Source organism: Micromonospora sp. NPDC051006 (assembly GCF_044456245.1).
GTDB lineage: Bacteria > Actinomycetota > Actinomycetes > Mycobacteriales > Micromonosporaceae > Micromonospora.
The window spans coordinates 1-115,343 of the sequence record NZ_JBITFP010000016.1 but is presented as its reverse complement, the minus strand read 5'-3'; the positions used below and the strand labels follow the sequence as shown (position 1 = coordinate 115,343).

Genomic DNA, 115,343 nt, shown 5'->3' with positions numbered 1-115,343 from the left:
CCACGGGGCGGACAGTCGGACCTGCACGGCACTCTCCCTGATGTGAAATTTCCTGGTACCGAAGAGTAGTCCCGCCCTATCGGCCGCGTGGCCCACCCGCACGTCGGGTACCCGACTGGCCGACCGGGGCGGGATACTGGGCTCTCTCGCGTACGGGAGCTGGACATCGACCTGAAGTGTGGACACTGCGCACGCGCAGCCGGACCTGACGACCGCTTCTGCGGCGGATGTGGACAGCCACTCACGGTCAGCTGCGCGCACTGCGGGCACGGCAACGACACCGGGGCGAACTTCTGCACCAGCTGCGGTCACCCGCTGCGCGACCACGTCGTCGCGGTGCAGGAGGACCGCCGGCAGGTCAGCGTGCTCTTCGTGGACATCGTCGACTTCACCACGTACGCCGAGCGGGCCGACCCCGAGCAGGCCCGTGGCCTGCAGCAGACCTACTTCGCCACCGTCCGGCGGGTCGTGCACCAGTACGGCGGGGTGGTCGAGAAGTACATCGGCGACGCGGTGATGGCGCTCTTCGGCGCGCCGGTGGCCACCGACAACGACGCGCTGCGCTGCGTCCGCGCCGGCCTGGAACTGCAACGCAACCTGGCCCGTCAGCCCGCCGGCTCGCAGCCGCCACTCGGTTTCCGGGTCGGCATCGCCACCGGCGAGGCGCTCGTCGACCTCTCCGCCACCCGCGACGGCGGGCAGGCGTTCGTCACCGGTGACGTGGTCAACACCGCGTCCCGGTTGCAGTCGTTCGCCCCACCCGGCGGCGTCGTCGTCGACGAGAGCACCTGGTCGGCCACCCGCCACGAACTGGAGTACGACGACCAGCCGCCGGTAACCCTGCGCGGCCGGTCCGCGGTCAGCCGGATCTGGCTGGCCGTACGGGCCCGGCCGCACCCCGGCCCGCACGCGGCGGAGCTGACGCCGATGGTGGACCGGGAGCACGAGCGCGGGCTGCTCTTCAACGCCCTGCACCGGACGGTGACCGAGGGGACCTCCCAGCTGGTGACGATGTTCGGCCCGGCCGGGGTGGGCAAGAGCCGCCTGCTGCGCGAACTCTCCCGGCACGCCGCGAACCTGCCCGGCCCGCCGGTCACCTGGCTGGTCGGGCAGTGCCCCCCGTTCGGTGAGAACGTCACCTGGTCGGCCCTGGCCGACATCGTGAAGAGCTGGGTGGGGGTGCCGGAGGTCGACGACCCGGCCGCGCTGCGCGACCGACTGCGGGCCCGGTTGAGCCAGCTCGCCGACCCGCACGCGGTCCGACTCGCCGAGGCGCTCGGGCCGCTGATCGGGGTGCCGGGCGAGCGGCTCACCCCCGGCGAGACGGAGGCCACCTGGCGACGGTTCCTGCTCGCGCTGGCCGCGACCGGGCCGACGGTGCTGGTCTTCGAGGACATGCACTGGGCGGACCAGGCGATGCTCGCCTTCGTCGAGCAGTTGGGCGCGACGGCGCGCGGCGTACCGCTGCTGGTCGTCGCGACCGCCCGGCCGGAGCTGCGGGAGCGGCATCCGGCGTGGACCGGCACGATCAGCGGCACGATGTCCATCTCGGTGCCACCGATGCACGACACCGACATCGACACCCTCTACTCGCTGCTGCTCGGACAGGCGGCGCTGCCGATCACCGCGCGCACGCCACTGATCGAGTTCGCCGACGGCAACCCGCTCTACGCGCAGGAGTACGCCCGGATGCTGCTCGACGGCGGCCTGCTCGACACGGCGGGCCCGACCGCCCGCCTCGACCCGGCCGGCGGCGCGGAGATGCCGCGGACGGTGCAGGCGGTCATCGCCAACCGGCTCGACCTGCTCGACCCGGCCGACCGGGCGGTTCTCCAGGCTGCCGCGGTGGTCGGGGTGCAGTTCTGGGCCGCGCCGGTGGCGAGCGCGCTCGGGCGGCCGGTCGAGTGGGTGGAGCGCGCACTGGACCGGCTGCAACGCCGCGACCTGGTGTACGAGCAGGCCAGCTCGACGATGCCCGGTCGGTCCGAGTACCGGTTCCGGCACATCCTGGTGCGCGACGTCTGCTACCAGCGGTTGCCGCGGGCCGAACGGGTGCTGCGGCACCACCGCACCGCCGACTGGTTGGAGCAGCTCGCCGACGGTCGGCAGCACGACCTGGCCGAGGTGCTGGCGAATCACCGCTGGGCGGCGCACGAGATCGCCCGGACCGTCGGCCTGGACACCGCCCCCTACGCCGCGGCGGCGCGGGCCGCGCTGCACCGGGCGGCCCGGCGGGCGTACGAGCTGCACGCGCTGGACACCGCCGCCGCGCTGGTCGGCCGGGCGCTCACGCTGGACGTCGGCACCGACCCGGCGCTGGAGCTGTTCGACGCGGAGCTGGCGTTCTACCGCGACGGCGACGCGTTCCTGGTGGGCGGCGGCACGGACACACTCACCCGGCTCGCCGAGCGGCTCACCGCGAGCGGCGACCGGACGGGCGCGGCGCGGGCCTGGACGCTGCTGGCCACCGCCGCCTGGAGCCGGGCCGACCGCGCCGCGACGCTGCACTGCCTGGACCGGGCGATCGGCATCTACGACGAGCTGCCGGACAGCCAGGAGAAGGCGAGCGCTCTGCTGGAGCTGGCCCGGGTGCACATGCTCAACGCGGAGACCGACCCGGCCTGCGCCGCGGCCCGGACCGCGGCCAACCTCGCCGAGCGGCTCCAGCTGCGCGAGGTCCAGGCCAACGCGCGGATCACCCTCGCGGTGGCGCGCTACCTGGCCGGCTCCGCTGAGGCGTACGCGGAGCTGGTCGACGTGACCGAGCACTGCCGCGTGGAGCGGCTGACCAGCCGGCGTCGGGCGGTGCAGAACCTCGCCTGGGCGTTGCAGGAGGAGGGCGACCTGGCCGGCTCGGTCCGGCTGGTCGACGAGCAGCTGAGCCTCGACCTGGGCGGCGAGCACAGCCTGGCCACCAGCTTCGCCGACCAGTGGACCCGGTCGTACTACGCGGGCGACTGGACCTCGGCGCTGGCCATCGCGGCGGAGTCGACCCGCCGGCCGACCGCCGAGTGGGACCTGCACATCGTGGCGGTGTCCGGCTGGATGCGGGGGCTGCGCGCCACCGAGCCGTCCGACGCCCCCGGCGAGGACGGCCCGGATCTGGTCGAGCAGGCCCTGGTCGCGGCCCGTCGCAGCGGGTTCCACCGGGTGTTGCGCTCGACCCTGGCGCACTCCGCGCTCTGCCGGGCGGTGCAGGGCCACCGGGACGAGGCGATGGCGCTGCTGGCCGAGCTGGACGAGGACTGGCGACGGACCCGGATGATCCCGTTCGCCGAGTGGGTGCCGGCCGTCGGGCACGTCGCCGGGGTCCTCGGCGCCGACGCGGCCCGGCTGGTGCGCGACCTCTTGGACCGGGCGCCCCGGACGACCCCGTGGGCCCGGGCCGCCGGTGAGGTCGCCGACGCCACCCTGGCCCGGCAGGCCGGCGACCCGCGTACCGCCGCGCGGCTGCTGCAGTCGGCCGCGGCGAGCTACGCCCGGATGACCGACGTGACCGACGAGATCATCACGACCGCGCTGGCGATCGGCCCGTTGACCGAGACCGACCCGCCCGCCGCGGCGGCGGCCCGCGCCCGCCTGCACGACTTCGCCACCCGCCACCACGCCCGCACCCTGCTCCACCTGCCCTGACGGCGGCGGCCAGCGAGTCCGGCGGGCAACTGCGGGTGGAGGTTGGGGATGCTGTCGAACTGCTCCAGATATGGACACCCGGCAGCGCCGTCCCCGGCACCGCTGGTTCAGATATGGACCAGTTCGACAGCGTCCGGATGCCACCTACGGCCTCCTCCGCGACCGACGGCGAGGGTCAGGCGGCGACGGGGGCGGGTTGGATCTTGAGCTTCTGGGCGTAGACGTCGACGTACTCGCGGCCGGAGAGCTCCATCAGCTCGTACATGATCTCGTCGGTGACCGCGCGCTCGACGAACCGGTCGCCGGCCAGGCCCTGGTAGCGGGAGAAGTTTAGCGGCGCCCCGAACCGGATCCGGACCCGGGCGATCTTCGGGATCAGCTTGCCGGGCGGCTGGATCTCGTCGGCGTTGAGCATCCCCACCGGCACCACCGGCGCGCCGCTCTCCAGAGCCAGCCGGGCCACGCCGGTCTTGCCCCGGTAGAGCCGCCCGTCCGGGGAGCGGGTGCCCTCCGGGTAGATGCCGGCGATCCCGCCGGCCCGCAGCACCTGCAACTGGGTGTCCAGCGCGGCCCGGGCCGCCTTGCCGCCGGAGCGGTCGACCGGGATCGTGCCGCTGCTGACGAAGAACATCTTGGTCAACCACCCCTTGATGCCCTTGCCGATGAAGTACTCGGCCTTGGCCACGAAGGTGACCCTCCGCTTGACGATCAACGGCGTGAAGATCGAGTCGGAGAAGGAGAGGTGGTTGCTGGCCAGGATGACCGGGCCGGAGGCCGGCACGTGGTGCAGCCCTTCGACCTGCGGCCGGAAGATCAACCTCAGTAGCGGGCCGAGCACGACGTACTTCATCAGCCAGTAGAACACCGGCGTCCTTTCCCAGTGGCGGTCACGACGGCACCGGCGCAGCCCCGCGCCGCGAGTGGCGCCGCGTCGCGGACGAGCCTACGAAGCGCAGGCGCTCGCCACAATGGACGTCCGTCCCGACCGCCGACGTAGATCGACTGGGCCGCACCGCGACCGGGGTTCGCCGCCACCGGCCGCCGGTGGCCGGTTGACGACCAGGAGGGCGGGTAGTCACCTGCCGCGTTCTGCGCACAAACGGACATACGACCGCGGCCACGACCAGCGGCACGGCCGCTGACTTTGGAAGACGCGACACAACGCACTCCCGGAACCGGCCCCTGACGTGTCACGATTCAGGGCACGGCGTGCGCACACGCCGAGGGGGCTGGGGCGGCCGCGCCGGCAGGCGCGTTGAGGAGGGTGTCCGGTGTCAGCGGGTGGGGCCCGCCGGGGGCGGCGGGACAACGGGCTCGACGCGAGCGAGTACGCCGTCGCTGGCGACGTGGATCCGCGCGTCGGCGAACACCTGCTGGACGTGCTGGCCGCCGGCGGCATCGCCGCCTACCTCCAACCGTCGGCCGACCTCAACCCGGTGACCCGCACGACCACCGTGCCGGCCCGGCCCGTCGACCGGCTCTACGTCGACCGCTCCCACCTCACCACCGCCCGCGACTATCTCACCCAACTCGCCGACGAGGGCGCCCCCGAGCAGTCCCGCCCCGACGAGCCGGACATCGAGGCCGAGTGGGCCCGGATCGTCGCCGGCTACCACGCCACCCCCACCACCGGCGACAACCCCTGGCCGGCCGCCGAGGACGTCGACGACCCGGCCGAGCCGACCGGCGGCCCGCTGGCCACCCGGGCCGACGACTCCTCGCCCACCGCGACCGACGTCCGCCGGCTCCCCTACGCCGCCGACGTCTCCGGCATCTCGGTCGGCCGCAACCCCGGGCCGGACGAACCCTCGCTGCTCGACGGGCTGGACACCTTCGGCGCCGACCTGCCCGACGACGACGAGGACGAGCGCTACACCCCGCCGCCGCCCCCGCCGCTGCCCCGGGTCTCCAAGTACGCCGCGGTGGGCGTGCTCGGCGTGGTCGTCGGCTTCGTGCTCTTCCTCTTCCCCTCGCTGCTGCCGGTGGACCGCTCGGCGGTCACCCTGCTCGGGTTCACCGGCATCCTCGCCGGCTTCGTCACGCTGATCTGGCGGCTGCGCCCCGGTGGCGACGACGACGAGCGCGACCCGGACGACGGCGCGGTGGTCTGAACCGGCCGTGTGCGCCCCGCCACCGGCGGGTGACCGACCGCATACCGGGACGCCGACGGCCCGCAGTCGGCGTGACAGTGGTGTAACTTACGGTCAGTAGGAATACCGCCGTACGTCACTTCCCCCGCTGACTGACCGGTTTTTCCTTGCTCGTGGCGGTCGGTCTCTGCTGATCGGAATGCCCGAGATGCGACAGAGTTCCCTCGTGGTGGTGGCCAACCGCCTCCCCATCGACGACAACCTGGCCCTGGACGGCGCCTGCGAATGGCGGCGCAGCCCCGGCGGCCTGGTCAGCGCGCTGCACCCGCTGCTGCGGCACACCCCGGCGACCTGGGTCGGCTGGGCCGGCGGCACCGGCCCCGCCCCGACGCTGCCCGACGTCGACGGCGTCCGGATGCGCGCGGTGCCGCTAGACCAGGACGACCTGCGCGACCACTACGAGGGGTTCGCCAACGCGACGCTCTGGCCGCTCTACCACGACGCGGTCGAGCAGCCCCAGCACCACCGGCGCTGGTGGGAGGCGTACCAGCGGGTCAACCAGCGGTTCGCCGAGACCACCGCGGAGGTCGCCGAGCCGGGCGCGGTGGTCTGGGTGCAGGACTACCACCTGCACCTGGTGCCGGGCCTGCTCCGGGCGCTACGGCCGGACCTGCGGATCGGCTTCTTCCTGCACGTGCCGTTCCCGCCGCCGGAGCTGTTCATGCAGCTCCCCCGCCGGGCCGAGCTGCTGCGCGGCATGCTCGGCGCCGACCTGGTCGGCTTCCAGCGGGCCCAGGCCGCGCACAACTTCGCCCAGCTGGTGACCAAGGTGCTGGGCCTGCCGGCCACCGACCGGCGGATCGGCATCGACGACCGGGTGGTCCGCATCGGCGCGTTCCCGGTCTCCATCGACACCGCCGAGATGGCCGCGCTGGCCGCCCGACCCGAGGTGGCCGCCCGGGCCCGCCGGCTGCGGCAGGACCTCGGCAGCCCCGAGCACGTCATCCTCAGCGTCGACCGGATGGACTACACCAAGGGCATCGAGCAGCGGCTCAAGGCGTACAGCGAGCTGCTGGTCAGCGGGCACGTGAAGGTCCGCGACACGGTGCTGGTGCAGGTCGCGGTGCCGAGCCGGGAACGGGTCGGGCAGTACCAGATCCTGCGGGAGCGGGTGGAGCGCGAGGTCGGCCGGATCAACGGCGAGTTCGGCCGGGTCGGCGAGCCGGCCATCCACTACCTGACCCAGCCGTTCGACCGGGCCGAGCTGGCCGCCCTCTACCGGGTCGCCGACGTGATGGCGGTGACCCCGCTGCGCGACGGGATGAACCTGGTGGCCAAGGAGTACGTGGCGGCCCGGGTCGACGACGCCGGGGCGCTGCTGCTCAGCGAGTTCGCCGGCACCGCCGCCGAGCTGTCCCAGGCGTACCTGGTGAACCCGCACGACCTGGAGGGGCTGAAGCAGGGGCTGCTCGCGGCGCTGCACGCCGCCCCGGCCGACGTCACCGAACGGATGCGGGCCATGCGCGCGCATCTGCACCGACACGACATCCGCGCCTGGGCCCGCTCCTACCTGGCCGCTCTGGACGAGTCCGGCGCGCTGGTCGACCGGCTCACCATCACCGGCGACGGCGCCCCGGCGCTGCCGAGCCAGCCCGACCGCTCGGCCGCCCGGGCCGAACGTCGCACCGGCCGCTGAGCGCGGACCCGCTCCGGCGACCACTGCCGGCCGCCCGCTGTGCCTGGTTCGACCGGCCGGGGCCGGCGGGGGCTCAGCGAGCAATCGTCTCCTTCTCCAGCCAGTCGAGCAGGGCGTCGATCGGCTCCCGCCAGCGGGCGTCGAGCATCAGGTCGTGCCCCATTCCGGGAAAGAGCAGCGGCGCCGAGCCGTAGCGGCGGGCGACCCGGTTCAGCGCCCCGGCCGGCACCACCCGGTCGTCGGGGCTGCCCAGCACCAGCACCGACGGCGCGCCGACCGCCGGCTCCGGGTCGGTCTGGGTCAGCAGCTGCCACTGGGCCCGCCGGCCCGCCCGGCCGAGCCGACCGGCGTACCGCCGGGCGTCGGCGTCGGGCAGCTCCCGGCTGAACAGCTGGCCGCGGCTGAGCCGCAGCCGGCCGCCGACGACCGCCGGCAGGGTGCCGGCCGGGTTGCGGCGCAGCGCCGCGCCGAGCGTCCCCCAGCCGCCGAAGACCGGCGCCACCAGCACCGCCGCCCGGGCCGGATAGCGGGCCAGCGCGTGCGCCACCACCAGCGCGCCGGCGCCGTGCCCGACCAGCACCGTCTGGCGGGGCAGGCCCGCGGCCACCTGCACCACGTCGTGCACGTACGCCCGCAGCGTCGCCTCCGGCGCCGGCTCGCTGCCGCCGTGCCCGCGCAGGCTCACCGCGTGCGCCGGGAAGCCGCGGGACGCGGCGTGCCCGAGCCAGTGCTCGGCGAACGCCCACGCCCCGTGCCCGAAGCCCGGTACGAAGAGCAGCGGCGGTCGCCCCTCCTCCAGCTCGGGGGTGGCGCTGAGCACCTCACGCCGGGCCGGACGGACCGGCCGCGCCCACTCCCGCCCCCGCATGATCCGCACGTCGCTCACGTGAGTCGCCCTCCGTTCCCGACTGCGGGGCTCGCTAGCTCGCTCCTCGCGCTCACTTGTTCTCCAGGGTGTCGAGGGCGCGCTGGAGGGCGCGCAGGTAGTCGGCGTGACCGACCTCGAACCAGTGCCGGCTGCTCTCCTTGACCTGCCCGGAGTAGCGCTCCCCCGCCCGGGCCTGCGTCGCCGCGGCGAACGCGGACGCCCGCTCGGGGCGGGTGCGGCGCAGCTGGAGCAGCCGGGCGAAGAGCACCGCCTGCCAGTGCGACAGGGTGAAGACGCCCGAGTCCGGCTGGAGCAGGCCGACCACGGCCAGCGTCGGGTGGCCCGGCGCGAACGCGTTGAGCCAGAGCGTCGGCCGGCCGGTGCCGGAGTCGTCGCCGAGCACCTTCGGGTCGAGGAACTCGAAGCGGGGCAGATAGCCGGTGGCGAAGACGACCAGCTCCGGCTCGAGCTGCCGGCCGTCGGTGAGCTCCACACCGTACGGGCCGAAGCGGGCGACGTCCGGCACGGGCGTGATCGCGCCGTGCCCGACGTGGTAGACGAGCTGGCTGTTCGCGATCGGGTGCGTCTCGTAGACCCGGTGGTCCGGCTTCGGCAGGCCGAACCGGGTCAGGTCGCCGACGGTGAGCCGCAGCGTCCAGTGGTAGAGCCACTGCCGCATCCGCAGCGGCACGCGCAGCGCCAGCAGGGCGTCGTTGACCTGGTCGGCGGGGCGACCGAGGACGTACTTCGGGGCGTACCAGTAGCCGCGCCGGGTGGAGTGCCAGCAGTGCGACGCCTGCTGGGCGGCCTCCACGGCGATGTCGCAGCCGGTGTTGCCCGCGCCCACCACCAGCACCCGCTTGCCACGCAGCTGGGCCGGATCCTTGTAGGAGGAGGCGTGCATGACCTCGCCGCGGAACTCGGCCAGCCCCTCGTAGTCGGGCAGCTTCGGCGACCAGTTGTGCCCGTTGGCCACCACCACGGCGGCGTAGCGGGAGGTGCGTTCCGGGCCGTAGCCGCCGGTGCTGCGGGTGGTGACGTCCCAGCGGTCGCCCTCGACGGGCTCGACCCGGATCACCTCGGTGCCGAACCAGATGTGCGAGCGCAGGTCGAAGTGGTCGGCGTACCGCTCGAAGTAGGCCAGCAGCCGGCTGTGGTGCGGGTAGTCGGGCCAGGAGTCCGGCATCGGGAAGTCGGGGAACTGGGTGAACGGCCGCGACGAGATCAGGTGCGTGCTCGCGTAGACCGGGCTGCGGTCGTGCCGCCAGTTCCACGCCCCGCCCACGCCGGTCTCCCGCTCGTAGCAGTCGACGCCGAAGCCGTGCTCCTTGAGGTTCTTCACGGCGGTCAGGCCGCTGGCCCCGGCGCCGATGACGCAGACCGTGTCGCCCCGGTCGGAGACCGGGCGGCCGTCGCGGCTCAGGGCGAGCGCGGTCGCCTCCGGATCGGGCCGGTCGGTGGAGGTGGACACCGGGATATCTCCTTTGTGCGGCACGGATGCCGGGTCGCCGCGAAATCCTCTCCACATCGGAGCCGGTTGTCCAGCCCCGGATGGGCGGCGTGGGTCAGTCGGCGACCGGCAGCAGCAGGTCGACCAGGACCGGGAAGTGGTCACTTGCCCGCCGGGTCTGTGGGGTGTCCACCACGTCGTAGTCGACCACCGTGATCCGCGGATCGACGAAGAGCGCGTCGATGCGCCGGCGCGGGTCGGCGCAGGAGTAGGTGAGCCGGTCGGCCCGGTCCGCCGCGACCGCCGCGTCGGTCAGCCCGCGCGCCACGGTGGCCCAGGCCGGGCCGTCCGGCCCCTCGTTGAGGTCAGCGCCGGCGACCACGGGGGCGCCGGCGGCGTCCAGCTCCCGCTTGAGCAGGGCGGCCTGCGCCGGGCGCTCGGCGGGGTCGGTGGAGAGGTGCGAGCCGACCAGGGTGAACCGCGCGCCGCCGGCGACCACGCACTCGGCGTACGCGGCGCCGCGCAGGTGCCGCCCGGGCGTGAGCGGGAAGCGCTGGCACCGGGTGGCCGCGACCCGGACCCGCAGGCTGGTCAGCAGCAGGTTGCCCAGCGCGGGCAGGCCACCGGCGGCCACCACCAGGCCGAACGACTCGGCCAGCGTGGCGGACTTCTGCCGCCAACGGAAGCGCCGCGGCCCCTCCTGCACGATCACCACGTCCGGGGCCGCGGCCCGGACCACCGCGGCCAGCGCGGCCGTGTCGTCCCGCTGGCTGTGGATGTTGTACGAGACGACCCGCAGCGGCACGCCGGAGCTCTGCGTCACGCCGCGCGCCTCAGATCCGGCGAGCCAGGTCGGCGGCGCCGATCACCCCGGCACGGTTGCCCAGCTCGGCCGGGAGGATCTCGGCGACCGGGAGCCGGCTGCGCTGGGCGAGCGACTCGGTGAACGACCGGCGGGTCGGGCCCATCAGCAGGTCGCCGGCGTCGATCACGCCGCCGCCGACGACGAGCACCTGCGGGTCGAGGATCTGCGCCATGTCCGCGAGGCTGGTGCCGAGCCAGCGGCCGACCTGTGCGAACGCCTCGGCGGAGACGGGGTCGCCGCCCTTGGCCGCCGCGGTCACCATCGGGCCGGTGATCGCCTCGGCCTCCCCGCCGGCCAGCTCCAGCAGCGCGGCGGCCCGGTTCGGCTCCTGGCGGGCGGCGGCCCGGGCGAACCGGACCAGGGCGCTGCCGCTGGCGTACTGCTCGATGCAGCCGAGCCGGCCGCAGCCGCACTGGTGGCCGTCCGGCACGGTCAGCATGTGCCCCAGCTCCGCGGCGACGCCGTGCGCGCCACGGACCAGCTCACCGCCGAGCACGATGCCGCCACCCACGCCGGTGCCGATGGTGAACATGACCATCGAGTCGTCGGCCTGCCGGGCCGCGCCGTAGCGGAACTCGGCCCAGGCGGCGACGTTGCCGTCGTTCTCCACGATCACCGGCAGGCCGACCACCTTGCTCACGTACTCGCGCAGTGGCTCGTCCCGCCAGGCCAGGTTGGGCGCGAACTGCACGATGGAGCGGGTGGCGTCGATCCAGCCGGCCGCGCCGATGCCGACCGCCTCGATCGACCGCCCGGCGGCCAACTCGCTGACCAGGTCGGTGATGACGTCGCGGGTCTTGGCGACGTCATCGGCGGGAGTGTCCCGTCGGCCCTGCACGAGCACCGTGCCGGTGGCGTCGACGACACCGCCGGCCACCTTCGTGCCACCGACGTCGATCCCGATGGTCAGCGTCACCGCCGCCACTCCCCTCTGCTGTGCTGTCCGGCACCCACCGCCCGTGGCCGGTGCTGCGGAATGTTCCTGTCAGGCCCCGTCGCCTGGTGCGTCCGCGCCGACGTCGCCGGGGGCCCGCGAGGCGGGCACCACGGGTCGGTCGGTCGTCGCCCGGACGGTCGCCGGGCCGGCCGGCCCGGCCTGCTCGACAGGCGGTCCGGCGGCGGCCGGGGCGGCGGTCTCCTCCGCCCGGGTCGCGGCGGACCAGACGTCCCGCTCCGGCGCCGGCTGAGAATCATGCCCGCTGCGGGTGGCTTCGCGCCAGACGTGATCGTCGGCGGGGCCGGCCGGGGCCGGCGTCGCGCCGGCGGCCTGGTCGCCGGCGGGCGGCGCGGGCGGGGTCGCGGAGGCGAAAGCGCGCAGCAGACTGGCCACGCCGGCGGCCAGATCGCCGGCTCCGGTGGCGAGCCGCTCGGCGAATTCCGGACTCGGATCCCGTAGCGCGGCGATACCCCGGCAGACCGGGCAGACGCAGCATTCGGCGCTACCGGTGGCGAAACCGGTCCCGGTGGGGTGGTTGACCCCATCCGGCGCACTGTGACCGAACACACTGGAGACGATCCCACCGAGCGGGCCCCAGGGGCCCGTGGACGGCCCGGCGGCGGCCAGCCGCGCGCTCGCCAGCAGCGTCGCGACCAGCCGCTCCGCCTCTTCCCGGGCCGAGCCCGGATCCGTTGCCACCATGGTCGGCTCCTCTACCGGGGCGGCCAGGCCGCCGGACGCGTCACTGCGCCGCACCGGGTGCTTCTACCCGGCGCTTGAGCTGCTTCAACGCGGTGTCCATGATCATCTTTTCGGCCTTGCGGCGAAACATGCCGAGCATCCCGACGGAGAGCTCGACCTCCAGGGTGTAGGTCACCGTGGTGCTGCCGTCCGCGTTGCCGACCAGGTCGTACGACCCCCGCTGCGCCTTCTGCATCGCCGAGGGCGCCACCAGGTGCCACTCGATGCGGGACAGGTCCTCCGCGTAGGCGTACTCGAGCACGTACTCGTCGGCCATCACCGCGGCGTCGATGGTGAACCGGACCTGGCTGGCGTAGCCGTCCTCGTACTCCTCGATCACCTCCACCCGCCGCACCGCGTCGGTCCACTCCGGGTAGCGCGGGAAGTCGCAGATGACCGCCGCCACCTGCTCCGGTGGGGCGCCGATGGTGATCGACTGGGTGGAGGTGTCCGCCATGGGGGGAGGCTACCCGGCGGGTGGCACGGCGGGGCCGTCCCGCCCCCCGCCACGCCTCGGCGGGCAACCCCTACCTACCCGGGCCGGCCGGCCGGGCGGGTAGGTTTCGACAGAGCCGACCCCTCCGGTGGCGGCCCGCCCGGCCAGTGCGAGCACGAAGGAGTGCAGGTGCGCGAGTTCTCCGTCCCGCCGATCGTCACCGTCGGCGACGCGGCCAACCTCACCGACCCGGTCTGGGAAAACGCCGAGGTGGCCCCGGAAACGGTCCAGTTCGTCCGCCCCACCGGCGCGGCGGACGGCCCGGCGTGGGCGGACGTCACCTGCCGGCAGTTCCGCGACGACGTCGTCGCGGTGGCGCGGGGCCTGGTCGCGGCCGGTGTGCAGCCGGGCGACCGGGTCGGGTTGATGAGCCGCACCCGCTACGAGTGGACCCTGGTCGACTACGCCATCTGGGCGGCCGGCGGAGTCACCGTGCCGATCTACGAGACCTCCAGCGCCGAGCAGGCCGCCTGGATCCTCGCCGACTCCGGCGCGGTCGCCTGCCTGGTGGAGAGCACCGCGCACGCGACCCTGCTGGCCGGCGTCCAGGACCGGCTGCCCGAGCTGAACCACGTGTGGCAGATCGACCTCGGCGGGGTGGACGACCTGGTCGCCGCCGGCGCCTCGGTCGACCCGACGGAGATCGACCGGCGCCGGGCCGCGGTGCACTCCGGCGACGTCGCCACCATCATCTACACCAGCGGCACCACCGGCCGGCCCAAGGGCTGCGTGATCACCCACCGGAACATGTACGCCGACATCGCCAACGCGGTGCCGGTGCTGCCGAACCTGTTCAACCCCGGCGCCTCCACCCTGCTCTTTCTCCCGCTGGCGCACGCGTTCGCCCGGCTGATCCAGATCGGCGTGGTGCAGGCCCGGGCCACCCTGCGGCACTGCGCGGACACCAAGAACCTGGTCGCCGAGCTGCAGGAGTTCCGCCCGACCTTCGTGCTCTCGGTGCCCCGGGTCTTCGAGAAGGTCTACAACGCGGCGAAGCAGAAGGCCGAGGCCGACGGCAAGGGCGGCATCTTCGCCCGGGCCGAGCAGGTCGCCATCGCGTACAGCGAGGCGCTGGAGACCCCGAACGGGCCGGGCCTGGCGCTGCGGGCCCAGCACGCCGTCTTCGACAAGCTGGTCTACCGCAAGCTGCGCGCGGCCCTCGGCGGCCGGTGCCGGGACGCGATCTCCGGCGGGGCCCCGCTCGGCGCCCGCCTCGGCCACTTCTTCCGCGGCATCGGGGTGACCGTGCTGGAGGGCTACGGGCTGACCGAGACCGCGCCGGCGGCCGCGGCGAACCTGCCCACCGGCACCCGGATCGGCACCGTCGGCCGGCCGCTGCCCGGGGTGACCGTCCGGATCGACGACGACGGCGAGATCCTCATCTCCGGCGAGCTGGTCTTCCAGGGCTACTGGCGCAACGAGGCGGCCACCGCCGAGGCGCTGACCGCCGACGGCTGGTTCCGCACCGGCGACCTGGGACAGCTCGACAACGACGGCTTCCTCACCATCACCGGCCGCAAGAAGGAGATCATCGTGACGGCGGCCGGCAAGAACGTCGCGCCGGCCGTGCTCGAGGACCAGGTCCGGGCCCACCCGCTGATCAGCCAGTGCGTCGTGGTCGGCGACCGGCAGCCGTTCGTCGCCGCGCTGGTCACCCTCGACGAGGAGGCGCTGCCTCGGTGGCTGGAGACGGCCGGTCTCCCCGCCGACACCCTGGTCGAGGAGCTGCGCGGGCACGAGGGTCTGCGCGCCGAGATCCAGGCCGCGGTCGACGCCGCCAACCAGGCCGTCTCCAAGGCCGAGGCGATCAAGGTGTTCCGGATCCTGCCCCGCGACTTCACCGAGGCGACCGGCGAGCTGACCCCGTCGCTCAAGGTCAAGCGCCAGGTCGTGCACAAGACGTACGCGGCGGAGATCGCCGATATCTACCGAGGCTGACTACGATCCGTCACGTGCCCGCCTCGACACCCGCCCGACCCCACCCGCATCCCCTCGCCGCGGCCGCGCGACTGGTGATGCTGGCGCTGGTCGCCGTCCTGACCCTGTTCGCGACCCACGACCCGGCCCAGCTCTGGTGGATCGGGCTGCTGGCCGTCGCCGGGCTGCCCGCCCTGCTGGCGCCACAGCACCGGCTGCTCGGCCCGCTCAGCCGGGTGGCCGAGGTGGTGGTGCTGGGGCTGGCCGCCAGCCAGGTGGCGGCGGTGGCGCTGGTGGGCGGCTCGATCGACGGGCTCGGCGCGTCGGCGGTGCTGCCCTACCTGGCGGTGCCGGTGACCGTCACCGCGCTGCGCCGCCGGTTCCGCGAGGGCGCGGCGCTGCTCGGGGTGACCGCGGCGACGCTGCTGCTCAGCGGCGCGCTGACCGAGGTCGACGGGGCGCGACAGCTGGGCCAGGCGGGCTACCTGGCGGTCTGCGCGCAGTGGCTGATCCTGGCCGGGCTCGGGCTGTACGCGGCCCGCACGCTGCACCGGGTGATGCAGGTCCGCAACGAGGGCAAGCCGCAGCCGTACGCCGAGGCGACCCGGCTGTTGACCCAGCTGCGCACCGTCGCCCGGCAGCTGCCCGGCGCGACCCTGGACCCGGGCGGGATCTCCGAGCACCTGTTGGAGGAGCTGCGTACCGTCGCGCCGAGCCACCGGGCCGCGGTGCTCTCCGCCAGCGGAGGCGGCCGGCTGGTGGTGCTCGCCCAGGTCGGCGTGGACCGGGTGGACTGGGAGACCACGCTCGACGCGGACTCGGCGATCGCCGATGCGTGGGCCAGCCAGCAGGCGCAGACGGCGGCCCGCTCGCAGGCCCGCTCGCACCCCGGCGGTGACGTCTCCGCGCTGATCGTGCCGCTGGTCGCGGGCGTGCGTACGGTCGGCCTGGTCGTGCTGGAGGCCGACGCGGCGCACGCCTATCCGGCGGCGGTGGTGTCCCGGGTGACCGCGTTGACCGGCCCGGCCGCGCTCCGGCTGGAGGCCGCGCTCCTCTTCGACGAGGTCCGCTCGCTGGCCACCAACGAGGAGCGGCAGCGGCTGGCCCGGGAGATCCACGACGGGGTCGCCCAGGAGCTGGTGATGGTCGGCTACGGCATCGACAACGCGCTGGCCACCGTCTTCGACGACGCCGAGGAGACCGCCGAGGCGCTGCGCACCCTGCGCGCCGAGGTGACCCGGGTGATCACCGAGCTGCGGCTGAGCCTCTTCGAGCTGCGCAGCGAGGTGGACCGGCACGGCGGTCTGGCCGCGGCGATCGCCGAGTACGCCCGCACGGTCGGCGCGTCCGGCGGGCTGCGGGTGCACCTGTCGCTGGACGAGTCCACCGCCCGGCTCCCGGCCGCCACCGAAGCCGAGTTGCTGCGCATCGCGCAGGAGGCGGTGACCAACGCGCGCAAGCACGCCGGGGCGTCCAATCTCTGGGTCACCTGTGCGGTGGACCCCCCGTACGCGCAGATTGAAGTGTCGGATGACGGTCACGGGATCGCTGACCAGCGCCCCGACGGGCGGTACGGTCTTGCGATCATGGCCGAGAGGGCGGAACGTATCCGGGGCCGGTTGGAGATCCGCCCGCGGCAACCGAGCGGCACGACCGTGGCGGTGGTTCTCGGCACCTCGCCCCGGCGCGATAACGTGCGCGGTAGCGCAGCAGCAGAAGGGGAGTAACCCGAGGATGACCACCAGTCCGACACCGGCCACCCGCACCAAGGTCCTCCTTGTCGACGATCACGACCTGATCCGCAAGGGCCTGCGGCACGCGTTCGAGCGTGACCGCCAGTTCGAGGTCGTCGGCGAGGCCGCCACGGCGGCGGAGGGGGTACGCCAGGCCGGTGCGCTCCAGCCGGACGTGGTGATCATGGATCTGCGGCTGCCCGACGGCAGCGGCCTTGAGGCCACCCGGGCGCTGCGCAAGTCCAGCGCCTCGATGGGCATCGTGGTGCTCACCATGTACGCCGGCGACGACCAGCTCTTCGGCGCGCTCGAGGCCGGGGCCAGCGCCTTCGTGCCGAAGACCGCGCCGGCCGACGAGGTGGTGGCCGCCGCCCGGCACGCCGCCTCCTCCCCCAGCGCGTTCACCGCGGCCGACCTGGCCGAGGCGATGAAGCGCCGGCTGGCCCCGTCCGGGCCGCAGCTCTCGCCGCGCGAGGGGCAGGTGCTGCGGCTGCTCGCCGACGGCATGAGCGTGGCCGGCATCGCCAAGCAGCTCTTCGTCAGCGAGTCCACCGCCAAGACCCACATCTCGAAGCTCTACGAGAAGCTGGGCGCGGCCAACCGGGCCCAGGCGCTGATGACCGCGCTGCGGCTCGGCCTGCTCGAGGCGCCGGACGCCCCGAAGTTCTGACCCGCCCCGCCCGCCCTGACCGGCGGGTGGCTCACCGCACGATCCGGAATCCGCGTCGGCCCTCGGCCGACGCGGATTTCGCATATCGACCGATCTCCGTGCCGCGGTGCCGACGCGCTATGGTCTCCCGGGCACTCGCCGGGGCAGAATACCGCGGTGGTCCGCGGGCAGCGCCGCCCGCGCCGTCGACACGAGGGGTGAGGCATGCAGCGGCCGAACTGGGCACCCGAGAGCATCGACATCGAACGCCCGAGCGTGGCCCGCATGTACGACTACTACCTCGGCGGCTCGCACAACTTCGCCGCCGACCGGGCCGCCGCGCAGGCGATGGTGGCCGCGGTGCCCGAGGCGCCGCTGATGGCCCAGGCCAACCGGGCGTTCCTGCGCCGGGCGGTGCAGTACCTCACCGACGCCGGGGTCCGGCAGTTCCTCGACATCGGCTCGGGCATCCCGACGGTCGGCAACGTGCACGAGATCGCCCAGCGCAACGCCCCGGAGTCCCGGGTGGTCTATGTGGACGTCGACCCGGTCGCGGTGGCGCACAGCCGGGAGATCCTCGACGGCAACGAGCAGGCCACCGTGGTGCAGGAGGATCTGCGCAACCCGCGGCAGATCCTGGCCCACCCCGAGGTCCGCCGGCTGATCGACTTCGACCAGCCGGTCGCCGTGATGGTCGTCGCGGTGCTGCACTTCGTCGCCGACGACGACCGGCCGGCCGAGATCCTGGCCACCCTGCGCGAGGCGCTGGCGCCCGGCAGCCACCTGGTGCTCTCGCAGGCCAGCGACGACGGGCGCAGCGAGGACGAGCGGGCCGAGGCGGAGCGGGTCTACCGGCGCACCGACAACCCGCTCTGGGTACGCAGCCGGGCCGAGCTGACCGCGCTCTTCGACGGCTTCGAGCTGATCGAGCCGGGTGTCGTCTGGGTTCCCGAGTGGCGCCCGGAGTCGCCGGACAGCGCGGAGGACGCCGAGCGGGCGGTCTTCATGGGCGGGGTCGGGCGACTCGGTGGCTGATTCGCCGGCGGCGACGAGGGCGGCGTCCCGGCCCGGGACGTTCGCCCGGGCGTGGGCCAAGGCGGTCACCGGCACCAGCTTCCTGCCGATGACCCAGGATCAGCTGGAGGCGTTGCTGCAACGGCTCACCGAGCAGTTGGCCGGCGCGCTGCTGACCGAGCCGTTCGACCTGCGCCCCGGCTACCGGGTCGGCGCCGAGCTGGTCGCCAACCACATCGCCTCGGCCGAGGGGCTGGGCCGTACGGTCGAGGTGGTCCAGCTCCGGCTGGTCCGCGACCTGGGCCTGGTCGCCGACGACGTGGAGGACCGGATGGCCCGGCTGCTCGCCGCGGTGGCCACCGGCTACGCCCGGGCTCTGCGCGACCGGACCCTGGACGAGCAGGAGTCGATCCGCCGGGCCGTGATGATGGCCCGCACCCAGGCGGAGCGGGCGCTGCGGGCCAGCGAGGCGCGCTTCCGCCACCAGGCCACCCATGATCCGCTCACCGACCTGCCCAACCGCACCCTGTTTACCGAGCGGTTGACCGCCGCGCTGAACGAGCCCGGCCGGGGCGCGGAGCGGATCGGGCTCTGCTTCCTGGACCTGGACCGGTTCAAGGTGGTCAACGACTCGCTCGGGCACCACATCGGCGACCGGCTGCTCACCAGGGTCGCCGAACGGCTCCGCCGGGCCCTGGACGGGCATCTGGTCGCCCGGCTCGGCGGTGACGAGTTCGTCGTCCTGGTGGAGCGCACGGGCGGCACCGACGACGTGGTCGCGGTGGCCGAAGCCGCGCTGGCCGCGGTCTGCGAGCCGGCCGTCGTGGACGGCCACGAGCTGAGCGTGACGGCGAGCATCGGCATCGTGGAGCGGCAGATCGCCGGCAGCACCCCCGGCGACCTGATGCGGGCCGCCGACAGCACGCTGCACTGGGCGAAGGCCGCCGGCGGGGCCCGCTGGGCGGTCTACGACGCCGACCGAAACCGGCGCGAGCTGGCCCGCTACGCGCTCTCCGCGGCCATCCCGGCGGCGCTGGAGCGGGGCGAGTTCTACCTGGACTACCAGCCGCTGACCTCGCTGCGCGACGGCACCCTGCTGGGCGTGGAGGCGCTGGTCCGGTGGCGTCACCCGGAGCTGGGGGTGCTGCACCCGGACAGCTTCATCGGGCTGGCCGAGGAGACCGGGCTGATCGTCCCGCTCGGCGCGTGGGTGCTGGCCGAGGCCTGTCGGGAAGCGGAGCGCTGGTCGGCGCGGGGCGGGCTGGCGCCGTTCGTCAGCGTCAACCTGGCGGTGCGGCAGGTGCACCGGCCCGGCCTGGTGCAGGAGGTGCGCGGGTTGTTGCAGCGCACCGGGCTGCCGCCCGAACGGCTCCAGCTGGAGATCACCGAGAGCACCATGATGAGCACCACCGGGGAGCCGGTGCGCGCCCTGCGGGTCCTCGCCGACCTGGGCGTACGGATCGCCATCGACGACTTCGGCACCGGCTACAGCAACCTGGCGTACCTGCGGGACCTGCCGGTGACGGAGCTGAAGGTGGCCGGCGAGTTCGTGGCCGGGCTGCGCGTGCCGGCGGTGGAGCCGGCGAACCGCACCAACGAGCGGATCCTCGCCTCGCTAGTGTCGCTCGCGCACGCGCTGGACCTCACGGTGACCGCCGAGGGGGTGGAGACCGTCGGGCAGGCCGAGCGGTTGCGCGCGATCGGTTGCGACGCCGGCCAGGGCTGGCACTTCGGCCGTCCCGCCCCCGCCGAGCGCATCCTGGAGCGCATCGCCGGGTAGACAACGTCTACGCCTCGCTGGTAGACACTGTCTATGAGCGAGCAGGAGGCGAGCGTCCGGTCCCGGCTGGTCGCCGCCGGCGTGGACCTGGTGCTGCACGAGGGCCTGTCGGCGGTGTCCCTGCGCGAGATCGCCCGCCGCGCCGGCGTGTCCCACGGCGCACCCCGCCGGTACTTTCCCACCCACCTCGACCTGCTCTCGGCGATCGCGCGGGAAGGCTACGCCGACCTCGCCGCCCGGGTCACCACCACGGTGCGCGACGCCGGCCCCGCTCCGCGCGACCGCCTCGCTGCCCTCGCCCGCGGCTACCTCGACTACGCCGCCGCGCACCGCGGCATGTTCGAGTTGATGTTCCGGCACGACCTGCTGAACAGCGGCCGGCTCGGGCTCCGCGACACCAGCCTGCCGCTCTTCACCCTGCTGGTCGACCTGGTCGCGCAGGCACGCCGGCCGACCGACGCGGCCGCCCCGGTCCTCGCCGGCGCGCTCTGGGCCAACCTGCACGGCATCGCACAGCTCTGGGCCTGGGGCAGCCTCCAACTGGCGACCGACGCCACCGACGACGAGGCGCTGCTACGCGCGGCGCTGGACGCGCACCTCGGCCCCGCCTGACGCACCACTGAGGAGAAGACGTGCCCCTGCTCTACGACCTCGGCAAACTGACCGTGGGCGGCGCCCTGCGGCTCGGCTGGCGCCCTCGCGTCGAAGGGCTGGCGCACCTGCCCCGGCACGGCGGCGCGATCCTCGCCGGCAACCACCTCTCGGTCGCCGACGAGCTCTTCCTGGCCACCGTCACACCCCGGCACGTCGCCTTCTGGGCCAAGTCGGAGTACTTCTCCGGCCGGGGCCCGCGCGGCTGGCTCAGCCGGCGGATCGTCAGCGGCATGGGCGCCATCCGGGTCGAGCGCGCCGGCGGCCGGGCGGTCCTCGCCGCGTTCGACGCCGCGATCCCGGTGCTGCGCGCCGGCGGCCTGGTCGCGGTCTATCCGGAGGGCACCCGCTCGCCCGACGGGCGGCTGCACCGGGGCCGTACCGGGGTGGTGCGGCTGGCCCGGGACGCCGAGGTGCCGATCATCCCGGTCGGCGTGCTCGGCACCGCGCAGGTGCTGCCCATCGACGCGCGGCTGCCCCGCCGGCATCCGGTGACGCTGCGGTTCGGACCACCGATCCCGGTCGCCGGGCGCATCCACGGGCCGCGCGACGTCCGCGCGCTCACCGACGAGGTGATGGCGGCGATCCAACACCTGACCGGCCAGGAGTACGTCCCGCGCTACGCCCCGCGGCGGGAGACCCTCGCCGCCTGAGCCCGCCCCCGCCGGTCAGCCGGCGAGCAGGGCCGCCATCCGCTGTGCCTGGGCCTCCCAGCGCCACTCCCGCTCCACCCAGGCCCGGCCGGCCGCGCCGAGCTGGCGGGCCAGGTCCCGGTCGGCGAGCAGCCGGGAGACCCGGTCGGCGAGCTGGGCTACGTCGCGGCCGCGTACCACGTAGCCGGTCTCCCCCTCGCGGACCGCGTCCGGGGCGCCGCCGGAGTCGCCGGCCACCACCGGCAGGCCGGTGGCGGACGCCTCCAGGTAGACGATGCCGAGCCCCTCCACGTCCAGGCCGCGGTTGCGGGTGCGGCACGGCATCGCGTAGACGTCGCCGGCCGCGTAGTGCGCCGGCAGCTCGGCCGCCGGCACCGACCCGGTGAAGACCACGTCGCGCTCCACCCCGGTCTGCCGGGCCAGCTTCTCCAGCGCGGTCCGGTAGGGCCCGCCGCCGACCACCAGCAGCGCGGCGTCGGGCACCCGGCGGCGGATCTCCGGCATCGCCCGGATCAGCATGTCCTGGCCCTTGCGCGGCACCAGCCGGGACACGCAGACCACCACCGGCCGGTCGGCCAGCCCGAGCCGCGTCCGCACCGGCTCCCCGTCGACGGCCGGGTGGTAGGTGTCGACGTCGACGCCGGGTGCCAGCCGATGCAGCTCGGTCAACCCGTGCAGCGCCCGGGCCAGCCGGGTCCGGGTGTACTCCCCGAGGTAGGTGGTGACGTCGACGCCACGGCCGATGCGGCGCAGCGCGGCCCGCGCCCCGGGCACCGCGGCCCAGCCGACCTCGTGCCCGTGCGTCTGCGCCACCACGCGTCGGATGCCGGCTCGGCGGCGCAGCCCGGCGGCGAGCAACCCGAGCGGGGCCGCCGCGCCGAACCACACCGTGTCGCAGTCGTACGCCCGGGCCAGCCGGGCGGCCCGGCGGGCCACCAACGGGGTCGGCAGCAGCACCCGGGTGCGCTCCCGGATCACCTCGAACGGCTGGTCGGCGTCGAACTTCGCCGCCCCCCGCCAGCTCGACGCGTAGACCACCACCGAGCCGGTGGGCTGGCGCACCGCGAGGTTGTGCACGAAGGACTGGATCCCGCCGGGGCGGGGCGGGAAGTCGTTCGTGATCAGCAGCGTCCGGCTCATCTGCCGGCCTCCCTGGCGTAGGCGCGGGCGGCGGCCATCCGCTCGACCGTCGACGGGTGGGTGGCGGAGTAGAGATACTCCCAGCGGGGCGGGTCGGGATCGGCGAGGTTGACCGAGGCCAGCCGGCCCTGCATCGACTCGAAGGCGGCCGGATCGCCGGTCAGCGCCAGCGCGTGCGCGTCGGCGCGCGCCTCCACCCGTCGGGAGATCAGCGCCTGCACCGGCGAGGCGACCAGCCCCACCACCGTGACCAGGGCGACCAGCAGCGGGAACGCGCGCGGCTGGGCGACCGAGTCGACGCCGGCCAGCCGCAGCAGCGGGGCCCACGAGCCGATCAGGTAGAGCGCCACCACCGCCGCGGCGGCGCCCAGCGCGCCGGTCAGGGTGCCCACCGTGACGTCCCGGTCCCGGGCGTGCCCCAGCTCGTGCGCGACCACGGCGGTCACCTCGGCCGGCGACGCCTCGCGCAGCAGGGTGTCGTAGACCACCACCCGACGGGTCGGCCCGAGCCCCGAGACGTAGGCGTTGACCGCCCTGGTCCGCCGGGACGCGTCGGCGACCAGCACGTCGCGTACCGGTACGCCGTCACGGGCGGCCATCGCCGTCAGCTCGCTGCGCAGCGGACCGGGCTCCATCGGGGTGAACCGGTTGAACACCGGCTCCACCAGCACCGGCAGCACGAACGAGAGCAGCACCACCAGACCGGCGGCGCCGGCCGCGCCGAACGCCCACCACCAGCGCGGCGCGAGCCGGATGACGGTGTAGAAGCCGAGCAGCGCGACCGCGCCGATCACCGCGCTCACCGCGTACGACTTGAGCAGGTCGACCAGCCAGCCGGCCCAGCCGTTGGTGCTCAGCCCGTAGCGGGTGAGCACCGACTGCCGCCAGGCGGCGAACGGGAGGGTGACCAGGTCGGCGACGAGCACCACGGCCAGCCCGCCGACTATCGCCTGGGCGGCCCAGTGCCCGCCGAACGGCCGGCCGGCCAGCTCGATCAGCCGGCTGCCCAGCGGCGTCAGCCCGAGCGCGAGGGCGACCAGCAGGCCCACCGCGAGCGACGCGTAGCCACCGGGGCGCAGCGCGGCCCGGAACTCCCGCCCGCGGGCCACCTGCTCGGCCGGCAGGTCACGCAGCGCGGCAAGCTGGTCGGCCCGGGGCGCCGGTGGCCGGTGCCAGGGGATCAGCAGCGCCACGGTGACGACCAGCGCGACGGCCAGCCCGGCCAGGGTCAGCAGCGCCCAACCGCGCGGGGTCATGCCGGCACCCCGCCGCGCGGGCGCCCGCGCCCACCCCGCCGTACCCGCGTCATCCCGCCGCTCCTCCCGCCGTGACCGCCCATCCTATGGCCCGCCGGGCCGAGCGCAGCGGCGGTGCCCGATGCCTGGGCCGCGCGGCGGAGACCGGACCGCGGCGCGGCAGGCCGGCGGGTCAGGCCACCCGGCGGCGGGCCGGACGGGGCCGGGCGGCGGGGCGCCGCGGGGTGGGCAGCACCTCCACCTCGAACCCGGCCCGGGCGAACACCTCGATCGCCCGGCGCTCGGCGGCGTCGAGGTCGGCGGCCGGGGACCGGTCGTCGAGCAGGGCGGTCACCAGGCAGCCGGAACAGCCGGCGCCCCGGATCTCGCACCGATCGCAGTCGATGAGCATGAAGCCTCCTGACGGGCTGCGGCGGCCGGCGCGGCGAACTCGTCGTCGCCCGACCACCGTCGGTCACATCGACCGTAGTCGGGGGGTACGACAGAATCGGACAACCGGTGTGCAGCCGCACCGAACCCGATCAAGCCACCCGCCGGTCTCCGTCAGGAGCGGGCCAGCCGGCGCAGCAGCGAGTCGGCGCCGAGCGGGTACGCGCCGTGCCGGCGTACCCCGTCGGCGACCTCGCGGTCGGAGGAGACCACCACCACCGGCCGGCCCGACGGCTCGGCACGGACCAGGCGACGGATCAGCTCGTCGGCGGTCTCCCCCTTGCGGGAGAAGAGCACCCGCACGCCGCGCGGCGCGGGTGGCAGCCCGTGCATCCGGTCGGCGCCGTCGAAGACCACGGTGACCTCGTCGCCGGTCTGCGCGGCGATCCCGCCCAGGCCGGTGATCAGGCGCTTGCGCTGCTGTTCCAGGGACATCTCGCCGAAGCCGCGCTTGGTGACGTTGTAGCCGTCCACCACCAGGTGCGCCCGGGGCAGCGCGAGCAACTGGTCCAGCCGGGCCGGGTCGTCGGTGTCCCGGGCCCGGGCGGCGGCGCCCGCACCGGTGGCGGCGGACTGGTCGGCGAACGCGTCGGCCACGAAGTCGGCCGGCAGCTTGTCGACCGGGTCCAGGGCGAGTTCCCGGCGCAACCCGACGGCGGCCTGACCGATGGTCTCCAGCAGCAGCCAGAGCCGGGCGTCGTCGACCGAGCGCGCCTCCTTCGCGCTGGCCCGGGCCACCCCGGCGGCGGCCTCCGCCTCGGCCAGTCGGGCCCGGGCCCGGCGCAGCTCGGCGTCGACGTCGGCGGTCGCCCGGGCCGCCCGACCTCGCTCGGTGGCGAGCAGCTCGTTGGCCCGGCGCTCCCGGGCCTGGGTCTCCCGCAGCGAACGGGCCAGCTGTCGGGACTCCTCGCGCAGCTGGCCGATCTCCTCGCGGACCCGGGCCAGCTCGTCGCGGAGCTTCTCGGCCTCGACCCGGGCCACCGCCCGGTCGTGCTCGGCCCGGGTGGCCCGCTGCTCGGCCTCGCGCACCAACTCGGCGACCACCGCGCTGTCGACCCCGGCCCGGACCGCGGCGCCGCTCGCCTCGATCAGCTCGCGCCAGCCCCTCGGCCGGGCCAGGTAGGCCAGCGCGGCCACCTCGACCGGGTCGGCGGCGGCCGGAGCGGTGCCGTCGACCACGGCCGCGCCGAGGTCACCGGCGTCGGCGAGCACCCGGGCGGTGACCCGTTGCCGGAAGAGCGGGTCGGCGGTGAGCTGGGCGGCGATCGCCGGCGCGCCGAGGCGGGCCCGCCGGTTGGGGGCGAACTTGGCCACCCGGCGCAGCGGCACCGGCACCTCGTCGAGCGGGAGCCCGGGCAGCACCGCGGCGGTGAGCGTCACGATCCGCTGGCGTACCGGCTCGGGGAGGATCGGCTCCGGCTCGGGCGCGGCGCCCTCCGGGCCCGGATCGGCGGCGCCCGCGCCCGGTTCGGCGTCGTCCGGGTCGCGCTCAGGGGCCGGGTCCAGGTCGCCGGGCGTCGGGGCGGCCCCGTCGAGATCAGCGGCGTTGCCCCCGGCGGCGACCTGCTCCTCCGGCTGGAGGTGGTCGTCGTAAGGCTCGGTGAGGGGCATGTGGCAAGTCTCCCACCGCGACCGGGCCCACCGCCTGGTGAGTGAGCCGATCTCTCATCCTACCCGCGTGGTGAATGGTGGGGCAGCTGGGACGGGAGTGTCGGACCGGGACGCTAGCGTGCCGCGGATGGCACAGGCGGAGTACGTCCAGCAGGCGCTGGCCGGTCTCGACCCCACCGCGGGGGGTGGGATCGACCCGGCCCTGCCGCTCTACGCGACCACCTTCGTGGTGGTCGACCTGGAGACCACCGGGGGCGCCCCGGACGGCGGCGGGATCACCGAGATCGGCGCGGTCAAGGTGCGTGGCGGCGAGCAGTTGGGCGTGCTCGCCACCCTGGTCAACCCGGGCGAGCCGATTCCGCCGTTCATCACCGTGCTGACCGGCATCACCCAGGCCATGCTGGTGCCGGCGCCGCCGATCGAGCAGGTGCTGCCGAGCTTCCTGGAGTTCATCGCCGACGCCGTGCTGGTGGCCCACAACGCGCCCTACGACGTCGGGTTCCTCAAGGCGGCCTGCGCCCGGCACGGCTACCGCTGGCCCAACCCCCGGGTGCTCGACACCGCCGCGCTGGCCCGCCGGGTGCTCACCCGCGACGAGGTGCCCAACCGCAAGCTGGGCACCCTGGCCGCCTACTTCCGCACCGCCACCCAGCCGACTCACCGCGCGCTCGACGACGCCAAGGCCACCGTCGACGTGCTGCACGGCCTGATCGCGCGCCTCGGCGGGCACCGGGTCGACACCATCGGCGACGCCATCGAGTTCGCCCGGGCGGTCACCCCCACCCAGCGCCGCAAGCGGCACCTGGCCGAGGGGCTGCCGAAGGCGCCCGGGGTCTACATCTTCCGGGCCGCCGACGACCGGCCGCTCTACGTCGGCACCTCCGGTGACATCGCCACCCGGGTGGGCAGCTACTTCACCGCCGCCGAGAAGCGCGCCCGGATCTCCGAGATGCTCGCCGCCGCCGAGCGGGTCGAGGCGGTGGAGTGCGCGCACTCGCTGGAGGCCGAGGTCCGCGAGCTGCGGCTGATCGCCGCGCACGCGCCGCCCTACAACCGCCGGTCGAAATATCCCGAGCGGATGGTCTGGCTCAAGCTCACCGACGAGCACTACCCCCGGCTGTCGGTGGTCCGCGACATCTCCCCCGCCGACCAGGCCTACCTCGGGCCGTTCACCTCCCGGCGCTCCGCCGAGCTGGCCGCGGCGGGCTTCCACGACGCGGTGCCGCTGCGTCAGTGCACCCACCGGCTCTCCCTGCGTACCGTCACGCCGGCCTGCGCGCTGGCCGAGCTGGGTCGCTGCCCGGCGCCCTGCGAGCATCAGATCACCCCCGAGGAGTACGACCACCGCGCCGCGGCGCCGTTCCGCACCGCGACCGCCGACGACCCACAGGTGGTGGTGGACGCGCTGCTGGCCCGGATCGAGGTGCTCGCCCACGACCAGCGCTACGAGGAGGCCGCGGTGGTCCGCGCCCGGCTGGTCGCGGTGCTGCGGGCCGCGGTACGGATGCAGCGACTCGCCGCCCTGACCGGGATCGCCGAGCTGGCCGCGGCGCGGCCGGCGGCGGGCGGCGGCTGGGAGCTGGCGCTGGTCCGGCACGGCCGGCTGGCCGGCGCCGGGGTGTCCCCGGCCGGCGTTCATCCACGACCGACGCTGGCCGCCATCCGGGCCACCGCCGAGACGGTCCCGGCCGGGCACGGCCCGGTCCCCCGGGCCACCGCCGAGGAGTCCGAACGGATCCTGTCCTGGTTGGAGCGACCGGAGACCCGGCTGGTCGAGATGTCCTCCGGATGGTCATCCCCGGTCCGTGGCGCGGCCCGGTTCCGCGACCTGCTGGCCAAGGCCGAGGCCGCCGCGTCCCACCAACTCTCGACCGAACGCTCATGACCAAGTGACCGATCGGACTACGTCGACTCCTTTAGGCTGTTAGAGAAGTGCAGTCCTGCCCGTTTCGTGGGCCTGCTCCCGGTTGCCGGGTTTTGGCAGCCGCGGGGCCGGGGTGAGGAGGTGTCCCTCGTGGACGTCGACGCCGGACACGGCGCCGCCCTGGGGGGCGCCCTTCCGACCCAGCCGGGCGAGCTGCCCCTGACCCGCCGGCTACGGTCACTGCTCACCTGGCCGACCGCCGACAGCGACCCGGTCAACCACCTGGTCCGCACCCATCGGAGCATCCACTCCGGCACCGACCCCGCGGTGCTGCGCCGGGCCTACACCATCGCCGACAACATGCACCGCGGCCAGTTCCGCAAGAGCGGCGAGCCTTACATCACCCACCCGCTCGCCGTGGCGCAGATCTGCGCCAACCTCGGGATGGACACCATCACCCTGGTCGCGGCGCTGCTGCACGACACCGTGGAGGACACCCGCTACACCCTGCAGGCCCTCCAGGAGGACTTCGGCCGCGAGGTGGCCCACCTGGTCGACGGGGTGACCAAGTTCGACAAGGCGTTCTACGGCAAGGCGGCCGAGGCGGAGACGATCCGCAAGATGATCGTCGCGGCCGGCCGCGACGTCCGGGTGCTGATCATCAAGCTGGCCGACCGGCTGCACAACATGCGCACCCTCGGCGTCCGGTCGGCGGCGTCCCGGCAGCGCATTGCCCGGGCCACGCAGGAGGTACTGGTCCCGCTCTGCGACCGGCTGGGCATCCAGACGCTCAAGCGGGAGCTGGACGACGTGGTGCTGCTGCACCTGGAGCCCGAGGAGCACGCCCGGCTCGCCCGGCACGTGCACGACCGGCCCGGCTGGGACGCCTACCTCGAAGACGTGGTCGCGAAGGCGAAGGTGGCGCTGCGCCGCAGCCGGGTCGACGCCGAGGTGAGCCCGCGTCCCCGGCACCTCTACTCGATCTGGAAGGACACCGTGGGCGGCGGCCACAGCGCCCCCTACGACCTGCCGCGCATCGCGGTGGTGGTGGACGGGCCGGCCACCGACTGTTACGCCGCGCTCGGCGCGATCCACGGCACCTGGCGCCCGGTGCCCGGCCGGTTCAAGGACTACATCGCCTCGCCGAAGAACAACCTCTACCGGTCGCTGCACACCAGCGTGCTGGGCCCGAAGGACCGCACGGTCGAGGTGCTGATCCGCACCGAGGAGATGCACCGCTCGGCCGAGTACGGCATCGCCGCCGAATACCGCTTCCCCCGCCCCGGGGGCGGCGCGGCCACCAGCGGCGAGCAGCTCTCCTGGCTGCACCGCGTGCTCGACTGGGAGCAGGACGCGGCCGACCCGGCCCAGTTCCTCGAGTCGCTGCGCTGCGACCTGGCCGAGGCGCAGATCCAGGTGTTCGCCGACGGCAGGCAGGTCGTGCTGCCGGCCGGCGCCACCCCGGTCGACCTGGCCTACGAGCTGGGCACCGAACGGGGCGACCACTGCCTCGCCGCTCGGATCAACGGCCGGCTGGCGCCGCTCTCCTCCGAACTGGAGGAGGGCGACGTGGTGGAGATCTTCACCGAGAACGACGCCGACAACGGCTTCGAGGCCGAGGCGGCGCCGCGCGGCCCGCGCAAGGAGTGGCTCGGCTTCGTGAAGTCGCCGCACGCGCAGATGCAGATCAACCGCTGGTTCGCCGAGCACACCGAGCCGGGCATCACGATCAGCGACAAGGTGCGCCTCGGCCGGGCCACCATCGGGCTCACCCTGCGTCAGCACAACCGCGGGCTGGCCAGCGATCTGCCGCTGCTGCGGCTCGCCGAGGAGTTGGGCTACCCCGACCTGGAGACCCTGCTGGTCGCGGTCTTCGACCGGGTGATCGAACCGGACGCGGTGGTCCGGCAGCTGATCGACCTCGTAGATCACCGGCAGTGACCGCCGGCCCCCGCCGGGCACGAGCGGCGCTCGCGACCACTAGCCTGGAGTCATGATCCCCCGCTCGCGCGCCACCGGACGAGCCGTCGCATACCAGCTCTTCTACCGGCTGCCGCTGCCGGTGCGCCGCCGTCTGGTCCGGCTCGCCGTGCCGAAGTACATCGTCGGCGCGGTGACCCTGGTCCGCGACGCCGAGGCCGAGGGGGCGGGCCGGTTGCTGCTGCTCCGCCAGCCACCCGGGCACAGTTGGACGCTCCCCGCCGGGCTGCTGCAACGCGGCGAGGCGCCGGTGGTCGGCGCGGCTCGCGAGCTGCACGAGGAGTCCGGCATCCGGCTCTCCCCCGCCCGGCTGACCCCCGCCGTGCCGAACGCCGTGGTGCACGCCAAGGGGTGGGTGGACGTGGTCTTCACCGCCGAGGTGCCGGCGTCGAGCACCGAGCTGACGGTCGACGGCGCGGAGGTCTTCGAGGCCGCCTGGCATCCGCTGGACGACCTGCCCCGGCTCAGCTGGCCGACGGCGCGGCTGCTCGCGTACTACGGAATCGGCCCGCTGGTCGGGCAGTTCCCGCCGCCGGTGCCCGACGCGGAGCAGTGACGTGCTCCCGGCCGGCGCGGGCGACGTCTGTGCCGTGGTGCTCGCCGCCGGTGAGGGCACCCGGCTCCGGCCGCTGACCGAACGGCTGCCCAAGGCGCTCTGCCCGGTCGGCAACGTGCCGCTGCTCGACCGGGCGCTGGTCCGGCTGGCCGGGCTCGGGCTGACCGGGCCGCGGCGGGTCGCGGTGAACGCCTGCTACCTAGCCGGGCAGGTGGTCGAGCACGTCGGGGACCGGGCACATCTGTCGGTCGAGCCGGGCGACCCGCTCGGCACCGCCGGTGGGGTGGCGCACCTGCGGGACTGGATCGCCGGCCGGCCGGTGCTGGTCGGCAACGCGGACGCCTACCTGGCCGACCCGGCCGCCACGCCCGGCGCGGACATCGCCGCGCTGCTCGCCGACTGGGACGGCCGGGAGGTACGCCTGCTGGGCCAGCCGGCCGCCGACCCGAGGGCGCCCGGCACCTTCGACGGGCACACCTTCACCGGGTTCTCGCTGCTGCCCTGGCCGCTGGTCCGGGACCTGCCGGCGGGGTTCGGCGATCTGGTGCACACCGTCTGGCGGCCCGCCGAGGCGGCGGGCGCGCTGAGCGTGGTGCCTTACCGGGGCACGTTCTACGACACCGGCACACCGGCCGACTACCTGGCCGCGAACCTGCACGCGGCCGGCGACGAGGGCCTGGTCGACCCGAGCGCGACGGTCACCGGCCGGTGCCGGGGGTCGGTGGTGGGGGCGGGCGCCACCGTGCGCGGCGATGTCGACCGGTGCGTGCTCTGGCCCGGCGCGACGGTCCGCGCCGACGAGCGGCTGCACGAGGTGATCCGGGCCGGCGACGACCTCACCGTGCCGGCCGCCCGGGCACCGGGGAGGATCTAGGATGAGCGAGCGTCAGCGAGCGAATCATTGACGCTGCGCGCTGGTGCCTCATGACGGCACGGAGCGTAGCGGAGTGCCGGCATGAGCGACCAAGCCGACGAACGGAGAAATGTCCCGTGATCACCGCGATCGTGCTGATCGACTGCGCCACCGACTCGATCCCCGAGGTGGCCGAGACCCTGGCCAACCTGCCCGGTGTCAGCGAGGTCTACTCGGTGGCCGGGCACGTCGACCTGATCGCCATGGTCCGGGTACGCGAGTTCGAGCAGATCGCCCAGGTGATCGCGGGCAGCATCTCGAAGGTGCCGGGCGTGCTGAACACCGAGTCGCACATCGCCTTCCGGGCGTACTCGCAGCACGACCTGGAGGAGGCGTTCGCGATCGGCCTGGCCGGCGCCGACTGACGGCCGGCGGTCCTCGCCCGGGGCGGGGCGCGGGCGCGCGGCGGCCGGCCCACCTGACTCGATGGACCGGCCGCCGGTGCTGCCTGACGTCAGCTCTCGCTCGGAACCGGCGTCTCGGTGGTGCCGCCACCCGGAGCCGGCGACTCGGTGGTGCCACCCGGAGCCGGGGACTCGGTGCCCGGCGACTCGGTGCCCGGCGACTCGGTGCCGGGCGACTCCGTGCCACCCGGGCTCGGCGTACCGCTGGCGCTAGCCTGCGGAACCGGGATGCCCAGCTGCTGGGCCAGCTGGACCAGCTCGTCGTAGTGCGCCTGGATGACCGGCAGCGCGGTCTGCGCCAGCTGGACCACCGACTGCTCGGAGCCCTGCGAGATCTCCGTCTGGGTGGCCTGGATGGCCTGGACGTGACCGGCCAGCTCCGCGGTCACCCACTGCCGGTCGAACTCCTGGCCGGACAGGTTGTTCAGCTGGTCGATCACGGCCTGCTGGTCCGCGGTGGGCGCGTTGGGCAGCTGCACGTTGAGCTGGGAGGCGGTCTGCTGCACCGTCTGGTCCAGCTGGGTGTGGTCGGTCACGAACATCTTGCCCAGGTCCTTGACCCGCTGGTTCTGACCCTTCTGCTGAGCCAGTTCACCAGTGGTGATCTCGAACAGGTTGACCTGATGGATCGCCTGCAGGTACTGGGTGTCCTGCGACGACGGCTGTGCCGCGGCCTGCGCGGCCGCGGCCGGCGCGAGGCCGACCACCACCAGCGCGGCCATCAGGCCAAGGCGTTTGATACCCAACATGCTTCCTCCCCTTGAGACGTTGGACCGCACGGATACCCGGCTCACCGGGGTTATTCCTGCGATCGCCCGACGCGAGGGGATGGCGCACTAGGTCGCACCGTCCGGCTCCGGACCGGCCGCCCGGCGCCGCCGGGTACGTCCGGTCCTGGGGTGGAAAAACGGACGTGGCGCCCACCGGAGGATCCGGCGGACGCCACGTCCAGGTGGTTCAGGTCAGCGACGGCTCTCGCCGCTGCTGATCTCCTCGCGCTCCGGTCGGGGCTCGACCGGCGGGTGTCCCGGCGAGACCGGCGCCTCGGCCGGCCGCTCGATCGGGTAGAAGAAGCCCCGGATCGCCGGGCCGAGGGCACCGAGCCGGTTCATCTTCTTCGGCACCACCCAGCCGGCGTACGGCAGCGCGCCGTGCCCGTCGTGCCCGTCAGCCGCGCTGAGCGGCTGGTGCACCTCGACGAACCGGCCGTCCGGCAGCCGCCGGATGATGCCGGTCTCGACGCCGTGCGCGAGCACCTCCCGGTCGTGCTGCTGCAGACCGAGGCAGAGCCGGTAGGTGACGTAGTACGCCAGCGGCGGCAGGATCAACAACCCGATCCGGCCGGCCCAGGTCATCGCGTTCAGGCTGATCTGGAACTTGTCGGCGATGACGTCGTTGGCGCCGGAGAGGGTCAGCACGACGTAGAAGCTGACCGCCATCGCGCCGACCGCGGTCCGGGCCGGTGCGTCCCGAGGCCGCTGGAGCAGGTTGTGGCTCTTGCGGTCCTTGAGGTGCCGTGCCTCCAGGAACGGGTACATGGTCGAGAGGCCCACCAGGATGCCGGGCAGGACCACCGTCGGCCAGAACAGCGGCGGGATGACGTAGCCGTCGCCGATCGGGATGGGGATCTGCCACGCCGGCATCAGACGGGTCGAGCCGTCCAGGAACATGACGTACCAGTCCGGCTGGCTGGCGGCCGAGACCACCCACGCCTCGTACGGGCCGAAGAGCCAGATCGGGTTGATCTGGAACAGACCGCCCATCAGCGCGATCACGCCGAAGACGACCATGAAGAAGCCGCCCTGCTTGATCGCGTACCGCGGGAACATCCGCTCGCCGACCACGTTGCCGTTGGTCCGGCCGGGGCCGGGCCACTGGGTGTGCTTCTGCTTGAAGACCAGGCCCAGGTGGACCGTGATCAGCGCGAGCAGCAGGCCCGGGATGAGCAGCACGTGGGCGATGAAGAAGCGGCTGATGATGATCGTGCCCGGGAACTCCCCGCCGAAGATCGACGAGGTGAGCCAGGAGCCGATCACCGGAATGGAGAGCATGATCGCCGAGGCGATCCGCAGACCGGTGCCGGAGAGGCCGTCGTCCGGCAGCGAGTAGCCGGTGAAACCGGCCAGGAAGCCGACCCAGAAGAGCAGCGAACCGATGATCCAGTTCGTCTCGCGCGGCTTGCGGAACGCGCCGGTGAAGAAGACCCGCAGCATGTGCACGACGATCGCGGCCATGAACAGCAGCGCCGCCCAGTGGTGCATCTGCCGCATGATCAGGCCGCCCCGGACCTCGAACGAAATGTCGAGGCTGGAGGCGTACGCGGCGGACATCGGCGTGCCCCGCAGCGGGGCGTAGCTGCCGTTGTAGACCACCTCGGTCATCGCCGGCTCGAAGAAGAAGGTCAGGAAGACCCCGGTGAGCAGCAGCACGATGAACGAGAAGAGCGCGATCTCGCCGAGCAGGAAGGACCAGTGGTCCGGGAAGACCTTGTTCAGCAGCCGGCGCAGCGGGGTGGCCACCTGGAAGCGGTCGTCCACTCCCACCGCGGCCTTGCCCGGCGTCGCCGCCAGGTCGAACTTACGACGCTTCATGGCCGCTCCCAGAAGTCTGGCCCGACGGTCTCGGTGTAGTCGGACTTCGCAACGAAGAAGCCCTCGGCGTCAACCTCGATCGGCAACTGCGGCAGCCGCCGGCTGGCGGGGCCGAAGACGGGCCGGGCGTTGTCGGTGATCAGGAACTGCGACTGGTGGCACGGGCAGAGCAGCCGGTTGGTCTGCTGCTCGTAGAGACTTGCCGGGCAGCCCGCGTGCGTGCAGATCTTGGAGAAGGCCGCGTAGTTGCCCCACATGAAGTCGCCGTGGCCCTCCTTCTCGTTGGCCCGGCGCGACTGCTGCGCGTCCGAGTCGCGAAGGTGGATCAGCAGCGTCGGCGAGTCGGCGTGCTGGTTGCTCACGCCGTGCTCGATGCCGGGGAAGACGGTCAGCTGGCCACCGGCGCTGATGTCCGCCGGGCGGACCGGCCGGCCGTCCTCGCGGACCAGCCGGATCTTCTGACCGCCCTCGGCCGGGGCGAACCCGGTGGTGAACATCTGGTTGTTCTTGTGCGGGTTGGAGATCAACCCGCCGACCAGCGGCGCCGCGGCGACCGCGGCGACCGGCGCCAGCCCGGCGAGCAGCGAGATGCCGAGCAGCGGACGGCGCTTCACGCCCAGCTCGTCGGCCATGTAGAGCATCGTCTGGCCGGTGATGGTGCGGCCGTCCGCGTCCACGGCGCCCTCGTGCCGGTCCTGGATCGAGACCTCCTTCGGCAGCAGCTTCTTGCCCCAGATCAGGATGCCGAAGCCGATGCCGAGCAGGGCCACGCCGAGGGTGACGCCGAGCAGCGGGGTGTAGAGCTTGTCGCCGCCGCGGCCCGGGGCGTACTCCCAGGGCCACCAGATGTAGACCACCAGGAAGGCGGTCGCCGCCAGGCCGGTGAGCAGGAAGATCGAGGCGACCAGGCGGGTCAGCCGGCGCTCGGCCTTCGAGCCCGGGACGACCTGCTGCTCGTAGTGGACGATCTCGATGTCGTCCCGGCGCGCGCCCTCGCGGACGATGTCGAAACGGGTCAGGCCGGGGGTGTTCACGTCGAGCGGCTCCCGGCCCTGCTGGGCCTGGTGCTCGGTGTGCGTGCTCATGCCGTCACCTCGCTACCGGCGGTGCCGACCCACGGCACCACAGCACTGAATCCATTGTCGGTCACGACTTGCCCGCAATCCACAGGCTGGCGAAGACCAGCGCCACGATGCCGACCAGGAAGATCGCCAGTCCCTCCGTGGAGGGGCCGTACCGACCGAGGTTGAAGCCACCCGGGTCCTGGTCGTGCTTCAGGGTCTCCTGGATGTAGGCGATGATGTCCGCCTTCTGCTCCGGGGTGATCTGGTTGTCACCGAAGACCGGCATGTTCTGCGGGCCGCTCAGCATGGCCGCGTAGATCTGCCGGTCGCTCGCCGGGTGCAGGCTCGGGGCGAACTTGCCCGAGGAGAGAGCGCCGCCGCCACCGCCGAACGCGTGGCACTGCGAGCAGTTGATCCGGAACAGCTCACCGCCGGCCGCGATATCGGCGTCGTCACGCAGGTCGCTGCCGTTCGGCACCACCGGGCCGCCGCCGAGCTGCTGGATGTACTCGGCCAGCTGGCGGGTCTGGTCGTCGGTGAAGAGCGGGGGCTTGCGGTGCGCCTGCGCCTCCTGCCGGGCCAGCGGCATCCGGCCGGTGCTGACCTGGAACTCGACCGAGGCCGCGCCGACACCGATCAGGCTCGGCCCGCGCCCCTCGACACCCTGCGCGTTGCGACCGTGACAGGTCACACAACTCACGTCGAACAGCGCCTTGCCCTCGGCGGCGGCACCGGTCAGCGTCGGATCGTCCTGCGCCTGGGCGCCGGGGGCGAAAGCGGTGTAGGCGCCGCCGGCCAGAATCAGCGCGGCGAGCAGGCGGACCGCGGCGCCCAGCCGGCGGCGGCCCCTGCTGCGCGCTGCGGGCCGCTCGCGCAGCCGCGCGAGCAGACCGCGTCGGCGGTCGTTGTCAGAAGTCATGACCTGTGTCCTTAACCGGTTGGACCTTGTCTCAGGGGACGGAGCAACGGCGCGGTTCGTGACGCGCCAAGATCACTGAAGCCAGTAGATCATGGCGTAGAGCCCGATCCACACGACGTCCACGAAGTGCCAGTAGTACGACACGACGATCGCCGAGGTCGCCTGCGCCGGGGTGAACCGGCCCATGGTGGTGCGGATCATGAAGATGATGAAGGCGATCAGACCGCCGGTCACGTGCAGACCGTGGAAGCCGGTGGTCAGGTAGAACATCGACCCGTACCCGTCGTGGTTGATCTTGACGCCCTCGTGCACCAGCTCGCGGTACTCGTTCAGCTGCCCGAGTACGAAGATCAGGCCCATCACGAAGGTGAGCGTGAACCAGCGCCGCAACGAGTGCACGTCGCCCCGCTCGGCCGCGAAGACACCGAGCTGGCAGGTCACCGAGGACAACACCAGGATCACCGTGAAGGTGGTCGCGTAGGGGATGTTGAGGACCTCGGTGTGCTCCGCCCACTGCTCCGGCGCCGCCGCGCGGATGGAGAAGTACATCGCGAACAGCGCCGCGAAGAACATGAGTTCGCTGGAGAGCCACACGATCGTCCCGACGCTGACCATGTTCGGTCGGGTCAGGGAGTGGATCCGGCTCTTGTCAATGGCTGGGGCCGCAGTCACGCGGTCATTATTGCCCCTGACCGGCGTCGGCGATCAGCGGGGTGGCAAACCCGCGCCCCAGGTGGCCCGATCGTGAAGGTCCGGTTCGCCTGGCCTAGCCTGAAAAGCGTGCTGCACGTCGATCCGATCTTCGCCGCCACCTCGGGCGTCCCGTCGAGCGTGGCCGCCGCCACCTCGGCCGCCGTGCCGAGCCTGGCCGCCGGGGGCGAGGCGACCCCGCCACCGTTCACCATCAGCGCCGTGCTGACCGAGACCCGGCTGGACAGCTGGCTCGCCCTCGGCCTGGTGCTCGCCGCCGGGATCTACCTCTACGGCGTGCACCGGCTGCGGATCCGCGGCGACCGCTGGCCGGTCGCCCGGACGGTCTTCTTCCTCGGCCCCGGCCTCGGCGGCATCGCGCTGGTCACGGTGAGCGGGCTGCACGCCTACGACACCGCGCTGCTGAGCGTGCACATGATCCAGCACATGGTGCTGTCGATGGTGTCGCCGATCTTCCTGGCCCTGGGCGCGCCGATGACGCTGGCCCTGCGCACCCTGCCGGTCGGGCCGCGCAAGCGCCTGCTGGCGATCGTGCACAGCCGCCTCGCCCGGGTCTACAGCTTCCCGCTGGTGGCGTTCGCCATCTTCGTGGTCAACCCGTTCGCGCTCTACTTCACCGACCTCTACCGGTTCACCCTCGAGCACGCCTGGGCGCACGAGCTGGTGCACGCGCACTTCATCATGACCGGCTGCGTCTTCTTCTGGCCGCTGCTCGGCCTCGACCCGCTGCCCGGCCGGTGGCCGTACCCGGCCCGGGCGCTGCTGATGCTGCTCTCCGTGCCGTTCCACACCGTGCTCGGGCTCACCATCATGCAGAGCACCACGCTCTTCGGCGGCGACTGGTACCCGTCGCTGGGGCTGACCTGGGCGGACCCGCGCGACGACCAGGTCCTCGCCGGCGGCATCCTCTGGGCCGGCGGCGAGTTCGTCAGTGTGACCATGCTCGCGGTGCTGGTCGTGCAGTGGGTGAAGCAGTCCGAGCGCGAGGCCCGCCGGATCGACCGCGAGCTGGACCGCCAGGAGGCCCGCGAACGCGCCGCCGAGTCCACGGCCTGAGCAGCTCGGACGGTACGCCCCGACGATGCCGCCGGGCGGGACGTCACGTACATCACGTCGACCGGTACGATCAGCGGGCAGCTACGAGGTGGGAGCCAGTCCAGCGATGAGCGATCGTGTTTGCACCGTCCTGCTCTACAGCGACGACCCGCAGGTCCGTGACCGGATGCGGCTGGCCGTCGGCACCCGGCCCGCGCCCGGCCTCGAGATCGAGTTCGTCGAGGCGTCGACCTACCAGGAGGTCATCCGCCTGGTCGACGACTACGAGATCGACCTGCTGCTGCTCGACGGCGAGGCGAGCCCCGGCGGCGGCATCGGCATCGCCCGCCAGGTCAAGGACGACCGCGAAGACGCTCCCCCGACCTGCGTGGTGATCGCCCGCGCCGCCGACCGATGGCTCGCCGCCTACGCCGAGGTCGACGCCACCCTGGTGCACCCGCTCGACCCGGTGACCACCGGCACCACGGTGGCCGAGCTGCTGCGGACGCACGCACCCGCCTGACGTCCCCCGCTCCGGCACCGCCACGGCGCCGGACCGACCGGCGCCGGTTCATCCCACCCGCATCACGCACGCTCGGGAGGCCCGCGATGGGCGATCGGACCTGGCCGCACCTGCTCAACGCGCTGCTGCGCGGCGAGGAGCTCTCCACCGCCGACACCGCCTGGGCGATGGGCGAGATCATGGCCGGCTCGGCGACCGCGGCGCAGATCGCCGGGTTCGCCGTGGGGCTGCGCGCCAAGGGCGAGACCTCGGCCGAACTGGCCGGTCTGGTCGAGGCGATGCTCGGCCGGGCGGTCCCGGTCACGCTCGGCGAGGAGCTGCGTTCGACCGCGCTGGACGTGGTGGGCACCGGCGGTGACCTCGCCCACACCGTCAACATCTCCACCATGGCCGCCCTGGTGGTGGCCGGCGCCGGCGTACGGGTGGTCAAGCACGGCAACCGTGCGGCGTCCTCCTCGTGCGGCACCGCAGATCTGCTGGAGTTCCTCGGCGTGCCGCTGGATCTCGGCCCGGACGGGGTCGCCCGCTGCGTCATCGAGGCCGGCATCGGGTTCTGCTTCGCGGCCCGGTTCCACCCCGGCATGCGGCACACCGGCCCGGTCCGGCGCGAGCTGGGCGTACCCACCGTGTTCAACTTCCTCGGCCCGCTGAGCAACCCGGCCCGGCCCCGGGCCGGCGCGGTGGGCTGCTTCGACGCTCGGATGGCCCCGGTGATGGCCGGGGTGTTCGCCGGCCGCGGCGACTCGGTGCTGGTGATGCGGGGCGAGGACGGGCTGGACGAGTTCACCACCGCCGCGCCCACCCGGGTCTGGGTGGCGCAGGGCGGCACCGTACGCGAGACGGTGCTCGACGCCACCGACCTCGGCGTGCCCCGGTCCACGATCGGCGACCTGCGCGGCGGGGACGCGGCCTTCAACGCCGCCGTGGCCCGCCGTCTGCTGGCCGGCGAGACCGGTCCGGTCCGGGACGCCGTCCTGGTCAACGCGGCGGCGGCGCTGGCCACCCAGGGCCCGCTCGACGGTGACCTGATCGAAGCGCTGCGCGCCGGCATGGCCCGGGCGGCCGAGTCGATCGACTCCGGCGCCGCGGCGGCGACTCTGGACCGCTGGGTCGAGGTCGCCCGCACCGCCTGACCCCGACCTGACCCCGACCTGACCGGCGTCCCCCACCGGGTCCGGCGGTCCGGGCGGTCCGGCGGGTCACGGTCCGGCGGTCCTGGCGGGTCCGACGGCCCGGCGGGTCCGACGGTCCCAACGGCTCGGCGGTCCGGCGCCCAACGGCCCGCGGTCCGGCGGTCCGGACGGTCCGCGCGGTCCGGCGGGTCACGGTCCGGCGGTCCGGCGGTGATGATCGACTCGGGATCCATGACGTCGGGGTGTCGCCGGGCAGGGAGGCCCCGGTTGCAATGATCTCGAGTGGATCAACGCGCGGGCCGGGACCAACCTGCCACCGCGCGGCTTCTCCGCAGGTGAGCCCGACGGGTCCGGCCGCCACCGCCCCGCCTGAGCGGTCCTGTCGGACCCGCGTGCGAAACTACATCGGAGTGATTCACCTCCGTCGTGTGCGGCACCCGCCGGCGGCCGGAGCGAGAGGAGACGCCCGTGTCGGAGCGCGAGTTCCACTGTGACAACTGCGAGGGCGTTCAGCCGTTCGAGGCGCCGCCGTGCGCCGACGGGCACGGCGCCGACTGTCCCGAGCTGGTCTGCACCGGCTGCGGCGCCGCCGTGCTGATCGCCACGTTCGCCTTTCGCGCGACGCAGCTCACCGGCCGCCGTCGGCGCCCGCCGGCCCACCGCCGCGCCGCCTGACCACCCACGTCAACGGCGCACCGCTGCGGACAGCCGCCGCGCACGCCGAGTGCCCCGGCGCGCCGCCTGCCCCCTCACGCCCACCACAGCGACGCCGCCACGGACACCCACAGTCCTCGGCGTGACACCGCGCGGCCCCACCGCCCACGCCCACCACAGGCGCGTGGCCACGGAGCCCCTCGTGGTCGCCAGCGGGGCACCGCGCCGCCGGACCGTCCACGCCCCACCACCACGGCATCGCCAACGGCACCGCGCCGCCGGCAGCGTGGCGCAGCCTGACCTTCCACGCCCACCGCCGGCACCCCGCCACGGGCACCCCGCGCCTGGCGGGCGGCTGGCCCCTCACTGGCGGCCCGCAGGCCGGCCCGGCCAGTTTGGAGGTCGGGGCGCGGAAGATCCACTCCATGTCGGCGACATGGCGGTGACCCGGTACGCCGGACACCGCCATGTCGGGGAACTGCCGATGCCCGGCGCGCCGGACACCACCATGTCGCCGAACTGGCGACGAGACGGCGGGCAACTGGCGGCGAGACGGCGGCAAACTACCGCGCCAGGCCACGGGCCGGCCGGGTGGACGGACGCCGGACCGGACGGACAGACGCCGGACCGGACGGACAGACGCCGGACCGCGGCGGACAGACGCCGGACCGCGGCGGACAGACGCCGGACCGCGGCGGACAGACGCCGGACCGCGGCGGACAGACGCCGGACCGGGCTGACGGACGCCGGACCGGGCTGACGGACGAGCGCTGGGCGGGCGCCGGGCCAGATGGGCGGGCATGGCGACGGGCCGTGACGCGCGGCGGCCCGCCTCCGGATGGAGGCGGGCCGTCGTGGTGCTCGGGTGGTGCGGCCGGGCTCAGTGCTCGGCGGTGCGCCGGGTGCCGGTGTAGTACTCGAAGAGCAGCCCGCAGGCGGCGAAGATGACCGCCACCAGGCCGGCGCCGAGCAGCCAGAGCTGCCAGAACACCATGCCGAGGCCGGCGACGGCGGCGGCCAGCGCCAGGCCGAACGGCCAGTAGCTGCCCGGGCTGAAGAAGCCGACCTCACCCGCGCCGTCGGCGATCTCCGCGTCCGGGCGGTCCTCCGGCCGCAGGTCGATGCGGCGGGAGACGAACCAGAAGAAGCCGCCGCACATCGAGCAGAGGAGGAAGGACAGCAACAGGGCGACGGTGCCGACCCACTCGACGCGGCCGGCCTCACCGTGCGTCCAGGCGCCGTAGAGGATGGTCGCGCCGGCGAGGAACCCGGCGATGAGAAGGAAGATGCGCCACTCGGTCTTCATGCCCGCTCCCTCAGTTTCCCGCAGCCGGCAGGTCGTCGGGGTTGAAGTTGTTCTTGGTACGCCGGGTGTCGAACGGCCTGGTGGTCTGGGCGTACGGGTCCTCGCCGATGGCCGACAGCGCCTCCTGGGTGGTCTTGCCGCCCTGCTTCGCCGCGAGGAACTGGTCGTACTGCTCCGGCGAGACCACCCGCAGCTCGAAGTTCATGAAGGCGTGGTAGCTGCCGCAGAGCTCAGCGCACCGGCCGACGTAGGCGCCTTCGGTCTCCAGGCTGGAGACCTCGAACACGTTGCGGATGTTGCCGGGCATGACGTCCCGCTTGAACAGCAGCTCCGGCACCCAGAACGAGTGGATTACGTCGCGGCTGGTCTCCTCGAACCGGATCGACCGGTTGGTGGGCAGTACCAGGATCGGGATGACCTCGCTGGTGCCCAGCGTCGAGGCGACGGTATTGGCGTCCACGCCCTGGCCGTCACGGTAGTTGAACTGCCAGTTCCACTTGAACGCGACGACCTCGACGGTCACGTCGGGGTTGCGCGACGTCTTGTTCACGTCGGTCTGCACGATCGCCGTGTAGTAGAAGAGCACGGAGACGATCAGCACCGGCGCGATGGTGTAGAGGAACTCCATCGGCAGGTTGTAACGAGTCTGCACCGGCAGCTCGTTGCCCCGCTTCCGGTAGCGCACGATGCACCAGAAGATCAGGCCCCAGACGAAGACGCCGACCGCGAGCGCCGCGATGCAGGACGCGATCCACAGGTCGTACATCCGGCGGGACTCCGCGGAGATGCCGCCCTGCGGCCAGCCGAAGCCGTCGAACGCCGCGCCGACGTCACAGCCCGTGAGCAGGACCAGCAGCGCCACACCGCCGAGACCGAGCCCGGCGAGCCGACCAGCACCACGCCGGCGTCCACCGACTCCCGGGGAAGCGCTGTGCCGTACGGCCGACGGCCGTACCTCCGAACTCCTTGCGACCACCTGGTCCTGCCTCCCTAGCGCGCCGCGGTGTCTGCCCTGATCTCCCGGCCTCGGACGGCCGGGGCGACAGCACCTGCGGCAAAGGCGTCACCGACGGTCGCAGATTACTCGACCATGACGGACTGGACCGTGGTGGGGTCACTGTCCGCCCCCATCGGGGGGATCTTGGGCGTACCGCCGCGATAGCGTAGGGATCCGTGAGCGTATCCCTGGTCTACCTGGACGCGGCCACCGCCGCGCCACTGCATCCGGTCGCCCGGCAGGCGCTGCTGGCGGCCCTGGAGGACGGCTGGGCCGACCCGGGCAAGCTCTACACGCAGGCCCGCCGGGCACGCCAGCTGCTCGACGCGGCCCGGGCCGCGACCGCGGAGACCCTGGGCGTACGCCCCGACGAGCTCTCCTTCACCGCCAGCGGAACGGCCGCCGCGCACGCCGCCGTGCTCGGTGGACTGGCCGGTCGGCGCCGGGTGGGCCGGACCCTGGTGCACTCCGCCATCGAGCACTCGGCCGTGCTGCACGCCGCCGAGCGGCACGTGGCGGACGGGGGCGCGGCGGCCTCGGTCCCGGTCGACCGGCTCGGTGGGCTGGACCCGCAGGCGTGGGCGGCCGCGGTCGGCGCGCCGGGGGTGGCCCTGGCCGCGCTGATCGCCGCCAGTCACGAGGTGGGCACGCTCCAGCCGGTGGCGCAGGCGGCCGCCGCGTGCGCCGACGCCGGGGTGCCGCTCTACGTGGACGCCGCCCAGGCGGTGGGCCGGGTGCCGGTGCCGGCCGGCTGGTCGGTGCTGACCGCCAGCGCGCACAAGTGGGGCGGCCCGGCCGGCGTGGGCGTGTTGGTGGTGCGCAAGGGCACCCGGTGGGAGTCGCCCTATCCGGCCGACGAGCGGGAGGCCGGGCGTACCCCGGGGGCGTTGAACCTGCCGGCGGTGGTGGCCGCGGCGGCGAGCCTGCGCGCGGTGGCGGCCGAGGCCGCGGCTGAGACGGCCCGGCTGGCGCCGCTGGTGGACCTGATCCGGGCCCGGGTGGCGGCGGAGGTGCCGGACGTGGAGGTGGTCGGCGACCCGCAGAGTCGCCTGCCGCACCTGGTCACGTTCTCCTGTCTCTACGTGGACGGCGAGGCGCTGCTGCACGCGCTGGACCGGCGGGGCTTCGCCGTCTCCTCCGGCTCGTCCTGCACCTCCTCCACGCTGCGTCCGTCGCACGTGCTGGAGGCGATGGGGGTGCTCTCGCACGGCAACGTGCGGATCTCGCTGCACCGGGAGACGTCGACGGCGGACCTCGAGCGCTTCCTCGCCGAGCTGCCGGGAATCGTCGCCGAGCTGCGCGCGGAGGCAGGGGTGGTGGGGCTGTGACCGTGCCGGACGAGGTGCTCGACTGCCGTGGTCAACGCTGCCCGCTGCCGGTGATCGCGGTGGCCCGTCGGCTGCCGGAGCTGCCGGTGGGGACGGTGGTCCGGGTGCTCGCCGACGACCCGGCGGCGGCGGTGGACATTCCCGCCTGGTGCCGGATGCGCGGTCAGGAGTTCGTCGGCACCGTCACCGGCCCCGACGGCCCGGCCTACGACGTCCGCCGCCAGCACTGACCCGCGCGGGGTCAGTGCAGGTAGTTGAGGACGGCGGGGAGCGGGTCGGCGTCGACGGCGGTGTCCACCACCAGGCGCGGGCCGATGATCGGCTCGTACCGGGCGCGGCGTACCAGGGTCTGCTCCCAGGTCGGGTGGTGCGGGTCCGGCGGCCGCGACTCGATCCGGCGCCGGTGCTCCGCCTCGTCGCCGCAGTGCACCTCGATCAGCCGCAGCGGCACCCCGGCCCGCTCGGCCAGGTCGTGCCAGAGGCCCCGCGCGCTGGCCACCGGGTTCACCGCGTCCACCACCACGCTGAGCCCGAGCCCGAGCTGCACCTCGGCGAGCCCGGCGACCGCGCCGTAGGCGGCCATCCCGGGCACGTCGCCGACCAGGCCGTAGCGGGCGAGGGCCCGCTCCACCGGGTCGACGGGCAGGACGGGGGCGTGCAGCGCCGCACCGACCCGGGCGGCGAGGGTGCTCTTGCCGACGCCGGGCAGCCCGGCGAAGGCGACCAGCAGCCGACCGTCGGCGCCGGGTGGCACGGCGGCGGGGTCGACGACCCCGCCGGCCGGGGCGGAGGTCACGGCAGCAGGTGCGGGCGGACCTCGTCGGCGGCCACGTCCCCGTACGACTCGGCGAGCCGCTTGACGAACAGGTCCCGGCGGACCTGGTACTCCTGGGTGCCGACGGTCTCCAGCACCAGCGTGGCCAGCAGCGAGCCGACCTGGGCGGCGCGCTCCAGGCCGAGGCCCCAGGAGAGCGCGGTGAAGAACCCGGCGCGGAAGCCGTCGCCGACGCCGGTCGGGTCGACCGCCCGGGTCTCCCGGGCGATCGGCACGTGGATCGGGTCGATGTCCCGCCCGGCGATCTCGACGCCGTGCTTGCCGAGCGTGGTGACCCGGATCTTGACCCGGTCCAGCAGCTGCTCGTCGCTGAGCCCCGCCTTGCTCTGCAGCAGCGACTTCTCGTAGTCGTTGGTCATCAGGTAGTCGGCGCCGTCGATCAGCGAGATCACGTCCTCGCCGGGCATCCGGGCCAGCTGCTGCGAGGGGTCGGCGGCGAAGGCGAAGCCGCGCTCCCGGCACTCGGCGGAGTGGCGCAGCATCGCCTCGGGGTCGTTCGCGCCGACCAGGACCAGGTCGAGCCCGCCGAGCCGGTTGGCGAGCGGGGCGAGTTCGATGTTGCGCGCCTCGCTCATCGCACCGGCGTAGAAGGAGGCGATCTGACACATGTCGGTGTCGGTGGTGCAGACGAAGCGGGCGGTGTGCGCCACCTCGCTGATGTGCACCGAGTCGCAGTCCACGCCGTGGCGCTCGAGCCAGGAGCGGTAGTCGGCGAAGTCCGCGCCCACCGCCCCGACCAGCGCCGGGTGCAGGCCGAGCTGCCCCATGCCGAAGGCGATGTTCGCCGCCACCCCGCCCCGACGCAGCACCAGGTCGTCCACCAGGAAGGAGAGCGACACCTTGTGCAGCTGGTCGGCGATGAGCTGGTCGGCGAAGCGGCCGGGGAAGCTCATCAGGTGGTCGGTGGCGATGGAGCCGGTCACCGCGATCTTCATGTCAACCCTCGGGGTCGGGAGCAGGGCGCGGTCAGACTACCGGTCCGTCAACCAGGCCGCGTCCGGTCGGTCGGACGATGGTCACCCGCCGGTCACCTGTGGGCCAGGAGCCCACCGACGACGACGGGGCCGTCCCGTGGGACGGCCCCGTCGTGGGCGACGCGGGGGTCGACTCAGCTGAACGAGTCGCCGCAGGCGCAGGAGCTGCCCGCGTTGGGGTTGTCGATGGTGAAGCCCTGGGCGTCGATCCGGTCGGCGAAGTCGATGGTGGCGCCGGCCAGGTAGGGAGCGCTCATCCGGTCGACGACGACCTCGACACCGTCGTAGTCGGTGACGACGTCACCGTCGAGCGAACGCTCGTCGAAGAACAGCTGGTACCGCAGGCCGGAACAGCCACCCGGCTGCACCGCGATGCGGAGCCGCAGGTCGTCACGGCCCTCCTGCTCGATCAGGGCCTTGACCTTCTGCGCCGCGACGTCGGTGAGGACGACGGACGTAGCGGCCTTGGCCTCGGTCGACTCGGTCTGCGCTGGCGTGGTCACGTGGAATTCTCCCTGCGCGCGTTGGTTGTGGTCGTCCCGACCAACGTCACCCGCCGGTCAGCGATTCCCACTGTGGTCCAATTTTTGATTGTAGGCCGCCCCGGGCCGGACGACCCGGCGACGTGACCTCGGGGCTTCCCCGCGCGGCGCAGGTCACACCCGGTCAACGGCTCCACTGCCGGGCCAGCCGGGCGCCCAGCTCGCGCAGCCCGTCGGCGGGCCGGCTGAGCGCCGTCGCCAGGCCGCCGCGCTCCTCGCCCCCGAAGTGCTCCACCAGGCTGTACGCGTCGGTCACCCCGGCCGCGGCGGCCTCCCGCCGGCCGGTGCTCACCTGCCCGGCGAGCACCACGCACGGCACCCCCCGGTCCCGGGCCGCCCCGGCCACCCCGGCGACCACCTTGCCGCGCAGCGACTGGTGGTCGAAGGAGCCCTCCCCGGTGATCACCAGGTCGACGCCGTCGAGCGCGGTGTCCAGGCCGATCGCCCGGGTGACCAGGCCGATGCCGGATTCGCAACGCCCGCCGAGAGCGAGGATCGCCGCGCCGATGCCGCCGGCCGCTCCGCCGCCGGGAAGCGCGCCGAGCTGCGCCGGAGCGCCGGGCAGATCCCGCTGAAGCACCTCGGCGAAGCGTTCCAGCGCGGCGTCGAGCAGCAGCACGTCGGCCCGGTCGGCGCCCTTCTGCGGGCCGAACACGCTGCTCGCGCCGTGCAGGCCGAGCAGCGGGTTGTCCACGTCGGTGGCGGCGACGAGCCGGGCGCCGCGCAGCCGGGGCGCGCCGTCGAGCGTGGCGAGCGCGGCGAGCGCCGCCCCGCCGTACGGCAGCGCCCGGCCGGCGTCGTCCAGCGGGGTGAGGCCGAGCGCGGTGAGCATCCCCGCGCCGCCGTCGTTGGTGCCAGAGCCGCCGAGCCCGATGACCACCGTCGTGGCGCCGTGCTCCACCGCGGCGGCGACCAGCAGCCCCAGCCCGTACGAGGTGGTGTTCTTCGGGTCCCGCTCGGCCGGCTCGAGCAGGTGCAGCCCGCACGCCTGGGCGCTCTCCAGGTAGGCCGTGCCGTCGCTGGTGAGCAGGATCTCACCGGCGGCCGGCCGGCCTAGCGGATCGACGGTGCGCACCGGCACCCGGCGGCCGTCCAGCGCGTCGGCGAGGACGTCGACGAAGCCCGGCCCGCCGTCGGCGAGCGGCCGGATCAGCAGGTCGTCACCGACGGTCACCGTGCGCCAGCCCTCGGCCACCGCGGCGGCGACCTCCGCGGCGGGCAGGGTACCGGCGAACTTGTCCGGACAGAGCAGAACGCGCATGCCGAGCAGTGTGGCAGCCCACATCGGCCGAGGCTGCGCCGCGCCCGTGCTGTGGGACCATGGGGGACGTGACTTCGACCTGGGTGGAACCCGCCAACACCGCTACGGCACTGCTGCTGCTCGGTCGGGGCAGCGACCCGTCGACCGAGCGCGGCGTCGAGTGTCCCGGTGACCTGCCGGCGCCCAGCGACCAGGGTCTGGTCGCCCGGGCGGCCGCGGCGAAGGCGGCACTGGGCAGCAAGGTCTTCGTGCTGGGGCACCACTACCAGCGCGACGAGGTGATCCAGTTCGCCGACGTGACCGGCGACTCGTTCAAGCTGGCCCGGGAGGCGGCGGCCCGGCCGGACGCGGAGTACATCGTCTTCTGCGGCGTGCACTTCATGGCCGAGAGCGCCGACATCCTCACCACCGACGCGCAGAAGGTGATCCTGCCCGACCTGGCGGCCGGCTGCTCGATGGCGGACATGGCGGTGCTCGGGCAGGTCGAGGCGGCCTGGGACGCGCTCGCCGAGCTGGGCGTCGCCGAACAGACCGTCCCGGTCACGTACATGAACTCCTCGGCCGACATCAAGGGCTTCGTCGGCCGGCACGGCGGCGTGGTCTGCACCTCGTCGAACGCCAAGCGGGCCCTGGACTGGGCGTTCGAGCAGGGCTCGAAGGTGCTCTTCCTGCCCGACCAGCACCTGGGCCGCAACACGGCGGTGCTGGAGATGGGCTACTCGCTCGACGACTGCGTGCTCTACGACCCGCACAAGCCGAACGGCGGGTTGACCGCCGAGCAGCTGCGCGACGCGAAGATGATCCTCTGGCGCGGGCACTGCTCGGTGCACGGCCGGTTCACCCTCGACAGCGTCAACGACGTCCGCGAGCGGGTGCCCGGAGTGAACGTGCTGGTCCACCCGGAGTGCCGGCACGAGGTGGTCACCGCGGCCGACCAGGTGGGCTCGACCGAGTTCATCATCAAGACCATCGAGGCGGCCCCGGCCGGCTCGGCGTGGGCGGTGGGCACCGAGCTCAACCTGGTCCGCCGGCTGGCGCTGGCCCACCCGGACAAGCAGATCATGTTCCTCGACAAGGCGGTCTGTTACTGCTCGACGATGAACCGGATCGACCTGCCACACCTGGTCTGGGCGCTGGAGGAGCTGGTTGCCGGCCGGGTGGTGAACCAGATCACGGTCGATGCGGCCACCGCGCACCACGCCCGGGTGGCACTGGACCAGATGCTGGCACTTCCGGGCGCGGACACCCCGCCGCCGACCGCCAACTGATCACTCTGCGTAGTGCCCTTGGTAGGTATTAGTGCCGGATCACCCAAATAACACTCTGCGGGCGGTGTGACCGGTTCCATTCTCATCCCCGAGGACTATGCTGCCGGAGCAACGACGCAGGCGACTGTTTCATCACGGCCGCATCCGGGGTACCGATCCACACCGTCGACCCCACCATCAACACGGCAGCACCGACGCGCTGGAGGTTGCGTTGACCGACGACGTCCTGGTCGTGCACGGAGGCACTCCGCTGGAAGGGCGGATCCGAGTGCGCGGCGCGAAGAACCTGGTCTCCAAGGCGATGGTCGCCGCGCTGCTCGGCGACAGCCCGAGCCGGCTGTTCGACGTGCCGAAGATCCGCGACGTCGAGGTCGTCCGGGGCCTGCTCGGGCTGCACGGCGTCAAGGTGACCGACGGCAACGAGGACGGCGAGCTCGTCTTCGACCCGGCCAACGTCGAGAGCGCCAGCACCGACCAGATCAACGTGCACGCCGGGTCCAGCCGGATCCCGATCCTCTTCTGCGGCCCGCTGCTGCACCGGCTCGGGCACGCCTTCATTCCGGACCTGGGTGGCTGCCACATCGGGCCGCGCCCGATCGACTTCCACCTCCAGGCGCTGCGCGAGTTCGGCGCGACGGTCGACAAGCGGCCGGAGGGTCTGCACCTGTCCGCGCCGAACGGCCTGCACGGCACGAAGTTCGCGCTGCCGTACCCGAGCGTCGGCGCCACCGAGCAGGTGCTGCTGACCGCGGTGATGGCCGAGGGCGTCACCGAGCTGCGCAACGCCGCGGTGGAGCCCGAGATCATCGACCTGATCTGCATCCTGCAGAAGATGGGCGCGATCATCAAGGTGCACACCGACCGGGTGATCGAGATCCAGGGCGTGCCGAAGCTGCACGGTTACACGCACCGGCCGATCCCGGACCGGATCGAGGCGGCGAGCTGGGCCGCGGCGGCGCTGGCCACCCGCGGGCACGTCGAGGTGCTCGGCGCGCAGCAGGCCGACATGATGACCTTCCTGAACATCTTCCGCTCGGTCGGCGGCGAGTACGAGGTCACCGACGCCCGCCCGCCGAAGCTCGGCGACCCGGGCCAGGAGGGCGGCATCCGGTTCTGGCACCCGGGCGGCGAGCTGAACGCCGTGGCGCTGGAGACCGACGTGCACCCCGGTTTCATGACCGACTGGCAGCAGCCCCTGGTGGTCGCGCTCACCCAGGCCCGCGGCCTGTCGATCGTCCACGAGACGGTCTACGAGCAGCGGCTGGGCTACACCGAGGCGCTGAACTCGATGGGCGCCAACATCCAGGTCTACCGGGACTGCCTGGGCGGCACCCCGTGCCGCTTCGGCCGGCGTAACTTCAAGCACTCCGCGGTGATCGCCGGTCCGAGCAAGCTGCACGCGGCCGACCTGGTCATCCCGGACCTGCGGGCCGGGTTCAGCCACCTGATCGCGGCGCTCGCCGCCGAGGGCACCTCGCGGGTCTACGGCGTCGACCTGATCAACCGCGGCTACGAGGACTTCGAGGCGAAGCTCGCCGACCTGGGCGCGCACGCCGAGCGACCATAACCTCGCTCACCGCAAGTTCGCGCCCGGTGCACCGCGATGTGCACCGGGCGCCTTCGGTTGGCTACCCTTTCGGCGTGCCGTCGCTGTTTCGCCGCAAGTCCGCCGACCTCGTAGACGAGGCTGTCACCTCCGTGACGCCCGACGAGGCGTCCACCGCTGAGCGCCCCCGGGCCTACACCCCGGCCAAGGGGCGTGAGACCCCGAAGCGGCCGACCGTCGGGCGGCGCCCCGCTGGCGGCGCCCCCAGCAAGCCGCTGACCAAGGAGGAGGCGCGGGAGCGCCGCCGGCAGCTGCGCGCCGAGTCGGCGGCCGAGTTCCGCCGCGAGGGCGGTCCGCGCGACCGCGGCCCCGAGCGGCTGCTGGCCCGCAACGTGGTCGACTCCCGGCGTACGGTCGGCACCTGGTTCTTCGGCGGCGCGCTGATCGTGCTGATCGGGTCGAACGCGGCGATGCCGCCGGAGGTCCGGCTCGTCTCCAACCTGCTCTGGGGCGCGTTGGCTCTCGGCGTGGTGGTCGACTCGATCCTGATCTCCCGCAAGATCGGCAAGCTGGTCCGCCAGCGGTTCCCCAAGACCGACCAGCGGATGGGCTCGCTCTACCTCTACGCGATCATGCGGTCGATCACCTTCCGCCGGATGCGTACCCCGGCGCCGCAGGTCAAGATCGGCGACAAGGTCTGACCCGCGGGCGGCGGTGACCGGCACCGGCCGCCGCCGTAGCGCTCGCGGCGTTGTCGCGAAGCCTCCCGGCCGCTGGCGTTCGTTGTAGCGTACGAATGGTCCACCCTGGTGAACCTGGTCGACTCGTTCGTCACACCGAACACCGACGGAGTGCAGATGGCCGCCGAATCGGCTCCCCCGCTGGCCACCATCGCCGCCGCGCTGCGCCGGGAGCGGGAACGGGTCGGCATCCCGCTCAGCGAGCTGGCCAAGCGGGCCGGGATCGCCGAGTCCACCCTCGCCCAGCTGGAGGCGGGGACCGGCGACCCGAGCGTGGAGACGCTCTGGGCGCTCGGCGACGCACTAAACGTGCCGTTCAGCCGCCTGGTCGAGCCACCGCGGGCGGCCGTCCGGGTGATCCGGGCCGGTGACGGCCCCCGGGTCCGCTCCGAGCACGCCGATTTCGCCGGCACGCTGCTCAGCGCCGGCTCGGCGCACCTCCGCCGGGACATCTACCTGATCGAGCTGGAGCCCGGCGCGGTCCGCACCACGGACGCGCACACCCCTCGCAGCGTCGAGCACGTCGTGGTGGCGGCCGGCCGGCTCCGGGTCGGGCCCGAGTCGGACCTGGTCGAGCTGGGCCCGGGCGACTACGCGACGTTCCCCGGGGACGAGCCGCACAGGTACGAGGCGATGGCCCCCGGCACCTTCGCGGTGCTGGTGATGGAGCACCCCTGAGCCGCGCTCACCCCGTCGGGGCGGCCTCGGCGGCCGGGTCCGGCCCGGCCGGCGACGGCAACCGGGGCACCGAGCCGTCCACCGGGGCCGGGGCGCCGGCCGGTGCGCGGTAGAGGCGGGCCACCACCTCCTCGATGTCCGGTTCGACGACCGCGATGTCCCGCAGGGTGGCCAGCCCGGCCAGGCCCGAGACCACCTCGGCCACCCCGGCGGACTCCAGCGCGTACACCAGCCGGCGGCCGTCCGGCGCGACCTGGCGCAGGTGCGCGCCGGGCAGAGCCGGCGGCTCCGGCAGCGGCGTGTCCAGGTCGGCGACGACCAGCCGGCGGGAGCCGTACCGGCGGTGCAGCTCGGCGATCGAGCCGTCGTGCACCACCCGGCCGTGGTCGATGACCACCAGCCGCCGGCAGAGCCGCTCGATGTCCGCGAGGTCGTGGGTGGTCAGCACCAGCGTGGTGTCGCCGGCCCGGCCCAGCTCACCGAGGAAACCCCGGACCGCCTGCTTGCTCACCACGTCCAGACCGATGGTCGGCTCGTCGAGGAAGAGCACCTCCGGACCGTGCAGCAGCGCGGCGGTCAGCTCGCCGCGCATCCGCTGGCCGAGGGAGAGCTGCCGGACCGGAACGTCGAGGAAGCCGTCCAGATCGAGCAGGTCCCGGCAGCGGACCAGCCGGGCGGCGTGCTCGGCGGCGGGCACCCGGTAGATGTGCCGGAGCAGGCCGAAGGACTCCCGCAGCGGCAGGTCCCACCAGAGCTGCGAGCGCTGCCCGAAGACCACGCCGATGCGTCTGGCGAGCTGGATGCGCTGGGCCACCGGGCGCAGCCCGCAGACGCGTACCTCGCCGGCGGTGGGCATCAGCACGCCGGTGAGCATCTTCAGGGTGGTGGACTTGCCGGCCCCGTTCGGGCCGATGTAGCCGAGCATTTCGCCCCGCCCCACCCGCAGGTCGATCCCGTCGACCGCGGCCCGGATCCGGTTCTCCCGGCGCAGCCGGCCGGTCTTCACCCGTACCGTGAACTCCTTGCGCAACCCGCGCGTCTCGATTGCGTTCATGACCCCGTACTCCGGTAATGGCGGATGCCGAAGCGCCAGGCCACGGCGGCGGCTGCGGCGGCGAGCAGCGCGACGCCCGGCGCGGCCCAGCCCGCCCAGGACGGCAGGCCCAGCGGGTCCGCGCGGCCGAGCAGCGCCAGCGCCGGCTGGTAGCTGACGAAGGCGAAACCCAGGCCGTACGCGAAGAGCGCCCGGAACCAGCCGCCGTAGACGGTGACGGGGTACGACGTGAAGTCGCGCCCGCCGTAGGTGACCGAGTTGGCCAGCTCGCCCGACTCGATCCAGAAGAACGAGACGGTCGCGGTGGCCACGAAGACCGAGCCGAAGAAGACCGCACCGGCGACCGGGGCGAGGACCACCAGCAGCACCCGGCCCGGCGTCCAGTGGAGATCGGCCGAGGCGACCGCGACGATCCAGACGGTGAGCCCGAACAGCGCCCGGGAGACCTTGCGCAGCGGCAGGTCCATCAGGAGCAGCTGCGGCAGCGCACCGAGCGGCCGCAGCAGCACCGCGTCCAGCAGGCCGGTGCGCACGTAGCGGGGGATCCGCTCGATGTTGCCGACCAGCAGGTCGGCGGTGGCGAACGCGAACGCGGAGAGACCGACCATCAGCAGCGCCTCGCGCAGGGTGAACCCGCCCAGCTCCCGGGTCACCCCGAAGATGACCAGCACGGTGACCACGTCGAAGAGGGTGGCCCCGAGGTTGCCCACCAGGTCGATCGCGAACGAGGCGCGGTACGCGGTCTGCGACCGGGCCTGCGCGCCGAGCAGCGCCCGGTACGCGGTCAAAGTCCCGCCCCGCCGCTCAGCCACCCTGCACCACCAGCCGGTGCTCGGCGCGGCGCTGCACCAGTCGGCAGGCGGCCAGCAGCAGCGCGGCCCAGCCGACCTGGAGGGCGACCAGCCCCACCTGCACCGGGGTGGGGTCGCGCTCCACCAGCACGTCGAGCGGGGTCTGGAAGAGGCTCGGCAGCGGGGTGGCGATCCACAGTGGCAGGTAGAGCCACTCCGGCAGGAAGCGCAGCGGAAAGTAGAGCCCGGCCAGCACACCCGAGCCGAGCGTCCAGAGGATGATCGGCCCGCGGACGTCGTCCAGCCAGTAGGCGGTGGCGTTGACCAGGAACCGGCAGGCGAAGCAGAGCACCACCGCGACGCCGGCCGAGACGACGAAGAGCGGCGCGGTGGGCCAGCGGGTCGGCAGGTGCACGTCGAAGAAGAGCGGCCCGACCAGCACCGGCGGCAGCAGCCGGGCCACCGCCGCGTACCCGGCGCGGCCCAGGTCGGCGGCGAGGTAGGCGGTGACCGGGTGGACCGGCCGGAGCAGGTCGGTGACGACGTCGCCGGTGCGGATCCGGTCGGCCAGCTCCGTCCAGCCCCAGAGCAGGACCACGGCGAGCAGCCCCTGCCCGACCCAGACGAAGGTGGCCAGCTGCGCCCGGTCGTACCCCGCCACCTCGCCGACCGCGCCGGCCACGGCGAGCAGCAGATAGCAGCGCAGGAAGCCGAACACGGAGTTGGTGACGATCCCGGCCAGCGCCGCCTGGCGGTAGGTGGAGTATCGTCGGAAGCCGGATGCGGCTATAGACCCAAATGTCCGAAACCATCGGATAACGTTTGAGGTGGTGGACGGTGCCACAGTGGCGGTGACCGAGCCCACGCCGATACCCTCCATCCGCAGCCACGCCCTGCCGGAATGGGCGACTCTACCGGCGGGTCGGGTGCCCAGCGCGACAATTGGCAACGAGGTGACAACGCCGTGAGCGAGCGGACGCGAGCCGGCCACCGGAGCGCGGTCGTCGGCGACCGGACGCCCGGTGGTCACCGCATCGCGGCCGCGCCCGCAGACCGTCAGGGGGACACCGGCACGCGCCCCGGGCGTGACGACGGGCCCACCGGATGAGCAGCCGGTACGCCGACCGGTGGTCGGATCCGGCCGAACCGTCCTGGGTGGTCGAACCGACCCACGAGTGGCACCCCCAGTTCCCGGGCCAGCGCTACCCCGGCGACATCGGCGTGCAGCACGCACCGCCGCCCCGGGGACGGGCCGCCGTGGTCGGCCGCGCCGACGTGCCCCCGCTCGCCCCGGCCCGTCCCGACGGCACCTACCTGGGCCGGTCCTGGGCTGATGACCCAGCGCCCGAGGAGAGCTGGGACGGCGGCGGCCGGTACGACAGCCGCGAAGGACGACGGCACGACGACGAGCCGTACCGCCGCCCCCGTGCCGAGCCGTCCTGGCCCGACGAGCGCCCTCCGGCCCGCCGACCCGCGGCGGACGGTCGTACCGAGTGGTCCGACCGTCGCTCCCGGACTGAGGAGCGCCACGGCCGGGACAACGGCTGGCACCGCGAGCCGCCGGAGCACGACCGCCACGAGACCCGCCCGTCCCGGTCCGAGCCGGTCGGGCGCAGCCACCCGTACGCCCCGCCGGTCTCCCCCGCGCCCCGCCACGACTCGGACTGGCTGCCCGAGCCGGAGGAGGAGCAGCCCCGCCGCCGGGACGGCGCGGAACGCCCGGCCGCCGGCCCCGACCGCCGACCGGCCGAGGGCAACGGCCGCACCCGCTACCCGTGGGGGCACGCCGCCGAGCGGGAACGCCAGCCCGACGGCCGTCACCCGGACGACCGCTACGCCGACGGCGGCCGTGACCGCTCCGGCCCGCGCGGCGCCGCCGGGCAGCCGCGGTACGACGACCGGCCCCACCGCCCCGACCGCGACCCGGCCGGACCTCGGCAGGGCGACGACCGGCCGCGCCGCCCGGAGCCGGACCGCACCGGGCACTCCCGGTACGAGGACGACTGGGCCCACCAGCCCGACCACCATGGACGCCCGCGCTACGAGCTGGACCCGCGCCACGAGACCGAGCGGCGGCACGAGCCCGAGCGGCGCTACGCCGCCGAGCGGCGCCACGACGTCGAGCAGCGCCACGAGCCCGAGCCGCGCCGGCAGCAGCCGCCCGAGGTCGCCGGCCGCGCCGAGCCGTACGCCGAGCGCCGACCGCGCGGGGAGACGCGGCCGGAGGCGTACCGCGAGCCACGGCCGCAGCCGGCCCCTGAGCACGACCGCGGCCTGCCCTGGCCCGCGCCCGGCCCGGTGCGCCAGGACGGTGGCTGGCACTCCGGGCCGCGCGCCGAGCCCAGGCCGGAGCAGCGCCGGCCGGTCGAGCCCGGTGTGCCGCCACAGGCCCGGCCCGAGCCACCCGGCCGGTACGACGAGCCGTACCGCGCGCCCGCACGCCCCGCCGGCCCGGCAACCCCACCCGGCCCGCCGAGTCGGGATATCCCCGTCTCGCCGGCCGCCGGCCCGGCACCCGTCTCCGGACCGCCGGTCTCCCCGGCTCCGGGCCGACCCACGCCCGCCTCCGGACCGCCCGTCTCCCCCGCTGCCGGCCGACCTACGCCCGTCTCCGGACCGCCCGTCTCCCCCGCCCCGGGCCGACCCGCGCCCGTCGCCGGGCGACCCGACTCCCCGGCTCCCGGCCGGCCCGCGCCGCCGGTCCCGCCGGCCCGGGCCCACCCCCGCCCGGTGGGCCCGGTCGCGCCCACCTCGGGCGACCGGCCCGACCAGCCCGGCCACCTCGGACGACCGGAAGCCGGCGGTCCACCGTCGGGCCGCGCGGCCTCTCCGCCGTCGGCCGCGCCGGTCTCCCCGGCGTCGACCGGGCCCGTCTCCCCGGCGCCGGTCTCCGGGGCGGCCGGCCCGGTCCAACGACCGCCCGCCGCGCCCGACGATCCGCCACCGGTCGGTGGCCCGCCGGCCGCCCGGCTCCGGCTGGAGTTCCTGCCGGCCGAGCCGGTGGCCGGACAACCGGCGGCCCCGGCCCACCCCGAACCGCCGTCCCGACCGGACGCTCCCCCGCCGCGCTATCCCGGGGCGGGCACCGCCGAACAGCGTCTTTCCGCGCGGCCCGGCCCGGGTTACCCGACCGAGGATTCCGCCCCGGTCTCGCCGAGCGGCCACCGGTTCGCGCCGCCGCCCGCACACCACGGCGGCGACCGTCCGGCCCCGAGCCGGTGGGAGGACCGCCCGGTCTCGGCGGCCCCGCACGACCGCCCAACCCCGACCCGGTCCGACGACGGCCCGGTCTCCGCGCCGCCGAGCTACCGCCGGCCGGTCTCCGGCCCGCCGGCCGACGTGCCCGCCCGGCCCACGTCGGAGACTCCGACGCCGCCGCCCCCCGGCATGCCCCGGGTGTACGTCCCACCGCCCCCGTCGGAGCCGCCCGCGCCGGCCGTCCCGGGCGAGGCCGAACCGACCACGGGCACCGCCACCGGTGGACCGGACGCCTGGTTCCAGCCCAACCGCCCCGAGCCGGACGAGTCCGACCAGGACAGCACCGGCGGCGAGGCGCGGACCGACCTGACCGCCGCCCCGCAGCCGGCGAGCCTCGACGACGGCCCCAGGGCGGTCACCGAGCCCGCAGGCGGGGCGGACGCCCCGGCCGGGACAGCCGCCGACCCGGCGGCGTCCGCGCGCCCGGTCTCGCCGGCGCACCCGACGCCGCCCGCGCAGGAACCGCCGGCACCCGCCGACGCATCGACGCCACCGGCCCATCCGACCTCGGCGTCACCGGCCTTCCCGACCTCGGGGTCACCGGCCTTCCCGACCTCGGGGCCACCGGCCTTCCCGGCCTCGCCGGCACCGGCCGACCCGGCGTCGACCGACTCTGACCGCACGCCGCACGCCGACGCGACACCGGCGGCCCGGCCGGTGTCCGCGCCGCCGGCCGATCCGACGCCGTCCGCCGACGTCGCGCCCGCGCTCGCCGCCCCGGACGGCACGTCGGTGCCACGCCCGGTGTCCGCGCCGCCCGGCCTCGCGCCCGGCGGCACCCCGCCGGCACCAACCGTTCCGACCGGCGGCCCCGCACCGGACCCCGCGCCCGGCACGGGACCGTCGCCCACCACCGCCGCACCCGCTGCCCCCACCCGCCCGGTCTCCGCACCGCCCGCCGCGCCGGTCTCCGCGGTCCCGGCCCGCCCGGTCTCCGCACCGCCCGCCGCGCCCGTCTCCGCAGTTTCGGCTTACCCGGTCTCCGCACCGCCCGCTGCGCCCGTCTCCGCGGTCCCGGCTTACCCGGTCTCCGCGCCGCCCGCCGCCGCCTCGCTGCCAGAGGAGGCCGACGAGCGGCCGGCCGCCTCCTCGGCGCTCCCGGCCGCGCCGGCGGGCCTCGAAGTGCCCGACGGTGAACCACGGCTGGCACCCGGCACCGGTTCCCCGACGCTGGCCGAGTCCAACCGGCCCGCCTCGCCGGTGGCACCGGTGTCACCTCCGGCCTCCTCGTCCGGAGTGGACACCGCCGCGAGCCCGATCTCCGCGCCGCCGGCCGGACCCGCCTCCGAGCCACCCCCGTCCGCCGTGGTCCCGCAGCCCGCGACGCCCGTCTCGGCCCCGCCGTTCTCCGCCGCCGCAGCCCACCCGGTCTCCGCGCCGCCCGCCAGCTCTGTCTCCGGGCCGCCCGCCGCGCCCACCTCCGCGCCGCCCGCCGCGGCCCGGCCCGCCGAATGGTCACCGGCCTCGGCCGAGGCCGGATCCGGCGCCATACCGGTGTCCGCACCACCCGCCGTCGCCACGCCGGTCTCCGCACCGCCCGCGGGGCCGGTGTCAGCGCCGCCCGCCAGTTCGGTCTCCGCGCCGCCCGTTGGGCCGGTGTCAGCGCCGCCCGCCAGTTCGGTCTCCGCACCGCCCGCCGGGCCGGTGTCAGGGCCGCCCGCCACGCCGGTCTCGGCGCCACCCGTGGCGCCGCCGGCGCGGAGCGCGGCCGAACAGGGCGACCCCGAGCAGGTGCTGGCGAGCTACCGCTGGCGACTGGATCCCGGGACGCTGCGCGAGGTCCCGGAGGAGCCGGACGAGCTGCGGACGATCCGGCGGCGGCTGACCGAGAAGCTCGGCTCGGCCGTCGACAACAAGGCCCGCGCCCGGCTGCTCAGCCTGCGCGCGGTGGTCTCCCGGATCCTCGGCGACCTGGACGACGCGCTGGCCGACGGTCGGCTGGCCCTCACCTACGCGGAAGCGACCGGCGAGCTGCGCCGCACCGCGCTCGCCCAGGCCCGGCTGGCGCACGTGCTGCGCTGGCGTGGCGACTTCGCCGAAGCGGACCAGCTCTTCGCGCGGGCCAACTCCGCCGAGCTACCCGACCGGCTCCGGGCCGCGCTCTACGAGCACTCCGGCCGGTCCTGCTACGACCAGGGTCGGTACATGGAGGCCTGCCAGCATTTCGAGCGGGCGCTCGACCTGCGCGGCGCCGGGGACGCCGAGCTGCTGGACCGGGTCCGGCTCGGCCTGGACGCGGTCGCCGAGCGGGCCGCGGAGCGCGGCTTCGGGCCGTACCCGCGCGGCGAGAACGAGGTGCTGGAGCGCGGCGTATCCCCGGTGCCGGCGCGCGACGGCGTGCTCTGGGGTTTCGCGGACCCCCACGGTGACCTGGTGATCCCGGCCCGGTACGCGGAGGCGCAGCCGTTCCGGGAGGGGCTGGCCTGGGTCCGCCGCCCGGAGACCGATCGCTGGTCGCTGATCGCGCTCACCGGCACCACGGTGATCGAGCCGACGTACCTCGCGGCCCGGTCCTTCTCCGACGGCCTGGCCTGGGTGGTCCGGGACGGCAACGCCGGTTGGCAGGCCATCGATCCCACCGGCGACGTGGTGGTCCCACCCGGCTTCGCCGACGTACGCCCGTTCCGCAAGGGCGTGGCCGCGGTACGCCGGGAGGGCTGGGGCGCGGTCGACCGGACCGGCCGGATCGTGGTGTCTACCCGCTACCACGGGCTGCGCACCGAGCTGGCCGACGGCCGGCACGTCGACGGCTTCACCGACGAGGGCCTGGCCGTGGTGGAGGTGAGTGGCCGCCTTGGTGTGGTGGACCGCGGCGGCGCGCTGATCGTCCCGCCGGTGCATCCGGCGCTGGCCATCCACCCGGTCGCCTTCCTGGTCGGCACCGGCACCGGGCGGTGGGGTGCGCTCGACCGGCGCGGCGAGCCGCTGATCGACCCGGTGCACCACAACCGCGACGGCGTCGTCGACGAGATCAACCGGCTGCTCACCGACACCAACCCGGTGCTCTAGGCACCCTCCCGGGCCGTGCGGTACGGCCGCTCCGCGAGCCCGCACACACCCCGGGCCGGCCGCGCAGAGGCCGGCACGGCACCGGGATAGGGTCGGGTTCATGGAATTCCGTCACCTGGGCCGTTCCGGCCTGATGGTCAGCGAGATCTCGTACGGCAACTGGATCACCCACGGTTCGCAGGTCGAGGAGGACGCGGCGTTCGCCTGTGTGCGGGCCGCCCTCGACTCCGGCATCACCACCTTCGACACCGCCGACGTCTACGCGGGCACCCGCGCCGAGGACGTGCTCGGTCGCGCGCTCGCCGACGAGCGGCGTGAGGGGCTGGAGATCTTCACCAAGGTGTACTGGCCGACCGGGCCCGGCCGCAACGACCGGGGCCTGTCCCGCAAGCACATCATGGAGTCGATCAACGGCTCGCTGCGCCGGCTGCGCACCGACTACGTGGACCTCTACCAGGCCCACCGGTACGACTACAGCACGCCGCTGGAGGAGACGATGGAGGCGTTCGCCGACGTCGTGCACTCCGGCAAGGCGCACTACATCGGCGTCTCCGAGTGGAAGGCGTCGCAGATCCGCGAGGCGCACCAGCTGGCCCGGGAACTGCGCATCCCGCTGGTCTCCAACCAGCCGCAGTACTCGATGCTCTGGCGCGTCATCGAGGGCGAGGTCGTGCCCACCAGCGAGGAGCTGGGCGTCGGGCAGATCGTCTGGTCGCCGATGGCGCAGGGCGTGCTCTCCGGCAAGTACCAGCCGGGCCAGCCGCCGCCGGCCGGCTCCCGCGCCACGGACGAGAAGTCCGGCGCCGGTTTCATCGCCCGGTTCATGACCGACGAGGTGCTCAGCCGGGTGCAGCGGCTCCGTCCGCTGGCCGAGCAGGCCGGGCTGACCATGCCTCAGCTGGCCATCGCCTGGGTGCTGCAGAACCCGAACGTCTCCTCGGCGATCATCGGCGCGTCCCGCCCGGAGCAGGTGCGGGACAACGTCGCGGCGGCCGGGGTGAAGCTCGACGCCGAGTTGCTCAAGGCGATCGACGAGATCGTCGACCCGATCACCGAGCGCGACCCGGCGAAGACCGAGAGCCCGGCGCAGCGCCCGTGACACCCACCCGGTCCGGCCGGCGCTCGCGCGTCCGGCCGGACCGGGACCGGCAATCCCCGCTGACCCGTCCCGACCGGGACCGGGCGACCCCCGTCGGCTCGGGTGCCGGTCAGCCGCGCCAGAAGCGGATCAGGTCGAACCCGGCGGCGTAGAGCCAGGACGGCAGGCCGAGCACGTCGCCGACGGCGAAGACCCCGCCGAAGAACCAGCCGCTGATCCGCGGGTTCCACAGCAGCGCGAAGAGCAGGATGAATCCGTACGGGGCGAAGAGGTCGTACATCTTGCGCCACTGCGGATTCAGCCACGGCTGGATCATGTTGCCGCCGTCCAGCCCCGGCACCGGCAACAGGTTGAGCACGCTCGCGGTGAGCTGAAGGAACGCCAGCAGCGCCACCCCGGCCCAGAACTCGACCGACCCGCCGACACCGATGCCGACCCGCAACGCCAGCACGAGCAGCAGCGTGAAGAGCACGTTGGTGGCCGGGCCGGCGAGGCTGACCAGGGTGTGCCGCAGCCGCCCCGGGATCGCGTGCCGGTCCACCCAGACCGCGCCGCCGGGCAGGCCGATGCCGCCGAGGAGCACCACCAGCACCGGCAACGCGATGGAGAGCAGCGGGTGGCTGTACTTCAGCGGGTTGAGGGTCAGGTAGCCACGGTGCGCCACGCTCCGGTCGCCGGCCCGGAACGCCACGACCGCGTGGGCGTACTCGTGAAGGCAGAGCGAGACCAGCCAGCCGGAGACCACGAACCCGAAGACGTCCAGCCGGACGTTTCCGATCCCGTTCCAGGCCAGCACGCCGGTGGTCACGAAGAGCGCGACCAGGGCCAGGAAGATCGGGCTGGGCCGCAACGCCGCCCGGGGCACGCCGAGCACCAACGGCTCACCGCCCGGGCGGTCGTAGCCCATCACTCGGCCGCGGGCAGCAGGCTCATCCGGTACTCGACCCGATCGTCCTCGACGAGCGCGACCGAGGTGACGCCGGACGCCGCGAGCTCCCGCCAGGCCTGACCGATCCAGGATTCGGCGTCGGCCTGGCTGCCGAACGACTCCGTCGGTCCCTGCACCGACTGGCCGTCCGTGCCCTCGTACCGCCAGCTCCACGCCATGCCGCGTCTCCCCTCGCCGCCGAAGTCCCCGTGGGACGAACCCTCGCCAGCGTAGTCGGCCCGGCGCGCGACGGCCGCGCGCTCGGCTCCTGTGAGCGCGAGGAGTGAGCTTGCGAGCCCCGCAGTCGCGAACGAAAGGCGGACCTGCGGTGCCGCAAGGGGTGGATCGACGCGTCGGCGTCGGCCGGTACGGTGGCCCGGTGCTGACTCGGGGAGTGGTGCTCGGCGACCGGTACCGGCTGGACGAGCGGGTGGCGACGGGTGGGATGGGCGCGGTCTGGCGGTGCACCGACATCCTGTTGGAACGCGAGGTGGCGGTGAAGGTGCTGCTGCCGTCGCTGGTCGCCGACCCCGAGTTCACCACCCGGTTCCGGGCCGAGGCGCGGATGCTGGCCGCTCTGCGGCATCCCGGCGTGGTCGCGGTGCACGACGTCGGCCAGGCGGCCCTCGCCGACGGCAGCCGGGTCGACTACCTGGTGATGGAGTACGTCGACGGTGAGCCCCTGGTCGGCTGGATCGGCCAGGCCGGCCGGCTGGACCCGGCCTCCACCATGTCCGTGGTGGCGCAGGCCGCCGAGGCGCTGCACGCCGCGCATCTCGCCGGCATCGTGCACCGCGATGTGAAGCCGGGCAACCTGCTGGTCAAGCGGGACGGCCGGGTCGTGCTGGTCGACTTCGGCATCGCCCGGTCGAACGCCATGGCCAGCCTCACCGCGGCGAACATGGTGCTCGGCACCGCCTCGTACATGTCCCCCGAGCAGGCCACCGGGCAGCCCGTCTCCGCCGCCACCGACATGTACGCGCTCGGCGCGGTCGCGTACTACTGCCTCGCCGGGCAGCCGCCGTTCGTCGGCGCGAACCCGCTGGAGGTGGCGCTGCGGCACCAGCAGGACGAGCCGGCACCGCTGCCGCCGGGGACCCCGCCGGCGGTTGTCGAGTTGGTGACGCGGGCGATGGCGAAGCGGCCGGCGGACCGGTTCGGCAGCGCCGCCGAGATGGCCCGGGCCGCCGCCGAGGCACGCGACGCCACCCTCGCGACCATCCCGCTCTCCGCCCGGCCACCGTGGGCGCTGGCCGGCCCGGCCCCCGCCGGCCCGCCCGTTCCACTGACGCCCCCATCGGCGACGCCGACCCCACCGACGCCGCCGGCACCGGCGACGCCGCCCGCACCGACCCCACCGACGCCGCCGACGGTCTCACCGGCGTTGTCCGGCGGTGCGCCGACTCCGCCGACCGGCGGGCCGGTCACCCCGGCGACCCCGTTCACACCGCCGACCGGCGGGCCGGTCACCCCCGCGGCCCCGATCACACCGCCGACCGGCGGGCCGGTCACCCCCGCGGCCCCGTTCACACCGTCGCCATTCGGGCCGGCCGGCGCGGCTCACCCGGCAGCCGGGCCCGATAATCCCGGCCCGGCGTCGGTTTCCGCCGGTCAGTCGGCCGGTCCGTCCCGGCAGGGCGGGTACCAGGTCGGCGTCGCGTCGTGGCCGGAGCCGGTGGCGGCGGCGGACACCCGGGAGGAGCCGCAGCGGCCGGCACCGGCCCGCCGGCGGCCGGCCCTGCTGGTCGGCGCGGGCGCGGCCGTGCTCGTCGCCCTGGTCGCCACGGTGGTCGTGATCGCGCTGCGCCCGGACGCCGGTGCCGGCGGCGAGGAGCTGCCGCCCGCACTGAGCGCCGAGTCGGCGGACGTCCCGCAGGAGCAGCTACCGGCGCCGGCCGCCACCACTCCGGGCCGCCGGCCCACGGCCACGCCGAGCGGCACCCGCTCGGCGCAGGCCGCACCGAGCGGCACCGCCGGCGAACCGGGCGCTCCGGCCGATGGTGCCGCGAGCACCGCGCCGACCGGGGGTGGCAGCGCCCGGCCGACACCCACCACGAGCAGCCCCAAGCCGAGCAAGCCCAACCCGTACACGGCGACGCAGGTCTGTGGCAGCGGCTACCAGGTGATCGACTCGGCGACGCTCACCGGCGGCGACGGCAAGCGCAAGGGGCGGGTCTACCTGCTCTACCACTCGGGCAACGGCTACAACTGCACGGTGACCCTCAAGGACAGCGCGGTCGGCACCGCGACGGCGGCCTCGGCCTACCTTGAGGTGCAGGGGCGGGCGCGCAGCACGGACAGCGGCTCCTTCGAGTACTACGCGGGGCCGGTCAGGGCCAGCGCCGCCGGGGCGTGCGTGAAGTGGGGCGGGTCGACCGGCGGGGCCAGCTATGCCAGCTCCTTCGAGCACTGCGACTGACCGCCCGGGCCGGCAGGCAACGGCACCCCTGGCGGCCTTAAGGTACGGGCATGTCGGTTGACGGGTGGAACACGGTCCTGGTGCTGGGTGGTATCCGGTCGGGCAAGTCCGAGTTCGCCGAGTCCCTGGTCAGCGAGGCGGCGGTGGTCCGGTATGTCGCCACCGCGCCCGAGGGGGACCCGGAGGACACCGAGTGGGCCGCCCGGCTGGCGGCGCACCGGGAGCGGCGGCCGGGCAGCTGGACCACCGAGGAGACCGCGGGCGACCCGCGCCGGCTCGCGGACGTGATCGCCGCCGCCGAGCCGAACGAGACGCTGCTCGTCGACGACCTCGGCGGCTGGGTGACCGTGCTGCTCGACCCGGCGCACCAACCGGCGGACGACACCGCGACCGTCGCCGAGCTGGCCGCCGCGGTACGTGGCTGCGCGGCCCGGCTGGTGCTGGTCAGCCCGGAGGTCGGCCTGTCCCTGGTGCCGGTCACCCCGGTCGGCCGGGCCTTCACCGACGCGCTGGGCGCGACCAACCGGGCGGTCGCGGACGCCTGCGACGCGGTGGTCCTGGTGGTCGCCGGCCAGCCGTCCTGGCTCAAGCCGGCCGCGAACGCCGCACCGGCCACCACGGCGACGCCGGCCGCCGTCCAGCCGGCCCTCGCCCCAACGGTCGCCGCCCCGCCTGTCGCCGCCCCGCCGGTCACCGTCAACGGCACCGCCACGGAGCCGACGCCGGAGCTGGTCCCGCTGCCGGAGGTGCTGACCCCGCCCCCGCCGATGCCCGCAGTAACCGAAGGCGGCAGCGGATGGTCCGCGCCGACCATGGCGCTGCCGGTGGTCGCCACCGGGCTGGTCATCCAGCCCGGCATGGAGTTGCCGATGCCCGACGAGTACGCCGGGCCACAGGCGATCGAGCGACTGGCGACCCTTGACGTGCCCGGCGCCGGTCTGGGAGTGCTGGACCGCGTGGTCGGGTTCGCCGCCGCCACCCAGGGCACCCCGACCCCGGCCGCCTGGGGCGCCACCCGGGTGCTGCTGCTGCACGGCGACCACGCGGGCGGGGCCGCCGCCGGCACCATGCCCGGCGAGTCGGCGCGCCGCGCCCGGCAGGCCCGCGCCGGGCAGGGTGCGCTGGCCCGGATGGCCGCCGAGAGCGGTGCCAGCCTCCAGGTGGTGGACGCCCCGACCGCCGGCCCGATCGAGAATGAGCCGGCGCTCACCGGCGAACAGGTCGAGTCCGCGCTGCGCTACGGCTGGCGGCTGGCCGAGGAGGCCGCCGAGTCCGGCGTACAGCTGCTGGTGCTGGCCGCGTGCGGAGCCGGCACCGAGGCGGCGGCCGCCGCGGTGCTGGCCGCCACCGCCGGCGCGGAGCCGCCCGCGGTGCTCGGTCGGGTGGTCACCGACGCCGGCGAGATCGACGACGCGGCCTGGATGCGCCGCTGCGCGGCGGTCCGCGACGCGCTGCACCGGACCCGCCGCTCGCCGCGCGGGGCCAAGGACGTGCTGGCCGAACTCGGCGGCGGCGACATCGCGGTCGCCACCGGCGTGCTGCTCGGCGCGACGGCCCGGCGGATCCCGGTGATGCTGGACGGACCGGTCGGGCTGGCCGCCGGCATGGTCAGCCGCGACCTGGCCGGGCAGGCCCGGCACTGGTGCCTGCTCGCCGACCACGGCGGGCAGCCGGCCGCTCGGCTGGCCGCCGACGTGCTCGGCCTGACCCCGGTGCTGGACCTGCGGCTGGATCTGGGCGAGGGCGCCAACGCGCTGGCCGCGCTGCCGCTGCTGCGCTCGGTGCTGTCGCTGGCCGCCTCGCTGCCGGTCCACCCGACGCTGGGCGGCGCGGCCGAGCCGGACGACGAGGAGACGGACGTCGAGGAGGACCCGGGCGCCGAGCCCGAGTTCACCGAGCCGGAGCCGGCCGGGCCCGGTCCGACCAGCACCGAGCCGGAGGAGCAGCCGGTGGACCCGTCGGGCTGGCGTGCCGGCTGAGCCGCGGCTCGTCGCGGGGGCGCGGCTGGCGCTCACCACGTTCAGCACGCTGCCGGTGCGTGCCGGCCGGATCGACCGGGCGGTCGCGGGCACCGCGATGGCGCTCGCCCCGGCGGTCGGCGCGCTGCTCGGCCTGCTCCTCGCCGGGGTGCTGCTGGTCCTGGCCGCGTTCGCCACGCCGCTGGTCGCCGCGGGTGTGACGGTCGGCGTCGGCGCGCTGCTCACCCGAGGGCTGCACCTCGACGGGCTGGCCGACACCGTGGACGCGCTCGGCTCCTACCGGAGCGGACCGGGCGCGTTGGAGATCATGAAGAAGCCGGACGTCGGTCCGTTCGGGGTGGTGGCGCTGGTCGTCGTCCTGCTGGTGCAGGCCGCCGCGCTCGCGGAGCTGGCCGGGCGGTCCTGGCCGGCGGGTCTGGCGGCGGTGGTCGCGGCGACCGCGGCCGGCCGGCTCGCGGTCACCCTGGCCTGCCGGCGGGGGGTTCCCGCGGCCCGGCCGGACGGGCTCGGCGCGCTGGTCGCCGGCACCGTCGGGCCGCTGGCCCCGGCGCTCGGCGCGGTCACCGTCGCGCTGGTGGCCGTCGCCGCGGTGCCGGGCCGGCCGTGGCAGGGGCCGCTCGTCGTCGCCGCGGCCCTCGCCGTCGCGACTCTGCTGCTGGCCCACGTGGTACGCCGGCTCGGCGGGATCACCGGTGACGTGCTCGGGGCGAACGTCGAGCTGGTCACCACGCTGGTCTACCTGGGTCTGGTGCTGTCCGGCTGAACAGGGTACGGCGCGCCGGGTAGCGTTCGGCTCGACAGCACCGGCGCCGCAAACCGGGGGACGAGAATGCTCATCACGGACGACTTCCTGCCCGTACCGGTCCCGGAGTCGCTCAACGCGACCTACCTGGTGCCCGTCACGGGTCTGCCGCGCGTCAGCACGAAGAGCGCGGTGGCGGCGCTCTCCGGCCGGCTCGCCGAGCCGGTGTACGGGCTGGCCCGGCAGATGCTGGACAGCCCCCTGATGAGCGTGGACATCCGGCCGATCGGTGAGTTCCCCGAGCTGCCGCCGGACCTGCTCACCGCCTTCGGCGCCACGGAGGCGCAGCTGGACCGGCTCGCCGCGGCCAGCCATCTGGTGGTGGTGCAGGCCGAGTACCGGCCGGGCTGGCCGCCGGCGCACGAGTGGTCGGCGCGGGCGGTGGCGGCGGCGGTCGCCGACTCGGTCGGCGGTGACGTGGTGGACGTCTTCGGGCTGCAGTTCCTGGACCCGGCCGCGGCGCTGCGGTCGCTCCCGGACGAGCAGGGTCGGATCCGGCTGGTCGACTGGGTGCTGGTGCCCTACTCGTCGGACGCCGACGGGCTCTGGTTCACCACCAAGGGGCTGCGCCGGTTCGGACTGCTGGAGTTGCAGACCCAGGGCGTGCCGGACCACCTGACCCGGGCCTGGGGCGCGGTGATGACGGGCGCGGCCCGGCGGCTGCTGCGCGACTGGACCGACGGGCTGGCCGGGGAGGAGGTGCCGGCGTTCGTGCAGCTGCCGGTGCTCGCCACGGTGACCGGGCACGACATCGCGGTGGCGTACGGGAACCCGGAGCAGCACGGCGCGACCGCCCCGGTGCTGCTGCGGCTGGAGTTGGACCCGGCGACCGACCCGGACGCCGACTCGTTCCTGAGCCTTCGCCCGCCGGCCGGGCACCCCGGGCCGGACGGCCGCTACTACGCCGCCGCCTGCGCCACCCTCTTCGCCGGGATCCAGCCGGACGTGCGGTACGCCCGCTCCGGGGACGCGATGAGCCGGGCGGTCGCCACCGCCCGGTCCGGCCTGGGCGACGTACGGGCCCGGTTCGTCGCCGGCCAGCTGCCCCGGGAGGCGCAGCTGGTGGTGAAGTACGGCCTGCCCGGCGACGACGGACCCGAGTACGTCTGGGCCGGGGTCACCTCCTGGGACGCCGCGGAACGGATCGTCGGCGTGAGCGCCAGCGACGCCGCCTCCGACCCGAGCGTGCGGATCGGCTCCCCGGTCGTGGTCGAGGCGACCGACGTCGTCGACTGGGCGGTGCTCGACGGCACCGGCGTCATCGAGGGCGGCTGGACCCAGGCCGTCCTGGACGCCGGCGAACGCCCCACCCCCAACCCCTGACCACCCACCCAGCCCTGCCCGGTCCCGCCCCACCACCACCTGGTTGATCAAGAGATTCGCGTCACGGATCACCCCGATCCTGACGCGAATCTCTTGATCAACAGTCCGGTGGCCGGCGCTACTTCACGGAGGGGTGGACGAAGGGGGGCCGGGTGAGGCGCATCGGGGTGCGGCGACCGCGGATGTCGACCTCCACCAGGTCGCCGTCGACCAGCCCGGCGGCGGTGTCCAGCAGGGCCAGCGCGATGCCCTGCTTGCGGGTCGGCGAGAAGGTGCCGCTGGTCACGGTGCCCACCGTGGCGTCACCGACGTACACGCTCATGCCGGGACGCGGGATCGCCCGGTCGACCGCCTCCAGGCCGCGCAGCGTACGCCGGGGGCCGGCGGCCTTCTCCGCGCGCAGCGCGTCGCGGCCCCAGAACGCCGGCTTGTCCCAGCCGACCGCCCAGCCCGAGCGGGCCTGCACCGGGGTGATCTCCAGCGACAGGTCCTGCCCGTGCAGCGGGTAGCCCATCTCGGTGCGCAGCGTGTCCCGCGCCGCGAGCCCGCACGGGCGCAGCGCGAACGCCTCGTCGGCGGAGAAGAGCGCGTCCCAGATCGTGGTGGCGTGCTCCGCCGGCACGACCAGCTCGTAGCCGAGCTCGCCGGTGTAGCCGGTGCGGCAGACGGTCAGCTCCACCGGGCCGGCGCCGCCGTCGAGGGTGGCCCCGGAGAAGCCGTCGAGGGTGGCCGCGGAGAAGCTCATGTACTCGTGCCCGGTCGGCAGGCCGAGCGAGGCGAGCAGCTCGGCCGAGCGCGGCCCCTGCACGGCGAGCACCGCGTACGCCTCGTGCTCGTCGGTGATCGTGACCGACGGCGGCGCGGCGGCGCGCAGCCGGCGGACCACCTCGGCGGTGTTCGCGGCGTTCGGGATCAGGAAGACGTGATCGTCGGCGTGCAGGTAGGCGATGATGTCGTCGACCACGCCGCCGGTGGCGTCGTCGCAGCAGAGCGTGTACTGCGCCCGGCCGGGGCCGATCCGGCCCAGGTCGTTGCTGAGACAGGCGTTGACGAACTCGGCCGCGCCCGGGCCGGTCACCCGCGCCTTGCCCAGGTGCGACACGTCGAAGACGCCCACCCCCGTGCGTACCGCCGTGTGCTCGCGCAGGACGCCGCCACCGGCGTACTCCAGCGGCATCTCCCAGCCCCCGAACGGGGCGAACTTGGCGCCGGCGGCGGTGTGCCGCTCGTGCAGCGGGGAACGGCGCAGCCGGGTCGCGGCGGCGTCGGTGGTCACCTCGGTCATGGGTGGCAACTTACCGGGGGCGGACCCGCTGGTTAGCATCGGCGGGACCCGCCGGAGCCGTCGGCGGGACAGCCCCGACGTCCGGCGGGTAGGTTGCCGCCGAGACCTTCACCGCCGGTACGCGGCCTCGCGACCGGCCCGGCCCGCCCGGAGTAGCTTCAGTGACATCGCCCCGTACCACCCTCAGCCTGGTCGACACCGACCCCGCCGAGCTCGCCGTCGACGCCATCGTGATCGGCGTGCACAGCCAGACCGGAGAGCAGGTTGCCACCAGCGGCCTCGCCGGCACCCTGCTGCTCGCCAGCGGCGCGGAGAGCATCGCGGCCGCCTTCGACGGCAAGCTCACCGAGACACTGGCGCTGCTCGGCGCGACCGGTGGGCCGGGCGAGGTGACCAAGCTGGCCACGCTGGGTACCGTCACCGCTCCGGTGGTGGCCGTGGTCGGCCTGGGCCCCGAGCCGACCGGTGCCGCGCCGAACCCGGAGGCGCTGCGCCGGGCCGCCGGCTCGGCCGTCCGCGCCCTGGCCGGTGCGGCCCGGGTGGCGGTGGCCCTGCCGCTGCCGGACGACGCCGACGCCCCGGCCGCCCTGCGCGCGGTCGCGGAGGGCGCGCTGCTCGGCGGGTACCGGTTCGCCGGTTACAAGACCCGGCCGCAGCCGGCTCGCCGTGAGCCGGTGGCCGACGTGCTGATCGCGGTGCCGGACGCCGCCGACAGCACCGCCCAGGCCGAGGTCGCGCGCGCCCAGGCGGTGGCCGGTGCGGTCCGGCTCAGCCGCGACTGGGTGAACACCGCGCCGAACGAGCTGCGCCCGCCGGCCTTCGCCGACGTGGTGGCGGCCGCCGCGCGTGACGCCGGGCTCGGCGTCGAGGTGCTCGACGAGGCGGCCCTGGCGGCCGGTGGTTACGGCGGCATCGTCGCCGTGGGCCAGGGCTCGGAGGCCCCGCCGCGGCTGGTCAAGCTGACCTACACCCCGCAGGGCGGCGGCACCGGCAAGCGGGTGGCGCTGGTCGGCAAGGGCATCACCTTCGACACCGGCGGCATCTCGATCAAGCCGGCCCAGGGCATGTGGGAGATGAAGTCCGACATGGCCGGCGCCGCCGCGGTCGGCGCCGCCATGCTGGCGGTGGCCGCGCTCAAGCCATCCGTCACGGTGACCGGTTACCTGCCGATGGCGGAGAACATGCCGTCGGGCACCTCGTACCGGCCCGGTGACGTGATCAGCATGTACAACGGCAAGAAGGTGGAGGTGCTCAACACCGACGCCGAGGGCCGGATGATCCTGGGCGACGCGATCGCCCGCGCCTGCGAGGACGGCTGCGACTACCTCTTCGAGACCTCGACCCTGACCGGCGGCCAGGTGATCTCGCTGGGTAAGCGGATCGCCGGCGTGATGGGCACCCCGGAGCTCTGCGAGCGGGTCCGCGTCGCCGGCGACGCGGTCGGCGAGCCGGCCTGGCCGATGCCGCTGCCGGACGACGTGCGCAAGGGCATGGACTCCGAGGTCGCCGACATCTCCCAGGTCAACGCCGGGATGGACCGCGCCGGGCACATGCTGCAGGGCGGGGTGTTCCTGCGCGAGTTCGTCACCGACGACGTGGCCTGGGCGCACATCGACATCGCCGGCCCGGGCTACCACTCGGGTGAGCCGACCGGCTACTGGACCAAGGGCGGCACGGGTGTCCCGGTCCGCACCCTGCTGCAGCTGGTGGACGACGTCGCCGCCAACGGCTGACCGACGAGCACGAGGAACGGGGCGCCCCAGCGGGGCGCCCCGTTCCGTGTCTCCACCCTCCCGGGCCCCGGACGTCGACCGGTCAGTACTGGTCGGGGCGGCGCTTGCGGCGCTCGTTGAAGTCGCGCATCCGCTGCGGGTAGCCCATCAGGCGCACGTCGTAGATCGGGATCGCCATCCGGTACGCGAACCGCCGGGCCCCGTCCGGGCCGTCGATCCGGCGGCGGGTCCACTCTCCGTCGTCGGCGATGAGCATCACGGTGGTCTCGGTGACGGTGGTCCGGGGCTCGATGAACGCCTCCACCCCGCGCCGGGTCCGGACAAAGCTCTCAAGATGCTCCAGATCGGCCCGGTCGGCCGCCCGGTCACGGCTCACCACACGCGCCTGCTTGCGGCGCCGGAACAACCCCACGGAGCTCTCCCCCACAATCCGTCATCGAAGACGGTGCCAAGCGTACGTGTCGGGGACGTGTCGTTGGGCACCTCACTACGCGCCCTGTGCCCGGTGGTGACAAGATGACCGAGGTGGGGTGTGCCCGGCATTGCCCTGCCGTGACCCCCGATGCAGCGACGCGACCTGGGAGTTGGACGTGAGCGAGCCGAACGACGCAACCTTCGACATCGTCATCCTCGGAGGTGGCAGCGGCGGCTACGCGACCGCGCTGCGCGCCGCCCAACTGGATCTCTCCGTCGCGCTGATCGAGAAGGGCAAGCTCGGCGGCACCTGCCTGCACAACGGCTGCATCCCGACCAAGGCCCTGCTGCACGCCGCCGAGATCGCCGACCAGACCCGCGAGTCGGAGCAGTTCGGCGTCAAGGCCGAGCTGGTCGGCATCGACATGGCCGGCGTCAACTCGTACAAGGACGGCGTGATCGCACGGCTCTACAAGGGCCTGCAGGGGATGCTCAAGAGCAACAAGGCGATCACCATCGTCGAGGGGCACGGCAAGCTGGTCGGCCCGAACGTCGTCGAGGTCGACGGCAAGCGCTACACCGGCCGCAACGTCGTGCTCGCCTCCGGCTCGTACGCCAAGAGCCTGCCCGGCCTGGAGGTCGACGGCGAGCGGGTCATCACCAGCGACCACGCGCTGACCATGGACCGGATCCCGGCCTCGGCGATCGTGCTGGGCGGCGGCGTGATCGGCGTCGAGTTCGCCAGCGTGTGGAAGTCCTTCGGGGTGGACGTGACCATCATCGAGGCCCTGCCCCGGCTGGTCGCGGCCGAGGACGAGGAGTCCTCGAAGGCGCTGGAGCGGGCGTTCCGCAAGCGGAAGATCAACTTCAAGGTCGGCAAGCCGTTCGAGAAGGTCGAGAAGACCGACAACGGCGTCAAGGTGACCATCGCCGGCGGCGAGACCGTCGAGGCCGAGCTGCTGCTGGTCGCCGTCGGCCGGGGCCCGACCACGGCCAACCTCGGTTACGAGGAGCAGGGCGTGAAGATGGACCGCGGCTACGTGCTGACCGACGATCGGCTGCGCACCAGCGTGCCGAACGTCTACGCGGTCGGCGACATCGTGCCCGGCCTCCAGCTCGCGCACCGCGGCTTCCAGCAGGGCATCTTCGTCGCCGAGGAGATCGCCGGGCAGAACCCGGCCGTGATCGACGAGGCCGGCATCCCGCGGGTCACCTACTGCGACCCGGAGCTGGCCTCCGTCGGCCTGACCGAGGCGAAGGCCAAGGAGCAGTACGGCGACAAGGTCAAGACCTACAACTACAACCTGGGCGGCAACGGCAAGAGCCAGATCCTCAAGACGGCCGGCTTCGTGAAGCTGGTCCGGGTCGAGGACGGCCCGGTGGTCGGCGTGCACATGGTCGGCGCCCGGGTCGGTGAGCTGATCGGTGAGGCGCAGCTCATCTACAACTGGGAGGCCTACCCGGCCGAGGTGGCGCAGCTCGTGCACGCCCACCCGACGCAGAACGAGGCCCTGGGCGAGGCGCACCTGGCCCTCGCCGGCAAGCCGCTGCACGCGCACGCCTGATCGAGAACTGATTCCGCGGCGTCCGGCGGCAGACGGGCGAGATCGCACCAGGGGAATGAAGGAGTCTTAGAAGATGCCGGTATCGGTCACCATGCCCCGGCTCGGCGAGAGCGTCACCGAGGGCACCGTCACGCGCTGGCTCAAGCAGGAGGGCGACACCGTCGAGGTCGACGAGCCCCTGCTCGAGGTCTCCACCGACAAGGTGGACACCGAGATCCCGTCGCCGGCAGCGGGCGTGCTGACCCGGATCGTGGTGGGCGAGGACGAGACCGCCGAGGTGGGCAGCGAGCTGGCCGTCATCGCCGGTGAGGGCGAGCAGGCCGGCGGCGGTGAGCCGCAGCAGCAGGCCCCGGCCGAGCAGCCGGTCGCCGCGCCGGCCCCGGAGCCGACGGCCGCCGCCGAGGGCACCGGCCCGGAGCCGGAGCAGGAGAAGCCGGCCCCGCAGGCGCCGGCTCAGGCCGCGCCGTCCGGCGGCGGCACCCCGGTCACCATGCCGGCCCTGGGTGAGAGCGTCACCGAGGGTACGGTCACCCGCTGGCTGAAGCAGGTCGGCGAGACCGTCGAGGTCGACGAGGCGCTGCTCGAGGTCTCCACCGACAAGGTGGACACCGAGATCCCCTCGCCGGTCGCCGGCACCGTGCTGGAGATCAAGGTCGCCGAGGACGAGACCGCGGCGGTCGGCGCCGAGCTGGCCGTGATCGGTGCCGCCGGCGCGGCCCCCGCCGAGGCCAAGCCCGAGCCGCAGCCGCAGCCGCAGCCCCAGGCCAAGCCCGAGCCGCAGGCCAAGCCGGCCCCGCAGCCCGAGCCGAAGCCGACTGCGGCCACCGAGCCGACCCCGGGCATGTCCTACAACGAGCCGGCTCCGGAGGCGGAGACCTCCGCGCAGCCGGTGCAGGCGGAGCAGCGGGCGGTGCCGGCGGCGGCGACCCCGACCCCGCAGCGCCCGTCGGCTCCCGCGCAGGGTGGCGGCGAGGAGGCCGCCGGCTACGTGACCCCGCTGGTCCGCAAGCTGGCCAGCGAGCACGGCGTCGACCTCTCCTCGGTCAACGGCACCGGCGTGGGTGGCCGCATCCGCAAGCAGGACGTGCTGGAGGCGGCGGAGAAGGCGAAGGCGGCCAAGGCCGCCCCGGCACCGGCCCCGACCGCTCCCCCGGCGGCGCCGAGCAAGCCGGCCGCGAAGCCGCAGCCGAGCGCGAAGCGGGGCAGCACCGAGAAGCTCCCCCGGATCCGCGCGGCCATCGCCAAGCGGATGCAGGAGTCGCTGCACGAGATGGCGCAGCTCACCACGGTGATCGAGGTGGACGTCACCAAGGTCGCCAAGCTGCGGGCGCAGGCGAAGGACGCCTTCCAGCAGCGGCACGGCGTGAAGCTCTCCTTCCTGCCGTTCTTCGCCCTGGCGGCGATCGAGGCGCTGCAGACCTACCCGATCGTCAACGCCCGGATGGACCTGGCGGGCGGGACGATCACCTACCCGGACGCCGAGCACCTCGGCATCGCGGTCGACACCGAGCGTGGGCTGCTGGTGCCGGTCATCCACAACGCGGGTGACCTCAACCTGGGCGGCATCGCCAAGCGGATCGCCGACCTCGCCGAGCGCACCCGGACCAACAAGATCAGCCCGGACGAGATCGCCGGGGCGACCTTCACGCTGACCAACACCGGCAGCCGGGGCGCCCTCTTCGACACCCCGATCGTGCCGTCGCCGCAGTCGGCGATGCTCGGCACCGGTGCCGTGGTGAAGCGTCCGGTCGTGGTCAACGACGCGGAGCTGGGCGAGGTCGTCGCCGTCCGGTCGATGGTCTACCTGGCGCTCTCCTACGACCACCGGCTGATCGACGGCGCCGACGCGGCGCGGTTCCTGGTCGCGGTCAAGGAGCGGCTGGAGGCCGGCAACTTCGAGCCGGAGCTGGGCCTGGCCTGATCCGCCGAGTACGCGAAAAGTGCGCCCCGGGGTGACCCGGGGCGCACTTTCGTCTTCACCACGTCGCGAATGCCGACTCAGGCCCGCAGCATCTCCTCGGAGACCCGCCAGAGCCGCTCGGCGGCCTCCGGGTCCATCGCGTACGGCGCGTACCCGGTGCGGGTGCCCGGCTGGTTAGGCCCGGCCTCCTGGCAGTCCTCGAAGTAGCGCCCGCCGACGTCCTCGAGCAGCGGCGAGGTGGCGATCAGCACCGAGGTCGCGGCGCCCTGCTCGGTCGTCTTCCAGTACGCGGCCCCGCCGCCGCTCTGCGACCGCATCCGGTTCAGCTCCTCGTCGCTGATGTAGCGCTGCAGGTTGGTCCGGATCGCGCCCGGCATCAGCGAGTTGGTGAGGATGCCCTCGTCGGCCCAGCGCCGGGTCGCCTGCAGGGCGAAGAGCACGTTGGCCGTCTTGGACTGCCCGTACGCCTCCCAGGGGTCGTACGGGCGGCGCTCGAAGTGGATGTCGTCGAAGACCACCGGCGAGCGCAGGTGGGCCGCCGAGCTGACCGCGACGACCCGGGCGCCACCGGCCGCGGCGAGCGCGCGGTGCAGGCCGGTGGTCAGCGCGAAGTGGCCCAGGTGGTTGGTGGCGAACTGCATCTCCCAGCCCTGCGGGGTGCGCATCTCGGGCGAGGCCATGATCCCGGCGTTGTTGACCAGGATGTGCAGCGGGCCGTCCCAGTTCGCCACGAACGTGGCCACCGAGGCCTGGTCGGCGAGGTCGAGCGGGGCGACCAGGATCCGGTCGTTGCCGGTGGTGGCGGTGATGTCCGCGGCGGCCTCCTGGCCGGCCTGCGGGTTGCGGACCGCGAGGGTGACGTCCGCGCCGGCCTGCGCCAGCGCCCGGGCGGTCTCCACACCGATGCCGGAGGCGCCCCCGGTCACGACGGCCCGGCGACCGGCGAGGTCGATGCCGCGCACCACCTCCAGCGCCGTTGTCTCGCGGGAGAAGGGCGTGTTCACGCGTGTGCTGGTCATGATCCATCCTTGTCGGCGGCGGCAGGCTCGCGTGGCCGGCCGTTACGATGGGAAGCGGAGGATCCTCCGTTACGGTCGAGCCTAACCGGAGGCTCCTCCGAATGCCAGCCGGCCACCGAGTGGCCAACCCGACACCCCGAGGGAGACGACGTGCCGGAGCCCGGCCCCAGACCGCTGCGGGCGGACGCCCAGCGCAACCGCCAGCGGCTGCTGGACGCCGCGGTAGGAGCGTTTTCCCAGCACGGACCGGAGGTAACGCTGGAGTCCATCGCCCGCAGCGCCGGGGTGGGTATCGGCACCCTCTACCGCCACTTCCCCACCCGGGAGGCGCTGGTCGAGGCGGCCTACCGCAACGAGCTGGCGAAGCTCTGCGACGCGGCCGGCGAGTTGCTCGACCGGCTGCCGCCGGACCAGGCGATCCGGGCCTGGATGGACCGGTTCGTCGACTACCTCTCCACCAAGCGCGGCATGGCCGACGCGCTGCGCCTCGTGATCGCCGCCGGCACCAACCCGTACGCCCAGAGCCGGGACCGGTTGCTCGGCGCGCTCGGCCTGCTGCTGACGGCGGGCGCCGCGGCGCAGACCGTCCGGGCCGACGTCCCGGCCGCCGACGTGCTGGCCAGCCTCAGCGGGGTCTCCCTCGCCGCCGGCGAACCGGCCCAGCGCGACCAGGCCCGCCGGCTGCTCGACCTGCTGATGGACGGGCTGCGCTACCGCGCCACGCACTGATCCGATTCCGCCCCCGGTGCCGCCCGCCCGCTGACAAACTCGACCGGTGGGGGGTCACCGCTGGCGCGACCGCCTGGGACCGGCGGTCTCGATCGCGCCTGGCGCTCGGGTCGACAAGTTCGAGGTCTTCTTCGACCTGGTCTTCGTCTTCTCCTTCTTCATCATCACGCGGGCCACCGCGATGAACATCAGCGGCACCAGCCTGCTGCACGCCATGCTCGTGCTCGCCGTGCTCTGGTGGTGCTGGGTGGTGCACAGCGTGGTCGCCACCCGGGTCCGGCTCGGCGAGGGCTTCGTCCCGGCGCTGATGGTGATCGGGATGGCCGCCCTCTTCTGCTTCGCGCTCTCCCTGCCGCAGGCCTTCGGGGACCCGCGCCAGACCGCTGCCGGGCCGTTGGTGGTGGCGATCAGCTACCTGGTGATCCGCGCCGTGCACCTGCTGCTCTACTGGCACATCGCCCAGGAGAAGCCGGGCGAGCGCCGGCTGCTGCTGAGGTACTCCCCGGAGGTGCTGGTCAGCACCCTGCTGCTGCTGGGCGCCGCGTTGATCCCGCCGTACATCACCGACGCGGGCCGCGCGGCCCTGGTACGCGACGGGCTCTGGGTCGCGGTGGTGGTCCTGCAGTACAGCAGCGGCCTGGTCGCCGGCGCCTGGGGGTGGACGGTGACCTCGGCCGAGCACTGGACCGAACGGTACGACCTGATCCTGATCATCGCGCTCGGCGAGTCGATCATCTCGGTCGGCGTCGGCGGCAACCTGCTCGGCCAACCGGTCACCTGGGGAGCCGTCGCGGCGGCCGTCTGCGGCATCGTCTTCACCGCCGCGCTCTGGTGGGCGCACTACGACGTGATCGGCCCGGCCGCCCGGATCGCCCAGCACGCCGCGGAGGGCCGCGCCCGGGTGGCCATGGCCCGCGACGCGTACGCCTACCTCTACCTGGTGATGATCGCTGGGATCATCCTCTTCGCCCTCGGCGCCGAGGAGGTCGTCCGGGAGATCGCCGACCCGCACATCAGCCTCCTGGAGCCGACCCACGGCCCCGGCGTGGCACTGCTCTACGGTGGGGTGGCCTGCTACTTCTGCGGCAACATGCTGTTCCAGTGGCGCACCCTGCGCACGCTCTCCTGGACCCGGGTCAGCGTGGTGCTGGTGCTCGGGAGCACCATCCCGCTGGCCGCCCGGCTGCCCGGGCTGGCCGCGCTCGGCCTGCTCACCCTGATCTGCGTCGGCCTGGTCGCGGTCGAGGTGCTGGTCATGGCCGACTCCCGGCGGGCCCTGCGGGAGGCGGTCTTCAAGGAAAAGGCGAGCCACGAGGAGCATGAGGTGGCCTTCCGCGCCTCCTGGCACGAGCCCCCGCAGGACAAGCCCGAACGCGCCGACGGCTAGCGGCCGACAGCTCGGCCCGGGCCGGCGCGCCGCGGCCGTCACCATCGCCGCCAGCACGAAGGCGGTCTGCCGGTAGCAGAATCGGCCCTGGCAGGTTGGCCCACCCGGCCGGCGCCCGGCAGGGTGGGCGCATGGTCACCTTCACCCTCCAGGCCAGCCCGGCCGACGCCGCCAGCTGGACCGACCTTGCCCGGCGCGCCGAGCGGGCCGGCTTCGACGCCCTGACCTGCGCCGATCACCCCGGCGCGGTCGCCACCCCGTTCGTGGCCCTGGCCGCCGCGGCGGCGGTGACCAGCACCATCGGCCTCGGCTCGTACGTCTCGAACGCCGGTGTCCGGGAGCCGATGCTGCTCGCCGCCGACGTGGCCACCCTCGACCTGGTCTCGGGCGGGCGCGCCCGGCTCGGCATCGGCGCCGGCCACACGCCGGCCGAGTGGCGGGCGGTCGGGCGGGAACGGCCCGACGTGGCGGGTCGGGTTCGCCGCTGCGTGGCCGTGGCCGAGGCGGTCCGGGCCCTGCTCGACGGCGACGAGGTCACCGTCGACACCCCCGAGCTGGTCCTGCACGCCGCCCGGCTGGAGAAGCCGCGCCCGGTGCAGCGGCGGATCCCGCTGACCATGGGCGCGGCGAACTCGCGGCTGCTGCGCTGGGCCGGCAGGAACGCCGACGTGGTCGGGCTGGCCGGGCTGGGCCGTACCCTGCCCGACGGCTACGCCCACGACGTGCGCTGGCGGGAGACGGAGATCGAGGCGCAGCTCGCCCAGGTCGCGGCCGGCGCCGAGGGCCGCGCCGAGCCGCCCGAGCTGGAGGCGCTCGTCCAGCAGGTCGTGGTGACCGACGACGCGGAGGCCGCCGCCGCGCAGACCGCCGAGGACACCGGGCTGACCGTTTCCGAACTGCTCGCCACCCCGTTCGTGCTGATCGGCACGGAGGACGAGATCGTCGCGGCGGTCGCCGCGCATCGCAAGCGCTGGGGCGTCACCCGCTACGTCGTCCGCAAGGACGCCCTCGACCCGCTGGGCGCCTTCCTGCCCCGCCTGATGGCTGCGGCGTAAGGGACCACCGGAAGGACCCGGCACGTCGCGGACTCCGCGGTCGCGCTCGCGTGCCGGGTCCCGACCAGCGGGCGCAACGCCTCAGGCGACCGCGGTCGACCTGCTGAGCTCTTCCCAGTCGGCGACGTCGGCCAGCAGGGCGGCGTGGTGCTCGCGGAGCCCGTCCACCGCGTCACCGCCGAGCAGCAGCCGCAGCGGCGGCCGGTCGCTGTCCAGCGCCTTCAGGATGGCCGCCGCGCCCTTCGCCGGGTCGTTCGGCTCCGCACCCAGCAACTCGTCGGTGAACCTCCGGGTGGCCCCGGCGGTGTCCCGGTACGCCGCCATCGCCTCGGTGACGTACTTGTTGGTGTTGAACTCGGTACGGAACGCCCCCGGTTCCACGATCAGCACCCGTACGCCCAGCGGCGCCAGCTCGGCCGCCAGCGTCTCCGACAGCCCTTCGAACGCCCACTTCGCGGCGTGGTACGCCCCGAATCCCGGGTACGTCTTCTGCCCACCCAGTGAGCTCATCTGCACGATGGTCCCGCTGCCCTGCTCGCGCATCAGCGGTACGACCGCCTTGGTGACCTCGGCCGCGCCGAAGAAGACCACCTCCATCTGCTGGCGCAGCTCCGCCATGGTGACCTCCTCGATCGCGCCGAGGACCAGCGAACCGGCGTTGTTGACCAGGACGTCGATCCGGCCGTGCAGCGCCAGCGTGGCCCGCACCGCGGCGTCGATCGAGGCCGGGTCGGTGACGTCCAGCGCCACCGTGTCCACCCGGCCCCGGCCCTGCTCCACCAGGTCCGCCAGGCTCTCCGGCCTACGGGCGGTGGCCATCACCCGGTCGCCGGCGGCCACCGCCGCCAGCGCGAGTTCCCGGCCGAAGCCGGAGGAGCAACCGGTGATCAACCAGACCCGGCCCTGCGTGTTGTCCTGCATCTTCCCGCTCCCGTGACGTGTCGTCGTGAACAGCGACGATGCTGCCCGCGGGCGGCTGGTCACGGCCAACACCGGTTGCCTGGCACGGCGGTAGGCTCGGCCTGTGACCCCTGATCTTCGGCAGCTCAGGTACTTCGTCGCCGTTGCCGAGGAGTCGAGCTTCACCCGGGCCGCCACCCGGCTGATGATCACGCAGCAGTCGCTCTCCCAGCAGATCAACGCGCTGGAACGGATCCTCGGCGCGAGGCTGTTCGACCGGGACAGCCGGGGCACCAGACTGAGCGATACCGGGGCGCTGTTCCTGCCCGAGGCGCGCGCGGTGCTCGACCGTGCCGACGAAGCCGTCGCGGTGGTCCGCCGGGCCGTGAACGGCGAGATCGGCCGGCTCCGCCTCGCCTTCCTGGCCACCACCGCGAACCATCTGCTGCCGCCGGTGGTCCGGGCCGCCCGGGAACAGCTCCCCGGCCTGGAACTCGTCACCGCGGAAACGACCATCGGGCCGCTGGTCGAGGGCCTGTTCGACGGCCGCTACGACCTCGCGTTCACCCGCCCGCCGCAGGTCCCCGGCCTGGCCGCCCGGACGCTCGCCACCGAACAGGTGTGCGTCGTCCTGCCCGAGGGTCATCCACTCGCCGGACGCGCCGAACTGACCCTGTCGGAGTTGGCGGACGAACGTTGGGTGATGACGCCGCGCAGCTCCTGGGAACCCTGGCACCGGGTGTTCGACGAGAAGTTCCGGGCCGCCGGATTCGTCCCCGACATCGTCGCCCAAGACGCCAGCGTGCAGGGGCTGCTCGGCCTCGTCGCGGCCGGCGTCGGGATCACCCGACTCGGCTTCTCGGCACACAATCTCCGTCGTACCGGCGTGGTGTTCGTACCGCTGACCGGGGAATTCACCCCGACCGAGATGGTCTGGCTGCCCGGCAACAGCTCGCCCGCGCTGCGCCGGGTGGTGGACGTGGTGACCGAGTTGGCCGCCACCACGGACCTCACCGCCGCCGGCTGAGGCTCCCCCGCCGAGGATCAAGGGTGACAGGCGGAGGTTGTGGGCGCACCAGGTAGTCCGTGTTGGCCGGTCTAGACCTGTATGGGCCAGTATCGTCCCTGGCATTGCGCCACCGGCTCACCTCCCAGACCGCAAGGAATCACCATGAGCAATCACCGATCCTTTTCCCCCCAGGCAGCTGACCGGCTCGCGATCCGTGATCTGGTCGACGCCTACGCCCGTCTCGCGGACCGGCGCGACGCCGAGGGGCAGGCGGCGCTCTTCACCGACGAGGCCCGCGTCGCCGTGTACGACGGCGAACCCGACAGCACCGAGCCGACGCAGGCGTTGACCGGTCGGAACGAGCTGGCGGCCGCCTTCGGTGGGCTGGCGAACTACGAGCGGACGACCCACTTCAACGGCCAGAGCACGGTGCATCTCGACGGCGACCGGGCCACCGGGGAGACCTACTGCCTGGCGCACCACCTCTGGACCGAGGACGGGCAGCGCATCCTCATGGTCATGTCGATCCGGTACCGCGACACCTTCGTCCGGCAGGGCGATCGTTGGCTCTTCGCCGAGCGCCAGCTCATCACGGACTGGGTTGACCGCCGGCCCTCGACGCCCTGAGTACCGCACTTCCGACACACGGCCCAGCCGATCGGTCCCTTGACGCCACGACACCCCACGCCCACATTGGAGGTGTCGTGGAAAGGTGACACACCGTGAACATCGAGATCGCCGACCAAGCTGATCTCGATCGGGCGGAGACGCTGGTCTCGTGGCTACAGCGCCCCCATCTCGACCGGGTCACCGTCACGATGCCCGGGCTCGATGACACCGAGCGTGACCGAGCGGCCAGGGCGATCCGGCACCTGTTCAACGACTGCGGCTGCACCTGGGCGGCGGTGGCGTTCGTCGCCGCCGGGGCCGCGGCCGTCCTGTACGGGCCGAGCGGCGGCCGGGCCGTCGCCGTGGCCGCGGCCGGCTGTCTCACGACGGCGGTCGCCGCCAAGCTCCTCGGCCTGGCCTGGAGCCGGAGGCGCCTGCTCGCGCGACTGCGCTCCCTGCATTCAGCCTCCTGAGCCGAAGGAGGGGATCTCTCATGGCACTCGTCTGCACCGAAATCACCGAATGGGTCGAGGAGGAGGTCTCCAAACCCGTCGAGGAGTGGGAGGAGCGGCAGAAGAAGAAGTGCAAGAACTACCCCTGGTACGACCCGCGCGGCTGGGTCTGCTGGTTCGTCACGTACTTCGTGAAGGTCATCCGGTGGGTGGTCGTGATCGTCGGCAAATGGGTGATCCGCACCGTCTGCAAGCTGGTCGGGGTGGTCGTCGAGGCGCTCGTCGATATCGTCGGCGGGTTGTGGGACGTCGTCGTCGGCATCGTGACGCTCGACTGGCGGCGGATCCTCGACGGCCTGCTGCGGATGGTGATCGGCGCGGTGCTGGGGCTCATCCGGCTGGCCCGGATCATCTTCCTCGGCGACACGTTCGAATACATCATCGAAGAGATCAACAAGGAGCGGCTGCGCCGCTACGTACGCGGCCTGCTGGAGGCGAAGTACTCCGGCGACACACTGACCGACATCAAGGCGGCGATCCGCCTCGACCACGGCGCGTTCGGGCTTCGCCTGCACGCCACCGCGTACCGCACGGTCCTCGACTCCGAGGCGATGAGCGACGCGGACCCCACCGCGCCGAACCTGGTGGTGCTGCACGAGCAGGGCGCGATCAACCTGCGGGCGCTCTGCGGCTTCGAGTACGACGAGGGCTTCTGGAACCGCAAGCGCTACAAGACCCTGAAGAAGGGGACCGTGCTGGGCGGCGGGGGCGGCGGGGAGTTCGACAACCCGATCTCCGCCGACGACCTGGACACCTACCTCAGCTCACGGGGCGCGCAGGGCCCGCCGTTCATCGTGCTGCCGATGCGCGACGGCACCCTGAACACCAAGGTCTCGACCGCCAGCGAGAAGGGGCGCGAGCTGTCACTGATGCTGGACTTCGACAAGGAGACCCGGCCGGTCACCGCCGCCGCCCACATCGTCCACCCGGGGTACGACCGGCCGAACACCCATCTCGCGCTGACCGGCTTCCTGACCGACGTGCTCGGCCGCCGGAACAAGACCGCCGACCCGGCCGGGGCCACCGCCGACCTCTGCCATCCGGTCGCCGCCGGGGTCTTCCGCTACACCGACGGCCTGCGCGGGATCGCGAACAACCTGCACGACAGCGCCTGCGGGCTGGACGGCAAGAGCACCTCCGGCGTCACGTTCATCGACAACACCCCGGACCAGCTCTGGAAGTACGTGCCGATCCACGAACTCGGCCACTACTTCGGGCTCTGCCACACCGACGGGGTGGACCGGATCATGTATTCGCCGAAGACCAACAGCTGGTGGCGTGGCTGGGCCATCCCCCGGGGGCTGCTGAACGTCTACCTGGAGGCCGAACCGAGCTTCAGCTACGGCGAGGCCAAGGCGACCTGGGACTACGTGGTGGCCCACTTCGCCCCGCAGTGCCTGGGCGCGCGCCCGATCGTCATCGAGGTCCGCCCGACGACCGCCGGATCGGCCGGCGCCATCACCTGAACACCCGGCACCGGTGATCGACTCGAGGTCATCGATGTCGCGGCATCTCGCAGCGCCGACACCCCGACATCATGGACCCCGAGTCGATCAACCCGACCAGCCGATCAGGCCGGCAGCCGACCGTACCCCTGGCTCCCCGGCACGGGCGTTCGTTCCGGCTTGACTTCGCGCGCACTCGAACGGGGAAGCTGGGCGCATGACGACGACACGGACACTGGGCCGCAGCGGCATCGAGGTCAGCGCGATCGGCATGGGCTGCTGGGCCATCGGCGGACCACTGTGGGGCGACGGCGGGCAGCCGTTCGGCTGGGGCGAGGTCGACGACGCCGAGTCGATCCGGACCATCCACGCCGCGCTCGACGCGGGCGTCACCCTCTTCGACACGGCCAGCAACTACGGCGCGGGGCACAGCGAGCGGGTCCTCGGGCGGGCGCTCGCCGGCCGGCGGGACCGGGTGGTGATCGCCACCAAGTTCGGCAACCGCTCCGACGAGGCGACCCGCCGGGCGCTCGGCACCGACACCAGCCCGGCCTACGCGGTGCGGAGCCTGGAGGACTCCCTGCGCCGGCTCGGCACCGACCACGTCGACCTCTACCAGCTGCACATCAACGACCTGCAGGTGCCCGCCGCGCTCGACCTGGTCGGCACGCTCGAGGACCTGGTCACCCAGGGCAAGATCCGGGCGTACGGCTGGAGCACCGACAACCCGGACTCGGCGGAGGCCTTCGCGGCGGCCGGCCCGCACTGCGCCGCGATCCAGCACGACCTGTCGGTGCTCGCCGACAACGCCGCAGTGCTGGCGGTCTGCGACAGCCACGACCTGGCCAGCCTCAACCGGGGCCCGCTGGCGATGGGCCTGCTCACCGGCTCGACCCGAGCCGTCGGGGCGGACGACGTGCGCGGGGTGGCGCCGGAGTGGCTGGTCTGGTTCACCGACGGCAAGCCGACCCCGCAGTGGGCGGCCCGAGTCGAGGAGATCCGCGCGGCGCTCACCGCCGACGGTCGTACCCTCGGCCAGGGCGCACTCGGCTGGCTGCTGGCCCGCAGCCCACGGACGGTGCCGATCCCCGGCTGTCGCACGGTGGCTCAGGCGGCGGAGAACTTCGCCACCCTGGCGCTCGGCCCGCTCGGCGACGACGCGTTCGCCGAGGTCGAACGGCTGCTGGCCGACCTGCGCCCGGCGCACGCCGGCTGACCGCCCGGGCCGCCGACCGGCCCGGTCACCGCTGAGCTCGCCGCGCCCGACGCGGCGGCCGCGGCCCGCTCGCCGCTGAGCGGGCCGCGGTGGCCGCCCGCTCAGCGGAAGTCGTCGGCGTGGTCGGCGGCCCACTGCCGGAACGTGCGCCCGGGACGGCCGGTGACCTCCTCGACGTCGGGAGCCACCCAGGCGTTGCCGTCGAGGTGCTCCCCCATCGCGAGGAACCACTCGATGACCTCCTCGGGATACCAGCCCTGCCAGTGCTCGCGGGCCTGCTCCGGGGTCAGCTCGTCGAACCGGACCTCCCGGCCGATTGCCTCGCCGATCATCCGGACCGCGTCGCGGCGGCGGACCGGCTCCGGGCCGGTGGGCCAGTACGTCCGCCCGGCATGGCCGTCCTCGGTCAACGCGACGAGGGCGACCGCGGCGATGTCCGCCTCGTGGACCATGGCGCTGCTCCATTCACCGAAGGGCGCCCGGACGACGCCCTCGGTCCGGATGCTCTGCGCCCAGTCCGAGGTGTTGGCCATGAACTCGCCGGGGAACAGGTGCGTCCACTCCAGACCGGAGTTCTCGATGGCCCGGTGCAGCGGCCGATGGTCCGCCTCGATCGGATCGTCGTCGTCCCGGCTGGGGTCGTTGTGGCCGAGGTGGGTGATCCGCCGTACGCCGGCCTGTCGGGCCAGCTCCAGGATCTCCGGGCCGGTCGTCAGCGGACCGTAGCCGTCCATCGCGACCAGATGCATCCGCTCCACTCCCCGCAGCGCCGCAACCAGCGTCCGGGGCGTGGCGAAGTCGCCCGGCACCACCTCCACCTGGCGGGGCAGGCTGGCCGCCGCCGGGGATGCGGGATCCCGGGTCAGCGCCCGCACCTCGTGACCGGCGGTCACCAACTGCCGGACCAGGCTGCCTCCGACGGTTCCGGTCGCTCCGGTGACCAGGATCGGCATGGTCTCTCCTTCAGGGATCGACCCGGCGGCGGGCAGGGGACATCCTCCCCACCAATAGGGGACGCCGTCCGGTTGACTCATGCTGATTCATTCCACCGCCGCGGGCAAATGCGAACAACGCATTCACCTTCCCTCTGAGCTGGGAAAACGCAACTAGCGCGGATATGCCGACGCCGCCTTTTTCCGCGCCGGTGACCGCCGGTGACATGGGCTTTCGTCAGGTGGCGGGTCGGCCGGGCAGAAAGTCGAGCCGTCGCCCGCTTCCCGGGACATTGGCCCTCCGACGCGCGTGCCGGCGGCGGCCTGCACGAAGATGGAGGCATGCGGATCCTGATGGCCGGCGCGTCCGGCTTCCTCGGCACCCGGCTGGTGGACCGGCTCAGCGCCGACGGCCACCAGGTCATCCGGCTGGTCCGCCGCCCGCCGCGTACCCCCGACGAGCGACAGTGGAATCCGTCCGCCGCGCAGCTCGACCCGGCGGTGGTGGCCCAGGCCGAGGCGGTGGTCAACCTGGCCGGCGCGGGTGTGGGCGACCGGCGATGGACCGCCGAGTACCGGCAGCTGATCCGGTCCAGCCGGGTGGACAGCACCACCACGCTGGCCATCACCATCGCCGGCCTGCCGGCGCAGGACCGGCCGGCGGTGCTGCTCAACTCGTCGGCGGTCGGCTGGTACGGCGACACCGGCGACCGCGCGGTGGAGGAGGACGCGCCGGCCGGCGAGGGTTTCCTCGCCGACGTGTGCCGGGTGTGGGAGGCCGCCACCCGGCCGGCCGAGGACGCCGGCGTCCGGGTGGCCCGGCTGCGCACCGGCCTGCCGCTGGACCGCGCCGGCGGGATGCTCAAGCCGCAGTTGCTGCCGATGCGGCTGGGTGTCTCCGGCAAGCTGGGCGGCGGCCGGCAGTGGTGGCCGTGGATGTCGATGGCCGACTTCCTGGACGCGGTGGTGTTCCTGCTGGAGACCGACGACCTGGCCGGCCCGGTGAACATGGTCGGCCCGGCCCCGGTGACCAATGCCGAGTTCACCCGGGAACTGGCCCGGCAGCTGCACCGGCCGGCGTTCATGCCGATCCCGGCGGTGGCGCTGAAGGTGGTGCTCGGCGGCTTCGCCACCGAGGCGCTGTCCAGTTCCCGCGTGCTCCCGGGCGCCCTCACCCGCGCCGGCTTCCCCTACCGCCACCCCGATCTCCGCACCGCCCTGCAAGCCGCCCTGGCCGACTGACGGCGGAGGGCCGGCCCCCGAGCGGGACGACCGGCCCTCCTCTTCCCCGGGGGGCGGGGTCAGCAGCCGATCACCCAGTAGTTGGGGCCGGTCTGCTTGAGGGCGGTCGTGTAGAAGGTGTTGTAGAGGCCCATCTGCTGGTTCGAGCCGTTGGCGTAGGCGTAGCCGCCGGACTGGTGGGCCCGACCGGCGCTGACGTGCGCGTAGTTGCTGGCGGTCACGCAGACCGGCGGCGTCGTGGGGGTCGGCGTCGGGGTCGGGGTGGCGGTCGGAGTCGGCGTCGGGTTGGTCCCGCCGCCGTTCAGGCCGAAGAAGACCGCGTCCCGGTACGTCGAGCAGATGGTGTCCAGGAAGTACGCGGCGGTGCTGCCGCACTGCTCGGCGCCGGTGCCCGGGTCGACCGGGGTGCCGTGGCCCATCCCGGAGACCCGGTAGAGGCGCACCTCGTCGTTGCCGTACACCTCGAGGCTGGTGCCGCCGGGCAGCGAGGCGGTGCTGGTCGGACTCTGCGAGATGCCGCGCACGTTGGTCCACTGGTCGCGCGACTCGGTGGCGTTGATCGGGGCGACCGTGGTGTCCGAGGTGCCGTGCCAGATGGCCACCCGGGGCCGCCGCCCGGTGTAACCGGAGTACGCGCCGCGGACCAGGTCGCCCCAGGCGGCCGGAGACTTGTCGGTGCCCGGGTTCATGCAGCTGAACGCGTTGACCATGCTGGTGGCGCAGCGGTACGGGATGCCGGCGATGATCGAGCCGCCCGCGAAGACGTCCGGGTAGGTGGCGAGCATGACGGAGCTCATCGCCCCACCGCCGGAGAGGCCGCTGACGAAGACCCGGGAGCCGTCCACCCCGAAGTTCGCCTTGGCGTGGTCGACCATCTGCTTGATCGACAGCGCCTCGCCCTGGCCCCGGGCGGTGTCCCCGGTCTCGAACCAGTTGAAGCAGCTGCTGGCGTTGTTGCCGGACTTCTGCTCGGCCACGATCAGCGCGAACCGCCACTGGTCGGCGTACTTGCGCCAGCCGGAGTTGGTGAAGTAGCCCGAGGCGTTCTGGGTGCAGCCGTGCAGCAGCACGACGGCCGGCGCGTTGGCCGGCAGGTTGTCCGGCCGGTAGGCGTACATGGCGAGGTTGCCGGGGTTGGAGCCGAAGCTGGCGACCTGGGTCAGGCTGGCGGCCTGGGCGGGCGCGGCGACGACGACGGCGCCCACGGCGGCGAGGACCAGCCCGGCGGCCACGCCGATCAGTCGGGTGAGCAGGGATGAGGAGCGGCGCACGGCGGCCTCCCGGGGCGAATTGTGAACTGGGTCACCTGCGAATTGCCGCGACGTTACGTCGGTGTGTCAGCGGTGTGACATGGGCCACGCTCACACATTTACGGATGTGAAGGTGTGTGTCCGGTTCGGCCTCCGCTCGGCGGGATGTCCGCCCGAAGGTTCCGTGTCTGACCGGCGGGTCCAGGTCCGGTTGGTAACGTCCGCTGCGTGCCGACCTCCCCGTCCCTGGCCACCGGGCCCGCGCCCGCCGCCCGCCCACGCGCCACCCGGGACCGCCGCGCCGACCTGATCGTGGTGCTGGCCGCGCTCGCGCTGGCCGTCTGGGTCACCAGCGGGCTGTGGCGCGACCCGAACGTCCGGACCGTCACGGTCAACTCCAGCGACCAGGCGCTCTTCGAGTGGCTGCTGGCCTTCGGCGGCAACGCGCTCACCCACGGGGAGAACCCCTTCTTCACCTACCTGATCAACGTCCCGGACGGGGTCAATCTCGCGGTGAACACCTCGATCACCGTGTACGCGGTGGTCTTCGCGCCGCTGACCTACCTGGTCGGGCCGCCGGTGACGTTCCTGGTGATCCTCACCCTCAACCTGGCGGCCACCGCGGTCGCCTGGTACTGGCTGTTCTCCCGGCAACTGGTCCGCAGTCGACTGGCCGCCGCCGTCGGCGGGCTCTTCATCGCCTACTCCCCCGGCATGGTGTCGCACGCCAACGCCCACCTGAACTGGACCGCCGGTTGGCTGGTGCCGCTGCTGATCTGGCGGCTGTTCGCGCTGCGCCGACCGGGGCACTGGCTGCGGGACGGCATCGTGCTCGGCCTGCTGGTCGCGGTCGCCTTCTCGATCGCCGCCGAAGGGCTCTTCTTCACCGCCCTGGCGCTCGGCGTCTTCGTCGCCGTCTGGTCGCTGCACCCCGCCCGCCGGGCGCAGGCGCGGGCCGCCCTGCCCAACTTCCTGCGCGGGCTCGGGGTGACCGCGCTGGTCGCCGGCGCGCTGCTGGCGTATCCGCTCTGGCTGCACTTCGCCGGCCCGCAACGGTTCCACGGCACCGGCTTCGATCCGGTGATCCACTCCGAGGACATCGCCGCGTTCGGCGCGTACCCGCGTCGCTCGCTGGCCGGCGAGGCCGGGCTGGGCACCTCGCTGGCACCCAACCCGACCGAGGAGAACTCCTTCTTCGGGCTGCCGCTGCTGCTCTTCGCGGTGCTCTGCTTCGTGGTGCTCTGGCGGCGCGCCGACCCGGGCCGCCGCGCCACGCTCTGGGCGCTGGGCGTGATCGCGGTCGTCTTCAGCGTGCTCTCCTGGGGGCCGGTGGCCAAGGTCGACGGCGACCGGACGGACGTGCCGATGCCGTTCGACCTGCTCGGCCACCTGCCGGTGGTGAACGCCGCGCTGCCCGCCCGGCTGGCCCTGGTGGTGGCGCCGGTGATCGGGCTGCTGCTGGCGTACGCGGTGGACCAGCTGCGCACCGCGCCGCCGCGGCACCGCTCGACCGAGCTGGCCTGGGCGCTCGGCTTCGCGGTGGCCCTGCTGCCGCTGCTGCCCACCCCGTTGCTCACCCACGAGCGGGAGCCGATCCCGCGGTTCATCACCGCCGGCACCTGGCGGGAGCACGTCTCCGCGGGCGGGGTGCTCACCCCGGTGCCGGTGGCCGTGGACATCTATCCGGACGGCCAGCGCTGGCAGGCGTACGCCCTGGCCCACCGGCAGGGCGAGTTCCGCATCCCGGCCGGCTTCTTCCTCGGCCCCGGCGGCCCGGACGGGCGGGGCCGGATCGGCCCGGTGCCCCGCACCTTCAGCGCGCTGATGGACCAGGCCGGCAAGACCGGGCTGGTGCCGATCGTCACCGACGGGACCATGCGTGAGGTCCGCGCCGACCTGGCCTACTGGAAGGTCGAGGCGGTGGTCCTCCCGGACCGGGTGCACGGGGCGAAGTTCGACGTCGACGAGGAGGCGGTCCGGCGTACCGCGACCATGCTGCTCGGCCAGCCGCAGCGGGTCGACGACGTCTGGCTCTGGCGCATCCCGCCGGCCTGACCGGGCCGCTGGTGAGGCGGCTCACCAGCGATCCAAGCCGGTCGCGGGACTACGCTGGACGCCGTGACCACGACGATTTCCGGCCTGACGGCCGTACGCGCCGGCCTGCTGGACTACCGGGCGGCCTGGGACGAGCAGCGTCGGCTGCACGAGTCCGTGGTGGCCGGCGAGCGCGGCGACACCGTGCTGCTGCTGGAGCACCCGAGCGTCTACACCGCCGGCAAGCGCACCGAGCCGTGGGACCGGCCGACCGACGGCACCCCCGTCGTCGACGTGGACCGGGGCGGCAAGATCACCTGGCACGGCCCGGGGCAGCTGGTCGGCTACCCGATCCTGCGGCTGCCCGACCCGGTGGACGTGGTCGCCTACGTGCGGCGCACCGAGCAGATGCTGATCGACGTGTGCGCCGAGTTCGGGCTGGCCGCCGGCCGGATCGACGGTCGCAGCGGCGTGTGGGTGCCGGAGGACGACCGCGGGCCGGCCCGCAAGGTCGCCGCGATCGGCATCCGGGTGGCCCGCGGGGTCACCCTGCACGGCTTCTCGATCAACTGCGACTGCGACCTGGGCTTCTTCGACCGGATCGTGCCGTGCGGCATCCGGGACGCCGGCGTCACCTCGCTCACCGCCGAGCTGGGCCGCCCGGTCACCGTCGCCGACGTGCTGCCGGTGGTGGAGCGCCACCTCGCCACGCTGGTCACCGACACCGCCGAGTGAGCCGCATGCGGGTCGACCTCGTCACCGTCGTGGTCGCCGAGTACGACCCGGCGATCGCCTTCTTCACCGACGTGCTCGGCTTCGAACTGGTCGAGGACAAGCCGTCGCTGACCACCGACGGCCGGCCCAAGCGGTGGGTGGTGGTCCGCCCGCCCGGCGCGCAGACCGGCCTGCTGCTCGCCCGCGCGGACGGCGACGAGCAGACCGCCGCGATCGGCAACCAGGTCGGCGGCCGGGTTGGCTTCTTCCTCGAGGTGGACGACTTCGCGGCCACCTACCGCCGGATGCGCGACGCCGACGTCGAGTTCGTCCGCCCACCGCGCACCGAGCCGTACGGCCAGGTCGCCGTCTTCCGCGACATCGCCGGCAACCGCTGGGACCTCCTCGGCCCCGCCTAACCCCCTGCCCCCTACCCCCCTGACCCCACCCGCCCACCTCGTCGATCATGAAGTTGTTGCCGGCAGCCACGGCGTGTCGCGACAACAACTTCATGATCGACTTGGCTGGATCCGGGGTGGTCGGGCCGGGGTCGGGGTTAGGGGGTCAGGGGGTTAGGCGGTGTAGGTCGCGGGGGAAGGCGGTTACCTCGCGGATGTTGGTCGCGCCGGTGAGTCGGGCGACGAAGCGTTCCAGGCCGATGGCGAAGCCGCCGTGCGGCGGCATGCCGTGCCGGAACGCGTCCAGGTAGCCGGCGTACGGCTCGACCGGCTCGCCCCGGGCCGCCAGCGCCGCCAGGTAGTCGGCGTGCTGGTGCAGCCGCTGCCCGCCGGTGACCAGCTCCAACCCACGAAAGAGCAGGTCGAAGCCGTTGCTGTAGGCCGGCCTGGTCGGGTCCGGGTGGGTGTAGAAGGGTCGTTTCGCCATCGGGTACCCGGTGACGAAGAGGAAGTCCGAGCCGTGCTCGCGGCGGGCCCACTCCCCCAGCGCCCGCTCGTGCGCCGGCGCGAGGTCCGGCTCGTCGGCCGGCGCGCCGGCGATCTTCAGCGCCTCGGTGAAGTGCACCTCGGGGATCCGCGCCGGCACCGCCGGCAGCTCGACCCCGAGGGTGGCCAGCGCCGCCCCGCCCCGCTCGGCGACCGCGCCGAGCATCCCGGCCACGACGTCGCGCAGCACGGCCATCACGTCCCGGTGGTCGGCGACGAAGCCCAGCTCGGCGTCGAGCGACGTGTACTGGGCCAGGTGCCGGACGGTGTCGTGCGGCTCGGCCCGGAACACCGGGCCCACCTCGTAGACCCGCTCGAAGACGCCGACCATCAGCTGCTTGTAGAACTGCGGTGACTGGGCCAGGTACGCGGGCCGGCCGAACCAGTCCAGCGCGAAGACGTTCGCCCCGCTCTCGGTCGACGAGCTGACCACCTTGGGCGTGTGGACCTCGACGAAGTTCCGGGCGTCCAGCGCGGCCCGGAAACCGGCCACCGCCGCCGCCGAGACGCGCAGCGCCGCCGACCGGGACGGGTGCCGCAGCGCCGTCGGCGCGTGGTCGAGCTGGGTGGGCAGGCTGGCGGTGAGCGCCGGCCGGTAGAGGTCGAACGGCGGTGGCACGGCGGGCGGGCCGAGCGGACGTACCGTCGGTGCGGTCAGCTCGACCCCGGCGGGCGTCGTTGCCGTCGCGACCTTGGGAACGGCGTCGCCGCCGCGCGCGGCCACCGTGCCGGTGACCTCGACGACGGTCTCCTCGGTCAGCGCCTCGACCTCGGCGCGGACCGCCGGGTCGGTAACCACCACCTGGGTGAGCCCGGCGGCGTCCCGGACGATCAGGAACGCCACCGACTTGAGCAGCCGGCGGCGGTGCACCCAGCCGGCGATCCGGACGGTCTCGCCGACATGGTGGGTGAGCTGGGTGGAGAGGATGCGTTGCACGGCGGTTACCTCCTCGATCGATCGCAACGCGATCCCGGGAGGTGTGGGCGAGCGGGTCCTCGCGGTGCCACCACACCTTCGCCCCCGCGGACGGGGGCCTCGTTCGTCGCCTGATGACCGGGGCCAGCCGGGCGGGCTCTACTGGGCGCGGTCTCCCGCAACCGTTCTTCCCGCAGCTCGGGAGGGTCTTCGCGGCCCCGGCGCCAGACCGCCTCTCAGCACCGGCGGCTCTCTGCACTGGCGGGGCGGGGCGCTACTCGGCTCCGTCATCGCTGTTGCCGGCGACCCTAGCACCGACACCCGCCGAATGTGACGCCTTTTCGCACCGCCCGGGTGTGCGGCGTCACAGGCCCCTGGGCGTGACGCCGGTCGCCTGGCGTACATCGACGGCCGCCGTCCGGCGTAGGCTCGCTTTCGTGACGATCGAGCACTCCGCGCCGACGACCGGCCCGGCCGCGCGTACCGCGACGCCCGCCCCCGAGGGGCGGCGCATGCTGCGGATCGAGGCGCGCAACGCCGAGACGCCGATCGAGCGCAAGCCGCCGTGGATCAAGGTCAAGGCCACGATGGGACCGGAGTACACCCAGCTGCGCGGGCTCGTCTCGCGCGAAGGGCTGCACACCGTCTGCCAGGAGGCCGGCTGCCCCAACATCTACGAATGTTGGGAGGACCGGGAGGCCACCTTCCTCATCGGCGGTGACCAGTGCACCCGTCGGTGCGACTTCTGCCAGATCGACACCGGCAAGCCGGCCGAGTTCGACGCCGACGAACCGCGCCGGGTCGCCGAGTCGGTGGTCAGCATGGGCCTGCGCTACGCCACCGTCACCGGTGTCGCCCGCGACGACCTGCCCGACGGCGGTGCCTGGCTCTACGCCGAGACGGTCCGCCAGATCCACGCGCTGCAGCCCGGCTGCGGCGTCGAGCTGCTGATCCCGGACTTCAACGCGGTCCCCGAGCAGCTCGCCGAGGTCTTCGGGTCCCGGCCCGAGGTGCTGGCGCACAACGTCGAGACGGTCCCGCGGATCTTCAAGCGGATCCGCCCGGCGTTCCGCTACGACCGGTCGCTGGACGTCATCCGGCAGGCCCGGGCCGACGGCCTGGTCACCAAGAGCAACCTGATCCTGGGCATGGGCGAGGAGCGGGCCGAGATCTCCCAGGCGCTGCGCGACCTGCACGAGGCCGGCTGCGAGCTGATCACCATCACCCAGTACCTGCGCCCGAGCGCCCGGCACCACCCGGTCACCCGCTGGGTCAAGCCGGAGGAGTTCGTCGAGCTGCGCGAGGAGGCCGAGGAGATCGGCTTCGCCGGGGTGATGAGCGGGCCGCTGGTGCGCTCGTCGTACCGGGCCGGCCGGCTCTACCGCCAGGCTCTCGACGCCCGCGCCGCCAGCCCGGTCACCGCCGGCTGACCCGCCGCACCGCTGCGCGGTCCACCGGCGGGTGGGTGCCATGATCGGGCCATGACCGCCGGGGTACGCCAGGAGCCACGCGACGCCCCCCGCGCGCTGCCCGGGTCCGCCCGGGCCCGGCTGGCGGGGGCGCTGACCGTGCTGGCGCTGCTGGCCGGGGTGGCCTACCGGCTCGTCCTGCTGCTGTCCGCCGCTCCGCCGACGAACAGCGACGAGGCCACCATGGGCCTGGCCGCGCTGCACATCGCGCGGGGGCAGGAGTTTCCGGTCTGGTTCTACGGCCAGGCGTACATGGGGACGCTGGAGGCGTACCTGGCCGCGCCGGTGCTCGCGCTAACCGGGCCGTCGGTGCTCGGGCTGCGCCTGCCCACGCTGGCCCTGTACGCCCTCTTCGTGCTGCTCGCCTGGCGGCTGACCCTGCGGCTCACCGGCGACCGGTGGTTCGCCCTGCTGGTGGTGGTGCTTCTCGCGCTGGGCTCGGACCGGATCGTCAAGAACCAGCTGATCGCCGGCGGCGGCTACCCCGAGATGAACCCGGCCGCGGTGGGGCTGGCCCTGCTCGCGTACGACCTCTGCGCCCGCCGGGCCGGTCGCCGGCTGCCCCGCTGGGCGGCCTGGGGGTTCCTCGCCGGGCTGATGCTCTGGGTGGACCCCCTGGTGCTGCCGTACGTGCTCGGCACCGGCGCGGTGCTGCTCGCCTTCCGTGGGCGGGAGCTGCTCGGCCGGGCCGGCGCGCTGGTGGGCGTCGCGGCCCTGGTCGGTGCGGCGCCGCTGCTCGGGCAGAGCCTGGCGACCGGCCGCAATCCGCTCGACGCCGTGCTGGCCGCCGGCGGGGGCGACGTGCCGGCCGGCTGGGCGGACCGGCTGCACGGCGGTCTGCTGCTCGGCCCGCCGCTGGGCATGGGCTTCTGCTCGCCGAGCCACTGCGCGACCTGGCAGCTCTGGTGGGCGGTCGCCCTGCCGGTGCTGCTCGGGCTCGGCGCGGTGACCGCCTGGCGGGCGCTGCGCGCCCCGGCGTCGCCGTCCGCCCCCGGGAACGATCCGGGCGGTCCGGCGGCCGGGCGGGTCGCCGGGGCGGTCCGGCTCGCCCTGGTCGCGGCCGCGGCGGCAACCCTCGCCGCGTACGTGCTGAGCAGCGCCGCCGGGCTCACCCCGGTGGAGAGTTCGCGCTACCTGTCCACCCTGCTGGTGGCCCTGCCCGCGCTGCTCTGGCCGCTGTGGCGCACCGCTCGTGACCCGCTGGACAGCACACGCTCCCGGCCCGCCCGGTTCGCGGCGGTGGGGGTGTTCGCCGTGCTGACCGCGACCCTGCTCACCGCCGGCTACGCGACCTGTCGGGCGGCCGGCACCGCACCGGCCGCGCGAGCCGCCGAGGCCCGGCACGCCGAACTGGTCGGCACCCTTCGCGGGCTCGGCGTCCGCCACGTCTATGCCGGCTACTGGACCTGCAACCGGCTCACCTTCGCCACCGGCGAGGACGTGATCTGCGCGGTGGTCGACGACGAGCTGCGCCCCGGCTTCGACCGGTACGCCCCGTACCGGCGGGCGGTCGCGGACTCGGCGGCGCCGGCCTGGGTGGCGCCGGCCGGCTCGCCGCTGGCGTCCCGGTTGGACGACCGGATGCGCGCCAGCCCCGGCAGCCTCGACCTGGTCACCGTCGACGGCTACCGCATCTACCTGTCCCGCGCCTGACCCGTCAGCCGCCACGGCTCGGCCCGATGGACGATCAGCGTGGGGTGCGGTCGGCGAGCAGGTTGAGCCGGTGGGCGAGGGCGGCGGCCTCCACCCGGTTGGTGACGTCCAGTTTGGCGATGATCCGCGAGACGTGCACGCTGGCCGTCTTCGGGGAGATGAAGAGCTGCTCGGCGATCCGGCTGTTGCTGTGCCCCTCGGCGACCAACCGCAGCACCTCCCGCTCCCGGTCGGTGAGCAGGTCCGCACCGGGCCGGCCGCGGGCCGCGCCGCGCAGCCCGACCCGGCGCGCCAGCGTGGCGGCCTGCTCGGCGAGCGGTTTCGCGCCGAGGGCGTCGGCCAGCGCCGCCGCCTCCTGCACCGCGGCGGCCACCTCGTCCCGCTCCCCCGCCAGGGCCGCCGCCTCGGCCAGCGACAGCAACGCCCGGCCGAGGGGGTACGGCTGGCCGTCGGTCCGCCAGGCCGCGACGGCGGCCCGCCAGGCGGCCAGCGGGTCGGGCCCGGCCACCACGGTGGCGCTGACCTGGGCGGCGTACGCCCGCTCCGCCGGGAAGCGGACCGGCACCGTCGCCGCCAGCGCGGTGACCCGGGCCGCGAGCCCGGCGTCGTCCAGCTCCCGGGCGGCCCGGGCCGCGACGCCCAGCAACGGCCAGGCGTACCGGGGGTAGGTCGGAAGCGTGTCGTCGGCCAGCGCCGCCTCGGCCGCGCGCCGCAGCTCGGCCCGGTCGTCGGCCGCCAGGGCCGCCTCCACCCGCAGCTCGTCCACCGGCAGCCGCAGGTGCGGGTGCAGGTAGGGCCGGGTGAGGAAGCTCAGCGCCCGGACGACCGCCTCGTCCGCGCCGGGATCGCCCTTCGCCAACCGCAGCCCGGCCCGCAGCTGGAGCCAGTGCAGCCCCGCGACGCCGGGCGGGTCGATCCGGGCCGCGTCGGCGCAGACCCGTTCGGCCTCCGCCCACCGGCCCAGGGCCAGCAGCGCCTCGGCCCGGTTGGAGAGCAGGTACGCGCCGGTGGAGCGGCTGATGCCGACCCGGCGCGCCTCGGCCACGCCGTCGGCGGCGGCCTGGGCGGACTCCTCGTAGCGGCCCAGCTCGAAGAGCACGTCGGAGATGTAGACCAGCGCGCTGACCAGCGTCGGGACGTCGTCGGTGGCGCGGGCCACCGCCTCGGCGCGGCGGATCTCGGCCAGCCCGAGGTCGGCGGAGTCGTTGCGGTGACACAGCACGGCCAGCTGGACCGGCAGCAGCGCGGTGTCCACCTCGGCGGCCTCCGCCGCGGCCAGTACGTCGGTGGCGATCCGGACGCCGTCCACCGGGTCGATCCGGGCCAGCTGGGAGGCGACGGCGGCGAGCAGCTCCAGCCGCTGCGGCCCGTCCGGCACCCCGGACACCAGCCGGTACGCCTCGGCCAGCTCGGCGGCGCCGTCGCTCTTGCCGAGCATGGACAGCATCCGACCCAGCCGGTCGAGCAGCCGGGCGGCACGCAGCGGCTCGGCCGCGGAGTCGACCTCGGCCAGCGCGGCCCGGGCGAGGGTGAGCGCGCGCTGGTAGTCACCGGCGGTGACGGTCGCGTCGAGCGTCTCCTCCAGCACCGCGAGGTGATCCATGTCGAGCCGGTCGGCGGCGTCGGGCACCAGCTCCCACAGCTCGAGCACCCGCTCCAGCAGCCGGCTCTGCTCCGCGTACGCGTACCGCTCGGCGGCCGCGCGGGCCGCGGCGCGGGCGGTGACCAGGGCGCGCGGGTGGTCGTGCGCGGCGTACCAGTGGTGGGCGAGCTCGGCCGGGGCGCGGCCGGCGACGACGAGGTGCGGCTGGGCCTCGATGGCGGCGGCGAACCGGGCGTGCAGCCGGGCGTGCTCGCCGGGGAGCAGCTCGTCGTGCACGGCCTCCCGGACCAGCGCGTGCCGGAACTCGTAGTCGCCCTCGGGGTCGGCCACCACCAGTTGGGCGGCGACGGCGGCGCGCAGCGCGTCCTCCAGCTCCGCCTCGGGCAGCCCGGCGACCTCGGCGAGCAGCTGGTGGGCGAAGCGGGTGCCGCCGGCGGCGGCGATCCGCAGCACCCGCTGGGCCGGGTCCGGCAGCCGGTCGACCCGGGCGAGCAGCAGGTCGCGCAGGGTGTCCGGCAGGGTCGCGCAGCCGATCGGGTCGCCGGCCGCGGCCAGCTCCTCGATGAAGAACGGGTTGCCCTGGGTGCGGTCGTGGATGTCGTCGACCGCGCGGGCGGCCGGCTCGGCGCCGAGCAGGTCGGCGAGGATCGCGCCGGTGCCGTCCCGGTCCAGCCGGGCCAGCTCGATGCGCTCGACCTCGCGGGCGCGGTCCAGCTCGGCGAGGAAGGGGCGCAGCGGGTGGCCGCGCTGCAGCTCGTCGGTGCGGTAGGTGCAGACCAGCAGCAGCCGGCCGGGGCGGGCGGCCCGGACCAGGAAGCCGATCAGGTCGCGGGTCGACCGGTCGGCCCAGTGCAGGTCCTCGATCACCAGCAGCAGCGGCCGGGCGTCGGCGAGCCGCTGGAACAGCTCGGCCACCAGGTCGAAGAGGTAGCCGCGCGGGGCGTCGGAGAGCGGTAGAGGCGCCGGCGCGCCGACGACCGCCGGCACCCGGGCCAGCTCCGGCAGCAGCCGGGCGAACTCGGCCTCGTAGCCGGCGAAGACCTCGGCGCCGTCGCTGCGCAGCACCTCGCGCAGCGCGGCGGCGAACGGGGCGAAGGGCAGCCCGGCCTCGCCGAGTTCGAGGCACTGGCCGACCAGCGGCCGGGCGCCGGCGTCGACGGCCAGCCGGCGGAACTCCTCCATCAACCGGGTCTTGCCCACCCCGGCCTCACCGCCGACCAGCACGGTGGTGGCCTCTCCGGCGCGGGCCCGGCCGAGCGCGTCGCGCAGCGCGGCCAGCTCGGGCTGGCGGCCGACGAGGACGGTGCTGGCGGCGCGTGCGGTCACGGCACCGAGCATGCCATGGACCGCGCCCGCGCCGTTTCCGTCGATCGGCCGGCCGCCGGCCCCCGGGCCACCGCGCTCGGCCGGGCCGACGACGGTGACGGCCGGCGGCTGGCCGCGGTCGGCCGGCCCGGTTGGCGTCGCGGCGGCGGCCGGGCCGGCGGTCCCCGCCGGAGCGGGGGCGCTCACCGTGGCGAGGGCGCTCACCGGCGGGCGTCGGTACGGCCGACCTGACGACGGCGGCCGAGCCAGCCGCGCATTCCGGAGCGCGGCACCGACCGGGCGAGCCGGTCGGCGGCGGCGTCGGCGCGCAGCTCGGCGGCGTGGGTGCGGTGCAGGGAGAGCAGGAAGTCTGCGTCGTTGCCGAACATGTCTGGCTCCTGTCGTGCGATGGGGTCAACTTCTGACGTTGACTCTTCGCCCGAAGGTGGCGCCGGGGCATGGGGACGACGCCTCATCCTCGGCCGTCACCCCCTCCTTACCGGCCCCTTACCGACCGCTCGGCGGCCGTAAGGTACTCAGCCGGCCGCTACCCCGGGCGCGGATCACCTCCGTCGAGCGCCGCCCACTAGACTTGGCCGCATGGCAAAGCCCCAGGAGAAGGTCTCGTTCGGCCAGCGGCTGAAGCAGATCGGGATGGTGTTCAAGTTCACCGCCAAGCAGGACCGGTGGTTCGCGCCACTGGCCGCCGGCGCGGTGCTGATCCCGCTCGCGCTCACCGTGGTCGCGGTGATCCTCTGGAGCTGGATCTGGCTGCCGATCGGCATCCTGTTGACCCTGCTCGCCGTGCTGATCGTGCTCAACCTGCGGTCCAACAAGGCGATGATGAACGCCGCCGAGGGGCAGCCCGGCGCGGCGGCGCAGATCATGGAGAGCATGCGGGGTGACTGGCGGGTGACCCCCGCGGTCAGCTCCACCACCCAGATGGACATGGTCCACCTGGTCATCGGCCGGCCGGGCGTGATCCTGCTGGCCGAGGGGAACCCGCAGCGGGTCCGCGGGCTGCTCGGCCAGGAGAAGCGCCGGCTGGCCAAGGTCATCGGCAACGCCCCGCTGCACGACTACGTGATCGGGCAGGAGGAGGGCGAGCTGCCGATCCGAAAGCTGCGGATGACGCTGATGCGGCTGCCCCGCAGCCTCAGCGGCAAGGACGTCAACTCGCTCGACAAGCGGCTCAAGGCGCTCACCGCCCGGCCGCAGCTGCCCAAGGGCGCGATCCCGAAGAACATGCGGCCCGCGCGCGGCGCGTTCCGCCAGACCCGGGGCCGCTGACCCCGGTCGTACGTCGTGCGAGAGCCGGGCCCAATCGGGCCCGGCTCTCGCCGTCTCCGCCGCGACGAAGGCGTCCCCGAGGGCTCGGGCACCGCACTGACCGGCGCGGCGGGCGGCGGCCCGTCGCGGTGGAGCGAGGCGCGGTCAGGCGCGGGCGGGAGCGGCGGTGACGACCGAGCCGGTGAGCCGGTCGTGCAGGCCCCGGCGGTGCTCGTCCATGATCAGGGCGGGCACGACCAGGGCGAGCAGCACGCCGCGCAGCAGCCCCCGGGCCAGCCCGATCCGGCCGCCGTCGAGCCAGGCGACGCAGCGGATCCGGGTGATGTACATGCCCGGCGTCTGAGCGAACAGGCCGAGGAAGATGGCGTACTCGAGGACCAGCACCAGCACCGGGGCCCAACCGTCGCGGACCGGGTCGGCGAAGAAGTTGGCCACCAGGATGCAGAGCACCCAGTCGATCACCAGAGCCCCGAACCGCCGGCCCAGGCTGGGCGTGGTGAAGGCGGGGTCGGTGGCGGGCGGAACCGGGTGCTGATCACGCGGGTTGGTCACAGCGGTCAAGGGTATCCAGGGGGTCCGAGGACGGGCGGGCCGGCCGTCTCGACCTGGCGCGCCAATTCAGACGAATAGCAATATTCGTCATTAGAATGGCACAGGCCGACGCCGCCGCCAGGCCGGCCTGCGGCCCGGGAGCAGTACCAATGACGCTCCGCGAGGGACGTAACACGGCAGAAACATAGGAGACACGGCCGGGCAACCGCCTGGTCATAGCGTCGCCAACAGCCCAGCCACCCAGTGGACGTGCCAGGAGGACGTGTGTTCGCCAATCCCGAGGAACTGCTGCGATACCTCAAGAACGAGGACGTGAAGTTCGTCGACGTACGTTTCTGTGACCTGCCCGGCGTGATGCAGCACTTCAACATGCCGGTGGAGTCCGTCGACGACGATCTCCTCACCGAGGGCCTCGCCTTCGACGGCTCGTCGATCCGCGGGTTCCAGGCGATCCACGAGTCGGACATGCTCCTGCTCCCGGATGTCGCCACCGCGTTCATCGACCCGTTCCGGGCGCAGAAGACGCTCGCGCTCAACTTCTTCATCCACGACCCGTTCACCCGCGAGGCCTACACCCGCGACCCGCGCAACGTCGCCAAGAAGGCCGAGGCCTACCTCGCCGCCAGCGGCATCGCGGACACCGCCTACTTCGGGGCCGAGGCCGAGTTCTACATCTTCGACTCGATCCGCCACGAGACCTCCGCGAACCAGGCGTTCTACTACATCGACTCGATCGAGGGCGCGTGGAACACCGGCCGTGAGGAGGAGGGCGGCAACCGCGGCTACAAGACCGCGTACAAGGGCGGCTACTTCCCGGTGCCGCCGGTCGACCACTACGCCGACCTGCGCGACAGCATCGTGCGCCGGCTGGTCGACAGCGGTTTCAGCGTGGAGCGCTCGCACCACGAGGTGGGCACCGCCGGCCAGGCCGAGATCAACTACAAGTTCTCCACCCTGCTGCACGCCGGTGACCAGCTCCAGCTCTTCAAATACATCGTGAAGAACGAGGCCTGGGCCAACGGCAAGACCGCGACCTTCATGCCGAAGCCGCTCTTCGGCGACAACGGCTCCGGCATGCACACCCACCAGAGCCTCTGGCTGAACGGCGAGCCGCTCTTCTACGACGAGACCGGCTACGCCGGCCTGTCGGACACCGCCCGCTGGTACATCGGTGGTCTGCTGCACCACGCCCCGTCGCTGCTGGCCTTCACCAACCCGACGATCAACTCGTACCGCCGGCTGGTGCCGGGCTTCGAGGCGCCGGTCAACCTGGTCTACTCGCAGCGCAACCGCTCCGCCTGCACCCGCATCCCGGTGACCGGCAGCAACCCGAAGGCCAAGCGCGTCGAGTTCCGGGTGCCGGACCCGTCGGCCAACGTCTACCTCGCCTTCTCGGCGATGATGATGGCCGGTCTGGACGGCATCAAGAGCAAGATCGAGCCGCCGGCGCCGATCGACAAGGACCTCTACGACCTCCCGCCGGAGGAGTGGGGCGACGTCAAGCAGGTGCCGGGCTCGCTGCCGGCCGTACTCGACGCGCTCGAGGACGACCACGACTACCTTCTCGACGGCGGCGTCTTCACGCCGGACCTGATCTCCACCTGGGTCGACTACAAGCGGACCAACGAGGTCGACCCGGTGCGCCTGCGCCCGACCCCGCACGAGTTCGCCATGTACTACGACTGCTGAGCACCCACTCCATCCCGGCCCGGCCACTTTTCCGCCCGTGGCGTTATAACGCCCCCCGACATACCTTCGCGTCCGATATATTTCACGGCGTGGACACACCGCTGCGCGAACCGACCTTCCTGATCCTCACCGCGCTCGCCGCCGCGCCGATGCACGGCTACGGCGTGATCCGGGAGGTGGCGACCCTCTCCGACGGCCGCGTCTCGCTGCGTCCGGGCACCCTCTACGGGGCGCTCGACCGGCTGGTCGACGCCGGCCTGGTGGACGTCGACCGGGAGGAGGTGGTCGACGGCCGGCTGCGCCGCTACTACCGCCTCTCCCCCACCGGCGACGCCACGCTCACCGCCGAGACCGAACGGCTGCGCCGCAACGTCGAGGCGGCCACCGCCCGGCTGCGCGAACGCTCCCGCGCCGCCCGCCCCGCCGCGCCGCGCACCGCCGGAGGGCTGGCATGAGCGACCTGGAGCGGCGCTACCTCCACCTGCTACGCGCCTACCCGGCCGACTACCGCCGCGCCCGGGGCGCGGAGATCGTCGGGACGTACCTCGACCTGGCCGCACCGGGCCGGCGTTGGCCCTCGCCCGCCGACGCCGCCGACCTCGTGCGCGGCGGCCTCCGCCAGCGCCTGCGCGCCACCGGTGCCACCGACCTGGCCCCGGGGGTACGCCTCGCGGCGTTACTCGCGTTCCTCACCGCCACCTCGCTGGCCGCGGCCTGGTCGCTGTTGGAACTGCGACCCGCGCCGGCGGGCTTCGGGGAGCCCGCCGCCGGGCCGTTCGTCTCACTCGGCATCGGGGCGTGGACCGCCTGGCTGTTCGCCGCGGTGGTGCACGCCCTGACCCCCGGCCGCTGGGCGCGCTGCGCCGTCGCGCTCGCCCTGCTCCTCACCCTCGCCCTCGTCCCCGCCGCGCCGCTCGTCGGCCTGCCACGCCCGCCGCTGTTCGTCCTGCTTCCGCAGGTCGCGTTGGGCCTGGTCGCGCTCGGCCTGCCGGACGCGCTGCCGGCGCCGCTGCGGCCGGCGCCACTGATCGCCGTCGGCGTCGTCGTCGCCGCGGGGACCAATCTGCAGCTGCTGCCCCCGGGGACCTTCGGCGGGAGCTACTACGTCTGGACGGCGGTGCCGCTGCTACCGGATGCCGCCGTCGCGCTGCTCGCGGTGGCGCTGCTGCTCGCGGCCGGGCTCGCCCTGCGCGCCGACCACCGCGGCGTCTGGGCGACGCTGATCCTGCTCACCCCCATCGGCCTGCTCGCGCTGCAGCCGCTGGCCGGAGCGCTGGACGGGGTTGGCATGACCGTCGCGGTCTGGTCCGAGCTGGCCGTGACGGCCGTGCTGATCGGGGTGGTCGGCCCCGCGCTGCTGGCGTTGGCGCTCGCCCTCCGCCCCCGCCCAACCCGCCCCCACCGCCCCACCCCCTGCCCCACCTGCGGCGCCCCCCGCTGACCAACCCCATCGACCGCCTTGATCATGGGTTTCACGGCGTTGTCGATTTCCGATTCCGCCGTGAACCTCATGATCAACGGGACGGGGCTAGGGGGTGGGAGTGGGCGTGCGGGGTGCGCGTAGACGGCGGATGACGGTCAGGGTCAGGAGGGTGAGGAGCAGGGCGGTCATCACGATCGCGCCGGGGGCCTTGGTGAAGCGGGCCAGGTTGGTGCCGTCCGGCAGGGTGAGGCACGACGCGACCGCGCAGGGCAGCACGAACCAGGTGGTCCGGGTCGCCGCGACCGCGAGCAGCGCCAGCGGCCAGGTGGCGTACCAGGGGTGGAAGACCGGGGCCAGCACGACCGTGGCGGCCAGGGCCAGCCCGCCGCCGAGCAGGGTCACCCGTGGGCGGGCCGCCGCCAGCCGGGCCACCCGCTGCCGGGCGTCGTTGAGCCGGCGCAGCGTCATCCAGGCCCGCCACCAGATCACCGCCAGCACCGCCACGAGCAGCAGCAGCGCCACCACCCGGGCCACCGGGACCGCGTCGGGTTTGCGGCCGAGCAGCGCCCCGGCGTAGTCGACGACGAAACCGACCGCGGTCGGCGGGGAGGTCCACTGCTCGGAGTCCCCGCTGTGGGTCAGCCCGCCGACCCAACCCAGACCGAGGCCGGAGACGAGCGAGGTGCCCAGCAGCGCGGCGAGCACCCCGCCGGCGAGCCACCCGCCGTCGCGCAGCAACGCCCGTACGGTGTAGCGGCCGAGCACCGCCGCCAGCGCGGCGAACGGGAGCACCACCACCGCGCTCGCCTTCACCGCGACCGCCAGCCCGAGCAGCACCCCGGCGACCACCAGCCCCCGGGGCCGGCCCGGAAAGCGGACCAGCACCAGCAGGCCGAGCAGGAGCAGCCCGAGCATCACCGCGTCGTTGTGCGCGCCGGCCACCAGGTGCACGCCGACCAGTGGGCAGGCCAGCAGCAGCCAGGCCGCCCGCCGGGTCGGTACGCCGGCGGCCCGAGCCAGCCCGGGCAGGCAGAGCGCGGCCAGCAGCACCCCGCCCACGGCGACCAGCCGCAGCAGCACGACGGTGCCGGTCAAGCCGCCGCCGAGCAGCACCGCCAGCGCGGCGAGCAGCACGAAGAGCGGACCGTACGGGGCCGGGGTGTCCTGCCAGATCGAGGGCACCGTGTCCAGCCACGGACAGTCCGCCTCGGCCACCCCGGTCGCGTACGGGTCGACGCCGTGCGCGTACGCCCAGCCCTGGCAGGCGTACGAGTAGACGTCCCGGCTGCCCAGCGGCGCGGTGATCAGCAGCGGCAGCGCCCAAAGCCCTGCGGTGCGGTAGACCCAACCGGTCGACGGCGCGTCCCGGCGCAGCGACCACCAGGCGCCGACCAGCAGCCCGGTGCCGAGCAGCCACGCCCCGAGGATCAGCGGCCCGTGCCGCCCCTGCCAGATGCTGACCGGGGTGGTCCCCAGCGGGGAGGCGGGAAGCGCGCCACCCAGGTAGCCGGCGACCCCGAGCAGCACCGCGCCGGCCAGACCGGCGTAGCGCGCCAGCCGTGCCCGGGCACCGTCGGCCGCCACGGGCGGGTCGGGTCGGGCGGCCGGGGCGGGCCGTGCGCCGGGTCCGGTCACCGGCGACGACCTCCTCAGTCCGTGCCCGCGTCGGCGGCGACCGGCCGGCGGGCCGCCCGAGCCGACCGTACCAAGCGGACCAGCAGCACGATCACCAACAGCGTCATCAGCGGCGCACCGACGGTCTTGGTGTATCGGGGCAGGCCGGTGCCGTCCGCGAGGACCAGGAACGACGAGACCAGCGCGACCAGCGCGACCCACCGGGTGCGCAGCGTGGTCGCCGCGAGCACCGTCAGCGGCCAGGTCCAGTACCAGGGGTGGAAAAGCGGGGCCAGCGCGACCGTGGCGGCCAGGGCCAGGCCGGCGTACCGCAGCGGATCACGGGTGCGGGCCCGCCACCAGAGCCAGACCAGCAGCACGGCGAGCACCGCCATGCCGATGCCCCGGGTCACCGGCAGCGGATCGCCGTGCCAGCCGAACGGCAGCGCCAGGTAGCCGACGGTCTGCCCGAGGGCGGTCGACGGTGAGGTCCAGGCGACCACCAGGCCGCCCTGTTCCAGCCCGCTGATCCAGCCGAAGTCGAGCCCGGCGGCGAAGGTCACCGCCACGATCACGCCGAGGGCGCCGCCGACCACCCAACCGCCGTAGCGCAGCAGCGCCCGGATCGAGTAGCCGCCGACGATCGCGGCCAGCGCGGCGAACGGCACCACGACCAGCGCGGTCACCTTGATCGCGGCGGCCAGACCGAGCAGCACACCCCCGCCGAGCAGCGGGCCGGGGCGGCCCGGCCCGGCCGCCACCACGGCCAGGCCGGCCACCAGCAGCCCGACCATCAGCGCGTCGTTGTGCGCACCGGAGACCAGGTGCACCGCCACCAGCGGGGAGGCCAGCGCCAGCCAGAGCGCCCGGCCGGCCGGCACGCCGCAGCGCCGGGCGAGCACCGGCAGGCACGCCGCGGTCAGCGCCACCCCGACCACCGCGATCAGCCGGAAGAGCGCGATGCTGCCGATCAGCGAGCCGGTCGCCGACACCACCGCGCCGGAGAGCACCACGAAGAGCGGCCCGTACGGGGCCGGGGTGTCCCGCCAGATGAACGACATGCTGTCCAGCCAGGGGCACGGCAGCGCGGAGACGCCCTGCTCGTACGGGTTGATCCCGCCCGCGTAGCTGGCCCCCTGGCAGGCGTACGCGTAGACGTCCCGGCTGCCCAGCGGCGGCGCGAACAGCAGCGGCAGCAGCCAGAGCGCGACGGTGACCAAGACCCACCGGGCGGAGAGTTCGGCCTCTCGCAGCGACCACCAGGCGTACGCCAGCAGGCCGGTGCCGACCAGCCAGCAGGCGAGGATCAGCGGGCCGTTCGGGCCCTGCCAGATGCTGACCGGGGTGGGGCGCAGGTTGCCGTCGGGCAGCGCTCCGCCGAGGACGGCGGCCACGGCGAGCAGCGCCGCTCCCGCCAGGCCGGTCCAGCGCGCGAGGTGGTGAGGCACGCCGGACATGCTGCCAGTACGGCGGTCGGGTTCCGGAGGTGGGCACCGGCGACGAGCCGGCGCGGCTTCAGTTGGACCGGCAGTGCCCGGTCGGGAACAGGCTGCTGGTGACGGTGTAACTGCCGGCGGCGGTGGCCCGCACGGTGGCCCAGCCGTCCGGGCCCGCAGCGAGGCAGCCCGGCCCGCCGCGCAGGGACAGCCAGCGGGACCAGCGCACCCGGACCAGCACGTCGCCCGGCGCGTCGACGGTGAAGCGGACACCCTCGCCGGTCGACTCGACCAGGCGGGCCGGCGGGGAGACCAGCGGCGCCGGGTCGAGCACCTGGTAGAGCCGCCAGCCTCTGGGTTGGGCGACCTCCCGCAGGTAGGGCTGCCCGGCCAGCACGAGCGCCGCCTCGCCCTGCGCGTACCGGTCCGGCGGCGTCTCCGCCGCCACCGCCACGAAGCTGACCGCGTTGCGGCGCAGCCACTCCCGGTAGTCCTCGGCGCTCGGTCCCGAGCCGTAGAAGAGCGGGTTGCGCTCCACGTCGACCTGCCGCTCCCAGCCACGGGCCAGCGGCACCGCCGCCGCCACGTACGCGCTCTCCCAGTGGTCACGCAGCGGCACCACCTCGACCCGCCCGACCGGCGCCCGCCGGCCCAGCTCGTCGAGCAGCGGCTGGTAGAACGCCGCGTGCACCGGCGCGGACCCCGACCGGGCCAGGTCGCTGGTCATCACCGGCGACTGCCACCACACCAGTACGGCGAGCAGGGCGGCCAGCCACCGGGTGCCGAGCGTCACGAACGCCGCGACGATCGGCAGCGCGAAGAGCATCGGCAGGCGCAGCGCGTTCGAGCCGATCGGACTGGGCACGTAGTAGGCGGCCACGAGGAGCAGCGCGGTGAGCCCCGCGCCGACCCGCAGCACCCGGACCGGCACCAGCGCGAGCACCACCACCGCCAGCGCGACGTTGATCCGCATGGACTCGGCGGTGAACGGCTGTCGACCTCCGTTGCCGAAGAGCAGCGCCATCGGCGCGATCGCCAGCACCGGGGCCAGGCAGAGCACCAGGCTCTCCGCCCTCGGCCGGGGACGCGGCCCCCACCCCTGTCGCCAGGCGTCGGTGAGCAGCATCGCTCCCCCGGCCAGGCCGGTGAAGAGGCCGGCCACCGGGCTGCCCCAGGTGGCGAGCACCGCCAGCGCCCCGGCCAGCACCAGGCGAGCCCACCGCGGCGGACGGGCGGCGCTGACGGCGCAGAGCGCGAGCAGACCCAGGGTCAGGCCGACGGCGAAGGTGATCCGCCCGCTGGCCAGGTTCCCCACCAGCACCACGGCGCCCAGCAACCCGCCGAGCAGCGGCCGACGGGCGCCGCCGCGCAGCAGCAGCCAGGCCAGCGCCACCGCGCCGACGACCGCCGCGATCGCACCGACCAGCCGTACGCCGAGCGCCGCGCCGAGCAGCTGGGTGTAGAGGCTGTAGCCGAACTGGGTGACCCCGCCGTACCAGGAGAAGTCGACCGGCGCGAGACCGTTCTCCTCGGCGAATCGGGCGCGGGCCACCTGCGCCGAGAGGTCGGTGCCCATCGGCGGCGCGAGCAGGAACGCACCGGCCAGCAGCACCGACGCGACGAGGGTGCCGAGCAGGGTGCGGCGGATGTCAGGCGTCGAAGACCCGTTCCATCGCCGCCCGGGATCGGCGAGCGGTCCGCAGGTACTCGTCGAGGAACTCGCCCGGGTCGTCGGCACCGAGCAGTCGTACCACGCCGGCCAGCTCCACCCCGTGCCGGGGCAGCTGGTCACCGGCCCGGCCGCGGACCAGCATCAGCGCGTTGCGGACCTGCGCGGCCAGCGACCAGCCGGCCGCCATCGCGTCGGCGTCCGCCGCGTCGAGCAGGCCGGCGTCCCGGGCCGCCGCGAGCGCGTCGAGGGTACGCGTGCCGCGCAGCGCCGGCACCGCGCCGGCGTGCCGGAGCTGGAGCAGCTGCACCGCCCACTCGACGTCGGCGAGCCCACCCCGGCCCAGCTTGGTGTGGGTGGCCGGGTCGGCGCCGCGGGGCAGCCGCTCGTTCTCCACCCGCGCTTTGATCCGGCGGATCTCCACGATCTGCTCGCGGGTCAACCCGTCGACGGGGTAGCGGACCGGGTCGACCATCGCCTCGAACTCGGCGCCCAGGTCGGCGTCGCCGCAGACGAAGCGGGCCCGCAGCAGCGCCTGCGCCTCCCACACCCGCGACCAGCGCGCGTAGTACTGGGCGTACGCGGCGAGGCTGCGCGCCAGCGGTCCCTGCCGGCCCTCGGGGCGCAGGTCGGCGTCGACGCCGAGCGGCGGATCGGGCGCCGGCACACCGAGCAGCCGGCGCAGCTCCTCGGCCACGCCGTGCGCGGCGGCGCTGGCCGCGCGCTCGTCCGTCCCCGCCGGGGCGTCGTAGACGAAGAGCACGTCGGCGTCGGAGAGATAGTTCGACTCGTATCCGCCGAGCCGACCCATCCCGATCACCGCGAACCGCAGGCCCGGCACCGTCGGCTGCGTGCCGCGGGCGGTCCGCAGCGCGGCGGCCAGGGTGGCGTCGGTGACGTCGGCCAGCGCGGTACCCACCGCGGTGACGTCGGCCAGGCCGGGGGCCCGTCTGCCGGCGCCGTCGGGGCGGGTCGGGGTCGGCGCCAGCGAGCCGGCCCGGCAGAGCAGGTCGGCGCACGCGATCCTGACCAGTTCCCGGCGGCGCAGGGCACGGATGGCCCGGGTCGCCTCGACCGGATCGGTGTGCCGGCCCGCCGCCGCCGAGAAGCCCTCGTGCAGCACTTCCCGGGGGCGGGGCGCCAACTCGCTCTCCTCGGCCAGCAGGCGCAGCGCCTCCGGCTCGCGGGCCAGCAGGTCGGTGGCGTACCGGGAGGAGGAGAGCACCCGGGCCAGCCGGCGGGCCACCGGACCCTCGTCCCGCAGCAGCCGCAGATACCAGGGGGTGCTGCCGAGCTTGTCGGAGACCTGCCGGTAGCTGAGCAGGCCGCGGTCCGGCTCCGGGGCGTCGGCGAACTCGCTGAGCAGCACCGGCAGCAGGGTGCGCTGGATCGCGGCGGTCCGGCTCACCCCGCCGGTGAGCGCCTCGAGGTGACGCAGCGCCCCGGCCGGGTCGCCGAAACCGAGGATCTCCAGCCGGTGCCGGGCGGCCTCCGGAGTGAGCCGCAGCCCGTCCGCCGGCACCCGGGCCACCGACTCCAGCAGCGGCCGGTAGAGCAGCTTCGCGTGCAGTCGGCGTACCTCGCTCGCGTGGGTGACCCACTCGGCGCGGAACTCCTCGACGGCGCTGCGCCCCGGCGTGGCCGCGTAGCCGAGCGCGGCGGCCAGCCAGCGCAGCCCGGCCGGCTCGTCCGGCACGGTGTGCGTCCGCCGCAGGCCCTGCAACTGCAGGCGGTGCTCGACCGTACGCAGGAACCGGTAGCCGCGCAGCAGCGCCTCACCGTCGGCCCGCCCCACGTAGCCGCCGGCGACCAGCGCGCCCAGCGCCGGGATGGTGCCCGGCACGCGCAGCGACTCGTCGACGCGCCCGTGCACCAGTTGCAGCAGCTGGACGGCGAACTCGATGTCACGCAGCCCGCCCGGGCCGCGCTTGATCTCGCGGTCCAGCTCCTTCGGCGGGATGTTGTCGATGATTCTCCGGCGCATCGCCCGGACGTCCTCGACGGCCTCCGGACGCTCGGCCGCCCGCCAGACCAGCGGGGCGAGCTGGTCGATCCACTCCTGGGCCAGCGCCAGGTCGCCGGCGGCCGGACGGGCCTTGAGCAGCGCCTGGAACTCCCAGGTCCGGGCCCAGCGACGGTAGTAGGCGAGGTGGCTGGCGAGGGTACGCACCAGCGGCCCGCGTTTGCCCTCCGGCCGGAGCGCGGCGTCCACCGGCCAGGCGACCAGCCCGCAGATGTGGATCAACCGGGTGGCGACCGTGGTGGCGGCGGTCAGATCGTCGTCCTCGGCGGCGACGAAAATCACGTCGACGTCGGAGACGTAGTTCAGCTCGTCACCGCCGCACTTGCCCATCGCCACCACGGCCAACCGGGGCCGGGGCGTACCCTCCGGCAGCTCCCCCACGGCGAGCTCGCACGCGGCGGCGAGGGTGGCGTCGGCCAGCGCCGAGAGCGCGGCCATGGTCTGCTCCAGCGCCCGGCCGCCGGTCAGGTCGGCCGCCGCGATGCGCAGCAGCGCCAACCGGTACGCCTGGCGCAGCGCGGCGACCGGGTTGCCGTCGCCGGCCGGCTCCAGCCGCCCGTCGGCGACCGGGGCGCATCCGTCCGGCCCGGTCCGCAGGACGCTCCACTGGTCCGGGTTGGCCACCAGGTGGTCGCCGAGCGCCGACGAGGCGCCGAGCACGGCCACCACGCGTCGGCGCAGCCCCGGGTCGGCGTGCAGCGCGTCCAGCAGCTCCGAACCGGCCCCGGCGCGGGCGCGGCGTTCGGCCTCGACGATGCGGTGCAGCTGGCGCAGGGCCAGATCCGGGTCCGCCGCCCGGGAGAGCGCGGCGAGCAACTCCGCCGCCCGCTCGTCCACCGGTTCTTGCGCGTCGAGCCGCCACAGGTCCAGCCCGTCCGGGCCGAGCAGGTCGGCGGCGCGGGCGCCGCCGTCACCCTGGCCGGTGCCGAAGCCGTACCGGGCGAGCCGCCCGGGTGCGCTGGTCGGCCGGCTCATCAGTGCCCGAGCAGCGGCAGGCTGCGGCGGGCCGCGCCGTCGTCCAGCTCGCCGAGGGCCAGCGCGGCGAACCGGGCGGCGAACGGCTGCCACACCTCCTCGACGTCGACCATCACCGCGGCGCAGGCGGCCACCACCGCCTCGGGGTCGTAGCCCAGCTCGGTCAGGAGGGTGGAGTCGGTGGCCCAGTCAGCGATCATCTCGGTGTCGCACTCGATGTGGAACTGAAGACCCCAGGCCCGGTCGCCGAGGCGGAACGCCTGGTGCGGGTAGCGGGTGGAGGCGGCCAGCAGGGTGGCGCCGTGCGGCAGCTCGGTGATCTCGTCGGAGTGCCACTGGAGCACGTCCGGGATCAGCGGCACGTAGCGGAAGAGCGGATCGGTCTCGGCGGCGTCGCGCCGGCCCACCACCGCGGGCCCCACCTCGGGCCCGGACGGGCTGCGCTCGACCTGACCGGCGTGCGCGGTGGCGAGCAGCTGCGCGCCGAGGCAGACGGCGAGGGTGGGCACCCGGTGCCGGACCGCCTTGCGCAGCAGCCCCTCGACGGCCGGGAACCAGGGGGCGTCGGGTGAGCCGTCCGCCCGCGGGTACGCCTGCTGCTCGCCGCCGAGCACCACGAGCGCCGCGTAACCCTCCAGGTCGGCGGGGAGCTCGTCCCCGGCGTGCGGACGCACCACCCACAGCTCAAGGCCGGCCTCGGTCAGCCACTCACCCAGCCGGCGCAGGTCGTCGGTCGGGTCGTTCTCGATCACCAGCGCGGTTGCCACGCCGTCGAGGCTAGCCGGTGGGTCGCCGGGGCACCGAACGGCTCCACCGGCGTGCTGCCACCGGTTCGCCGACGGGCCGCCGCCTCGCTCCCAGCGGTACGCCGCGGGTGACCGGCCGGCCCCGACTAGGCTCAGCCGCTGTGCCTCATCACCGCGCACCCGAGCAGCCCACCGTCGTCCGACCGCCGGTGCTGCGACCCGGCGACACGGTGATGCTGGTGTCGCCGTCCGGGCCGACCCGACCGGAGCGGGTGGCCCGCGGCGTCGAGCTGCTCACCGGGTGGGGGCTGCGCCCGGTGCTGGCTCCGCACGTGTACGCCCGGCACGGCTACCTGGCCGGCACCGACGAGCTGCGGGCGGCCGACCTGAACGCCGCATTCGCCGACCCGGAGGTACGCGGGGTGATCTGCACCCGGGGCGGCTACGGGGCGCAGCGGGTGGTGGACGCCGTCGACATGGCCGCCGTCCGGCGTGACCCGAAGGTGGTGGCCGGCTTCTCCGACATCACCGCGCTGCAGTTCGCGCTCTGGCGCGGGGCCCGGCTGGCCGGCGTGCACGGGCCCGGCGCGGCCTGGCTGGACGAGCGCACCCCGCTGCGCTCGGCCGAGTCGCTGCACGCCGCGCTGATGACCACCGAACCGGTGACCGTGGCCGCGGTCGCCGAGGAGGAGACCTTCGCGGTCCGCGTACCGGGCCGCGCCACCGGCCCGCTGCTCGGCGGCAACCTCTGCCTGCTCGCCGCCTCGCTCGGCACCCCGGACATGCCGGACCTGAGCGGGGCGGTGCTGCTGATCGAGGACGTGCAGGAGCCGCCGTACAAGGTGGACCGGATGCTCACCCAGCTGCGCCGGGCCGGCGCGCTGGACGGCCTTGCCGGGGTGGCCGTCGGGCAGTTCACCAACTGCGCGGACGGCTGGGAGGTCAACGTGGCCGACGTGCTCGGCGAGCGGCTCGGCGATCTTGGCGTCCCGGTCCTCGGCGGCCTGCCGATCGGCCACGGCGTCGGCCAGCTCACCGTCCCCGTCGGCACCGAAGCCACCCTCGACACCGACACCGGGACCCTCACCACCACCCCAGCCGTCCGCTGACCCCCCTTTCCCCGCCCCGCTCCCCCGGGCGGGCGGGTTGATCAAGAGCATTGCGTCAACGACGGCACGGATTTTGACGCGAACCTCTTGATCACCGGGGTCACGGGGTGAGCTGGGCGAGGTGGCCGGTTTCCAGGGCGACCCAGAGGGTGTTGTCGGAGGCCAGGGTGAGGCCGTGCGGCTCCGAGTTCGGCGTCGGGAGGTCGTAGGTCTCGATCCGGCCGGCGGAGTCGACGTGACCGATCCGGTTGGCGCCCCACTCGGTGTACCACGCCCCGCCGGCCGGGTCGGCCACGATCGCGTGCGGGCGGGCAGCCCGGTCCGGCAACGGAAACTCCTCCGCCCGGCCGTCCGGGCTGATCCGGCCCAACTGGCCGGCGGCGATCTCCACGAACCACAGAGCGCCGTCGACGCCCGCGGTGATGCCGACCGGGCCGGCGCCCTCGGTGGGCAGCGGGTGCACGGTGACCGAGCCGTCCAGGCCGACCCGGGCGATCGCGTTCGCCTGGTTGAGCGTGCACCAGAGCGCCGCGTCCGGCCCGACGGCGATCATCGAGGCGTACGCCCCGGTCACCGGCAACGCGAACGTGGTCACCGTCCCGTCGGTGTCGACCCGGCCGACGGCGTCCGCGCCCATCGCGGCGTACCAGAGCGCGCCGTCCGGGCCGGTGGTGATGCCGCACGGCGCGGTGCCCCCGGGCAGGGCCACCGCGCCCAACTCGCCGTCGGTGGTGATCCGGCCGATCCGGTCGTCGCCGGAGCGGGTGAACCAGAGCGCGCCGTCCGGGCCTGGCGTGATGATCAGGGGCCGGCTCTCCGGCGCTCCCAACGACCAGGTCCGTACGGCGCCCTCCGGACCGAGCCGGGCGATGCCGCCGGCGTGGACCAGCGTCAGCCACAGCGCGCCGTCCGGGCCGGTGGTGACGGCGTACGGGCCGGAGCCCGGATCGGTCAGCGGGATCTCCCGGATCGTGGGGTCGGTCACGAGACCTGCCTCTCCGTGGTCGGTCGACCGGCCAGCAGATGACGCGGACGGCGCTGAACGAGGCGACTCTGCCCACCCCGGAGCGCCGATGCAACCGGATTGTCCGGTCCCGGAGCCGGATTTCCAGCTGGCTGACAGCCTCGCCACGGGTCTCGCCCAGCCGGGCTGGTCACTGTCGGTGAGGTCATCGCATCACCAACCGAGGAGGAGAGCATGAACCGCACGATCAGGAAGAAGCACCTGCTGGCCGGGCTGGCGACGGCCGGCGTACTCGGCGTGGGGATCGCGGCGCCGACCATGGCCTTCGCCGCCGACGGCGGCGGCTCGACGCCGAGCGCCAGCGCCACCGAGAACGGCGACCGCCAGCAGCAGCGGGCCGACCGGCAGGCGGAGTTCGCCGACGCGCTCGCGAAGGAGCTCGGCGTCTCCACCGACAAGGTGACCGCGGCCCTGGAGAAGGTGCGCGAGCAGCAGAAGGCCGACCGGCCGGAGCGCCCGTCCACCGAGGACCAGCAGGCGCGGCTCAAGGAGCGGCTCGACCAGGCGGTCAAGGACGGCAAGCTCACCCAGGAGCAGGCCGACGCGATCACCAAGGCGGTGGAGGCCGGCGTCTTCCCGGGCCCCGGCATGCGCGGCGGCCACGGCGGCCACGGCGGACCCGCGGGTACGCCCGGCAAGTGACCAGCAGCCGGGGCCGGCGGGCACCGCGTCCACGCTGCGCGCCCGCCCCTGCTGCCGCTCGTTGATCGACTCCAGGTCGGCGAGATGGCGGTGTCCCGACCAGGCGGTTTCAAGCGGCTGTTGCAACGAGGTGCTTGTTGAGTGCTTCGGCTGGATTCTGCCAGTCGAGGGTTTGGCGGGGTCGTCCGTTGAGTTCG

98 protein-coding genes (1 of these 98 running past the window's edge) are annotated in these 115,343 nt (G+C 74.1%); 54 read left to right on the top strand and 44 right to left on the bottom strand.

Translation table 11 applies throughout. The features are described 5' to 3' along the window. Window positions 1-27, bottom strand: partial view of a hypothetical protein gene (locus tag ACIBBA_RS22855; RefSeq protein WP_350872309.1) — the 5' end (the start) only. The gene continues 231 nt to the left of window position 1, outside the view; the window shows 27 of its 258 coding nt (coding positions 1-27); its start codon is at window positions 25-27; its stop codon lies off the left edge, out of view. A gap of 60 nt (window positions 28-87) precedes the next feature. Between ACIBBA_RS22855 and ACIBBA_RS22850 the strand changes: the two genes are divergently transcribed. Next, entirely contained in the window at window positions 88-3,633 is a 3,546-nt protein-coding gene (locus ACIBBA_RS22850; protein WP_396699986.1) for an ATP-binding protein, read from the top strand. 175 nt (window positions 3,634-3,808) lie between these two features. On the opposite strand, the gene ACIBBA_RS22845 is transcribed toward ACIBBA_RS22850, so the two are convergent. Next, window positions 3,809-4,498, bottom strand: a complete 690-nt coding sequence (locus tag ACIBBA_RS22845) for a lysophospholipid acyltransferase family protein (RefSeq protein WP_396699985.1) — start codon at window positions 4,496-4,498, stop codon at window positions 3,809-3,811. Between the two features lie 406 nt (window positions 4,499-4,904). Here ACIBBA_RS22845 and ACIBBA_RS22840 point away from each other — a divergent pair, with 406 nt between their 5' ends. Further along, window positions 4,905-5,744: a DUF308 domain-containing protein gene (locus tag ACIBBA_RS22840; protein ID WP_396699984.1), complete on the top strand. Its 840-nt coding sequence runs from the start codon at window positions 4,905-4,907 to the stop codon at window positions 5,742-5,744. Window positions 5,745-5,931: 187 nt separating this feature from the next. Continuing rightward, window positions 5,932-7,419 (top strand): trehalose-6-phosphate synthase, encoded by a 1,488-nt coding sequence (locus tag ACIBBA_RS22835; RefSeq protein WP_396699983.1) that lies wholly within the window; start codon window positions 5,932-5,934, stop codon window positions 7,417-7,419. Between the two features lie 73 nt (window positions 7,420-7,492). Here the strand turns inward: ACIBBA_RS22835 and ACIBBA_RS22830 are convergent, their stop codons facing one another. The 6 genes from ACIBBA_RS22830 to ACIBBA_RS22805 form a co-directional block, all read right to left on the bottom strand. Next, complete coding sequence (locus tag ACIBBA_RS22830) at window positions 7,493-8,287, bottom strand: alpha/beta hydrolase (RefSeq protein WP_396700023.1); 795 nt, start codon at window positions 8,285-8,287, stop codon at window positions 7,493-7,495. A gap of 70 nt (window positions 8,288-8,357) precedes the next feature. After that, window positions 8,358-9,758, bottom strand: coding sequence for a flavin-containing monooxygenase (locus tag ACIBBA_RS22825; RefSeq protein WP_396699982.1), 1,401 nt, complete (start codon window positions 9,756-9,758; stop codon window positions 8,358-8,360). Window positions 9,759-9,852: 94 nt separating this feature from the next. Next, window positions 9,853-10,560 carry an endonuclease/exonuclease/phosphatase family protein gene (locus tag ACIBBA_RS22820; RefSeq protein ID WP_396699980.1) on the bottom strand — a complete coding sequence of 236 codons (708 nt, stop codon included), beginning with the start codon at window positions 10,558-10,560 and terminating at the stop codon, window positions 9,853-9,855. Between the two features lie 10 nt (window positions 10,561-10,570). Then, entirely contained in the window at window positions 10,571-11,518 is a 948-nt protein-coding gene (locus ACIBBA_RS22815; protein ID WP_396699979.1) for an ROK family glucokinase, read from the bottom strand. 69 nt (window positions 11,519-11,587) lie between these two features. Further along, window positions 11,588-12,241 carry a hypothetical protein gene (locus ACIBBA_RS22810; protein WP_396700022.1) on the bottom strand — a complete coding sequence of 218 codons (654 nt, stop codon included), beginning with the start codon at window positions 12,239-12,241 and terminating at the stop codon, window positions 11,588-11,590. 40 nt (window positions 12,242-12,281) lie between these two features. Beyond that, window positions 12,282-12,737 (bottom strand): SRPBCC family protein, encoded by a 456-nt coding sequence (locus ACIBBA_RS22805; protein ID WP_357050052.1) that lies wholly within the window; start codon window positions 12,735-12,737, stop codon window positions 12,282-12,284. Window positions 12,738-12,905: 168 nt separating this feature from the next. On the opposite strand from ACIBBA_RS22805, the gene ACIBBA_RS22800 reads away from it, so the two are divergent. The 7 genes from ACIBBA_RS22800 (at window position 12,906) to ACIBBA_RS22770 (ending at window position 21,173) form a co-directional block, all read left to right on the top strand. Further along, window positions 12,906-14,714 carry an AMP-dependent synthetase/ligase gene (locus ACIBBA_RS22800; protein WP_396699978.1) on the top strand — a complete coding sequence of 603 codons (1,809 nt, stop codon included), beginning with the start codon at window positions 12,906-12,908 and terminating at the stop codon, window positions 14,712-14,714. Between the two features lie 14 nt (window positions 14,715-14,728). Further along, entirely contained in the window at window positions 14,729-16,420 is a 1,692-nt protein-coding gene (locus tag ACIBBA_RS22795) for a GAF domain-containing sensor histidine kinase (protein WP_396699977.1), read from the top strand. Window positions 16,421-16,427: 7 nt separating this feature from the next. Next, window positions 16,428-17,096, top strand: a complete 669-nt coding sequence (locus tag ACIBBA_RS22790; RefSeq protein ID WP_007072219.1) for a response regulator transcription factor — start codon at window positions 16,428-16,430, stop codon at window positions 17,094-17,096. Between the two features lie 204 nt (window positions 17,097-17,300). Next, window positions 17,301-18,110, top strand: coding sequence for an SAM-dependent methyltransferase (locus tag ACIBBA_RS22785; RefSeq protein WP_396699976.1), 810 nt, complete (start codon window positions 17,301-17,303; stop codon window positions 18,108-18,110). A gap of 88 nt (window positions 18,111-18,198) precedes the next feature. Beyond that, window positions 18,199-19,869, top strand: coding sequence for a putative bifunctional diguanylate cyclase/phosphodiesterase (locus tag ACIBBA_RS22780; RefSeq protein WP_396700021.1), 1,671 nt, complete (start codon window positions 18,199-18,201; stop codon window positions 19,867-19,869). Between the two features lie 33 nt (window positions 19,870-19,902). Beyond that, window positions 19,903-20,481, top strand: coding sequence for a TetR/AcrR family transcriptional regulator (locus tag ACIBBA_RS22775; RefSeq protein WP_396699975.1), 579 nt, complete (start codon window positions 19,903-19,905; stop codon window positions 20,479-20,481). A gap of 20 nt (window positions 20,482-20,501) precedes the next feature. After that, on the top strand, window positions 20,502-21,173 hold the full coding sequence (locus tag ACIBBA_RS22770; RefSeq protein ID WP_396699974.1) for a lysophospholipid acyltransferase family protein: 672 nt from the start codon (window positions 20,502-20,504) through the stop codon (window positions 21,171-21,173). 15 nt (window positions 21,174-21,188) lie between these two features. On the opposite strand, the gene ACIBBA_RS22765 is transcribed toward ACIBBA_RS22770, so the two are convergent. The 4 genes from ACIBBA_RS22765 to ACIBBA_RS22750 all read right to left on the bottom strand — a co-directional run bounded on the left by ACIBBA_RS22765 (window position 21,189) and on the right by ACIBBA_RS22750 (window position 25,609). Then, window positions 21,189-22,313: a glycosyltransferase family 4 protein gene (locus ACIBBA_RS22765; protein ID WP_396699973.1), complete on the bottom strand. Its 1,125-nt coding sequence runs from the start codon at window positions 22,311-22,313 to the stop codon at window positions 21,189-21,191. Further along, the gene (locus ACIBBA_RS22760) at window positions 22,310-23,569 is read right to left on the bottom strand and encodes a M48 family metallopeptidase (RefSeq protein WP_396699972.1); all 1,260 of its coding nucleotides are present in this window, start codon (window positions 23,567-23,569) and stop codon (window positions 22,310-22,312) included. The genes ACIBBA_RS22765 and ACIBBA_RS22760 overlap by 4 nt, the downstream gene beginning before the upstream one ends. 172 nt (window positions 23,570-23,741) lie before the next feature. After that, on the bottom strand, window positions 23,742-23,960 hold the full coding sequence (locus ACIBBA_RS22755; RefSeq protein WP_350872279.1) for a hypothetical protein: 219 nt from the start codon (window positions 23,958-23,960) through the stop codon (window positions 23,742-23,744). A gap of 152 nt (window positions 23,961-24,112) precedes the next feature. Then, entirely contained in the window at window positions 24,113-25,609 is a 1,497-nt protein-coding gene (locus ACIBBA_RS22750; RefSeq protein WP_396699971.1) for an NYN domain-containing protein, read from the bottom strand. A 127-nt stretch (window positions 25,610-25,736) separates the two neighbouring features. On the opposite strand from ACIBBA_RS22750, the gene ACIBBA_RS22745 reads away from it, so the two are divergent. The 5 genes from ACIBBA_RS22745 to ACIBBA_RS22725 all read left to right on the top strand — a co-directional run bounded on the left by ACIBBA_RS22745 (window position 25,737) and on the right by ACIBBA_RS22725 (window position 31,287). After that, complete coding sequence (locus tag ACIBBA_RS22745; RefSeq protein ID WP_396699970.1) at window positions 25,737-27,494, top strand: DEDD exonuclease domain-containing protein; 1,758 nt, start codon at window positions 25,737-25,739, stop codon at window positions 27,492-27,494. Window positions 27,495-27,623: 129 nt separating this feature from the next. Then, window positions 27,624-29,414, top strand: coding sequence for a RelA/SpoT family protein (locus ACIBBA_RS22740; protein WP_350872942.1), 1,791 nt, complete (start codon window positions 27,624-27,626; stop codon window positions 29,412-29,414). A 52-nt stretch (window positions 29,415-29,466) separates the two neighbouring features. Further along, window positions 29,467-30,009 carry an NUDIX domain-containing protein gene (locus tag ACIBBA_RS22735; RefSeq protein WP_357050022.1) on the top strand — a complete coding sequence of 181 codons (543 nt, stop codon included), beginning with the start codon at window positions 29,467-29,469 and terminating at the stop codon, window positions 30,007-30,009. A gap of 1 nt (window position 30,010) precedes the next feature. After that, window positions 30,011-30,883, top strand: coding sequence for a sugar phosphate nucleotidyltransferase (locus ACIBBA_RS22730; RefSeq protein ID WP_396699969.1), 873 nt, complete (start codon window positions 30,011-30,013; stop codon window positions 30,881-30,883). Window positions 30,884-30,999: 116 nt separating this feature from the next. Beyond that, window positions 31,000-31,287 (top strand): Lrp/AsnC family transcriptional regulator, encoded by a 288-nt coding sequence (locus tag ACIBBA_RS22725; protein ID WP_088961047.1) that lies wholly within the window; start codon window positions 31,000-31,002, stop codon window positions 31,285-31,287. Between the two features lie 89 nt (window positions 31,288-31,376). On the opposite strand, the gene ACIBBA_RS22720 is transcribed toward ACIBBA_RS22725, so the two are convergent. The 5 genes from ACIBBA_RS22720 to ACIBBA_RS22700 all read right to left on the bottom strand — a co-directional run bounded on the left by ACIBBA_RS22720 (window position 31,377) and on the right by ACIBBA_RS22700 (window position 36,572). Beyond that, on the bottom strand, window positions 31,377-32,075 hold the full coding sequence (locus ACIBBA_RS22720; protein ID WP_396699968.1) for a DUF4142 domain-containing protein: 699 nt from the start codon (window positions 32,073-32,075) through the stop codon (window positions 31,377-31,379). A 213-nt stretch (window positions 32,076-32,288) separates the two neighbouring features. Further along, window positions 32,289-33,917, bottom strand: coding sequence for a cytochrome b N-terminal domain-containing protein (locus ACIBBA_RS22715; RefSeq protein WP_396699967.1), 1,629 nt, complete (start codon window positions 33,915-33,917; stop codon window positions 32,289-32,291). Then, the gene (locus tag ACIBBA_RS22710) at window positions 33,914-35,002 is read right to left on the bottom strand and encodes a Rieske 2Fe-2S domain-containing protein (protein ID WP_350872266.1); all 1,089 of its coding nucleotides are present in this window, start codon (window positions 35,000-35,002) and stop codon (window positions 33,914-33,916) included. Before ACIBBA_RS22710 ends, ACIBBA_RS22715 begins: the two co-directional genes overlap by 4 nt. Before the next feature lie 61 nt (window positions 35,003-35,063). Further along, window positions 35,064-35,900, bottom strand: coding sequence for a cytochrome c (locus tag ACIBBA_RS22705; RefSeq protein ID WP_350872264.1), 837 nt, complete (start codon window positions 35,898-35,900; stop codon window positions 35,064-35,066). Window positions 35,901-35,972: 72 nt separating this feature from the next. Then, window positions 35,973-36,572, bottom strand: a complete 600-nt coding sequence (locus tag ACIBBA_RS22700; RefSeq protein WP_350872262.1) for a heme-copper oxidase subunit III — start codon at window positions 36,570-36,572, stop codon at window positions 35,973-35,975. A 108-nt stretch (window positions 36,573-36,680) separates the two neighbouring features. Here ACIBBA_RS22700 and ACIBBA_RS22695 point away from each other — a divergent pair, with 108 nt between their 5' ends. The 4 genes from ACIBBA_RS22695 to ACIBBA_RS22680 all read left to right on the top strand — a co-directional run bounded on the left by ACIBBA_RS22695 (window position 36,681) and on the right by ACIBBA_RS22680 (window position 39,977). Further along, window positions 36,681-37,667 (top strand): cytochrome c oxidase assembly protein, encoded by a 987-nt coding sequence (locus tag ACIBBA_RS22695; protein ID WP_396699966.1) that lies wholly within the window; start codon window positions 36,681-36,683, stop codon window positions 37,665-37,667. Between the two features lie 106 nt (window positions 37,668-37,773). Continuing rightward, entirely contained in the window at window positions 37,774-38,169 is a 396-nt protein-coding gene (locus ACIBBA_RS22690) for a hypothetical protein (RefSeq protein ID WP_357050005.1), read from the top strand. 86 nt (window positions 38,170-38,255) lie between these two features. Continuing rightward, window positions 38,256-39,302, top strand: coding sequence for an anthranilate phosphoribosyltransferase (trpD, locus tag ACIBBA_RS22685; protein ID WP_396699965.1), 1,047 nt, complete (start codon window positions 38,256-38,258; stop codon window positions 39,300-39,302). Window positions 39,303-39,770: 468 nt separating this feature from the next. Further along, on the top strand, window positions 39,771-39,977 hold the full coding sequence (locus ACIBBA_RS22680) for a hypothetical protein (protein ID WP_396699964.1): 207 nt from the start codon (window positions 39,771-39,773) through the stop codon (window positions 39,975-39,977). Between the two features lie 859 nt (window positions 39,978-40,836). Here ACIBBA_RS22680 and ACIBBA_RS22675 read toward each other — a convergent pair. Next, entirely contained in the window at window positions 40,837-41,262 is a 426-nt protein-coding gene (locus ACIBBA_RS22675; RefSeq protein WP_350872254.1) for a cytochrome c oxidase subunit 4, read from the bottom strand. A 10-nt stretch (window positions 41,263-41,272) separates the two neighbouring features. Then, on the bottom strand, window positions 41,273-42,238 hold the full coding sequence (gene coxB, locus ACIBBA_RS22670) for a cytochrome c oxidase subunit II (protein ID WP_350872252.1): 966 nt from the start codon (window positions 42,236-42,238) through the stop codon (window positions 41,273-41,275). A 197-nt stretch (window positions 42,239-42,435) separates the two neighbouring features. Here coxB and ACIBBA_RS22665 point away from each other — a divergent pair, with 197 nt between their 5' ends. Together ACIBBA_RS22665 and ACIBBA_RS22660 are read left to right on the top strand one after the other, a co-directional pair. Beyond that, a complete protein-coding gene (locus tag ACIBBA_RS22665) occupies window positions 42,436-43,587 on the top strand; it encodes a cysteine desulfurase family protein (protein WP_396699963.1) in 1,152 nt (383 codons plus the stop codon). Beyond that, window positions 43,584-43,817, top strand: a complete 234-nt coding sequence (locus ACIBBA_RS22660; protein ID WP_350872250.1) for a sulfurtransferase TusA family protein — start codon at window positions 43,584-43,586, stop codon at window positions 43,815-43,817. The genes ACIBBA_RS22665 and ACIBBA_RS22660 overlap by 4 nt, the downstream gene beginning before the upstream one ends. Before the next feature lie 11 nt (window positions 43,818-43,828). Here the strand turns inward: ACIBBA_RS22660 and ACIBBA_RS22655 are convergent, their stop codons facing one another. The 4 genes from ACIBBA_RS22655 to ACIBBA_RS22640 form a co-directional block, all read right to left on the bottom strand. Further along, entirely contained in the window at window positions 43,829-44,383 is a 555-nt protein-coding gene (locus tag ACIBBA_RS22655; RefSeq protein ID WP_396699962.1) for an AAA family ATPase, read from the bottom strand. Continuing rightward, a complete protein-coding gene (locus tag ACIBBA_RS22650) occupies window positions 44,380-45,357 on the bottom strand; it encodes a carbohydrate kinase family protein (protein WP_357049985.1) in 978 nt (325 codons plus the stop codon). The genes ACIBBA_RS22655 and ACIBBA_RS22650 overlap by 4 nt, the downstream gene beginning before the upstream one ends. A gap of 173 nt (window positions 45,358-45,530) precedes the next feature. Next, entirely contained in the window at window positions 45,531-45,899 is a 369-nt protein-coding gene (erpA, locus tag ACIBBA_RS22645; protein ID WP_350872245.1) for an iron-sulfur cluster insertion protein ErpA, read from the bottom strand. Between the two features lie 163 nt (window positions 45,900-46,062). Beyond that, a complete protein-coding gene (locus ACIBBA_RS22640; protein WP_396699961.1) occupies window positions 46,063-47,223 on the bottom strand; it encodes a glycerate kinase in 1,161 nt (386 codons plus the stop codon). Between the two features lie 44 nt (window positions 47,224-47,267). On the opposite strand from ACIBBA_RS22640, the gene nadA reads away from it, so the two are divergent. The 4 genes from nadA (at window position 47,268) to ACIBBA_RS22620 (ending at window position 51,431) form a co-directional block, all read left to right on the top strand. Then, a complete protein-coding gene (gene nadA / locus ACIBBA_RS22635; protein WP_396699960.1) occupies window positions 47,268-48,467 on the top strand; it encodes a quinolinate synthase NadA in 1,200 nt (399 codons plus the stop codon). A gap of 211 nt (window positions 48,468-48,678) precedes the next feature. Beyond that, a complete protein-coding gene (gene murA / locus ACIBBA_RS22630; protein ID WP_350872240.1) occupies window positions 48,679-50,034 on the top strand; it encodes a UDP-N-acetylglucosamine 1-carboxyvinyltransferase in 1,356 nt (451 codons plus the stop codon). A gap of 74 nt (window positions 50,035-50,108) precedes the next feature. Next, the gene (locus tag ACIBBA_RS22625) at window positions 50,109-50,714 is read left to right on the top strand and encodes a DUF3043 domain-containing protein (protein WP_396699959.1); all 606 of its coding nucleotides are present in this window, start codon (window positions 50,109-50,111) and stop codon (window positions 50,712-50,714) included. Window positions 50,715-50,870: 156 nt separating this feature from the next. Beyond that, window positions 50,871-51,431, top strand: coding sequence for a helix-turn-helix domain-containing protein (locus ACIBBA_RS22620; protein WP_396700020.1), 561 nt, complete (start codon window positions 50,871-50,873; stop codon window positions 51,429-51,431). Window positions 51,432-51,438: 7 nt separating this feature from the next. Here ACIBBA_RS22620 and ACIBBA_RS22615 read toward each other — a convergent pair whose 3' ends face one another. Genes ACIBBA_RS22615 through ACIBBA_RS22605 form a run of 3 tightly spaced genes read right to left on the bottom strand, consistent with a single transcriptional unit; the run spans window position 51,439 to window position 54,141 of the window. Further along, the gene (locus ACIBBA_RS22615) at window positions 51,439-52,485 is read right to left on the bottom strand and encodes an ATP-binding cassette domain-containing protein (protein ID WP_396699958.1); all 1,047 of its coding nucleotides are present in this window, start codon (window positions 52,483-52,485) and stop codon (window positions 51,439-51,441) included. After that, a complete protein-coding gene (locus tag ACIBBA_RS22610) occupies window positions 52,482-53,297 on the bottom strand; it encodes an ABC transporter permease (protein WP_396699957.1) in 816 nt (271 codons plus the stop codon). The genes ACIBBA_RS22615 and ACIBBA_RS22610 overlap by 4 nt, the downstream gene beginning before the upstream one ends. Continuing rightward, a complete protein-coding gene (locus ACIBBA_RS22605) occupies window positions 53,290-54,141 on the bottom strand; it encodes an ABC transporter permease (RefSeq protein ID WP_396699956.1) in 852 nt (283 codons plus the stop codon). Before ACIBBA_RS22605 ends, ACIBBA_RS22610 begins: the two co-directional genes overlap by 8 nt. A gap of 239 nt (window positions 54,142-54,380) precedes the next feature. Between ACIBBA_RS22605 and ACIBBA_RS22600 the strand changes: the two genes are divergently transcribed. Then, window positions 54,381-59,543: a WG repeat-containing protein gene (locus ACIBBA_RS22600; protein WP_396699955.1), complete on the top strand. Its 5,163-nt coding sequence runs from the start codon at window positions 54,381-54,383 to the stop codon at window positions 59,541-59,543. A 100-nt stretch (window positions 59,544-59,643) separates the two neighbouring features. After that, the gene (locus ACIBBA_RS22595) at window positions 59,644-60,642 is read left to right on the top strand and encodes an aldo/keto reductase family protein (protein WP_350872232.1); all 999 of its coding nucleotides are present in this window, start codon (window positions 59,644-59,646) and stop codon (window positions 60,640-60,642) included. Between the two features lie 109 nt (window positions 60,643-60,751). Here the strand turns inward: ACIBBA_RS22595 and ACIBBA_RS22590 are convergent, their stop codons facing one another. Then, window positions 60,752-61,549 carry a site-2 protease family protein gene (locus ACIBBA_RS22590; RefSeq protein ID WP_396699954.1) on the bottom strand — a complete coding sequence of 266 codons (798 nt, stop codon included), beginning with the start codon at window positions 61,547-61,549 and terminating at the stop codon, window positions 60,752-60,754. Continuing rightward, entirely contained in the window at window positions 61,549-61,749 is a 201-nt protein-coding gene (locus ACIBBA_RS22585) for a hypothetical protein (protein WP_350872228.1), read from the bottom strand. Before ACIBBA_RS22585 ends, ACIBBA_RS22590 begins: the two co-directional genes overlap by 1 nt. Before the next feature lie 200 nt (window positions 61,750-61,949). On the opposite strand from ACIBBA_RS22585, the gene ACIBBA_RS22580 reads away from it, so the two are divergent. The 4 genes from ACIBBA_RS22580 to ACIBBA_RS22565 all read left to right on the top strand — a co-directional run bounded on the left by ACIBBA_RS22580 (window position 61,950) and on the right by ACIBBA_RS22565 (window position 68,093). After that, on the top strand, window positions 61,950-63,989 hold the full coding sequence (locus ACIBBA_RS22580) for a protein kinase (protein ID WP_396699953.1): 2,040 nt from the start codon (window positions 61,950-61,952) through the stop codon (window positions 63,987-63,989). A 50-nt stretch (window positions 63,990-64,039) separates the two neighbouring features. Beyond that, window positions 64,040-65,968 (top strand): bifunctional adenosylcobinamide kinase/adenosylcobinamide-phosphate guanylyltransferase, encoded by a 1,929-nt coding sequence (locus ACIBBA_RS22575; protein ID WP_396699952.1) that lies wholly within the window; start codon window positions 64,040-64,042, stop codon window positions 65,966-65,968. Next, the gene (locus ACIBBA_RS22570; protein WP_396699951.1) at window positions 65,958-66,731 is read left to right on the top strand and encodes an adenosylcobinamide-GDP ribazoletransferase; all 774 of its coding nucleotides are present in this window, start codon (window positions 65,958-65,960) and stop codon (window positions 66,729-66,731) included. Before ACIBBA_RS22575 ends, ACIBBA_RS22570 begins: the two co-directional genes overlap by 11 nt. A 66-nt stretch (window positions 66,732-66,797) precedes the next feature. Beyond that, window positions 66,798-68,093, top strand: a complete 1,296-nt coding sequence (locus ACIBBA_RS22565) for a DUF2314 domain-containing protein (RefSeq protein ID WP_350872222.1) — start codon at window positions 66,798-66,800, stop codon at window positions 68,091-68,093. A 118-nt stretch (window positions 68,094-68,211) separates the two neighbouring features. On the opposite strand, the gene gcvT is transcribed toward ACIBBA_RS22565, so the two are convergent. Then, window positions 68,212-69,378 carry a glycine cleavage system aminomethyltransferase GcvT gene (gcvT, locus tag ACIBBA_RS22560; RefSeq protein WP_396699950.1) on the bottom strand — a complete coding sequence of 389 codons (1,167 nt, stop codon included), beginning with the start codon at window positions 69,376-69,378 and terminating at the stop codon, window positions 68,212-68,214. A 161-nt stretch (window positions 69,379-69,539) separates the two neighbouring features. On the opposite strand from gcvT, the gene ACIBBA_RS22555 reads away from it, so the two are divergent. Further along, on the top strand, window positions 69,540-71,111 hold the full coding sequence (locus ACIBBA_RS22555; RefSeq protein ID WP_396699949.1) for a leucyl aminopeptidase: 1,572 nt from the start codon (window positions 69,540-69,542) through the stop codon (window positions 71,109-71,111). An 82-nt stretch (window positions 71,112-71,193) separates the two neighbouring features. Here ACIBBA_RS22555 and ACIBBA_RS22550 read toward each other — a convergent pair whose 3' ends face one another. Then, window positions 71,194-71,523 carry a hypothetical protein gene (locus ACIBBA_RS22550; protein ID WP_396699948.1) on the bottom strand — a complete coding sequence of 110 codons (330 nt, stop codon included), beginning with the start codon at window positions 71,521-71,523 and terminating at the stop codon, window positions 71,194-71,196. 178 nt (window positions 71,524-71,701) lie between these two features. Between ACIBBA_RS22550 and lpdA the strand changes: the two genes are divergently transcribed. Then, on the top strand, window positions 71,702-73,090 hold the full coding sequence (lpdA, locus tag ACIBBA_RS22545; RefSeq protein WP_396699947.1) for a dihydrolipoyl dehydrogenase: 1,389 nt from the start codon (window positions 71,702-71,704) through the stop codon (window positions 73,088-73,090). Window positions 73,091-73,163: 73 nt separating this feature from the next. Then, window positions 73,164-75,011: a 2-oxoglutarate dehydrogenase, E2 component, dihydrolipoamide succinyltransferase gene (sucB, locus tag ACIBBA_RS22540; RefSeq protein WP_396699946.1), complete on the top strand. Its 1,848-nt coding sequence runs from the start codon at window positions 73,164-73,166 to the stop codon at window positions 75,009-75,011. A 77-nt stretch (window positions 75,012-75,088) separates the two neighbouring features. On the opposite strand, the gene ACIBBA_RS22535 is transcribed toward sucB, so the two are convergent. Then, window positions 75,089-76,033: an SDR family NAD(P)-dependent oxidoreductase gene (locus ACIBBA_RS22535; protein ID WP_396700019.1), complete on the bottom strand. Its 945-nt coding sequence runs from the start codon at window positions 76,031-76,033 to the stop codon at window positions 75,089-75,091. Window positions 76,034-76,180: 147 nt separating this feature from the next. Between ACIBBA_RS22535 and ACIBBA_RS22530 the strand changes: the two genes are divergently transcribed. From ACIBBA_RS22530 to ACIBBA_RS22520, 3 genes are all read left to right on the top strand, one after another. Continuing rightward, window positions 76,181-76,759, top strand: coding sequence for a TetR/AcrR family transcriptional regulator (locus tag ACIBBA_RS22530; RefSeq protein ID WP_396699945.1), 579 nt, complete (start codon window positions 76,181-76,183; stop codon window positions 76,757-76,759). Between the two features lie 46 nt (window positions 76,760-76,805). After that, entirely contained in the window at window positions 76,806-78,146 is a 1,341-nt protein-coding gene (locus ACIBBA_RS22525) for a low temperature requirement protein A (RefSeq protein WP_396699944.1), read from the top strand. A 131-nt stretch (window positions 78,147-78,277) separates the two neighbouring features. Next, window positions 78,278-79,201 (top strand): LLM class flavin-dependent oxidoreductase, encoded by a 924-nt coding sequence (locus ACIBBA_RS22520; protein ID WP_396699943.1) that lies wholly within the window; start codon window positions 78,278-78,280, stop codon window positions 79,199-79,201. Between the two features lie 81 nt (window positions 79,202-79,282). Here ACIBBA_RS22520 and ACIBBA_RS22515 read toward each other — a convergent pair whose 3' ends face one another. Beyond that, complete coding sequence (locus ACIBBA_RS22515; RefSeq protein WP_396699942.1) at window positions 79,283-80,122, bottom strand: oxidoreductase; 840 nt, start codon at window positions 80,120-80,122, stop codon at window positions 79,283-79,285. A gap of 103 nt (window positions 80,123-80,225) precedes the next feature. Between ACIBBA_RS22515 and ACIBBA_RS22510 the strand changes: the two genes are divergently transcribed. The 5 genes from ACIBBA_RS22510 to ACIBBA_RS22490 all read left to right on the top strand — a co-directional run bounded on the left by ACIBBA_RS22510 (window position 80,226) and on the right by ACIBBA_RS22490 (window position 84,892). Further along, window positions 80,226-81,128, top strand: a complete 903-nt coding sequence (locus ACIBBA_RS22510) for a LysR family transcriptional regulator (protein ID WP_396699941.1) — start codon at window positions 80,226-80,228, stop codon at window positions 81,126-81,128. 144 nt (window positions 81,129-81,272) lie between these two features. Further along, complete coding sequence (locus tag ACIBBA_RS22505; RefSeq protein WP_396699939.1) at window positions 81,273-81,737, top strand: nuclear transport factor 2 family protein; 465 nt, start codon at window positions 81,273-81,275, stop codon at window positions 81,735-81,737. Window positions 81,738-81,832: 95 nt separating this feature from the next. Then, on the top strand, window positions 81,833-82,192 hold the full coding sequence (locus tag ACIBBA_RS22500; RefSeq protein ID WP_396699938.1) for a hypothetical protein: 360 nt from the start codon (window positions 81,833-81,835) through the stop codon (window positions 82,190-82,192). Between the two features lie 20 nt (window positions 82,193-82,212). Further along, window positions 82,213-83,697: a hypothetical protein gene (locus tag ACIBBA_RS22495; protein WP_396699937.1), complete on the top strand. Its 1,485-nt coding sequence runs from the start codon at window positions 82,213-82,215 to the stop codon at window positions 83,695-83,697. A 196-nt stretch (window positions 83,698-83,893) separates the two neighbouring features. Beyond that, window positions 83,894-84,892, top strand: coding sequence for an aldo/keto reductase (locus tag ACIBBA_RS22490; RefSeq protein ID WP_396699936.1), 999 nt, complete (start codon window positions 83,894-83,896; stop codon window positions 84,890-84,892). A 101-nt stretch (window positions 84,893-84,993) separates the two neighbouring features. Here ACIBBA_RS22490 and ACIBBA_RS22485 read toward each other — a convergent pair whose 3' ends face one another. Then, window positions 84,994-85,845, bottom strand: coding sequence for an NAD(P)H-binding protein (locus ACIBBA_RS22485; protein WP_396699935.1), 852 nt, complete (start codon window positions 85,843-85,845; stop codon window positions 84,994-84,996). A 321-nt stretch (window positions 85,846-86,166) separates the two neighbouring features. Here ACIBBA_RS22485 and ACIBBA_RS22480 point away from each other — a divergent pair, with 321 nt between their 5' ends. Continuing rightward, window positions 86,167-87,066, top strand: a complete 900-nt coding sequence (locus ACIBBA_RS22480; protein WP_396699934.1) for a TIGR01777 family oxidoreductase — start codon at window positions 86,167-86,169, stop codon at window positions 87,064-87,066. 59 nt (window positions 87,067-87,125) lie between these two features. Here the strand turns inward: ACIBBA_RS22480 and ACIBBA_RS22475 are convergent, their stop codons facing one another. Beyond that, a complete protein-coding gene (locus tag ACIBBA_RS22475; protein WP_396699932.1) occupies window positions 87,126-88,337 on the bottom strand; it encodes a PHB depolymerase family esterase in 1,212 nt (403 codons plus the stop codon). 207 nt (window positions 88,338-88,544) lie between these two features. On the opposite strand from ACIBBA_RS22475, the gene ACIBBA_RS22470 reads away from it, so the two are divergent. The 3 genes from ACIBBA_RS22470 to ACIBBA_RS22460 all read left to right on the top strand — a co-directional run bounded on the left by ACIBBA_RS22470 (window position 88,545) and on the right by ACIBBA_RS22460 (window position 91,483). After that, window positions 88,545-90,371, top strand: a complete 1,827-nt coding sequence (locus tag ACIBBA_RS22470; protein WP_396699931.1) for a DUF2079 domain-containing protein — start codon at window positions 88,545-88,547, stop codon at window positions 90,369-90,371. A 63-nt stretch (window positions 90,372-90,434) separates the two neighbouring features. Further along, on the top strand, window positions 90,435-91,085 hold the full coding sequence (gene lipB / locus ACIBBA_RS22465; RefSeq protein WP_350872192.1) for a lipoyl(octanoyl) transferase LipB: 651 nt from the start codon (window positions 90,435-90,437) through the stop codon (window positions 91,083-91,085). A gap of 5 nt (window positions 91,086-91,090) precedes the next feature. After that, a complete protein-coding gene (locus tag ACIBBA_RS22460) occupies window positions 91,091-91,483 on the top strand; it encodes a VOC family protein (RefSeq protein ID WP_350872190.1) in 393 nt (130 codons plus the stop codon). A gap of 145 nt (window positions 91,484-91,628) precedes the next feature. On the opposite strand, the gene aspS is transcribed toward ACIBBA_RS22460, so the two are convergent. Continuing rightward, window positions 91,629-92,945 carry an aspartate--tRNA(Asn) ligase gene (aspS, locus tag ACIBBA_RS22455; protein ID WP_396699930.1) on the bottom strand — a complete coding sequence of 439 codons (1,317 nt, stop codon included), beginning with the start codon at window positions 92,943-92,945 and terminating at the stop codon, window positions 91,629-91,631. A gap of 359 nt (window positions 92,946-93,304) precedes the next feature. Between aspS and lipA the strand changes: the two genes are divergently transcribed. Continuing rightward, window positions 93,305-94,354, top strand: coding sequence for a lipoyl synthase (gene lipA, locus ACIBBA_RS22450; RefSeq protein WP_396699929.1), 1,050 nt, complete (start codon window positions 93,305-93,307; stop codon window positions 94,352-94,354). A gap of 51 nt (window positions 94,355-94,405) precedes the next feature. Further along, a complete protein-coding gene (locus tag ACIBBA_RS22445; RefSeq protein WP_396699928.1) occupies window positions 94,406-96,046 on the top strand; it encodes a hypothetical protein in 1,641 nt (546 codons plus the stop codon). 34 nt (window positions 96,047-96,080) lie between these two features. Here ACIBBA_RS22445 and ACIBBA_RS22440 read toward each other — a convergent pair whose 3' ends face one another. Further along, entirely contained in the window at window positions 96,081-98,987 is a 2,907-nt protein-coding gene (locus ACIBBA_RS22440; RefSeq protein ID WP_396700018.1) for an ATP-binding protein, read from the bottom strand. Between the two features lie 188 nt (window positions 98,988-99,175). Next, window positions 99,176-99,343, bottom strand: a complete 168-nt coding sequence (locus tag ACIBBA_RS22435; protein ID WP_350872180.1) for a hypothetical protein — start codon at window positions 99,341-99,343, stop codon at window positions 99,176-99,178. A gap of 211 nt (window positions 99,344-99,554) precedes the next feature. Here ACIBBA_RS22435 and ACIBBA_RS22430 point away from each other — a divergent pair, with 211 nt between their 5' ends. Beyond that, window positions 99,555-100,244 carry a DUF4191 domain-containing protein gene (locus tag ACIBBA_RS22430; RefSeq protein ID WP_357049886.1) on the top strand — a complete coding sequence of 230 codons (690 nt, stop codon included), beginning with the start codon at window positions 99,555-99,557 and terminating at the stop codon, window positions 100,242-100,244. A 144-nt stretch (window positions 100,245-100,388) separates the two neighbouring features. On the opposite strand, the gene ACIBBA_RS22425 is transcribed toward ACIBBA_RS22430, so the two are convergent. After that, the gene (locus tag ACIBBA_RS22425) at window positions 100,389-100,796 is read right to left on the bottom strand and encodes an RDD family protein (RefSeq protein ID WP_396699927.1); all 408 of its coding nucleotides are present in this window, start codon (window positions 100,794-100,796) and stop codon (window positions 100,389-100,391) included. A gap of 264 nt (window positions 100,797-101,060) precedes the next feature. Between ACIBBA_RS22425 and glnA the strand changes: the two genes are divergently transcribed. The 3 genes from glnA to ACIBBA_RS22410 all read left to right on the top strand — a co-directional run bounded on the left by glnA (window position 101,061) and on the right by ACIBBA_RS22410 (window position 103,926). Continuing rightward, a complete protein-coding gene (glnA, locus tag ACIBBA_RS22420) occupies window positions 101,061-102,485 on the top strand; it encodes a type I glutamate--ammonia ligase (protein ID WP_396699926.1) in 1,425 nt (474 codons plus the stop codon). An 89-nt stretch (window positions 102,486-102,574) separates the two neighbouring features. Next, a complete protein-coding gene (locus ACIBBA_RS22415) occupies window positions 102,575-102,940 on the top strand; it encodes a PadR family transcriptional regulator (RefSeq protein WP_396699925.1) in 366 nt (121 codons plus the stop codon). Then, window positions 102,937-103,926: a hypothetical protein gene (locus tag ACIBBA_RS22410; RefSeq protein ID WP_396699924.1), complete on the top strand. Its 990-nt coding sequence runs from the start codon at window positions 102,937-102,939 to the stop codon at window positions 103,924-103,926. The genes ACIBBA_RS22415 and ACIBBA_RS22410 overlap by 4 nt, the downstream gene beginning before the upstream one ends. 87 nt (window positions 103,927-104,013) lie before the next feature. Here ACIBBA_RS22410 and mptB (ACIBBA_RS22405) read toward each other — a convergent pair whose 3' ends face one another. The 5 genes from mptB (ACIBBA_RS22405) to ACIBBA_RS22385 form a co-directional block, all read right to left on the bottom strand. Then, the gene (gene mptB, locus ACIBBA_RS22405; protein ID WP_396699923.1) at window positions 104,014-105,543 is read right to left on the bottom strand and encodes a polyprenol phosphomannose-dependent alpha 1,6 mannosyltransferase MptB; all 1,530 of its coding nucleotides are present in this window, start codon (window positions 105,541-105,543) and stop codon (window positions 104,014-104,016) included. Between the two features lie 14 nt (window positions 105,544-105,557). Further along, complete coding sequence (gene mptB / locus ACIBBA_RS22400) at window positions 105,558-106,970, bottom strand: polyprenol phosphomannose-dependent alpha 1,6 mannosyltransferase MptB (RefSeq protein ID WP_396699922.1); 1,413 nt, start codon at window positions 106,968-106,970, stop codon at window positions 105,558-105,560. 67 nt (window positions 106,971-107,037) lie between these two features. After that, a complete protein-coding gene (locus ACIBBA_RS22395; protein WP_396699921.1) occupies window positions 107,038-108,696 on the bottom strand; it encodes a hypothetical protein in 1,659 nt (552 codons plus the stop codon). Further along, a complete protein-coding gene (locus ACIBBA_RS22390) occupies window positions 108,608-111,625 on the bottom strand; it encodes a bifunctional [glutamine synthetase] adenylyltransferase/[glutamine synthetase]-adenylyl-L-tyrosine phosphorylase (protein ID WP_396699920.1) in 3,018 nt (1,005 codons plus the stop codon). Before ACIBBA_RS22390 ends, ACIBBA_RS22395 begins: the two co-directional genes overlap by 89 nt. Continuing rightward, window positions 111,625-112,392 (bottom strand): type 1 glutamine amidotransferase, encoded by a 768-nt coding sequence (locus tag ACIBBA_RS22385; protein WP_396699919.1) that lies wholly within the window; start codon window positions 112,390-112,392, stop codon window positions 111,625-111,627. Before ACIBBA_RS22385 ends, ACIBBA_RS22390 begins: the two co-directional genes overlap by 1 nt. A 212-nt stretch (window positions 112,393-112,604) precedes the next feature. Between ACIBBA_RS22385 and ACIBBA_RS22380 the strand changes: the two genes are divergently transcribed. Continuing rightward, window positions 112,605-113,480, top strand: a complete 876-nt coding sequence (locus ACIBBA_RS22380; RefSeq protein WP_396700017.1) for an LD-carboxypeptidase — start codon at window positions 112,605-112,607, stop codon at window positions 113,478-113,480. 100 nt (window positions 113,481-113,580) lie between these two features. On the opposite strand, the gene ACIBBA_RS22375 is transcribed toward ACIBBA_RS22380, so the two are convergent. After that, a complete protein-coding gene (locus ACIBBA_RS22375) occupies window positions 113,581-114,465 on the bottom strand; it encodes a virginiamycin B lyase (protein WP_396699918.1) in 885 nt (294 codons plus the stop codon). A 213-nt stretch (window positions 114,466-114,678) separates the two neighbouring features. Here ACIBBA_RS22375 and ACIBBA_RS22370 point away from each other — a divergent pair, with 213 nt between their 5' ends. Then, window positions 114,679-115,146, top strand: coding sequence for a hypothetical protein (locus ACIBBA_RS22370; RefSeq protein WP_396699917.1), 468 nt, complete (start codon window positions 114,679-114,681; stop codon window positions 115,144-115,146). The last annotated feature ends 197 nt before the right edge of the window (window positions 115,147-115,343 follow it).

Excerpts from the sequence above, each read along its gene's own strand:
- ACIBBA_RS22780 (WP_396700021.1), top strand. The coding sequence starts at position 18,199 with ATGACCCAGGATCAGCTGGAGGCGTTGCTGCAACGGCTCACCGAGCAG.
- ACIBBA_RS22830 (WP_396700023.1), bottom strand. The coding sequence starts at position 8,287 with ATGCGGGGGCGGGAGTGGGCGCGGCCGGTCCGTCCGGCCCGGCGTGAG.
- ACIBBA_RS22675 (WP_350872254.1), bottom strand. The coding sequence starts at position 41,262 with ATGAAGACCGAGTGGCGCATCTTCCTTCTCATCGCCGGGTTCCTCGCC.
- ACIBBA_RS22520 (WP_396699943.1), top strand. The coding sequence starts at position 78,278 with ATGGTCACCTTCACCCTCCAGGCCAGCCCGGCCGACGCCGCCAGCTGG.
- ACIBBA_RS22755 (WP_350872279.1), bottom strand. The coding sequence starts at position 23,960 with ATGCTCATCGACTGCGATCGGTGCGAGATCCGGGGCGCCGGCTGTTCC.
- ACIBBA_RS22460 (WP_350872190.1), top strand. The coding sequence starts at position 91,091 with ATGCGGGTCGACCTCGTCACCGTCGTGGTCGCCGAGTACGACCCGGCG.
- ACIBBA_RS22720 (WP_396699968.1), bottom strand. The coding sequence starts at position 32,075 with ATGTTGGGTATCAAACGCCTTGGCCTGATGGCCGCGCTGGTGGTGGTC.
- ACIBBA_RS22615 (WP_396699958.1), bottom strand. The coding sequence starts at position 52,485 with ATGAACGCAATCGAGACGCGCGGGTTGCGCAAGGAGTTCACGGTACGG.
- ACIBBA_RS22600 (WP_396699955.1), top strand. The coding sequence starts at position 54,381 with ATGAGCAGCCGGTACGCCGACCGGTGGTCGGATCCGGCCGAACCGTCC.
- ACIBBA_RS22640 (WP_396699961.1), bottom strand. The coding sequence starts at position 47,223 with ATGTGGGCTGCCACACTGCTCGGCATGCGCGTTCTGCTCTGTCCGGAC.
- ACIBBA_RS22445 (WP_396699928.1), top strand. The coding sequence starts at position 94,406 with ATGACCGCCGGGGTACGCCAGGAGCCACGCGACGCCCCCCGCGCGCTG.
- ACIBBA_RS22785 (WP_396699976.1), top strand. The coding sequence starts at position 17,301 with ATGCAGCGGCCGAACTGGGCACCCGAGAGCATCGACATCGAACGCCCG.
- ACIBBA_RS22710 (WP_350872266.1), bottom strand. The coding sequence starts at position 35,002 with ATGAGCACGCACACCGAGCACCAGGCCCAGCAGGGCCGGGAGCCGCTC.
- ACIBBA_RS22495 (WP_396699937.1), top strand. The coding sequence starts at position 82,213 with ATGGCACTCGTCTGCACCGAAATCACCGAATGGGTCGAGGAGGAGGTC.
- gcvT (WP_396699950.1), bottom strand. The coding sequence starts at position 69,378 with ATGACCGAGGTGACCACCGACGCCGCCGCGACCCGGCTGCGCCGTTCC.
- ACIBBA_RS22810 (WP_396700022.1), bottom strand. The coding sequence starts at position 12,241 with ATGGTGGCAACGGATCCGGGCTCGGCCCGGGAAGAGGCGGAGCGGCTG.
- ACIBBA_RS22565 (WP_350872222.1), top strand. The coding sequence starts at position 66,798 with ATGCTCATCACGGACGACTTCCTGCCCGTACCGGTCCCGGAGTCGCTC.
- ACIBBA_RS22760 (WP_396699972.1), bottom strand. The coding sequence starts at position 23,569 with ATGACCCCGCGCGGTTGGGCGCTGCTGACCCTGGCCGGGCTGGCCGTC.
- ACIBBA_RS22595 (WP_350872232.1), top strand. The coding sequence starts at position 59,644 with ATGGAATTCCGTCACCTGGGCCGTTCCGGCCTGATGGTCAGCGAGATC.
- ACIBBA_RS22515 (WP_396699942.1), bottom strand. The coding sequence starts at position 80,122 with ATGCAGGACAACACGCAGGGCCGGGTCTGGTTGATCACCGGTTGCTCC.
- ACIBBA_RS22775 (WP_396699975.1), top strand. The coding sequence starts at position 19,903 with ATGAGCGAGCAGGAGGCGAGCGTCCGGTCCCGGCTGGTCGCCGCCGGC.
- ACIBBA_RS22480 (WP_396699934.1), top strand. The coding sequence starts at position 86,167 with ATGCGGATCCTGATGGCCGGCGCGTCCGGCTTCCTCGGCACCCGGCTG.
- ACIBBA_RS22650 (WP_357049985.1), bottom strand. The coding sequence starts at position 45,357 with ATGAAGATCGCGGTGACCGGCTCCATCGCCACCGACCACCTGATGAGC.
- ACIBBA_RS22410 (WP_396699924.1), top strand. The coding sequence starts at position 102,937 with ATGAGCGACCTGGAGCGGCGCTACCTCCACCTGCTACGCGCCTACCCG.
- ACIBBA_RS22370 (WP_396699917.1), top strand. The coding sequence starts at position 114,679 with ATGAACCGCACGATCAGGAAGAAGCACCTGCTGGCCGGGCTGGCGACG.
- ACIBBA_RS22585 (WP_350872228.1), bottom strand. The coding sequence starts at position 61,749 with ATGGCGTGGAGCTGGCGGTACGAGGGCACGGACGGCCAGTCGGTGCAG.
- ACIBBA_RS22745 (WP_396699970.1), top strand. The coding sequence starts at position 25,737 with ATGGCACAGGCGGAGTACGTCCAGCAGGCGCTGGCCGGTCTCGACCCC.
- ACIBBA_RS22440 (WP_396700018.1), bottom strand. The coding sequence starts at position 98,987 with ATGCTCGGTGCCGTGACCGCACGCGCCGCCAGCACCGTCCTCGTCGGC.
- ACIBBA_RS22805 (WP_357050052.1), bottom strand. The coding sequence starts at position 12,737 with ATGGCGGACACCTCCACCCAGTCGATCACCATCGGCGCCCCACCGGAG.
- ACIBBA_RS22715 (WP_396699967.1), bottom strand. The coding sequence starts at position 33,917 with ATGAAGCGTCGTAAGTTCGACCTGGCGGCGACGCCGGGCAAGGCCGCG.
- ACIBBA_RS22750 (WP_396699971.1), bottom strand. The coding sequence starts at position 25,609 with ATGCCCCTCACCGAGCCTTACGACGACCACCTCCAGCCGGAGGAGCAG.
- ACIBBA_RS22835 (WP_396699983.1), top strand. The coding sequence starts at position 5,932 with ATGCGACAGAGTTCCCTCGTGGTGGTGGCCAACCGCCTCCCCATCGAC.
- ACIBBA_RS22430 (WP_357049886.1), top strand. The coding sequence starts at position 99,555 with ATGGCAAAGCCCCAGGAGAAGGTCTCGTTCGGCCAGCGGCTGAAGCAG.
- sucB (WP_396699946.1), top strand. The coding sequence starts at position 73,164 with ATGCCGGTATCGGTCACCATGCCCCGGCTCGGCGAGAGCGTCACCGAG.
- ACIBBA_RS22765 (WP_396699973.1), bottom strand. The coding sequence starts at position 22,313 with ATGAGCCGGACGCTGCTGATCACGAACGACTTCCCGCCCCGCCCCGGC.
- ACIBBA_RS22790 (WP_007072219.1), top strand. The coding sequence starts at position 16,428 with ATGACCACCAGTCCGACACCGGCCACCCGCACCAAGGTCCTCCTTGTC.
- ACIBBA_RS22390 (WP_396699920.1), bottom strand. The coding sequence starts at position 111,625 with ATGAGCCGGCCGACCAGCGCACCCGGGCGGCTCGCCCGGTACGGCTTC.
- ACIBBA_RS22575 (WP_396699952.1), top strand. The coding sequence starts at position 64,040 with ATGTCGGTTGACGGGTGGAACACGGTCCTGGTGCTGGGTGGTATCCGG.
- ACIBBA_RS22735 (WP_357050022.1), top strand. The coding sequence starts at position 29,467 with ATGATCCCCCGCTCGCGCGCCACCGGACGAGCCGTCGCATACCAGCTC.
- ACIBBA_RS22505 (WP_396699939.1), top strand. The coding sequence starts at position 81,273 with ATGAGCAATCACCGATCCTTTTCCCCCCAGGCAGCTGACCGGCTCGCG.
- ACIBBA_RS22435 (WP_350872180.1), bottom strand. The coding sequence starts at position 99,343 with ATGTTCGGCAACGACGCAGACTTCCTGCTCTCCCTGCACCGCACCCAC.
- ACIBBA_RS22590 (WP_396699954.1), bottom strand. The coding sequence starts at position 61,549 with ATGGGCTACGACCGCCCGGGCGGTGAGCCGTTGGTGCTCGGCGTGCCC.
- ACIBBA_RS22490 (WP_396699936.1), top strand. The coding sequence starts at position 83,894 with ATGACGACGACACGGACACTGGGCCGCAGCGGCATCGAGGTCAGCGCG.
- ACIBBA_RS22485 (WP_396699935.1), bottom strand. The coding sequence starts at position 85,845 with ATGCCGATCCTGGTCACCGGAGCGACCGGAACCGTCGGAGGCAGCCTG.
- ACIBBA_RS22620 (WP_396700020.1), top strand. The coding sequence starts at position 50,871 with ATGGCCGCCGAATCGGCTCCCCCGCTGGCCACCATCGCCGCCGCGCTG.
- ACIBBA_RS22705 (WP_350872264.1), bottom strand. The coding sequence starts at position 35,900 with ATGACTTCTGACAACGACCGCCGACGCGGTCTGCTCGCGCGGCTGCGC.
- ACIBBA_RS22690 (WP_357050005.1), top strand. The coding sequence starts at position 37,774 with ATGAGCGATCGTGTTTGCACCGTCCTGCTCTACAGCGACGACCCGCAG.
- trpD (WP_396699965.1), top strand. The coding sequence starts at position 38,256 with ATGGGCGATCGGACCTGGCCGCACCTGCTCAACGCGCTGCTGCGCGGC.
- ACIBBA_RS22380 (WP_396700017.1), top strand. The coding sequence starts at position 112,605 with ATGCTGGTGTCGCCGTCCGGGCCGACCCGACCGGAGCGGGTGGCCCGC.